108 protein-coding genes, 5 tRNA genes and 1 other RNA gene (1 of these 114 running past the window's edge) are annotated in these 115,343 nt (G+C 46.4%); 71 read left to right on the top strand and 43 right to left on the bottom strand.

The window, feature by feature from the left end:
• The 3 genes in view from holB to ABY044_RS02830 are tightly spaced (at most 5 nt apart) and all read left to right on the top strand, a layout consistent with a single transcriptional unit that may run on beyond the window.
• Window positions 1-281, top strand: the 3' portion of a protein-coding gene (gene holB, locus ABY044_RS02840; RefSeq protein WP_373017950.1) for a DNA polymerase III subunit delta'. The gene continues 703 nt to the left of window position 1, outside the view; only the last 281 of its 984 coding nucleotides appear in the window; its start codon lies beyond the left edge, outside the window; the stop codon is at window positions 279-281.
• Window positions 278-1,057, top strand: a complete 780-nt coding sequence (locus tag ABY044_RS02835) for a TatD family hydrolase (protein WP_373017948.1) — start codon at window positions 278-280, stop codon at window positions 1,055-1,057. The genes holB and ABY044_RS02835 overlap by 4 nt, the downstream gene beginning before the upstream one ends.
• A 5-nt stretch (window positions 1,058-1,062) precedes the next feature.
• Window positions 1,063-2,892, top strand: a complete 1,830-nt coding sequence (locus ABY044_RS02830) for an ABC transporter ATP-binding protein (RefSeq protein ID WP_373017946.1) — start codon at window positions 1,063-1,065, stop codon at window positions 2,890-2,892.
• Window positions 2,893-2,985: 93 nt separating this feature from the next.
• On the opposite strand, the gene folD is transcribed toward ABY044_RS02830, so the two are convergent.
• Complete coding sequence (gene folD, locus ABY044_RS02825) at window positions 2,986-3,846, bottom strand: bifunctional methylenetetrahydrofolate dehydrogenase/methenyltetrahydrofolate cyclohydrolase FolD (RefSeq protein ID WP_373017944.1); 861 nt, start codon at window positions 3,844-3,846, stop codon at window positions 2,986-2,988.
• Window positions 3,847-4,096: 250 nt separating this feature from the next.
• On the opposite strand from folD, the gene ABY044_RS02820 reads away from it, so the two are divergent.
• The 5 genes from ABY044_RS02820 to ABY044_RS02800 all read left to right on the top strand — a co-directional run bounded on the left by ABY044_RS02820 (window position 4,097) and on the right by ABY044_RS02800 (window position 6,547).
• Window positions 4,097-4,173, top strand: a tRNA-Pro gene (locus tag ABY044_RS02820).
• 53 nt (window positions 4,174-4,226) lie between these two features.
• A tRNA-Arg gene (locus ABY044_RS02815) sits at window positions 4,227-4,303 on the top strand.
• Window positions 4,304-4,330: 27 nt separating this feature from the next.
• Window positions 4,331-4,406: transfer RNA gene (locus tag ABY044_RS02810), tRNA-His, on the top strand.
• A gap of 427 nt (window positions 4,407-4,833) precedes the next feature.
• Window positions 4,834-5,124: a hypothetical protein gene (locus ABY044_RS02805; protein WP_373017942.1), complete on the top strand. Its 291-nt coding sequence runs from the start codon at window positions 4,834-4,836 to the stop codon at window positions 5,122-5,124.
• Between the two features lie 100 nt (window positions 5,125-5,224).
• A complete protein-coding gene (locus tag ABY044_RS02800) occupies window positions 5,225-6,547 on the top strand; it encodes a hypothetical protein (protein WP_373017939.1) in 1,323 nt (440 codons plus the stop codon).
• 357 nt (window positions 6,548-6,904) lie between these two features.
• Here ABY044_RS02800 and ABY044_RS02795 read toward each other — a convergent pair whose 3' ends face one another.
• Complete coding sequence (locus ABY044_RS02795) at window positions 6,905-8,272, bottom strand: diguanylate cyclase (protein WP_373017937.1); 1,368 nt, start codon at window positions 8,270-8,272, stop codon at window positions 6,905-6,907.
• Between the two features lie 15 nt (window positions 8,273-8,287).
• Window positions 8,288-9,094 (bottom strand): substrate-binding periplasmic protein, encoded by an 807-nt coding sequence (locus ABY044_RS02790; RefSeq protein ID WP_373017935.1) that lies wholly within the window; start codon window positions 9,092-9,094, stop codon window positions 8,288-8,290.
• Between the two features lie 539 nt (window positions 9,095-9,633).
• Between ABY044_RS02790 and ABY044_RS02785 the strand changes: the two genes are divergently transcribed.
• The 3 genes from ABY044_RS02785 to ABY044_RS02775 all read left to right on the top strand — a co-directional run bounded on the left by ABY044_RS02785 (window position 9,634) and on the right by ABY044_RS02775 (window position 14,147).
• Window positions 9,634-9,963: a hypothetical protein gene (locus ABY044_RS02785; RefSeq protein ID WP_373017933.1), complete on the top strand. Its 330-nt coding sequence runs from the start codon at window positions 9,634-9,636 to the stop codon at window positions 9,961-9,963.
• A gap of 246 nt (window positions 9,964-10,209) precedes the next feature.
• On the top strand, window positions 10,210-11,487 hold the full coding sequence (locus ABY044_RS02780) for a Glu/Leu/Phe/Val dehydrogenase (protein ID WP_373017931.1): 1,278 nt from the start codon (window positions 10,210-10,212) through the stop codon (window positions 11,485-11,487).
• Window positions 11,488-11,879: 392 nt separating this feature from the next.
• On the top strand, window positions 11,880-14,147 hold the full coding sequence (locus ABY044_RS02775; protein ID WP_373017929.1) for a methyl-accepting chemotaxis protein: 2,268 nt from the start codon (window positions 11,880-11,882) through the stop codon (window positions 14,145-14,147).
• A 408-nt stretch (window positions 14,148-14,555) separates the two neighbouring features.
• Here ABY044_RS02775 and ABY044_RS02770 read toward each other — a convergent pair whose 3' ends face one another.
• The 6 genes from ABY044_RS02770 to ABY044_RS02745 all read right to left on the bottom strand — a co-directional run bounded on the left by ABY044_RS02770 (window position 14,556) and on the right by ABY044_RS02745 (window position 20,610).
• The gene (locus ABY044_RS02770; RefSeq protein WP_373017927.1) at window positions 14,556-16,550 is read right to left on the bottom strand and encodes a putative bifunctional diguanylate cyclase/phosphodiesterase; all 1,995 of its coding nucleotides are present in this window, start codon (window positions 16,548-16,550) and stop codon (window positions 14,556-14,558) included.
• A 1-nt stretch (window position 16,551) separates the two neighbouring features.
• The gene (locus ABY044_RS02765; protein WP_373017925.1) at window positions 16,552-17,433 is read right to left on the bottom strand and encodes an ABC transporter substrate-binding protein; all 882 of its coding nucleotides are present in this window, start codon (window positions 17,431-17,433) and stop codon (window positions 16,552-16,554) included.
• Between the two features lie 339 nt (window positions 17,434-17,772).
• Window positions 17,773-18,414 carry a hypothetical protein gene (locus ABY044_RS02760; RefSeq protein WP_373017923.1) on the bottom strand — a complete coding sequence of 214 codons (642 nt, stop codon included), beginning with the start codon at window positions 18,412-18,414 and terminating at the stop codon, window positions 17,773-17,775.
• A 372-nt stretch (window positions 18,415-18,786) separates the two neighbouring features.
• Window positions 18,787-19,143: a transfer-messenger RNA gene (gene ssrA / locus ABY044_RS02755) on the bottom strand.
• A 178-nt stretch (window positions 19,144-19,321) separates the two neighbouring features.
• A complete protein-coding gene (gene smpB, locus ABY044_RS02750) occupies window positions 19,322-19,807 on the bottom strand; it encodes an SsrA-binding protein SmpB (protein ID WP_373017921.1) in 486 nt (161 codons plus the stop codon).
• An 83-nt stretch (window positions 19,808-19,890) separates the two neighbouring features.
• Entirely contained in the window at window positions 19,891-20,610 is a 720-nt protein-coding gene (locus ABY044_RS02745; RefSeq protein WP_373017919.1) for a hypothetical protein, read from the bottom strand.
• Window positions 20,611-20,829: 219 nt separating this feature from the next.
• Here ABY044_RS02745 and ABY044_RS02740 point away from each other — a divergent pair, with 219 nt between their 5' ends.
• Both ABY044_RS02740 and ABY044_RS02735 read left to right on the top strand, forming a co-directional pair.
• On the top strand, window positions 20,830-21,261 hold the full coding sequence (locus tag ABY044_RS02740) for a type II toxin-antitoxin system RatA family toxin (RefSeq protein ID WP_373017917.1): 432 nt from the start codon (window positions 20,830-20,832) through the stop codon (window positions 21,259-21,261).
• Between the two features lie 16 nt (window positions 21,262-21,277).
• Window positions 21,278-21,559 (top strand): RnfH family protein, encoded by a 282-nt coding sequence (locus ABY044_RS02735; protein ID WP_373017915.1) that lies wholly within the window; start codon window positions 21,278-21,280, stop codon window positions 21,557-21,559.
• Window positions 21,560-21,694: 135 nt separating this feature from the next.
• On the opposite strand, the gene ABY044_RS02730 is transcribed toward ABY044_RS02735, so the two are convergent.
• On the bottom strand, window positions 21,695-22,096 hold the full coding sequence (locus tag ABY044_RS02730; protein ID WP_373017913.1) for an outer membrane protein assembly factor BamE: 402 nt from the start codon (window positions 22,094-22,096) through the stop codon (window positions 21,695-21,697).
• Window positions 22,097-22,197: 101 nt separating this feature from the next.
• On the opposite strand from ABY044_RS02730, the gene fur reads away from it, so the two are divergent.
• The gene (gene fur / locus ABY044_RS02725) at window positions 22,198-22,602 is read left to right on the top strand and encodes a ferric iron uptake transcriptional regulator (RefSeq protein WP_373017911.1); all 405 of its coding nucleotides are present in this window, start codon (window positions 22,198-22,200) and stop codon (window positions 22,600-22,602) included.
• A 124-nt stretch (window positions 22,603-22,726) separates the two neighbouring features.
• Here the strand turns inward: fur and ABY044_RS02720 are convergent, their stop codons facing one another.
• On the bottom strand, window positions 22,727-23,071 hold the full coding sequence (locus tag ABY044_RS02720) for a hypothetical protein (RefSeq protein ID WP_373017909.1): 345 nt from the start codon (window positions 23,069-23,071) through the stop codon (window positions 22,727-22,729).
• 189 nt (window positions 23,072-23,260) lie between these two features.
• On the bottom strand, window positions 23,261-24,376 hold the full coding sequence (locus ABY044_RS02715; RefSeq protein ID WP_373017907.1) for an alanine--glyoxylate aminotransferase family protein: 1,116 nt from the start codon (window positions 24,374-24,376) through the stop codon (window positions 23,261-23,263).
• A gap of 95 nt (window positions 24,377-24,471) precedes the next feature.
• On the opposite strand from ABY044_RS02715, the gene ABY044_RS02710 reads away from it, so the two are divergent.
• The 4 genes from ABY044_RS02710 to ABY044_RS02695 all read left to right on the top strand — a co-directional run bounded on the left by ABY044_RS02710 (window position 24,472) and on the right by ABY044_RS02695 (window position 29,860).
• Window positions 24,472-25,908, top strand: coding sequence for an FAD-linked oxidase C-terminal domain-containing protein (locus ABY044_RS02710; protein WP_373017905.1), 1,437 nt, complete (start codon window positions 24,472-24,474; stop codon window positions 25,906-25,908).
• Window positions 25,908-26,864 carry an FAD-binding protein gene (locus ABY044_RS02705; protein ID WP_373017903.1) on the top strand — a complete coding sequence of 319 codons (957 nt, stop codon included), beginning with the start codon at window positions 25,908-25,910 and terminating at the stop codon, window positions 26,862-26,864. Before ABY044_RS02710 ends, ABY044_RS02705 begins: the two co-directional genes overlap by 1 nt.
• A gap of 6 nt (window positions 26,865-26,870) precedes the next feature.
• The gene (gene glcF, locus ABY044_RS02700; RefSeq protein ID WP_373017901.1) at window positions 26,871-28,055 is read left to right on the top strand and encodes a glycolate oxidase subunit GlcF; all 1,185 of its coding nucleotides are present in this window, start codon (window positions 26,871-26,873) and stop codon (window positions 28,053-28,055) included.
• Between the two features lie 128 nt (window positions 28,056-28,183).
• A complete protein-coding gene (locus ABY044_RS02695; RefSeq protein ID WP_373017899.1) occupies window positions 28,184-29,860 on the top strand; it encodes a formate--tetrahydrofolate ligase in 1,677 nt (558 codons plus the stop codon).
• Window positions 29,861-29,969: 109 nt separating this feature from the next.
• Here the strand turns inward: ABY044_RS02695 and recN are convergent, their stop codons facing one another.
• Window positions 29,970-31,640, bottom strand: coding sequence for a DNA repair protein RecN (gene recN, locus ABY044_RS02690; protein WP_373017897.1), 1,671 nt, complete (start codon window positions 31,638-31,640; stop codon window positions 29,970-29,972).
• 14 nt (window positions 31,641-31,654) lie between these two features.
• The gene (locus tag ABY044_RS02685) at window positions 31,655-32,533 is read right to left on the bottom strand and encodes an NAD(+) kinase (protein ID WP_373017895.1); all 879 of its coding nucleotides are present in this window, start codon (window positions 32,531-32,533) and stop codon (window positions 31,655-31,657) included.
• A 93-nt stretch (window positions 32,534-32,626) separates the two neighbouring features.
• Here ABY044_RS02685 and hrcA point away from each other — a divergent pair, with 93 nt between their 5' ends.
• The 13 genes from hrcA (at window position 32,627) to ABY044_RS02620 (ending at window position 47,501) form a co-directional block, all read left to right on the top strand.
• Window positions 32,627-33,652, top strand: coding sequence for a heat-inducible transcriptional repressor HrcA (gene hrcA, locus ABY044_RS02680; protein WP_373017893.1), 1,026 nt, complete (start codon window positions 32,627-32,629; stop codon window positions 33,650-33,652).
• Window positions 33,653-33,740: 88 nt separating this feature from the next.
• A complete protein-coding gene (grpE, locus tag ABY044_RS02675) occupies window positions 33,741-34,313 on the top strand; it encodes a nucleotide exchange factor GrpE (protein WP_373017891.1) in 573 nt (190 codons plus the stop codon).
• 149 nt (window positions 34,314-34,462) lie between these two features.
• Window positions 34,463-36,382, top strand: a complete 1,920-nt coding sequence (dnaK, locus tag ABY044_RS02670) for a molecular chaperone DnaK (protein WP_373017889.1) — start codon at window positions 34,463-34,465, stop codon at window positions 36,380-36,382.
• 178 nt (window positions 36,383-36,560) lie between these two features.
• Window positions 36,561-37,736 (top strand): molecular chaperone DnaJ, encoded by a 1,176-nt coding sequence (gene dnaJ / locus ABY044_RS02665; RefSeq protein WP_373017887.1) that lies wholly within the window; start codon window positions 36,561-36,563, stop codon window positions 37,734-37,736.
• Window positions 37,737-37,771: 35 nt separating this feature from the next.
• Entirely contained in the window at window positions 37,772-38,581 is an 810-nt protein-coding gene (dapB, locus tag ABY044_RS02660) for a 4-hydroxy-tetrahydrodipicolinate reductase (protein ID WP_373017885.1), read from the top strand.
• A 451-nt stretch (window positions 38,582-39,032) separates the two neighbouring features.
• On the top strand, window positions 39,033-40,166 hold the full coding sequence (carA, locus tag ABY044_RS02655; RefSeq protein WP_373017883.1) for a glutamine-hydrolyzing carbamoyl-phosphate synthase small subunit: 1,134 nt from the start codon (window positions 39,033-39,035) through the stop codon (window positions 40,164-40,166).
• 26 nt (window positions 40,167-40,192) lie between these two features.
• Complete coding sequence (gene carB / locus ABY044_RS02650; RefSeq protein ID WP_373017881.1) at window positions 40,193-43,405, top strand: carbamoyl-phosphate synthase large subunit; 3,213 nt, start codon at window positions 40,193-40,195, stop codon at window positions 43,403-43,405.
• A gap of 107 nt (window positions 43,406-43,512) precedes the next feature.
• Window positions 43,513-43,989, top strand: coding sequence for a transcription elongation factor GreA (gene greA, locus ABY044_RS02645; protein ID WP_373017877.1), 477 nt, complete (start codon window positions 43,513-43,515; stop codon window positions 43,987-43,989).
• Window positions 43,990-44,064: 75 nt separating this feature from the next.
• Complete coding sequence (locus tag ABY044_RS02640) at window positions 44,065-44,565, top strand: DUF4149 domain-containing protein (protein ID WP_373017875.1); 501 nt, start codon at window positions 44,065-44,067, stop codon at window positions 44,563-44,565.
• 98 nt (window positions 44,566-44,663) lie between these two features.
• Window positions 44,664-45,020, top strand: a complete 357-nt coding sequence (locus ABY044_RS02635) for a hypothetical protein (RefSeq protein WP_373017873.1) — start codon at window positions 44,664-44,666, stop codon at window positions 45,018-45,020.
• Window positions 45,021-45,109: 89 nt separating this feature from the next.
• A complete protein-coding gene (locus ABY044_RS02630; RefSeq protein ID WP_373017869.1) occupies window positions 45,110-45,907 on the top strand; it encodes a ferritin-like domain-containing protein in 798 nt (265 codons plus the stop codon).
• A gap of 12 nt (window positions 45,908-45,919) precedes the next feature.
• On the top strand, window positions 45,920-46,594 hold the full coding sequence (locus ABY044_RS02625) for a class I SAM-dependent methyltransferase (RefSeq protein WP_373017867.1): 675 nt from the start codon (window positions 45,920-45,922) through the stop codon (window positions 46,592-46,594).
• A 10-nt stretch (window positions 46,595-46,604) separates the two neighbouring features.
• Window positions 46,605-47,501, top strand: a complete 897-nt coding sequence (locus tag ABY044_RS02620; RefSeq protein ID WP_373017865.1) for an ROK family protein — start codon at window positions 46,605-46,607, stop codon at window positions 47,499-47,501.
• An 11-nt stretch (window positions 47,502-47,512) separates the two neighbouring features.
• Here ABY044_RS02620 and ABY044_RS02615 read toward each other — a convergent pair whose 3' ends face one another.
• Together ABY044_RS02615 and ABY044_RS02610 are read right to left on the bottom strand one after the other, a co-directional pair.
• A complete protein-coding gene (locus tag ABY044_RS02615) occupies window positions 47,513-47,884 on the bottom strand; it encodes a DUF2237 family protein (RefSeq protein ID WP_373018054.1) in 372 nt (123 codons plus the stop codon).
• 62 nt (window positions 47,885-47,946) lie between these two features.
• Window positions 47,947-48,561: a cytochrome b/b6 domain-containing protein gene (locus ABY044_RS02610; protein ID WP_373017863.1), complete on the bottom strand. Its 615-nt coding sequence runs from the start codon at window positions 48,559-48,561 to the stop codon at window positions 47,947-47,949.
• A gap of 251 nt (window positions 48,562-48,812) precedes the next feature.
• Between ABY044_RS02610 and ABY044_RS02605 the strand changes: the two genes are divergently transcribed.
• The gene (locus ABY044_RS02605) at window positions 48,813-50,381 is read left to right on the top strand and encodes a pyruvate kinase (protein WP_373017861.1); all 1,569 of its coding nucleotides are present in this window, start codon (window positions 48,813-48,815) and stop codon (window positions 50,379-50,381) included.
• A 3-nt stretch (window positions 50,382-50,384) separates the two neighbouring features.
• Here ABY044_RS02605 and ABY044_RS02600 read toward each other — a convergent pair whose 3' ends face one another.
• The 5 genes from ABY044_RS02600 to ABY044_RS02580 all read right to left on the bottom strand — a co-directional run bounded on the left by ABY044_RS02600 (window position 50,385) and on the right by ABY044_RS02580 (window position 54,760).
• The gene (locus ABY044_RS02600) at window positions 50,385-51,140 is read right to left on the bottom strand and encodes a VIT1/CCC1 transporter family protein (RefSeq protein WP_373017859.1); all 756 of its coding nucleotides are present in this window, start codon (window positions 51,138-51,140) and stop codon (window positions 50,385-50,387) included.
• 36 nt (window positions 51,141-51,176) lie between these two features.
• Window positions 51,177-51,635 carry a YaiI/YqxD family protein gene (locus ABY044_RS02595; protein WP_373017857.1) on the bottom strand — a complete coding sequence of 153 codons (459 nt, stop codon included), beginning with the start codon at window positions 51,633-51,635 and terminating at the stop codon, window positions 51,177-51,179.
• A gap of 226 nt (window positions 51,636-51,861) precedes the next feature.
• Window positions 51,862-52,833, bottom strand: coding sequence for an MBL fold metallo-hydrolase (locus tag ABY044_RS02590; protein WP_373017855.1), 972 nt, complete (start codon window positions 52,831-52,833; stop codon window positions 51,862-51,864).
• Between the two features lie 86 nt (window positions 52,834-52,919).
• A complete protein-coding gene (locus tag ABY044_RS02585; RefSeq protein WP_373017853.1) occupies window positions 52,920-53,303 on the bottom strand; it encodes a DUF302 domain-containing protein in 384 nt (127 codons plus the stop codon).
• 113 nt (window positions 53,304-53,416) lie between these two features.
• Window positions 53,417-54,760 (bottom strand): APC family permease, encoded by a 1,344-nt coding sequence (locus ABY044_RS02580; protein ID WP_373017851.1) that lies wholly within the window; start codon window positions 54,758-54,760, stop codon window positions 53,417-53,419.
• Between the two features lie 272 nt (window positions 54,761-55,032).
• Between ABY044_RS02580 and ABY044_RS02575 the strand changes: the two genes are divergently transcribed.
• Both ABY044_RS02575 and ABY044_RS02570 read left to right on the top strand, forming a co-directional pair.
• Complete coding sequence (locus tag ABY044_RS02575; RefSeq protein WP_373017849.1) at window positions 55,033-56,373, top strand: DEAD/DEAH box helicase; 1,341 nt, start codon at window positions 55,033-55,035, stop codon at window positions 56,371-56,373.
• Between the two features lie 408 nt (window positions 56,374-56,781).
• Complete coding sequence (locus ABY044_RS02570; RefSeq protein ID WP_373017847.1) at window positions 56,782-59,289, top strand: methyl-accepting chemotaxis protein; 2,508 nt, start codon at window positions 56,782-56,784, stop codon at window positions 59,287-59,289.
• A 64-nt stretch (window positions 59,290-59,353) separates the two neighbouring features.
• Here the strand turns inward: ABY044_RS02570 and ABY044_RS02565 are convergent, their stop codons facing one another.
• The 7 genes from ABY044_RS02565 to zntB all read right to left on the bottom strand — a co-directional run bounded on the left by ABY044_RS02565 (window position 59,354) and on the right by zntB (window position 69,728).
• Window positions 59,354-60,505, bottom strand: a complete 1,152-nt coding sequence (locus ABY044_RS02565; protein ID WP_373017845.1) for a diguanylate cyclase — start codon at window positions 60,503-60,505, stop codon at window positions 59,354-59,356.
• 31 nt (window positions 60,506-60,536) lie between these two features.
• Entirely contained in the window at window positions 60,537-60,989 is a 453-nt protein-coding gene (locus ABY044_RS02560) for a DUF302 domain-containing protein (RefSeq protein ID WP_373017843.1), read from the bottom strand.
• 136 nt (window positions 60,990-61,125) lie between these two features.
• Window positions 61,126-63,180, bottom strand: coding sequence for a copper-translocating P-type ATPase (locus tag ABY044_RS02555; RefSeq protein WP_373017841.1), 2,055 nt, complete (start codon window positions 63,178-63,180; stop codon window positions 61,126-61,128).
• A gap of 118 nt (window positions 63,181-63,298) precedes the next feature.
• Window positions 63,299-66,469: an HD domain-containing phosphohydrolase gene (locus ABY044_RS02550; protein ID WP_373017839.1), complete on the bottom strand. Its 3,171-nt coding sequence runs from the start codon at window positions 66,467-66,469 to the stop codon at window positions 63,299-63,301.
• A 280-nt stretch (window positions 66,470-66,749) separates the two neighbouring features.
• Entirely contained in the window at window positions 66,750-67,469 is a 720-nt protein-coding gene (locus tag ABY044_RS02545; protein ID WP_373017837.1) for a VIT family protein, read from the bottom strand.
• A 132-nt stretch (window positions 67,470-67,601) separates the two neighbouring features.
• Entirely contained in the window at window positions 67,602-68,657 is a 1,056-nt protein-coding gene (locus tag ABY044_RS02540; RefSeq protein WP_373017835.1) for a peptidase M42, read from the bottom strand.
• An 87-nt stretch (window positions 68,658-68,744) separates the two neighbouring features.
• On the bottom strand, window positions 68,745-69,728 hold the full coding sequence (zntB, locus tag ABY044_RS02535) for a zinc transporter ZntB (protein ID WP_373017833.1): 984 nt from the start codon (window positions 69,726-69,728) through the stop codon (window positions 68,745-68,747).
• A gap of 250 nt (window positions 69,729-69,978) precedes the next feature.
• Between zntB and ABY044_RS02530 the strand changes: the two genes are divergently transcribed.
• Together ABY044_RS02530 and ABY044_RS02525 are read left to right on the top strand one after the other, a co-directional pair.
• The gene (locus tag ABY044_RS02530; protein WP_373017831.1) at window positions 69,979-70,566 is read left to right on the top strand and encodes a DUF4136 domain-containing protein; all 588 of its coding nucleotides are present in this window, start codon (window positions 69,979-69,981) and stop codon (window positions 70,564-70,566) included.
• 123 nt (window positions 70,567-70,689) lie between these two features.
• Window positions 70,690-71,022 (top strand): thioredoxin family protein, encoded by a 333-nt coding sequence (locus ABY044_RS02525; protein ID WP_373017829.1) that lies wholly within the window; start codon window positions 70,690-70,692, stop codon window positions 71,020-71,022.
• A 27-nt stretch (window positions 71,023-71,049) separates the two neighbouring features.
• Here the strand turns inward: ABY044_RS02525 and ABY044_RS02520 are convergent, their stop codons facing one another.
• Entirely contained in the window at window positions 71,050-71,910 is an 861-nt protein-coding gene (locus ABY044_RS02520) for an SDR family oxidoreductase (protein WP_373017827.1), read from the bottom strand.
• Between the two features lie 148 nt (window positions 71,911-72,058).
• Between ABY044_RS02520 and ABY044_RS02515 the strand changes: the two genes are divergently transcribed.
• From ABY044_RS02515 to ABY044_RS02440, 16 genes are all read left to right on the top strand, one after another.
• Window positions 72,059-73,114 (top strand): hypothetical protein, encoded by a 1,056-nt coding sequence (locus ABY044_RS02515; RefSeq protein WP_373017825.1) that lies wholly within the window; start codon window positions 72,059-72,061, stop codon window positions 73,112-73,114.
• 203 nt (window positions 73,115-73,317) lie between these two features.
• Window positions 73,318-74,010, top strand: coding sequence for a DUF502 domain-containing protein (locus ABY044_RS02510; protein WP_373017823.1), 693 nt, complete (start codon window positions 73,318-73,320; stop codon window positions 74,008-74,010).
• Between the two features lie 71 nt (window positions 74,011-74,081).
• On the top strand, window positions 74,082-75,863 hold the full coding sequence (gene aspS / locus ABY044_RS02505; protein WP_373017821.1) for an aspartate--tRNA ligase: 1,782 nt from the start codon (window positions 74,082-74,084) through the stop codon (window positions 75,861-75,863).
• A gap of 50 nt (window positions 75,864-75,913) precedes the next feature.
• A complete protein-coding gene (gene nadA / locus ABY044_RS02500; RefSeq protein ID WP_373017819.1) occupies window positions 75,914-76,999 on the top strand; it encodes a quinolinate synthase NadA in 1,086 nt (361 codons plus the stop codon).
• A 210-nt stretch (window positions 77,000-77,209) separates the two neighbouring features.
• The gene (ruvC, locus tag ABY044_RS02495) at window positions 77,210-77,719 is read left to right on the top strand and encodes a crossover junction endodeoxyribonuclease RuvC (protein WP_373018052.1); all 510 of its coding nucleotides are present in this window, start codon (window positions 77,210-77,212) and stop codon (window positions 77,717-77,719) included.
• Window positions 77,720-77,729: 10 nt separating this feature from the next.
• The gene (gene ruvA, locus ABY044_RS02490; protein ID WP_373017817.1) at window positions 77,730-78,356 is read left to right on the top strand and encodes a Holliday junction branch migration protein RuvA; all 627 of its coding nucleotides are present in this window, start codon (window positions 77,730-77,732) and stop codon (window positions 78,354-78,356) included.
• Window positions 78,357-79,370: a Holliday junction branch migration DNA helicase RuvB gene (gene ruvB, locus ABY044_RS02485; protein WP_373017815.1), complete on the top strand. Its 1,014-nt coding sequence runs from the start codon at window positions 78,357-78,359 to the stop codon at window positions 79,368-79,370.
• A 3-nt stretch (window positions 79,371-79,373) separates the two neighbouring features.
• The gene (tolQ, locus tag ABY044_RS02480; protein ID WP_373017813.1) at window positions 79,374-80,084 is read left to right on the top strand and encodes a protein TolQ; all 711 of its coding nucleotides are present in this window, start codon (window positions 79,374-79,376) and stop codon (window positions 80,082-80,084) included.
• A gap of 16 nt (window positions 80,085-80,100) precedes the next feature.
• Complete coding sequence (locus tag ABY044_RS02475; RefSeq protein WP_373017812.1) at window positions 80,101-80,568, top strand: ExbD/TolR family protein; 468 nt, start codon at window positions 80,101-80,103, stop codon at window positions 80,566-80,568.
• On the top strand, window positions 80,565-81,608 hold the full coding sequence (gene tolA, locus ABY044_RS02470; protein WP_373017810.1) for a cell envelope integrity protein TolA: 1,044 nt from the start codon (window positions 80,565-80,567) through the stop codon (window positions 81,606-81,608). The genes ABY044_RS02475 and tolA overlap by 4 nt, the downstream gene beginning before the upstream one ends.
• A gap of 31 nt (window positions 81,609-81,639) precedes the next feature.
• Window positions 81,640-82,974 (top strand): Tol-Pal system beta propeller repeat protein TolB, encoded by a 1,335-nt coding sequence (gene tolB, locus ABY044_RS02465; RefSeq protein ID WP_373017808.1) that lies wholly within the window; start codon window positions 81,640-81,642, stop codon window positions 82,972-82,974.
• Window positions 82,975-83,028: 54 nt separating this feature from the next.
• The gene (gene pal, locus ABY044_RS02460; protein WP_373017806.1) at window positions 83,029-83,613 is read left to right on the top strand and encodes a peptidoglycan-associated lipoprotein Pal; all 585 of its coding nucleotides are present in this window, start codon (window positions 83,029-83,031) and stop codon (window positions 83,611-83,613) included.
• 34 nt (window positions 83,614-83,647) lie between these two features.
• Entirely contained in the window at window positions 83,648-84,442 is a 795-nt protein-coding gene (ybgF, locus tag ABY044_RS02455) for a tol-pal system protein YbgF (RefSeq protein ID WP_373017804.1), read from the top strand.
• A gap of 37 nt (window positions 84,443-84,479) precedes the next feature.
• On the top strand, window positions 84,480-85,160 hold the full coding sequence (gene queC / locus ABY044_RS02450) for a 7-cyano-7-deazaguanine synthase QueC (protein ID WP_373017802.1): 681 nt from the start codon (window positions 84,480-84,482) through the stop codon (window positions 85,158-85,160).
• 99 nt (window positions 85,161-85,259) lie between these two features.
• Window positions 85,260-85,335, top strand: a tRNA-Lys gene (locus ABY044_RS02445).
• 115 nt (window positions 85,336-85,450) lie between these two features.
• A tRNA-Lys gene (locus ABY044_RS02440) sits at window positions 85,451-85,526 on the top strand.
• Between the two features lie 83 nt (window positions 85,527-85,609).
• Here ABY044_RS02440 and ABY044_RS02435 read toward each other — a convergent pair.
• Window positions 85,610-85,954, bottom strand: coding sequence for a hypothetical protein (locus ABY044_RS02435; RefSeq protein WP_373017801.1), 345 nt, complete (start codon window positions 85,952-85,954; stop codon window positions 85,610-85,612).
• A gap of 96 nt (window positions 85,955-86,050) precedes the next feature.
• Window positions 86,051-86,821 (bottom strand): hypothetical protein, encoded by a 771-nt coding sequence (locus ABY044_RS02430; protein ID WP_373017799.1) that lies wholly within the window; start codon window positions 86,819-86,821, stop codon window positions 86,051-86,053.
• A 98-nt stretch (window positions 86,822-86,919) separates the two neighbouring features.
• Here ABY044_RS02430 and ABY044_RS02425 point away from each other — a divergent pair, with 98 nt between their 5' ends.
• The 5 genes from ABY044_RS02425 to ABY044_RS02405 are packed head-to-tail and all read left to right on the top strand — an operon-like array spanning window position 86,920 to window position 91,157.
• Window positions 86,920-87,174 carry a hypothetical protein gene (locus ABY044_RS02425; RefSeq protein ID WP_373017797.1) on the top strand — a complete coding sequence of 85 codons (255 nt, stop codon included), beginning with the start codon at window positions 86,920-86,922 and terminating at the stop codon, window positions 87,172-87,174.
• A 5-nt stretch (window positions 87,175-87,179) separates the two neighbouring features.
• Window positions 87,180-87,848 carry a metal-dependent transcriptional regulator gene (locus ABY044_RS02420; RefSeq protein ID WP_373017795.1) on the top strand — a complete coding sequence of 223 codons (669 nt, stop codon included), beginning with the start codon at window positions 87,180-87,182 and terminating at the stop codon, window positions 87,846-87,848.
• Complete coding sequence (glnL, locus tag ABY044_RS02415) at window positions 87,845-88,903, top strand: nitrogen regulation protein NR(II) (RefSeq protein ID WP_373017793.1); 1,059 nt, start codon at window positions 87,845-87,847, stop codon at window positions 88,901-88,903. Before ABY044_RS02420 ends, glnL begins: the two co-directional genes overlap by 4 nt.
• A 4-nt stretch (window positions 88,904-88,907) precedes the next feature.
• Window positions 88,908-90,341: a nitrogen regulation protein NR(I) gene (gene ntrC / locus ABY044_RS02410; RefSeq protein ID WP_373017791.1), complete on the top strand. Its 1,434-nt coding sequence runs from the start codon at window positions 88,908-88,910 to the stop codon at window positions 90,339-90,341.
• A 27-nt stretch (window positions 90,342-90,368) separates the two neighbouring features.
• A complete protein-coding gene (locus tag ABY044_RS02405; RefSeq protein ID WP_373017789.1) occupies window positions 90,369-91,157 on the top strand; it encodes a hypothetical protein in 789 nt (262 codons plus the stop codon).
• Window position 91,158: 1 nt separating this feature from the next.
• Here the strand turns inward: ABY044_RS02405 and ABY044_RS02400 are convergent, their stop codons facing one another.
• From ABY044_RS02400 to ABY044_RS02390, 3 genes are all read right to left on the bottom strand, one after another.
• The gene (locus ABY044_RS02400; RefSeq protein WP_373017786.1) at window positions 91,159-91,746 is read right to left on the bottom strand and encodes an NAD(P)H-dependent oxidoreductase; all 588 of its coding nucleotides are present in this window, start codon (window positions 91,744-91,746) and stop codon (window positions 91,159-91,161) included.
• Between the two features lie 64 nt (window positions 91,747-91,810).
• Window positions 91,811-92,056, bottom strand: a complete 246-nt coding sequence (locus ABY044_RS02395; RefSeq protein ID WP_373017784.1) for a hypothetical protein — start codon at window positions 92,054-92,056, stop codon at window positions 91,811-91,813.
• Window positions 92,057-92,070: 14 nt separating this feature from the next.
• Window positions 92,071-92,427, bottom strand: coding sequence for a hypothetical protein (locus ABY044_RS02390; RefSeq protein ID WP_373017782.1), 357 nt, complete (start codon window positions 92,425-92,427; stop codon window positions 92,071-92,073).
• A gap of 231 nt (window positions 92,428-92,658) precedes the next feature.
• On the opposite strand from ABY044_RS02390, the gene ABY044_RS02385 reads away from it, so the two are divergent.
• The 4 genes from ABY044_RS02385 to ABY044_RS02370 all read left to right on the top strand — a co-directional run bounded on the left by ABY044_RS02385 (window position 92,659) and on the right by ABY044_RS02370 (window position 96,774).
• The gene (locus ABY044_RS02385) at window positions 92,659-93,087 is read left to right on the top strand and encodes a hypothetical protein (RefSeq protein ID WP_373017780.1); all 429 of its coding nucleotides are present in this window, start codon (window positions 92,659-92,661) and stop codon (window positions 93,085-93,087) included.
• 17 nt (window positions 93,088-93,104) lie between these two features.
• Window positions 93,105-93,371 (top strand): DUF211 domain-containing protein, encoded by a 267-nt coding sequence (locus ABY044_RS02380; RefSeq protein ID WP_373017777.1) that lies wholly within the window; start codon window positions 93,105-93,107, stop codon window positions 93,369-93,371.
• 47 nt (window positions 93,372-93,418) lie between these two features.
• Entirely contained in the window at window positions 93,419-94,006 is a 588-nt protein-coding gene (locus ABY044_RS02375) for a hypothetical protein (RefSeq protein ID WP_373017775.1), read from the top strand.
• A 272-nt stretch (window positions 94,007-94,278) separates the two neighbouring features.
• Window positions 94,279-96,774 (top strand): Lon protease family protein, encoded by a 2,496-nt coding sequence (locus ABY044_RS02370; RefSeq protein WP_373017773.1) that lies wholly within the window; start codon window positions 94,279-94,281, stop codon window positions 96,772-96,774.
• Window positions 96,775-96,873: 99 nt separating this feature from the next.
• On the opposite strand, the gene ABY044_RS02365 is transcribed toward ABY044_RS02370, so the two are convergent.
• The gene (locus tag ABY044_RS02365) at window positions 96,874-97,212 is read right to left on the bottom strand and encodes a P-II family nitrogen regulator (RefSeq protein ID WP_373017771.1); all 339 of its coding nucleotides are present in this window, start codon (window positions 97,210-97,212) and stop codon (window positions 96,874-96,876) included.
• 2 nt (window positions 97,213-97,214) lie between these two features.
• Window positions 97,215-98,117: an archaetidylserine decarboxylase gene (gene asd / locus ABY044_RS02360; RefSeq protein ID WP_373017769.1), complete on the bottom strand. Its 903-nt coding sequence runs from the start codon at window positions 98,115-98,117 to the stop codon at window positions 97,215-97,217.
• Between the two features lie 84 nt (window positions 98,118-98,201).
• Between asd and ABY044_RS02355 the strand changes: the two genes are divergently transcribed.
• The 5 genes from ABY044_RS02355 to ABY044_RS02335 all read left to right on the top strand — a co-directional run bounded on the left by ABY044_RS02355 (window position 98,202) and on the right by ABY044_RS02335 (window position 102,026).
• Window positions 98,202-99,410, top strand: a complete 1,209-nt coding sequence (locus tag ABY044_RS02355) for an argininosuccinate synthase (RefSeq protein WP_373017767.1) — start codon at window positions 98,202-98,204, stop codon at window positions 99,408-99,410.
• Between the two features lie 15 nt (window positions 99,411-99,425).
• Window positions 99,426-99,923, top strand: coding sequence for a phosphatidylglycerophosphatase A (locus ABY044_RS02350; RefSeq protein ID WP_373017765.1), 498 nt, complete (start codon window positions 99,426-99,428; stop codon window positions 99,921-99,923).
• A gap of 60 nt (window positions 99,924-99,983) precedes the next feature.
• Window positions 99,984-100,280: a rhodanese-like domain-containing protein gene (locus ABY044_RS02345; protein WP_373017763.1), complete on the top strand. Its 297-nt coding sequence runs from the start codon at window positions 99,984-99,986 to the stop codon at window positions 100,278-100,280.
• An 82-nt stretch (window positions 100,281-100,362) separates the two neighbouring features.
• Window positions 100,363-101,625, top strand: a complete 1,263-nt coding sequence (locus ABY044_RS02340) for a dicarboxylate/amino acid:cation symporter (protein WP_373017761.1) — start codon at window positions 100,363-100,365, stop codon at window positions 101,623-101,625.
• Between the two features lie 56 nt (window positions 101,626-101,681).
• Window positions 101,682-102,026 (top strand): hypothetical protein, encoded by a 345-nt coding sequence (locus ABY044_RS02335; protein WP_373017759.1) that lies wholly within the window; start codon window positions 101,682-101,684, stop codon window positions 102,024-102,026.
• Window positions 102,027-102,103: 77 nt separating this feature from the next.
• Here the strand turns inward: ABY044_RS02335 and ABY044_RS02330 are convergent, their stop codons facing one another.
• From ABY044_RS02330 to ABY044_RS02320, 3 genes are all read right to left on the bottom strand, one after another.
• Window positions 102,104-102,850, bottom strand: coding sequence for a UDP-2,3-diacylglucosamine diphosphatase (locus ABY044_RS02330; RefSeq protein ID WP_373017757.1), 747 nt, complete (start codon window positions 102,848-102,850; stop codon window positions 102,104-102,106).
• Window positions 102,851-103,028: 178 nt separating this feature from the next.
• Window positions 103,029-103,532: a peptidylprolyl isomerase gene (locus ABY044_RS02325; RefSeq protein WP_373017755.1), complete on the bottom strand. Its 504-nt coding sequence runs from the start codon at window positions 103,530-103,532 to the stop codon at window positions 103,029-103,031.
• A gap of 41 nt (window positions 103,533-103,573) precedes the next feature.
• Complete coding sequence (locus ABY044_RS02320; protein ID WP_373017753.1) at window positions 103,574-104,173, bottom strand: peptidylprolyl isomerase; 600 nt, start codon at window positions 104,171-104,173, stop codon at window positions 103,574-103,576.
• Between the two features lie 282 nt (window positions 104,174-104,455).
• Here ABY044_RS02320 and cysS point away from each other — a divergent pair, with 282 nt between their 5' ends.
• Entirely contained in the window at window positions 104,456-105,823 is a 1,368-nt protein-coding gene (gene cysS / locus ABY044_RS02315) for a cysteine--tRNA ligase (RefSeq protein ID WP_373017751.1), read from the top strand.
• 359 nt (window positions 105,824-106,182) lie between these two features.
• Here cysS and ABY044_RS02310 read toward each other — a convergent pair whose 3' ends face one another.
• The 3 genes from ABY044_RS02310 to gloB are packed head-to-tail and all read right to left on the bottom strand — an operon-like array spanning window position 106,183 to window position 110,868.
• The gene (locus ABY044_RS02310) at window positions 106,183-108,204 is read right to left on the bottom strand and encodes a transglycosylase SLT domain-containing protein (protein ID WP_373017749.1); all 2,022 of its coding nucleotides are present in this window, start codon (window positions 108,202-108,204) and stop codon (window positions 106,183-106,185) included.
• Window positions 108,188-109,999 (bottom strand): LysM peptidoglycan-binding domain-containing protein, encoded by a 1,812-nt coding sequence (locus ABY044_RS02305; RefSeq protein ID WP_373017747.1) that lies wholly within the window; start codon window positions 109,997-109,999, stop codon window positions 108,188-108,190. The genes ABY044_RS02310 and ABY044_RS02305 overlap by 17 nt, the downstream gene beginning before the upstream one ends.
• A 53-nt stretch (window positions 110,000-110,052) precedes the next feature.
• Entirely contained in the window at window positions 110,053-110,868 is an 816-nt protein-coding gene (gene gloB / locus ABY044_RS02300) for a hydroxyacylglutathione hydrolase (RefSeq protein ID WP_373017745.1), read from the bottom strand.
• 98 nt (window positions 110,869-110,966) lie between these two features.
• Here gloB and ABY044_RS02295 point away from each other — a divergent pair, with 98 nt between their 5' ends.
• Entirely contained in the window at window positions 110,967-111,824 is an 858-nt protein-coding gene (locus tag ABY044_RS02295; protein ID WP_373017743.1) for a class I SAM-dependent methyltransferase, read from the top strand.
• Complete coding sequence (gene rnhA, locus ABY044_RS02290) at window positions 111,812-112,255, top strand: ribonuclease HI (RefSeq protein WP_373017741.1); 444 nt, start codon at window positions 111,812-111,814, stop codon at window positions 112,253-112,255. The genes ABY044_RS02295 and rnhA overlap by 13 nt, the downstream gene beginning before the upstream one ends.
• Window positions 112,256-112,375: 120 nt before the next feature.
• Here rnhA and dnaQ read toward each other — a convergent pair whose 3' ends face one another.
• Window positions 112,376-113,077, bottom strand: coding sequence for a DNA polymerase III subunit epsilon (dnaQ, locus tag ABY044_RS02285; RefSeq protein WP_373017738.1), 702 nt, complete (start codon window positions 113,075-113,077; stop codon window positions 112,376-112,378).
• Window positions 113,078-113,145: 68 nt separating this feature from the next.
• Between dnaQ and ABY044_RS02280 the strand changes: the two genes are divergently transcribed.
• Window positions 113,146-113,571, top strand: coding sequence for a peptidylprolyl isomerase (locus tag ABY044_RS02280; RefSeq protein ID WP_373017736.1), 426 nt, complete (start codon window positions 113,146-113,148; stop codon window positions 113,569-113,571).
• Window positions 113,572-113,802: 231 nt separating this feature from the next.
• Window positions 113,803-115,343 (top strand): lipase family alpha/beta hydrolase (locus tag ABY044_RS02275; RefSeq protein WP_373017734.1); only part of this gene is annotated, 1,541 nt, incomplete at its 3' end.

Below are 115,343 nucleotides of genomic sequence, written 5' to 3'. Positions count from 1 at the left end.
GGGCGAAACCGGAACAGGTATTCGACTATTTCTATTTCTGGTCGGTTTCCGCCGTTCGTGCGGCTTTTTATAAGGAAGGATCGGATTATTCCGATAACCAGATCCAAAACTGGCTGCGTTTCCAGCAGGCCTGCCTGCAAGCTAAGAGCAGTTGGCAGGGGAACGCCAATAAACAGCTGGTATTGGAATCTTTGTGCTTTGAATGGCTGCAGATTCAACACTCACAAGAACCTCTAGAGAGTGTGTTTCAATCAAATTTAGTAAAAGGGAAGTTAGCGTGATTGTCGATTCGCATTGTCATTTGAATATCCTGCCCGAGGAGAAGGTAGGAACGGTTTCGGAAGTGATCGAAAAAGCGAAAGAATTGGAAGTGGGGCGTATTCTGTGTGTGGCGATTAATCCGCAGCAGTGGTCTGAAGTGCTGGCCCTGGCGGAACAGTATGATGAAGTCTACGCCGCCATCGGCGTACATCCTTGCGAAGACAAAGACGTCGTGATTTCCGACGAGGCTTTGATTGAAGCCGCTTCTCATCCTAAAGTGATTGCGATTGGCGAAGTCGGATTGGATTATTTCCACTTCGATGCCGAGGCGGAATCGATGGAATGGCAGCACGAGCGTTTCAGACAACATATCCGTATCGCCAAACAACTTGGTAAACCGTTGATTATCCATACCCGTAATTCCACGCCGGACTGTTTGAGCATTCTGGAACAGGAGGGCGCGGATGAAATCGGCGGTATCATGCACTGCTTCGTTGAAGATATGGAGACTGCCGAACGCGCAATGCAGATCGGGTTTTATATCTCCTTTTCCGGCATCGTTACGTTTAAGAACGCGTTGGAACTCAAAGAGGTGGCTAAACAGGTACCTTTGGATCGCATTCTGGTTGAAACCGATTCGCCTTATCTGGCACCGATGCCTTATCGCGGCAAAACCAATCAACCGGGTTATACCCGTTATGTGGTTGAGGAAATCGCCAAGTTGAGGGCGTTGTCTTTTGAAGAGGTGGCCGAAGCGACCACCGCCAACTTTAACCGTTTGTTCAAACTGGACTAAGTTTTATGGACGCTTCCGCCGCTCCCGCATCCGTGCCCGTTACCGATCAATCCTCGGGGTATTCGGAACGCTGTTATACCTGGCAGCGAATTTTCGATTTGGTGGTGAAGCATAAGCCGCGTCTGGTTAAAGCGCACATTATCGCCTTGTTGGCGATGTTGGCGACCGTACCGCTGCCATTATTGTTGCCGATTCTGGTGGATGAGGTATTACTGAATAAGCCCGGGCCGATTGTCGGATTTTTGCAGACGTTGGTGTCATCAGACTGGTACGGCCCTATCTACTATATCGTCGCCATTACTGTAATCACCATCGTCTTAAGAATGTTGGGGCTGGTTTTCGGCGTCTGGCAAGTGCAGCAATTTACCGTCATCGCCAAAGACGTCACCTACCAGATTCGCCGTGACCTACTGGCGAGAGTGCAGGGCGTTTCCATGGCGCAATACGAAACGATGGGAAGCGGCAGTGTTTCGGCAACGATGGTGAATGACGTCAACAGTATCGATACTTTTCTGGGTACGACGGTCGGTAAGCTAATCATCGCCGTGTTCACTTTGATTGGCGTGAGTTTGGTCTTGTTGTGGCTGCATTGGCAACTGGCTCTGTTTATTTTGCTGTTGAACCCGGTGGTGGTCTATTTCACCATGCGCATGGGGCGTAAGGTCAAAACCTTGAAAAAGGACGAAAATAGCGCGGTAGACGCTTTTCAACAGGCGTTGACTGAGACTTTGGATGCTTTGCAGCAGGTACGCGCGGCCAATCAAGATACTAATTTCTTCGACCGTGTTCGCGGTCATGCCTTAACGATCAAGCAGAATTCCGAAGCCTTTACCTGGAAAAGCGATGCGGCAAGCCGTTTCTCATTCATGATCTTTTTGATCGGTTTTGATGTGTTCCGCGGTGTCAGTATGTTGATGGTGGTGTTTTCGGGGCTGACGATCGGTGAGATGATGGCGGTATTCGGTTACCTGTGGTTTATGATGGGTCCGGTTCAGGAGATGTTGGCGATTCAATACAGCTACAGCGCGGCAAGCGGCGCTTTGCAACGTATTAATGAAGTGTTGGATTTGAAGCAGGAACCGGTTTTCCAAAGTAAGGTCAATCCGTTCGACCAATCAGAGCCCGTGTCGGTGGCGGTCAAAGACTTGTGTTTCCGCTATCCCGGTAAGTCGGAACGGGTACTTAATCGTTTGAACTTCACTATTCAACCCGGCGAGAAACTGGCGTTGGTCGGTGCGAGCGGCGGCGGTAAAACCACCTTGGTTCAACTGCTGTTGGGGTTTTATCAAGCCGAATCAGGGCAAGTGCTGTATGGCGATCAACCTATAGATCAGATCGGGCAAGCGGTGGTACGTCAGCATGTGGCGACGGTTTTACAGCAGCCGGTATTGTTTCATCAAAGCATTCGTTTTAATTTGACGTTAGGGCAGGAGATGGCCGACGAAAAGCTTTGGTATGCCTTACAACAGGCGCAGTTGGATGAGGTCGTCAAATCGCTCGAACAGGGGTTGGATACGATTGTCGGGCGCAACGGCATTAAGTTGTCCGGTGGTCAGCGTCAGCGATTGGCGATTGCGCGGATGATTTTGCAAGACCCTAAAGTGGTGATTATGGACGAGGCGACCTCGGCGTTGGATATGGAAACCGAACGTCAGCTTTATGAAGACTTGGCGCCGTTCCTTGAGAACCGTACGACTTTGATTGTGGCACACCGCTTAAGTTCAATCCGGCAGGCGGATCGTATTATGGTATTCGAGGACGGACATATCATCGAAAGCGGCAGTCATGACGAATTGATCGCTCAAGAGGGGACTTATCACAAGCTGTACCGTTAAGTTTGAGTGTGAAGTAATCCAGATATAAAGATATAAAAAAGGCCGGTATTCGAAAATACCGGCCTTTTTGCTTTGTGGGATTGCGTGAAACGATTACGCTTTGCAGTCTAGGTGATAGGCAACCTGTAACGTGTTCTGCAATAGGGTCGCGATGGTCATTGGACCGACACCGCCCGGAACCGGAGTGATCCAGCTCGCTTTTTCTTTAGCCACGTCGTATTCGACGTCACCGCACAGTGTACCGTCGTCTAAACGGTTGATACCTACATCGATCACAATCGCACCGTCTTTGATCCATTCGCCTTTCACCATGTTCGGGATACCGACACCGACAACGACTAAATCCGCTTCGGAAACCTTTTTAGGCAGGTCTTTGGTTGCACTGTGGCAAATAGTGACCGTAGCGCGCTCATTTAGAAGTTCTAATGCCATAGGAACACCCACAATGTTAGACGCACCGACAACGACCGCATTCAACCCACGTAGCGGAATGCCTGTTTTAGCCAACATGGTCATAACGCCGTGTGGCGTACAAGGGGCTAACTGAGGCATGCGTGTTGCCAAACGACCGACGTTATAAGGGTGGAAACCGTCCACGTCTTTACATGGGTGGATACGTTCGATAATGGTTTCAGGGTCAATATGCGCAGGTACCGGTAGCTGGACGATAATACCGTGAACGGTGTCGTCGGCATTTAGCTTGTCGATTAATGCCAATACTTCTTCTTGTGAGGTTTCCGCCGGTAAAACTTCGGAAACATCGTTAAAGCCGGCTTTTTGGCAAGCGATCTTTTTATTACGTACATACACTTGAGAGGCTGGATCTTCGCCCACCATGATTACGGCTAGGCCAGGCGGATTTTTCCCTTGAGCAACTTGTTGCTCAACTTCTTGTTTAATGGATTCGCGTAACTCTTCTGCAATGGCTTTACCGTCAAGAATCTTAGCAGACATAACATCTCCCAAATGATGTAGAAATTAAAAAAACATTATGATACCCGATTTTATTTCTTTTCTCTCGCTATTGGACTGGATTTGTTGAGCAATGGGTTGTGGGTAAGGAAAAAGCGATTCAAAATAGGAATCAAATACTTAGCTGAAATTGGCCGGAGTCTCTTTTGGGCGACCATAAAAAAAACAATAAATTTTCATAATTTCTGGTTGACAGTACTGGGGGGCGTCTATACAATACGCCCCATCTTCACGGAGTGTAGCGCAGCTTGGTAGCGCACCTGTTTTGGGTACAGGTGGTCGGGGGTTCAAATCCCTCCACTCCGACCATATTCTTTTTGATGCGAATCCTTTTCGGGTCAATAGTCACAAGGTTCGATAGAGCGCCCATAGCTCAACTGGATAGAGCATCGCCCTTCTAAGGCGAGGGTTTCAGGTTCGAATCCTGATGGGCGCGCCATTTACGGTGTGTCGATCAACCACTATGGTGGGTGTAGCTCAGTTGGTAGAGCCCAGGATTGTGATTCCTGTTGTCGCGGGTTCGATCCCCGTCACTCACCCCATTTTTATTTCTATATTAAATCCTACTAAACCAATATCGTACTTAATTCATCACAAGATCGAATTAACTTCTACTAAATCCATTTAGATTATTTTCTGTATTCGTTTTCTGCCATGTTTGTATTTATTGCTAACCGGTCAGAAGAGCCCAGTTTTGTGATTCCTGTTGTCGCGGGTTCGATCCCCGTCATTCGCACTAACTTTATTCTCTTTGTTTTTAAATGTTTATAGTCCATCTGATTGAACACTATATATACTAAAAGACTTGCTAAGAGAAGAAGTGTTTGACTACTCAATTAAAGAGGTCGCCAATAATCAGTTTGTTCTAATTTAAATGGAATACAGCCAAGGAGGCATCGAGTTATTCTTGCGGAAATATTTAGAGAATTTTTAGTTAAACTTGAATTAAAAATTTCTTCTAGAGTAGCTTTGGCGTATCAAAATACAGCATTTGTATTTTTGACAGGGATAAATAGTGATAGAAAATTTAGGGTCAAAGAGCTTGGTTTGAGATGTCTTGTTATCCGTGTTACAGCGCCAGATGTAGGCATTGTAGTTGGCATTGCCACGGATAGGCCTGATCAGTCTACAGGATATTCCTCTGACCTAGTTTACATAGATATTCCTGATTGGACAGATGAACTTGATGCTCAAGTTCAGGGTATTCAGAAAGAGTTAGGGTATTATGAAAATGCAGTCAGGAAGAGAGATTCTGATTAAATCTATATAAAACAATTGTGCGGAAACAAAATTACTTTTTATTTTGACAGCCCTACACATGATAATTACGAATTTGCATGTTAAACAAAAGAGAGATGGTGTGAAGGAACTTAAAAAAGTTGAGGATTTGGTTTTTTCTTTTTTCTGTGAATCCAATGATTTTAATGGGATACCACTTCGCAATATCTCAGAACAGCTCGATTTGGATTATGAGTACTCTATTGATTTGGTGAAGCAACTTGTAGAAGATGAAGTGGTTGCGATTCAATCAAGCTCAAACCCTCATATTATTGGGATTGGACATTATCCTGTTAAGACTCAGTTGGAAATTTTAGAAGATGCAAAGGGCATAGAGGTTTCTAAGCATTCTTATGGTGATTTTGAGTTCGTTACAGAGCAAACTGAATATCCTGTATGTGTCTATCCAAGTCAGCAATATTTGAAAAAGCAACGAGATGTTAGTGGTTTCGGGTATGCAAAATACACGGTTGAGTTGGCACAAGCAGAACCGCAGTTGAGCTTTAGGTATTTTGAAACAGATATTTTGGAGCGCTATTCTGGTGATCCTAGGTACGATTTCGAATTCGAAGATTTTAGTGGCAGGATCTCCTGTAACTATGACGAGTCTGGTAATGCTATTCTGAGAGAAGAAGATCAAATTTTTTTAAAATCATTTGGACTTGGGTTTGACTCTACATCAAGTAGAGTCATAGCCGTCTTGCTATGCGATTTAGGCCGACTTTCGGCTGAACACCAAATTTTTTGGAGTACCAAGGAAGTCCCATTTTCAGAATGCAAAGTTTTGGGAGATTATTACGATAATATTATTCAGGGTAACTGGATAACTTCCAGATCAGTTTTTTCTGCTTTGATTGATGAAATAAATGCAATTCACAAGCTGACTTCATCAATTTTCGGTGTTCCTCTTTTTCGTAAGGAATTGGATGGGGATAATAGGCCGAGAAACTTCACATTTTTCTTTTCTCCGACTTCTAAGAATTATTATGAATTCATTAACTTGCTCGATAAGTTCCTTTCAGAAAATATAAATAGATCCTTTTTTAAAGGAAAGATAGATTTGGAAGAGTTGATACCTTTAGATGACAGCACATTTGAACGTAAACAAAAAGGGACTCTGTCCTTGCTAGAAGAGTGGATAAGTAAGTTTTTTAGATATCCCGACGAAAATATACCAAAAGAAATAATGAAATCTTTAAGAAAGGTTAGAAGAGAAAGGCAGCTTCCCGCACACAAAATTATTGACAATAATTACGATCCTTCATTAGTTGAGTTGCAAAAAAATATAGTGGAGGAATGTTATCTATCTTTAGGTAGTATCAGAAGGAATCTTCAAACTCACCCAAAAGCAAAGAGTGTAGAGTTAAGTAATAATTTGGATCGGGATAACGTTAAATATTTTTAATTTATAACGTTCTAGTTCATCACCCAATTACTTTGAAAGAGTTGATTAAATCAATGGGGGATGATCCGTCTAAATCGCTTAAAACCGTTCCCAAATTTAACTAATTTGTGAGGCTGGTCTAAATATAAGTCATTGATTTTTAAATATAATTATTGGTGTTTTGATTCCTGTTGTCGAGGGTTCGATCCCCGTCATTCGTTCCATTTTCCTAAGCATCTTTCTTTTAAAAGACTATTTTCTTTTGCTCTTCTGCTAAAAGCTTTAAGACATTTCTGATTAGTTTAAGTATTCAAACGACGCCCAAGAATTTTTGGTTTCTGTAAGGTTGGATTCTTTAGAAGGATTAGCCAATTTTTTTTATTGCGGTGTGCCAGCGGCTATTTCTGAATACGAAGTGACTTGATTGCGTCCTTGATTTTTTGAAACATAAAGCGCTTTGTCGGCTTGTGCAAGCAATGAGTCAATATTCGAGTCTTCTCGTTTACTTTCAACAACCCCCAGACTGGCGGTAAACTGAATTGACAACTGCTCTTGTTTTAGCTCGATTTGACTGATTTTTTGGCGAAGGGTTTGAGCAATATTAACCGCAGCAGCTTCTCCAGTATTAGGCAAAAGCACAGCAAATTCTTCTCCTCCTAACCGGCCGATGATATCTGTTGAGCGAAGGTTGTTTATAAGCGTGTCTGCAAAAGCTTTTAGGGCCTGGTCTCCCAAAGCATGGCCATAAGTGTCATTGAGTTTTTTAAAATTATCTATATCGAGCATAATCAAACTCAGCGGATTTTGTTGCCGGAAAGCCAGCTTCAGTAGCCGTTGGCCATAATCAAAAAAAGCACGGCGGTTATTGAGTTGAGTGAGTGGATCGATATAAGCTAATTTCTCAGCGCTTTCTTTGGCAAGCTCTAGGTCATGTGTCCGAGCTTTAACCTTTTCATCCAGCTCTTGGTTAAGTTCTAACAATTCGTGCTGGTGTTCGTTTAATCGCTGAATCATTTGGTTGTAACTGTCTTTTAAAATGAGCAGTTCATTTTTATCTGTCCAGTGAATAGCCAAGTCGATCGGTTGCGGGGATTGTGTGTTTTGTCGGCGAATTTTGTGGGTAAATTCTTCTAGAGGTCGCCCTAAGTATTTTTTGATAAAGAAATAAATGATAAACCAAAGTGCGAAAGTTTTGATTAAGGAGTTTATCAATATGAGAAAGAAGCCGTATTTGACTCGCTCAAAGACCAATCTGTCATTTGAATAAAGCGTTACCTTTCCCAAGGGAATATCATCTTTAAACGCCGGTCCTTGATAATGAATAGGGAACTCGTGATCGAAAAGTGATTTAGCGCCCAAGCCGAAGAGTTTTTGTTCTGTGGGTTGGCCTTTCGAGTCATAATAATTGACCTGCTTTTGCTCATTAAGCACCGCACCGATTTGCATATCCATTTTGTGGTCGAGAGATTCGATTTTTACACCTACCACGATGGGAAGGTTGTACATGCCTTGTAAAATCGATTGCAGTAACTCTTGATTATAGGTCCAGACCGAATCGGAAATTCCCTTGCCGAAGGTGGCGGGCAAGGTTTGAATTTCTTCATAAAACTCTTTTTTTGTGTTTTCGTACTCTTTGTATAGCTGAACTACCGTGACCAGAACCGCCACCAAAAAATAAAAGCCAAAGATCACGAGCAATAGATGCAGCGCAATAGATTGGCGATAACGGTTCAATAAAGCTCGCATTTAACAAACCATAGTTTATTGGGTTTGCCAATCTTGAATGCCATAACGTTCCAGCAATTTGTTTAAACGGCCATCTTGACGCATTTTTAGAGTTTCTTCAGACAAGATTTTGGCATACTCTGCGGATTTAGGGTTTTTAGGCGAAAAACTGCTGTAAACATCAATGATCACGCTGGTGGTGCCGGAGACTTTTATTTGGTCAGACTTGCCTATTTGTTTGGCCTTGTATTCCAATACGCTTTTGTCTTCGATAACTGCGGTTAGGCGACCACTGATAAGCATTTCAAGCAACCTTTCTAAAGGTTTTTCTCCGGTAATGGCCAGGACGTTTTTGGGGTTTTGATTAATATAATCCATCACGATCGGATCAACATAGTCATACCCTTTAATAACGCCGATCATTTTAGCCTGTTCAAGTGAGTCTTTCCCTGTATAGTGCCAGTCTGAGTCTTTACGGCTGAAAAAGGTACTGTTGCTTTTGCCTAAAGCAAAGTCAGGAAACACGAAATCAGGGGCTTCTTCACGAAAGCAGGCCATGGTACCGTCAAGTTTGCCTTCTCTTACCAGTTGCAATCCACGAGAGTAAGAAACTTCGACGAACTCGACCTTGTGTCCTCTTTCTTTCATGGTTTCCACCAGTAAATCACCCAAATATCCAACCTTGCCTTGGTTTTGACTTGCGATGCAATCGTAAGGACACCATTCATCCGTCGCGATTCGAAGCGTATCTGAAAAAACATAAGTGGGAACAAGGGCGATAAGACTTGCAAATAGTAGGCTGAAAGTCAGAGAGGTTTTTGTTTGCTTGGTTTGAGGGTGCATTGCCGCGTTCCAATAAAATAAGTTCCGGCCATTATAAAGTCTGTACTGGAATAGTTCCATAAGAGTTCCATAAGAGTTATATGGATATGGATTTGACGGTTAGAACCCAAGATTGTGAACCTCGTTGTTGCGGGTTCAATCCTGTAATGAATTAAGAATGATATTGATTTGGTGCAGGGTGAGTGACGGGGATCGAATTAACTTCCACTGAATCCGATTGGATTATTTCTGTATTCGTTTTCTGCTATGTTTGTATTTACGGCTAACCGGCAAGACCCGTTCATTTTGTTTTACCTGCTTTCCTTACTTAACTATCTGATTATTTTTTGATTTTACTTAAAGTCTATTTGTGCTTAAATTAACGGGTGTCTATATTACTTACATTTTGTAGGGTTGGTTTACGCGAAACACGTAAGCGTGTTTAAGCAAGTGCTTCAAATGTTCGGTTGGGTGTTAAGGTCAGCTGATTCAGGTTTTTTGCAACGAATGTAAACGGCTTTTTGTTCTTAAAAGTGTAGCTTTAAAGGTGAGGAGTGGTTATGTCTTTGATCAATTGTCCCGAGTGTGACGGTAAAGTCGCCACCTCTGCAAAAGCTTGTCCTGCGTGTGGGGCTGTCATCGTAACTGTGAATGGAAACGAATGGTCGCAACTGAATGCGAATTATAAATTGATGGTTTACATCGGTTATTTGTTTGTTTGTTTTGCGCTTTCTTTGGCCGTCGTTGAGTTTTTCGGTTGGGCGTTCAGTGACGTTAGGATTAATTTTATTCTTCCTGTCGGCTTTTACTGGTGGGTGCTTGGGTTGCTGACCCTTGGATTGTATGTATCTTTAATAAAAGCGCTCAAAAAAGGCGAGATGAACACTTAAAACCGTGGCCGTATAAATTATCTTAATTTTTTATCGGACGTAATGGCCTGATTGGTGGGATTAAGTCTGCCTGATTTCTTTTTTATTTGTCCTTTTTGTTTGCTTCAGTCTATTTAGTTATGTCTTTGTTTGTCCGCTCTATTCCATTGATTTTATAAGGTTTATGGTTTTTCGGATCGAATAACGCTGTTTGATTAATCGTGTTAGAATCGAAGGACTATCCGTCCTATTAATCAAAGGTGATTTATGTTCGAAATCGCAAAGCAGCGTCTTGAGCCCGTCTTTAAATTCATCGACGTCGATGAAGAAGTCTTTACCCGTCTTTCCGTTCCCAAGCGTTCCATTGTTGCCAATATTCCTGTCCGTATGGATGACGGGAGTCTGCGTGTGTTTACCGGCTATCGTGTTCAGTATGACGATACCCGTGGGCCGACTAAAGGGGGGATTCGTTATCATCCTAGAGTGAATTTGGATGAAGTCACTTCGTTAAGCTTTTGGATGACGGTTAAATGTGCGGTCGCGGGTCTGCCGTTTGGCGGGGCTAAAGGCGGCGTTACGGTTAATCCTAAAGAACTGTCTTTGTTGGAGGTTGAACGGCTTTCCCGTGGATATATTCGTGCGTTTGCGGATGTTCTAGGTGGTAACCGTGATATCCCGGCACCGGACGTCTATACCAATTCGACCATTATGGGATGGATGGCCGATGAATATTCGGTTATTGCCCGTCGCCAGGAACCCACGATTATTACGGGTAAACCGCTGCACTTGAATGGTTCGCAGGGACGTGAATCGGCAACCGGTCAGGGAGCCTTGTTCGTTTTAAATGAATATGCCCAACATCAAGGTTGGAATGTTTCTCAGAAGACGGTTGCGATTCAGGGGTTTGGTAACGCCGGTTATCACTTTGCCCGATTGGCTAATGTGATGGGGTATCGCGTGGTTGCCGTGTCTGATTCCAAAGGCGGAATTTACGATCCTAAAGGTTTGAACGTAACCGATGTGTATGAATATAAAGTGTCGAACAGTGAATTAGCATCGGTGTATTGCGAAGCGTCGGTATGTAATAAGCTCGAATATGAACAGATCACGAACGAAGAGTTGCTGAAATTAAATGTCGACGTTTTGGTATTGGCGGCGATGGAGAATCAAATCACGCAGTTGAATGCCTGTAACATTGAGGCCAAAGTTGTGTTGGAAATTGCGAATGGTCCGGTAACGCCACAGGCGGATGAAATGTTGGAAGAGAAAGGGATTGCGGTGATACCGGACGTGTTGGCGAATTCGGGCGGGGTTACGGTAAGTTATTTTGAGTGGGTGCAGAATAAGGCCGGATTTTATTGGGAAGAGCCCGAGGTCTTAGAGAAATTACAAAAAATTATGAGTCGTGAATCCAACTTGGTGTTTGATTTGTCGAATAAGTATCAATGTTCGTTGAGAACTGCGGCTTATATTCATGGTGTGGAGCGTTTAGCGGGGGCAATCGATCAACGAGGCAACCGTAAAATGTTCAGCCGGTCTTGTTAAATTGGATGATTGCCGTCTAGAGATAGCGGCAATTATGCCTAGGTCATAAACGAATTATATCCTTTATTTTTTTAATGTTAATTGGGTTTTCTAGTAGAATGTCCCAGTTTACATGTGCTTGAAATTGCGAGATATTTTCTTACATTAGAGGAAAATATTATGAGATAAGTATTTATTGGACTCTGTTAAGTGCTTATTTCGTACAAAACGTTACAATTTAAACAAAGCGTTACAATTGAAATGGCGATGTTCCGATTTGTTTGGGTTTTATTTTGAGTTTTTCGTGTTTAGTTAACATTTTTTGTTTTTTTATTTTTGGCCTTTATATAAAAAAACACGAATAATTTTCTTAGTTTTAAGCTGTTCTTATGTCTAGTATCCGGGGAGTGATTATGACAATACGTACCAAGTTAATTTTATCTTTCGCCTTAATGTTGTTGTTAACAGCCATTTTGGGCGGGGCCGCATTATGGGAAACGAAACGACTGTCGGCATCGCAAGATTTAGTGGTGAATGATCGTCTACCGAAGTTGATCGCGGTTGAGCGAATTATTATTTTCGAAACTCGTATACAGCAAAATATTCGTGAGTATTTAATTCAAACGGACGCAGCTGAAAGACAAAAATTATTGGATCGAATTGCCGAGTACCGCAAAGAGAATGCGGATTTACGGAACTATTTGGAAGAATCGATTGCATCCGAGCAAGGTAAGAAGTTATTGGGAGATTTGATAAAAGCCAACGTAGATTTGGTTGAAACCAATAATATGATTGTCGAATGGGTTCAAAACGGTTATTTGGAGTCTGCGGCTAAATCGGTGGTTGCTCCGGAAACCCGTGAAAAACGTTTGGCTCAGCGTAAGGCTTTGCAGGCATTGGTCGATTATCAGAAAGAGCTAGCTAGAGAAAGCGGGAAAGAAGGTTTAAATATCGCCAACCAAACGCAATGGCTGGTCGCGGTTATTTTGATATTGTCATTGGCTCTGGGTGTCGGGTTGGTGCTTTATATTTTGAAAGCGGTGGTTCGTCCGATCAACGATATGAAGCAAGTGATGCAAGACATTGTTGAAGACGGAAACTTTAAGCGTCAGTTGGATGTCAGTTCTCAAGATGAAATTGGTTTAGCCTTGATTTCCTTTAACCAATTGTTGAAAACGTTGGAAGAGTCTTTGGAAGAAACCGGGCAAGTGGTATTGGCACTGTCGGAAGGGGATTTCTCTAAGCGAATCAATGGCGAGTACGTTGGTACTTTGAACGACGTTAAGCAGGGTGTGAATACCTCGGTGGAATTGGTTTCGGAAACCATGCAGGGATTGAGTAAGCTGATGCAGTCGATGTCTCAAGGGGATTTCAAGGCTCAATTCAATGCGAATGTGAAAGGTGATTTCCGTCGAATGGCAGACAATGCGATGGACACCATTACCGCACTGGATCAGATTATTTCCGAAGTAAACGCGATTATGGCTCAGGTTGTTAAAGGTCAGTTCGAAGGTCGTGTCGGAGTGGATGCTCAGGGTGACTTGGCGATTTTAAAATCCTCAATCAACAATACGTTGACGAACTTGGAAGATGTGATTGGTAACATCAAAGATGTTTTAAGTGCACAAGCGGAAGGCGACTTTAATAAGACCGTCACGGTTGCTTGTGAAGGTCAGCTGAAAGAGTTGAGCGAGAGTATTGAATTTACAGCCGGTAAAGTCATTCAGGTTGTGAGTCAGATCAGTCAGAGTACCGAAGTGGTATCTTCTGCTGCAAGTGAGTTGGCACAGGGCTCAAGTGATTTGTCTTCACGCGTTCAACAGCAGGCGGCGGCTTTGGAAGAGACTTCGGCCACCATGGATGAAATGGCGTCTACCGTAAACCAGAACACCGAAAATGCGTTGCAGGCGGCTGATATTTCGCAACAGGCCAGCAAAGAGGCCGCGCAGGGTATGTCTGTTATGACTCAGACGATAGAAGCTATGAACGGGATTAAAGAGTCCAGTCATAAGATTGCAGACATCGTTAACTTGATTGACGGTATCGCTTTCCAGACGAACTTGTTGGCTCTGAACGCTGCGGTTGAAGCCGCTAGAGCGGGCGATCACGGTCGCGGTTTTGCCGTCGTGGCCGGTGAGGTACGCGCTTTGGCACAGAAATCTGCCGAAGCGGCCAAAGACATCAAAACCTTGATTGAAGAAAGTGTGACTCGTGTCGAAAACGGCAGTCGTTTGGCTGAAGACTCAGGGCAGTCGCTTGAAACCATTACCGGTGTAATTCACCAGGTTAATGAGATGCTTGGTCATATTGCTCAAGCTTCCGAAGAGCAGTCGACCGGTGTTGAGCAGGTGAATAAAGCGGTAACCGATATCGATCAGATGACTCAGCAGAATGCGGCTTTGGTAGAAGAGTCCGCTTCGGCCGCAGAAGAGTTGACCGAGCAAGCTGACGAAATGCGTTCAGCGGTAAGTTTCTTCAAAATTAAAGGTATGAGCCATCAGCATGTTGCCGCTAGTTTGGCTAAAGCGCATGCTCAGGTTCAAAAGCCGGCTGAAGCTCCGGTTGCAGCATTGCCGGAAAAGGCCAAGCCTGCTCAATCGCAAGCGCCTAAAGCAACGTCTTCCGGAGCGCCGTCCAAAGCGGATAAGACGGAAGACGACGGTGAGTGGGCGACATTCTAGAGTAAACACTATCTGAATGGGTATCTGAGTAAATTTGATACCTAACTTGGAAAGATCTAAAAGGGATGCATTGCATCCCTTTTTTATTTCTGTTGAAAAAAGTGGGGGCTGTCTAGTTTCATGGCAATTCGATTGTCATAACACCTTCCGGAAAGCCTGGTTGTGTTTACATGCGAATTGGGAGTTGATAGCCGCTTAAAAACGCTTGAATAATCGTTTAAATAGACTGTCAGGGCTTCGAAGTATTTTATTAAATGCTGAGTTTTGATGTTTCAATAGATTGGATTTTGCAAGTTGAGTAAAGTTAAGGATGTTGAGCTAAGGCTTACCTAATCTTCAGTTTTTGTACTTCAGTCTTTGTACTTTAGTCTTTGTTTAGAAAAGTCTATAACTCTAATGTTATGCGTGTCATGCGGAATGATGGGCTTTGTAGAATCTTTCAAAATCATCCACCGGAAGCGGTTTCGAGAAATAGTAACCCTGACAAAGTTGGCAACCGACGTTTTTGAGATACAGCGCCTGTTCTTTCGTTTCAACCCCTTCGGCGATGACCGTCATGTCGAGTGTTTGTCCCATTTTGACAATGGTTTCGAGGAAAACACCACCTTCGGAGGTTTCGTAATCGTCGACGAACGTTTTGTCGATTTTAAGATTGTCGATCGGGAACTTCTTGAGATAAGAAAGAGACGAATAACCGGTACCGAAATCGTCCAGAGAGATCGTGATGCCGTGGTCGTGAATCATCTTCAAGGTATTGAGGTTGTTACTGGTCTGGTCTAAAAACAGGTATTCGGTGATTTCAAAATCTATTTTGGATGCATCGGCCCCGGTTTCTTGAAGTATGGATTTGAATTTGGATTCAAAATGGTCGTCAGTCAATTGTTGAGCGGCAACGTTAATGGAAATGGAGATGTCGATTCCCTTGGCTTTCCAGCGTTGCTGTTGCAACATCGCTTCACGCATAATCCATAGGCCGAGTTCGACGATAAAGCCGTTTTCTTCAGCAAGGGGGATGAAGTCGTTTGGCGGAATTATGCCATCCGTTCGCGTGATCCAGCGTATCAACGCTTCGGCACCGACAACCTCACCGGTTTCTACGTCTACTTTTGGTTGATAGTACAGTTCATACTCATCATGCTGCAATGCTCTGCGCATGGCTTTATCCAGAGCGATGCTTTTCTTGACCTCGGTATTCAGTTGTTCGGTAAAGAAGTGGTATTGCGCACGGCCTTTCTTTTTAGCCTCGTACATGGCGATATCGGAGTGCTGCATTAAAGAGATAATATCGGTACCGTCTTTGGGGTAGAAAGCGACCCCGACACTGCTGGTGATATTAATAGGATGAGTTTGTACCACCCAGGTGATGCTTAGGCGGTTCTGGATACGTTCTATGATGTGGGTCAGCTCGGTAATCGAGTTGTAATCTTCTAAAACAATCACAAATTCGTCACCGCCGACGCGTGCTACAAAATCGTTTTCGCTGAGTACTCCCGATATGGTAGTGGCGATGCTTTGTAACAGTTCGTCACCGATGTGATGTCCCAGCGCATCGTTGACGGTTTTAAAGTTATCCAAATCTAAAAATAGATAGGCGAACTCTTTTTGCGAGCGGGAGGCGCCGGCAATCATTCTTTTAAGGTGTTCATTCAGAGCATTACGGTTGGCCAATCCACTCAAAGAGTCGGTACGAGCCATTTTATAAAGCTCTTTTTGTTCCACGTCCAACCTGGAAAAGGTTTGTACCATGGATGATCGAATTGCTTCCAGTTCTTTGATTTTGAGTGCTTTGGGAATGACGCTTTGATAGTAGGCGTATTGGCGTAACTTTTCTAACGGGTTGGCAACGAACGATTTGAGTAGTAACCAGATTAAAAAGATGCTTAAGGCAGGTAAAAGTCCGAAATAGATGAAGAATTTGGTTTTGTTGTAGCTTAGATTTGAGTAGATTTCTTCTTGATCCAGCAAGAAAAGAAGCGTGAGTTTTTTTAGATGTTTGCCTTCGTAAAAACGGATGATACCTTCGATTCCGGTTTTTTGGGTTAATTGATCGTAGGGCGATTCTTCTTCCCAGCTATATATAGAGTCTTTGGTCGGAGCTTTTCGGTAATGGGGATCGGTGGTCATCAACACATCTCGATCGTCGAGAACCATGATTGCTTTAATAAAATCGTTATTCGAAGCGGAACGGTCAAGTAGAGATCTTGAACCCTCGACTTCTTTTTTCTCGCTAATGTTTTTTGAAAGGATGTAGCTGATTTCGGACATGTCGTCTTGCAAGGTTTTTAAGATGACCGATGCGGTTTGATTTCTCTGTTCTAGATAATAGTCGGCGAAGATACTGTATAAGACTCCAATAAGAAGTAGGATGATCAACAGCATAAACTGTTTAATGCTCAGTAACATCTTAAATAAGCCCTCTAGTAGGGAAGTTATCTTTACTCAAGCGGTCCTTCAATTCCGGCGAAATTTCTTTATTAATCCAGATGATGTCTTCAAGGGAGTGCATGAAGTCTTTATAGCTTAATTCAAGCATATACGGCTTAACCGTTTTGTAGAACTCTCTAGGGTTGCGCTGAAGTTCGTCGATAGCTTTATCGACCAGTTTTTTCAGTTCGACAAACTGCTCCTTATGTTTATAGAGTGTTGCTTCGGTTGTAAATAGTGCATCAACAACGAGCAGATCAAGTCCGGTTCTTGTGGAAGCAATTTCTTTAAAGCCTCGTTTCTCTAAATCGACGTTATAAGGGTTATAGGTGATGATCAATGTCGGGTTTTTGGCTTTTTCTGCAGAAAGAGCAGAGGACTTGGCTTGATCTTGGTTGATGTAGTTAATGTTTTTTTCGTGTAAATGGTGCTGCTTAATGAAATCCCTTAACAGAGTGCTGTTAATAGAGTCCATTTCCAGATAAGCATCGATGGTTTTGTTTGTGTTCTGCAGGGTCTCTATCGATACGTTGCTCATAATGATATCCCCACCGTAAGAGCGGTCGAACATCATGACGGGCAAAATCTTATGGTCTTGAGGCGAGATTATGCTGTATTCGTATTGGGTGCCTACGTATGCATCTGAGTTTCCGGACTGGTAGAGGTACATATTCTCGCTTAGAGAAACGACATGCAGGAGTTTGATGTTTAAAGGTTTTAGCCAGCCTTTTTCTTTAGCATAAAAGAGAGGGGTGTAGCCGATCCAGGTGGTGGCTGAAATTTTAAGTTTTTCGGGTTGGCTTGATGTGCATGACGTTAGTAATAGGAGAATACTAATAAACAGGGTTATTTTTTTCATCATGTTTAAGCGGTCTTTGTTAGTCGTAGTTATGCAGATTGTATTCGACATAACCTTTTAAAGTATATGGTTAGTTTAAGGCATCATATCATAGGATTTATCGTTATAGGAGTGATAAATGTCCGTTGAGTGTTGCTTATTACGGACCCCATAAATATACAGAGTTTAATTAGGGGATATAGCCGTTTATAACGATAAGGAATTAGTTGGCGGCATGAAACAAATTAAATAAACGAGTAGTTGAACCGACGCAGAAGAAGGGCGAGTTGAGTTCGTCTGTATGTGAATTGGACGAAAAAAGCGGCATGGAATAAATTGTTTCTTTTTTTATCTTACTGAGGTTTATTCCATTATTTCGCTTAACAGGTTTTTGATTGCCCGTAGGTCATAGTGTTGAGTCGATTGCAGGTATTCCGATGTCTGTTTTGAAATCGTTTCCGTTAAATGAGGCTTGTTCTCTTTTTTTAAAAGAGGGGAAATTCTGGATTCAATATTATTCGGAGCCATGTTTTCTTGTATGAGCTGTTCACTTATTGTCTGATTAAATCGATCTCTTTCAATCTCTTTACATAAAGTCCAAATCGCGAACAGAATCGCTTGTGCGTACTTTTGGTCGTTTTGCAAAAATATCCGCATTTGATTAGCGATCTCTACCTGGGAGGAAACGTCTATATACTTGAGTGTCAGGCGGTTGAGTTCATTCCATCCTTCTTCATTACGTTTAGCGAGTTGCAGGTACATGGGAAGTCGAAGGCGATCTTTGATTGTCAGGTTTTCCGCGCCCAGTGCTTGATAGGATTCCTGAAGTTTTTCACATGCTTGATCGTACTTTTTTTCTTTTTTAAGCGAAGTGGCTTGTTTTAGAAGTTCTTTAGCGGGAGTAGTCGATTCACCGGTATCAGGCTGCTGGTCAAGGAGGGGAGGTGTTTTCGTCTTTACATCGGAATTGGCTGACGAAAATAGGCTTTTTATGAATTTAAACACGTTATTAATCCTTCAATAGAGCCAGGAACTAGAATCCATTCCATTCCTTTTTATCTGACTTTCCCTGAAAAGACCGGAACATAGTTTTCATTGTTCTTCTTTTTGTCTAAAAAAACTATAACGCAAAGAGGCTGTAAGTACCTATTTATTTTGAAAATTTTAAGCAGATTGATAAATAAAAGAGGGTAAATCAAAGTGAAGGGAATGTAAAAATGAAGAGAATCGTTTTTGTGAATTGTCTGGGTAAAAGAAATCGTCTTGTCAGTACAGAAATATTTGTAAGCAAGGATTTCGCTCGGAGAGCAAGTTCTTAAACGGGAGGACGAGGCTCCGGTCTTAGTTAGCGCTGAAGGTGTTCAACTAAATTGTAATTGGTGGAGATGGGCGGAATCGAACCGCCGTCCGGAAAGCATCCACTTAAAACTCTACATGTTTATTTGGTCTATTCATTTAACCTAGATGCTGCCCGACCAGCAGGGATCACACTAAGCGAGTTTGTTAAGTTTAGCGATGGGCACCCAAACACGTACCCGACGCGATCCTATGTAAGTCGATACAGCGACAGGGGCCATAGGCAACTGGCCTGCGCTGCACCAGCGGGAATTAAGCCGCTAGAGCGTAGTTATCGTCGTTTGCAACTATAACTGTTTGAACTAAGATTTACGTGCATTGTTCAGGCACGACATGCATCTTAAGCTTCAGTCTCCCCGTCGAAACCAGTACATCCCCAAATAGAAATGCGTCAATTTGACGTTGTTTAAAAGTCGGCAGGCCAGTTTAAAACTTTAGGCCGTTTGCTTTTAAACGAGAGAAACCTAATATTAAGGTTTCCAAATTTTAAAAGAACTAAACTTGATTAATTCGCGATTTAACCGCCGTTTATCAAGCTTGGGTATTATATAGGGTTTTAACGTGCGGTTTTCAAGATTCTTTGTTTATCTCGGTTCCACTCGCGTTCTTTTTCGGTGGCACGTTTGTCATGAAGTTTCTTACCTTTAGCCAGTCCGATGTCGCATTTGACCTTGCCGTTTTTACTCCAGTGCATATCCAGCGGAACGATGGTGTAACCGCCGCGATCGACCTGGCCGATCAAGCGATCCAGTTCACGACGGTGCAACAACAACTTGCGCAAGCGCATCGGGTCGTGGATCGTGTGGGTCGATGCGGTGATTAGCGGCGTGATTTGAGCGCCGAAAAGATAGGCTTCATTGTCTTTTAGAAGAATGTAGCTTTCACGAATGTTGACCTTGCCTGCACGGATGCTTTTGATCTCCCAACCTTCTAGAGAAAGTCCGGCTTCGTGTACTTCTTCGATGAAGTAATCGTGACGCGCCTTTTTGTTTTGCGCAATCTGATGGGAGTTATCTTTTTTATTCGATTTTTTCTTCGCCATAAGGGGTAAAACAACCGTGCTTTAATTCTGTTTTAAGTGGATGCGTATTATATCAGGCTACAATCCGGGCGTTAAATTTATACTTAGTTGATTAATTTGCGTCCGCTTAGGCAGAAGTCGATTACGGATTCAGGAACAGCCTGCTGCATTCGTTTGATATCCAGCTCAAAATCGCGATCGGGTGCGTTTCGTCCGTCCAGTTGCAAATGTAGCGGTTGCTGTTTTTCTAGGGAGCGGTTTAGCAGCTTGAAGACGTCTTTGGTATCGTCGGTGTTGGAGGCGCCGCGGAAATCGGGCATTTCCTGATAATTGAATGTGAAGTAGAAACTCATTCCCAATAGGCCGGGTGATTGCTTAACATCGGTTTTGAAGAGTTTGGTTAAGTGATTGTTTTGTCCGCCAAGCAGCACTTTTATGCGTTCGCTGTCGCTGCCGGTGGAAACTTTTAAGTCGTGCTTGGCATTGTAGACAAAACCGTGCTCGGCGAAAGACGCGGCGACGTTGGTCAGGCTGCCATCCGAGTTTTTCAGCTTATCTTCCTGTTCCAGAAATTGCACGCTGAAGTTAGTGTAGTAGGGGCGGCGACGGAAGAAAAACGCGGGTTGAGTGGAAAAATCTTTAGGAATATAGAGAATCTTGGCTTCGTCGATTTTATCGGTGAAGTCGTCGGCGCTGTAGTTGACCACAAAGCTGTCTTTGATGAATCCACCTGCGGAGGCTGGCGGGTTTTCAATTTCCTGGTACTCGCCTGCGGCGGCATTGAACGTGGCGCATATCAAGCCGATGGTAATCAAATGTTTCATATCGAGCCCTCTGTGTTTTGGATTCGGTGACGGATTCTTTTATGGATTATAGCGCAATCTTTGTGGAATTCACGGAACACTCTTTAAGCCGGGTGGCGGAGCTTTGGTATAATTCCCTTTTTTAGGCATTCGCCGCTTTCATGATTACGTGTTTGATGAAATGTGAAACGGATCGGGGGATGTGAATATTTTTAGTCAGTGTGGAATATAGCTGTAGATATGAAAAAGATCACAAGAACGGCCTTGCTTCCTTATTCGGCACAGCAGGTTTTCGACCTTGTTAATGATGTCGCTTCTTATCCGGAATTTTTGCCTTGGTGTGGTGATGCAGAGGTGGTTTCTCAAACCGAGTTTGAAATGCAGGCGAAGGTCACCATTGCCAAAGCGGGTATCAAGCAGACTTTTAGTACACGCAATCACCTTGTGCCGGGCCAGCGGATTGAGATGAATTTGGTGGACGGTCCTTTTAAGGCGTTAAAAGGCGAGTGGGAGTTCAAGGTATTGGATGTCGATGCCTGTAAAATCAGCTTTGAAGTGGAATTTGAGGTCAGTAGCGGTTTATTGAATGCGGCGATTGGTCCGATATTCGAGCAGATTGCGAATACCTTGGTGGATGCATTCTGTGAACGTGCCAAACAAGTCTACGCTTAACTCAAAAGGATAATCCATGCGTATTGAAGTAGCTTACGCTCTGCCGAAAGAGCAGTATTTATTCGAGCAACAAGTAGAGGAAGGCTGTACGGTCGAGCAGGCTTTAAAGTCCTCCAAGTTAATGGAAGAGTTTCCTCTGCTTGACATCGATAAGGTTGGAATTTTCGGTAAGCAGGTAACGTTGGATACGGTGTTGCGTGAAGGGGACCGTATCGAGGTATATCGTCCGCTGAAGGTCGATCCGCGTGATAGAAGACGTCAGCAGGTCGAGAGCGAACGTCGTCAGCAGAAAGATTGAGATATAAATTAAAGTCATTCGATTTGAAGAATCTATGAAGACGCGGAGGTAAAGGTAAGGGATTCATTTAACCTCCCGCCTATGGTTTTGGAAGAGGTCAGAGGCGGGGGATTGGCTTAGATGAGTGCTTGCCGATTAGTGGTCTTGAAGCTGAATGGGTTCTTCGGAGATTTTCCAGGATTCAATCATCTGGTCGGCATCGAATACGACCGACAGGCGTTTAACCGCATCCGGATGGAAATTGTCGTCGGTGGTATAGAATGCGTAACTCCAAATATTTGGATTGAATGGATCTTCACCCATCGGCGGACCGAATAACTGTCTTGTCTGGTCCTTGGTTAAGCCTTCTTGCAATAGTCCAATCGCTTCCTGAGAGATGATGGTGCCTTGTGTTAAGGTGGCTTTGTAGGGTTCAAAAATTGAACATCCCGCCATCATGCTTCCCGATAAGCCTAACGCTAAAAGTAGTTTGGAATGTTTCTGGGCGCTAAGCAGAGCCGCTTTAAGAACAGAGTTCAGGATTGGGGTCATTTTCATTAATATTCTAGTTGGCTCAAAAATGGTTTATTATACACGCTATCGAAGAGATGTGGATGCGTCACAATCACAATAATAACGTATAAGGAATTGAGGTTCAAATGAGCGGAGCGGAGCTGAAGAAAAAGGGCTTGAAGGTTACCTTGCCGAGATTGAAAATTCTTGAGATTTTGGAGAGTGCAGGTGAAGATCACCATTTAACCGCGGAAGACGTTTATAAGATATTATTGGATCAAGGTGAAGAGGTTGGCTTGGCAACCGTTTACCGTGTACTGACTCAATTCGAGCAGGCCGGTATTGTGCGTCGCCTGAATTTTGAGAACAATATTTCGATTTTTGAATTGGATACCGGCGACAACCATGACCATTTGGTTTGTTTGAAGAGCGGCAAGGTGAAAGAGTTTGTCGATGCGGTTATCGAGGAACGTATCCAAGAAATTGCCAAAGAGAACGGTTACGACCTTTCGGGCCATAATTTGGTAATTTACGGAACCTTACCGGAATAACGGTTTGGGTCTGACGGGATTCAGCAGTTCGTTAAGAAAAAGCAGCCAATGGCTGCTTTTTTTATTTTCGGAGTAGGGCGTTACCAAAGGTTGGCCGATTAAGCGTTTTCTTATAAAGAGGATTTTAATTCCCCAGCAGCGAGACTTCTGTCATACCGTTACATTTGTCTATCTTGAATAGAACTTCGCAATATTCGTTTTGTTCGTCCAGTGGCGTCGGATCGTCGGCGCAACTGCAACCGGAAATAATGCCGGTGTAAAAGAGACCTGTTTTTACGAAGATGAAGTCTCTATCTTCCTCCGTATTCAATACCATCACCTTGAAGTCATCGAACAACGCATAGCTTGATAAAGATAGACCCGCTTGTAAAGGTAGTTTTCTGCCATCCAAACGTTGTACTTCCGCAATAAAACGGGGTTTGAAGTCGGCCGTCGTCCAGGTGCTGAGAGAGTCGGTTAATTGAATCATATTGACGGATATTCCGGATTTAAGTTTCTGTACGGAAGGATTTTGAATTCGTTCAGAGAAGATTGTAAAGATTGATTAAGCAGGTTTCGGGCATAAAAAAACCGCCCGGTCACAATGAAATTCAATGCGGCGGAGCGGTTCAGTTTCAACCCGGATTTACTTGGGTTTAATCCGGGATTAAATCACGGTTTATTTGCCCAATACCTTTTTCAAAGCGGATAGGCAGAAAAGAACGTTCTCTTCTTTGGCCGAGAAGCCCATTAGGCCGATACGCCATACTTTACCGGCGAAGTCGCCAAGACCAGCACCGATTTCCAAGTTGTATGTGTTTAACAATTCGGAGCGAACCGCCGCATCGTCAAAGCCTTCCGGAATCCAAACAGAGTTTAGTTGCGGCAAACGAACCGCTTCGTCAACTACGAACTTGATGCCCATTTCTTCAAGACCGGCTTTCAGTTTTTCATGCATGGCTGCATGACGTGCCCAAGCGTTTTCCAATCCTTCTTCTTTAAGCATGACCAATGATTCGTGCAAACCGTAAAGCGCATTGATTGGCGCGGTATGGTGGTAGGCACGTTTGGCACCTTGACCCCAGTAGCCCATAACCAAGTTCAAATCCAGGAACCAGCTCTGTACTTTGGTTTTACGGTTGCGGACTTTATCCAAGGCGCGCTCGTTGAAGCTGACCGGTGACAAACCTGGCGTACAGGAAAGACATTTCTGGGTACCGGAATAGATCGCGTCAACACCCCATTCGTCCACTTTAATCGGAACGCCACCCAATGAAGTTACGGCGTCAACAATGGTCAAACAGTCGTATTTTTGTGCGATATCACAAATCGCTTTCACATCCGAGCAAGCACCGGTTGAGGTTTCAGCGTGTACGAATGCAACGATTTTTGCGTCGCTGTGTTCTTTTAATGTCGCTTCCACTTTTTCGGGAGAAACCGCCGTTCCCCAATCGTCGTGAACCTCAATGCAGATTCCGCCGGTACGTTCGACGTTTTCTTTCATACGCATCCCGAAAACACCGTTGATGCAGACAATGACTTTATCGCCCGGTTCGACCAGGTTCGCGAAGCAGGTTTCCATGCCGGCCGAACCAGGTGCCGATACCGGCATGGTCATTTCGTTTTCTGTCTGAAACGCATACTTTAAAAGGGTTTTGACTTCGTCCATCATGCGGACGAATTCAGGGTCAAGGTGACCGATAGTCGGACGAGCCATGGCAGATAGAATGCGTGGGTGAACGTCGGAAGGGCCTGGACCCATTAAAGTACGAATAGGTGGATTGAATGATTGCATAGCGTTCAACTTTCCTTACTTGAGATTGCTACCGTTTCAGTAGGGTGATAAAAAAATTGGATGAAACTTGATTTAAATCAATTATAATCCCAATTATGAGTGTTATACAAGAATTGATACAAACGTTACCTAGCGGTAGCGTGATTGCAGACACGGAGCAGTGTGCGCCTTACGAGTGTGACGGATTGTCGGCCTATCGGCAGAAACCTCTGGCGGTTGTGCTTCCTAATAATGTCGAAGAAGTGCAAACGGCATTACAAATCTGTAAAAAACATAAAACACCTGTGATTACACGCGGTTCGGGTACCGGATTAGCCGGCGGCGCACTGCCGCTTTCCGAAGGAATCGTACTTGGTCTTTCCAAGATGAACCGTATTTTGCATATCGATCCTTTGGCACGCACTGCCGTGCTTCAACCGGGCGTCAGAAACATTTCCGTGACTCAAGCGGTCGAACCTTACGGCCTTTATTACGCACCCGATCCTTCCTCCCAAGTTGCCTGTTCGATTGGCGGTAACGTTGCCGAAAATTCCGGCGGTGTACATTGCCTTAAATACGGCTTGACCGTCCATAACGTTCTTTCCATCACCGTGGTGAATATGGAAGGCGATATTTTGGTCTTGGATGAAAAAGACGACGGCATTGACCTGTTGGCTTTGTTGAACGGTTCGGAAGGCCTGCTGGGTGTGATTGTCGAAGTCAAAGTGAAGCTGTTGCCTAAACCGGATACCGCTCAGTTGGTTATGGCGGGGTTCGATTCCGTAAGTGCCTGTGCCGATGCGGTGACCAGTGTGTTGGAACGCGGTATTATTCCGGCCGGTTTGGAAATGATGGATAAGTTTTCGATCAAGGCGGCGGAAGAGTATGCGCAGGTCGGATATCCGCTCGATGCCGAGGCATTGTTATTGTGTGAAGTTGACGGTAGTTTCGATCAGGTAAAAGTGGACACCCAGCGAATCGCTAAAATTCTCGAACGTAGCGGAGCCACCACCATCAAGGTTTCTCAAAATGAAGCGGAGCGTATCGCTTTGTGGCAAGGACGTAAAAACGCCTTTCCGGCCGTCGGTCGATTTTCGCCGGATTACTATTGCATGGACGGAACGATTCCGCGTAAGCGGCTTGCGTTTGTGTTAGAGCAGATTGAAAAACTTTCTCAGAAATATCAATTGGAAGTGGCGAATGTCTTTCACGCCGGTGACGGTAATTTGCATCCGCTGATTCTGTACGATGCGAATAAGCCGGGTGAACTGGAGCAGACCGAAAAATTCGGTGCCGAGATTCTTAAATTGTGTTTGGATGTCGGCGGAACCATCACCGGTGAACACGGTGTCGGTGTCGAGAAACTGGATTCGATGTGCCACCAGTTTGCGACGCCGGAATTGGAAATTTTTCATGCGATTAAAGCGGTGTTCGACGACACCGAATTGATGAACCCAGGAAAGGCCGTGCCGACGTTGCACCGTTGTGCGGAAGTCGGGCAGATGCACGTACATAATAATCAATTGCCTTTCCCGGAGTTGGAGCGTTTTTAATGAGCGATTCGTTTAGCAATCAATTATCAGATCAGATTAAACAGGCAGCAACTGAAAAGCGTACCCTTCAGATTACGGGCAATAAAACCAAAGTGCCGCAGGTATCGGGTATTGAGGAAATTTCACTGAGCGAGAATAGTGGAATCGTCGCTTATGAACCGTCGGAGCTTGTGATTACGGTTAAGTCGGGCACCAAGCTCACCGATTTAAAAGCCGCTTTGGCCGAGCATAATCAAATGTTGGGATTCGAGCCGCCGGATTATGGCGGTTCGACCATCGGCGGGACTTATGCCTGTGCTTTAACGGGACCATCCCGACCTTTCCGTGGCGTGTTGCGGGATTTTGTTCTCGGCACCAAGATGATTGACGGACGAGGTCAGCAACTGACATTCGGCGGGCAGATGATTAAGAACGTCGCCGGTTACGACGTTTCCAGAATGATGGCGGGTTCCAAGGGATCAATGGCGGTGATTACCGAGTTGAGCTTGAAAGTCATTCCATTGGTCGAAGAAGTCACTTATTGTAAAGAGATGCCGGAAGACGAAGCGATTGTTCTTATGAACAAGATGGCCGGAACCACTTTGCCGCTGTCCGGCTGCGCTTACTATAACGGGCTTTTCTATTATCGCGTCTTCGGCGAACATGCCGAACAGGATGCAATGCAATGCGATAACGATATTTGGCTGACGCTGAATCCGTTCCAGCCCAAGCTTGAAGCCGGACAGAAGTTGTGGCGTGTGGATACCGAGGGTCCGGCACCTTCGATTCCAAATACCATTGCCGTCGGTATGTGCGGACAGCGCCGCTGGGTGATCAGTGATGAAGCGCCGGCACCGTATTCGACTTTATGGCAGAGTTATTTCGCCCCGCGTCATAATGATCCGGATGCCATTTCTAAAATCAAAGCAGGATTGAAACAGGTGTTTGATCCTTACAATGTGTTCAAGCCTTTATAAAATTCTATGCAAACTCATATTCCAGTTGATTTATTGAAAACCACTACGGGTAAGACCGCCGATCAGATTTTGCGTTCGTGTGTGCACTGCGGTTTCTGTCTGTCGGCCTGTCCGACCTACGGTATTTTAGGCGATGAACTCGACTCTCCACGCGGCCGTATTTACCTGATTAAAAACGCTTTGGAAGGCAAACAGGTCAGTGCAAATTCATTGGTGCATTTGGATCGCTGTTTGACTTGCCGGTCTTGCGAAACCACTTGTCCGTCGGGGGTGGAATACGGTCATTTATTGGATATCGGCCGTGAGTTTATCGAAGAGAAAAGTCCGCGTCCATTGCCGCAACGATTGTTTCGTTGGACGTTGCGCAAGACATTGACAACGCCCAAATTGTTTAACTTTTTGATTGCTCTGTGGCCTTTCGCCAAGCACTCCAAAGCCGACCCGAAATTGGAACAATTGCTGGCGGCTGCCCAGGAAGAATCTCACCCTAAACAGGTTTTGTTGGTTTCCGGCTGCGTTCAGCCTTCTTTGGCGCCGAACATCAATTTGGCGACGCGCAACGTCTTGCACCGTTTGGGCATCGGAGTGATAGAGACTCCGCAGGAGCAATGTTGCGGTGCGGTGGATCACCATCTTTCGGGTACCCGGGATGCATTGTCAAAGGTTAAGCGTAATATCGACGCCTGGTTGTCCGAGTTGGATCATGGTGCGGAAGCGATTATTTCCAACGCCAGCGGCTGTGGAGTGATGATCAAAGATTACGCCCACCTTTTGAAGGACGATAAAGCCTACGCCAAAAAGGCCAAAAGAGTGGTCGAACATACAATGGATATTTCCGAATATCTGTTAAAACAGGATTTGAGTGCGTTTAAGCGTACTCATAACGAGAAAATCGTGTTCCAGTCGCCGTGTACGTTACAACATGGTCAGAAACTGGGGGGCGTGGTCGAAAAAACGTTAGTCGATTTGGGCTTTACACTGAACCCGGTTCAAGATTCGCATCTATGCTGCGGGTCGGCGGGAACTTACTCGATTACCCAGAAAAAACTTTCTCACGAGTTGCGTGATAACAAGCTGAATAATCTGTTAAAGGATGAACCCAGCGTGATTGTCACCGCAAACATCGGTTGTCTGATGCATTTGCAGAAGGGCACCAACACGCCGGTAAAACACTGGATTGAACTTTTATAAAAATTTTCGCAAGCTTGCAGATTCAACCGTTCGAAACTTGGTAAACTTCGAATGAATTTGGACGCGTCGAAAATAGGATTACACTCGGTCATCGGGGGCTGAGCAAGCAAGGCTACAAAGGAAGATTTATGTCGGACATTGAAATTGCACAAAACGCTAACATGAAACCCATTATTGAACTGGCGCACCAGTCGTTCGGGATTCCCGCAGAGCATTTAGACCCCTATGGTCACTATAAGGCAAAGTTGTCTTTGGAGTATGTCGATAACCTTTCGCATCGCAAGGAAGAAGGTAAGTTGATTCTGGTCACGGCGATCAGCCCGACACCGGCAGGAGAGGGTAAAACCACGACGACTGTCGGTCTGGGCGATGCGCTTAACCGTATCGGCAAAAAGACGATTATGTGTTTGCGCGAACCGTCTCTTGGGCCGTGTTTCGGAATGAAGGGCGGTGCGGCCGGTGGCGGTTATTCGCAAGTGGTTCCGATGGAAGACATCAATCTTCACTTTACCGGCGATTTTCACGCCATCGGCGTCGCCCATAATCTGTTAGCGGCGATGATCGATAACCATATTCATCAAGGCAACGCTTTGGAAATCGATGCACGCCGGGTTAAGTGGAAGCGTGTGGTGGATATGAACGATCGTGCTTTGCGTGACATTACGATCGGTCAAGGCGGGCCTGCCAACGGTTATCTGCGTGAAGACGGCTTCGATATCGTCGTGGCTTCCGAAGTCATGGCAATTTTGTGTTTGGCGACCAATCGCGCCGACTTGAAAGAGCGTTTAGGGCGCATCGTTATCGGTTACAAGACCGACGGAGTGTCGCCGGTTTACGCGAGTGATCTAAAAGCACACGGTGCTATGGCGGCTCTGTTGAAAGATGCCATCAAACCGAACTTGGTGCAAACGTTGGAGAACAATATCGCGATCGTTCACGGCGGGCCTTTCGCCAATATCGCACACGGCTGTAATTCGGTGACCGCCACTAAAACCGCTTTGAAATTGGCGGATTATGCCGTGACAGAAGCCGGATTCGGTGCCGATCTAGGGGCGGAGAAGTTCTTGAATATCAAGTGCCGTTCTTCAAAATTGAAGCCGTCGGCGGTGGTGTTGGTGGCAACGGTTCGCGCTTTGAAATATCACGGCGGGGTGGAGAAAGACCATCTGAACCAAGAGAACTTGGAGGCACTGGAAATTGGTTTTGCCAATTTGGAGCGTCATTTGCATAACGTCACCGTCAATTACGGCTTGCCGGCGGTGGTGTGTATCAATCACTTCACTTACGATTCGGACGAAGAGACGGATCTTTTGATCAAAAAGTGCGAAGCGTTAGGTGTGAAGTGTGTGGTTTCCAAACATTGGGCCGAAGGCGGAGCGGGTGCCGAAGAGTTGGCGCGTGAAGTGATTGATATCGTCGATAATCGCGAACCGGGTTTCAATTATTTGTATAACGATGAGTTGCCGATTTGGGAAAAAATCGAAACCATTGCGATCAAATTGTACGGTGCTAAAGAGATTACCGCTGGGGTTAAGGTGCGTAATGACATCGCACGCCTGCAGGAAAAGTATGGTGATTTACCGATCTGTATGGCGAAGACGCAGATGTCGTTTTCTACCGATCCGACTTCCAAAGGTGCGCCAAGCGGGCATACGGTCGAAATCAGTGATGTTAAGTTGGAAAACGGTGCCGGATTCATCGTCGCCATTGCCGGTAACATGATGACTATGCCGGGATTGCCGAAAGTGCCGACGGCTGAAAAGATCGATATTTCCGATGAAGGCGTGATCACCGGATTGTTCTAAGGGACAAGTGTAATTTATCGGAATTTAAAAGAAAACAGGCCCGGATAAAACCGGGCCTGTTTTGCTTTTGGTTAAGACGTTTGAGCTGAATCTTAAATGAAACAACCTGTCAGGCGCTTTTCTGTTGCGCCACTTTGAGCATTTCTTGAGCATGGTTCAGGGTTTGTTCGGTAATCTTCAAACCGCCCATCATGCGGGCCAACTCTTCGACACGGCCTTGTTCGTCGAGTTCGACGACTTGGGTGAAAGTCTGTTCGCCTTTAGTCTGTTTTGAAATGTGCAAGTGATTGTGGCCGTGCGAAGCAACCTGCGCCAAGTGCGTGATGGAGAAAATCTGTTTATGTTCTCCCAGTTGACGCATTTTCTGCCCGACCACTTCAGCGATGCCGCCGCCGATGCCGACATCAACCTCGTCGAAGATCAATGTCGGCAGGCTGGCGACTTCGGCAGTCGCCACCTGAATCGCCAGGCTGATACGCGATAACTCACCGCCGGACGCGACTTTGCTTAAGGCCTGTAAAGGCTGGCCTTTGTTGGCTGTAACCAAGAATTCGACCTTATCGGTACCGTTGGCACTTGCGTTGTTACTGTCGCTTAACTGAACCTCAAACCGGCCGTTTGGCATCCCCAGTTGCTGCATTCCTTCGGTGACGATTTTGGAAAGCTTGTTAGCGGCTTTTTGTCTCGAAGCGTTTAAGGCCTTGGCGGCTTTCTGGTAATCCGCCCAAGCCTGTTCGATTTGAGTTTTGAGTTCGTCGATCGAGTGGTCGGATTGTTCCAGGTCTTCAAGAGATTGCTGAATTTGATTTTGTTTATCGATCAATTCTTCCGGATCGATATTATATTTTTTGGCCAAGGCAAACAGTTGCGAAAGACGTTCTTCGATGGTTTGCAAATACAGCGGGTCGATCTCGACCGATTCTGCATGGCTTTGAATTTCACTGGCGGCTTCCTGAGCTTCAATTAAGGCACTGTTCAGCTGGCTTAGACTGCTTTCCAGTGCAGGGCTGAAATCGATGATGCCCTCTAGGGTGTGAATTGCCTGATTAATCAAATCAGCCGCGCCTTGTTCGCCTTCAATCGCTTCATAGGCATGCTGGCAGGCTTGTTTGATTTCACTGGCGTGCGACAGCTGACTTTGCTCTTCCGAAAGTTCATTAAATTCCCCTTCCAGAGGAGCCGTTTCTTCAAACTCGTTAAATTGGAATTGCAGTAATTCCAGTTTGCTCTGATAGTCGGCCTGGTCTTCTTGAAGACGGTCGAGTTGCTGTTTGAGGCTTTGCCAGTTTTTGAAATGGGTTTTAGTCTGTTCGATCAACGACGGGTGCGCAGCATAAGCGTCCAGCAATCCCAATTGCTTGTGGGTGCTCAGTAAGGATTGGTGTTCGTGTTGACCGTGAATATCGATCAGCAGGTTGCCGATGCTTTTCAATTGGCTGGCCGGAATCGGACGGCCGTTGATATAGGCTTTGGAACGACCCTCCGAGGTGACGGTACGACGCAGGTAACATTGGTTATCGTCGTCGAGGTCTTGTTCGACTAGCCAGGCCTGTACGTGAGGTAAATGCTCGACATCAAACAGCGCGCTGACGTCGGCGCGTTCCGTGTTGTGACGCACCAATCCGCTGTCGGCGCGTTCTCCTAATGCTAATCCTAAAGCGTCCAATAAAATCGATTTACCCGCACCGGTTTCACCGGTCAGCGAGCTGAATCCGTTTTTGAAGTTTAGAGTGAGTTTTTCAATCAATGCTAAATTCTGAATCGAAAGTTCTTGCAGCATGGATGGGTGGCTTCCTATAGTTTATCGCCCCAGCGAAGTTTGGCTCTGAGTAATTCAAAATGGTCGTGCCCTTTTGGATGTAGCATTTTAATGAACTTTGGGTTCCTTGTCACAATGGTACGATTCAGTGCCGAAATTTCGTGGGTGACCTGTCCGTCGCAAATGATCTGAGCAACACCGTTGCAGTCTTCGTGCGGGCGCAGTTCGACGACGCTGTCACCTGAAATTACGAAAGGACGGGTGCTCATGGTGTGCGGGTTGATCGATACCAGAGAGATCGCGTCCAGATCGGGATCCAAAATCGGCCCCCCGGCGGATAGAGCATAAGCGGTCGAACCGGTCGGGGTGGAGATAATCATACCGTCGGAGCGTTGGCTGTTAAGGAAACGGCCGTCGACGAAGGTTTCGAATTCGATCATGCGCGGCGAATCGGTTTTGTGAATCACCACATCGTTGAAGGCGCGCTGTTCGAAAACGATGTTTTGGTTTTCGTCGTAGATACTGACTTTTAAAAGGTTGCGCTGCTCTTCTTCGTAAATGCCGGACAGGATTTCTTCCAGTGCGGTAATCATGTTGTCCGGCGAAATGTCGGTCAGAAAGCCCAGACGTCCCAAGTTAATTCCTAAGATCGGCACTTCGTCTTCGACGATGCAGCGAACTACATCCAAAAAAGTACCGTCTCCGCCGACGACGATCGCCAGATCGATCTTTTTGGAGAGATGTTCGCGCGCAACGATTTCGATGTTGTATTTTTCGCCCGGAAAATTATGGCACGAGGTGTCGTCCAAGTAGATGGTCTTGGATTTCGACTGCAGAAATTGAATTAAGGTCTCAATGTTGTCCCAACATTGAGCGCCCGAATATTTGCCAAAAATACCGATTTTTTGAAACATCTTTTACGTTACCCATACAGAAAAGTCGCCTCAGGTCTTGAATAACCTGTTTTCGATCTTATAATTTAGCACTCTAACCATGAGAGTGCTGAAATGTTAAACGACCGCTCACAACTTTTGTTTAAAAACTTAATGGGATTATACCTGAATGAAGGTAAACCGGTAGGTTCTACAACACTAGCAAAGCTCCCTGAAATCGGATTGAGTTCGGCAACGGTGCGTAACGTCTTGTCAGACTTGGAAAATATGGGTTTGATTCAGTCTCCGCATACGTCTGCCGGAAGAATTCCGACGGAAATGGGCTACCGTTTTTTTGTCGATTCCATGGTCACTTATCAGCCGCTTTCAAAGAAAAATATCGCGACCATTCAGCGGCAGCTTTCGCCTGCATTCAGTCAGGACGAACTATTGGCGCATGCTTCGAAAGTGTTGTCCGGGATGACTGGAATGACCAGTATGGTGTTGATGCCGAATAAAGAGCGGGAAATTTTAAAGCACATCGACTTTGTCAGCCTTGGCGGCAATCGCGTGTTGGTCGTGTTGTTATTTAACGACCAGGATGTACAGAACCGCATAATCGAACTGGAGGAAGCCGCTTCCCCGTCCGAATTGCAACAGACCGCTAATTTCCTGAACGAACAGTTTGTCGGTAAAAATCTGGCGGAAGCTAAAGCGTTGTTGGTTGAGCGCATGCAGACGATTCGTCAGTCGATGAACAGATTGATGTTGTCGGTGGTGGAAGCGACCGATTCGGTTTTGACTCAGCAGCTGGATCAGAAATTGCCGTACCTGGTTTCGGGTAAGACCAATTTGTTGAATTATCAGGAGCTGGCCGATTCGGAAAAGCTAAGAGCCTTGTTCGATTCGTTCGAGAAACATTCGGATATGTTGAATCTTTTGGATAAAAGTCTGAAAGCCAAAGGGGTACAGGTCTTTATCGGAAATGAGTGCGGAAACGAAATTTATCGAGGTTGCAGTATCGTCACTACGCCTTATGAAGTGGATGGTGAGGTATTGGGTGTACTCGGAGTTGTGGGGCCGAGTCGAATGCATTACGAAAAAGTGGTCCCGGAAGTGGACGTAACCGCAAAAATTTTAAGTTCGCTCTTGAAAAAATAGCAGGGCGTTCTTAGTTAACTAGAATTCGAATTACATTAATTAGTTTTACTTAATTTTTTTAAAGATTTTATCTAATAGGAAAAGTGTCGTGGCAGAGAATAAAGCAACGGAAAATCAGCAGGAAGAAAACATCCCGACCGCAGAAGAAGCTCTAGAGCAAGCGGAAGAGGCTTTGGAACAGGCGGAAGAAGCCGTAAAAGGTGATATCGAAGCTTTGTTGGAAGAAGCGCGCCAGGAAGCGGCCGCACATAAAGACTTGGCTTTGCGTTTACAGGCGGATATGGAGAACTTGCGTCGTCGTACTCGTTTGGATGTGGAAAACGCCCATAAATATGCATTGGAGAAGTTTGTCGATGCTTTGATTCCGGCAATGGATTCGATGGAAATGGGTATGGAAGCGGCGCTTAAAGAAGAAGCGTCGGTTGAAAGCATTCGTGAAGGTGTGGAGATTACTTTCAAACAAATGTTGGATATCTTGCAATCGTTCAATGTGGAGCGCGTCGATCCTTTAAATGAAAAGTTCGATCCGCAGTTGCATGAAGCGATGACGATGGTACCTTCGCCGGATCATGAGTCGAATACCGTTATGAACGTGATTCAGAAAGGTTACACCTTGAACGAACGTTTGGTTAGACCTGCTCGCGTTATTGTGGCGCAGTAAGCTTTTTTCAGAGGGTTAAACGGGGTTTTATCGGGAAAAATTCAAATAAGCCTAAATTAAATCGAAATTAGGCTTGAAAACCGGAACCCCAACCCTATAAACGAGACAACAGTTAAAAAGTTTTAAGTATTATTCTGGAGAATATGGAAATGGCAAAAATTATTGGTATTGACTTAGGAACCACCAACTCATGTGTGGCGGTAATGGAAGGTAAAGACGTTAAGGTTATTCCTAACGCCGAAGGTGCTCGCACTACGCCATCGATTGTTGCTTACACGGCTGACGGTGAAGTTTTGGTTGGGGATTCTGCAAAGCGTCAAGCGGTGACTAACCCGACTAACACTTTATTTGCGATCAAGCGTTTGATCGGTCGTCGTGCCGACGATGCGGTTGTGACGAAAGATAAAGACATGGTTCCTTACGAAATCGTTGCGGCTGATAACGGTGACGCGTGGGTTCAGGTAGGTGACAAGAAGCTGTCTCCTCAGGAAGTCTCTGCACGTACTTTGATGAAAATGAAGAAGACGGCTGAAGATTATCTAGGTCATGAAGTGACTGAAGCGGTTATCACCGTTCCTGCTTACTTCAACGACGCTCAGCGTCAGGCGACTAAGGATGCCGGTAAGATCGCAGGTCTTGAAGTTAAGCGTATCATCAACGAGCCGACAGCGGCGGCGTTGGCTTACGGAATGGACAAAGTCACCAGCGACAGCAAGATTGCGGTTTACGACTTGGGTGGTGGTACTTTCGATATCTCGATCATTGAAGTGGCTGATCTGGACGGTGAGAAGCAGGTTGAAGTACTTTCAACTAACGGTGACACTTTCTTGGGTGGTGAAGACTTCGATAACGTGATCGTCGATTACATCGCGGGAGAGTTCAAAAAAGACCAGAATGTTGATCTTAAATTAGATAAGTTGGCTCTACAGCGTGTGCGTGAAGCGGCTGAGAAAGCGAAAATTGAACTTTCGTCTCGCGAACAGACCGATATTAACTTGCCATATGTAACGGCGGATGCAACCGGTCCTAAGCACTTGAACATGAAAATTACCCGCGCCAAGTTTGAATCATTGATCGAAGCGTTGGTTAAGCGTTCAATCGAACCATGTAAAACAGCGCTAAAAGATGCAGGTCTTTCCGCTTCTGAAATCGACGATGTTATCTTGGTGGGTGGTTCGACTCGTGTGCCTATGGTTCAGGCTGCGGTTAAAGAGTTCTTCGGTAAAGAGCCTCGTAAAGACGTTAACCCGGATGAAGCGGTTGCGATGGGTGCGGCGATCCAGGGTGGTGTATTGTCCGGTGATGTAAACGACGTACTTCTTCTTGACGTTACTCCTCTGTCTCTAGGTATCGAGACTATGGGTGGCGTAATGACTAAGTTGATCGAGAAGAACACTACGATTCCTACTCGTAAGTCTCAGGTGTTCTCGACAGCGGAAGATAACCAGTCTGCGGTAACCATCCACGTCCTTCAAGGTGAGCGTGAAATGGCGTCAGGCAACAAGTCTTTGGGTCAGTTCAACTTGGATGAGATTCCTGCGGCGCCTCGCGGTATGCCTCAGATCGAAGTGACATTCGACATCGATGCCAACGGTATCTTGAACGTATCTGCGAAAGATAAGAATTCAGGTAAAGAGCAGCACATCACGATCCAGGCTTCATCCGGTCTTTCGGAAGAAGAAGTGGAAGCGATGATCAAGGATGCGGAAGCGCATGCGGCTGAAGACGCCAAAATGAAAGAGTTGGTCGAAGCTCGTAACCAAGCGGATGCAATGGTTCACGCAACTCGTAAGATGGTGACTGACGCAGGTGATGCGGCGGATGCAGCTGAAAAAGAAGCGGTTGAAGCGGCAATCAAAGACCTTGAAGAAGCGATCAAGGGCGATGACAAAGCGGCAATCGAAGAGAAAACTCAGAAGCTAGCGGAAGCGAGCCAGTCTATCGCGCAGAAAGCACAAGCCAAGCAGCAGGCGGGCGGTGCCGAAGCGGAACAGCAAGGTTCGACTGAAGCAGCGGATGACGACATCGTTGATGCCGAGTTCGAAGAAGTTGATGATTCTAAAAAGTAATCATTGAGCGACGTATCTCGTTATAATGCGTCGTTAAAATACGCGGGCGACTCGAAGGAGTTGCCCGTTTTTCTATGTTTCTTAAGTTAATATTCAAAAACTCAACGGGCCCGTTCGGTTTGCAGGGCTTTTGAATGTTAATTTTTAAATTAAATATGATAATAAGCACTGAATTACTATGAGCAAAAGAGATTATTACGAAGTCTTGGGTGTGGCTAAGACCGCTTCAGAAGGTGAAATTAAAAAGGCTTACCGCAAGATGGCGATGAAATACCATCCTGACCGTAACCCTGATAACAAAGAAGCGGAAGACAATTTTAAAGAAGCGTCTGAAGCGTATGAAATTTTGTCTGATTCTCAGAAGCGTGCAACTTACGATCAGTTTGGCCATGCCGGTTTGGAAGGTGGCCATGGCGGCGGACACGGTGGTTTCGGCGGCGGTTTCGGCGATGCGTTCGGGGATATTTTCAGTGAAATGTTCGGCGGCGGTTTCGGCGGCCAGCGTGGTCCTCAACCGGGTAACGACCTACAGTACGAATTGGAAATCTCTTTGGAAGAGGCGGTTGCCGGCACCACGGTCGATATCCGCATACCGACCAAGGATCTGTGTGACGCTTGTGACGGTACCGGTGCGGAGCCTGGATCGGACGTGCAGACGTGTCCGACCTGTCACGGTGCCGGTCAGGTACGCATGCAACAAGGTTTCTTTGCTGTAAACCGCACGTGTCCGACCTGTCACGGTCAAGGTAATATCATCAAGACGCCTTGTAAGAAGTGTCATGGAGAAGGTTATACCCACGGCAATAAGACCCTTTCGGTCAAGATTCCGGCCGGTGTCGATAATGGCGACCGTATTCGTCTTCAAGGCGAGGGTGAAGCGGGTGAACTCGGAGCGCCGCGTGGGGACTTATATGTACGAATTCGTGTTAAGCAACACTCAATTTTCGAACGCGACGGTAATACTTTGTATTGTGAGTTGCCGTTGAGTTTTACAACGGCTGCATTGGGCGGTTCGGTTGAAGTGCCGACGTTAGGCGGTAAAGCCAGTCTGAAAGTGCCGGCGGGAACCCAATCTGGACAGCGCTTCAAGTTGTCAGGAAAAGGGGTGAAATCGGTGCGTTCTTCTTACACCGGAGACTTGATCGTTCAGGTTAATATTGAAACGCCGGTTAAATTGACGACTCGTCAAAAAGAGTTGTTGCAAGAGTTTGAAGAGAGTTTGCAAGGCAAACACTACAAGCAGCACAGTCCTAAATCCCACTCGTTCTTCGATTCGGTGAAGTCGTTCTTTACCGGCGATGACGAGAGTGATAAATCATCTAAAAAAGATGATAATGGCCCTTGGAACGGTTAATCGCCTGACGATAAGAGAAAGAGGATAAACGAATTATGAGCGAATATAGAGTCGCGATTATCGGCGCTTCAGGGCGTATGGGAAAAAATTTGATTGTGGCGGTCGATCAGACTGAAGGTCTGCGTGTTTCTGCAGCAATCGAGCGTCCGGAAAGCAGTTTAATTGGTGCGGATGCCGGTGAATTGGCCGGTATCGGTAAGGTGGGTGTCTCGATTGTGGGTTCAATTGAGTCGGTTGTAGACGATTTTGATGTGCTGATCGATTTCACGACGCCGGCGACGACGGTGCATAACTTGGACGTTTGCGTCGAGCATGGGAAAAAGATCGTCATCGGAACGACCGGATTTGACGAGGCCGGTTTGGCGGCCATTGATCGCGCGGCTGAAAAGATTGCGGTGATTTTCGCGGCTAATTTCAGTGTGGGTGTGAATCTGTGTTTGAAATTGTTGAAGCAGGCGGCCGAAGTGTTAAACGAAGGTTACGACATTGAAGTGATCGAAGGCCATCACCGTCATAAAGTGGATGCTCCGTCCGGTACCGCTTTGAGAATGGGGGAAGTGGTTGCAGACGCGTTGGGGCGCGACCTGAAAACCTGTGCAGTCTACGGGCGTGAAGGCATTACCGGTGAACGTGATCCGAACACCATCGGTTTCGCGACAGTACGAGCCGGCGATATCGTTGGCGACCACACGGTTTTGTTTGCAACCGAAGGCGAGCGGGTCGAAATTACCCATAAGGCTTCCAGCCGAATGACGTTTGCCAAAGGTGCGGCGCGTTCTTGTCACTGGATTCAGGATAAGGCAACCGGATTGTACGATATGCAGGATGTGCTGAATTTACGATAAGTCGGTTTTTTGTTCTATTTTTTTCGGTTTTGTTTGAAAAATCGCTAAAGTATTTAAATGAAGCTATCTGCAGTTAAATGTGTATAGTTTGAAGCGTAAAAAAACCGATTTGGATTGATCTTATCAAATGAAGTTGGCCAGCTAATTCAAAACCAGGCGTAATCCTTGAGGGTTGCGGAAATTTAGGGCCATTTCGTCCTAGACATTAAAGATGGAATCAAGTAAAATCCGCGTAATTAAAATTTACGACTAAAATTAGATATTTAGTGGTTGTTTACGAGGTATTTTGCAAGGATGACTGACTGTCATTTAGCCAACTAGAAAACGGAGTGAGTCCCTGTGAGGGGGCTGGCTCCGTTTTTTTATGTGCGAAATATTTTATCGAAGCAAATCCGTATCGAATTTCAGGTTTTAGTCTTAAACAGACATTCTACTTGGGCGGACACAATACATGACACAGGCTTTACTGGCTTTAGAAGATGGTACCCTTTTCTGGGGAACTTCACTGGGTGCAGAAGGGGAAACCGTGGGCGAGGTGGTTTTCAATACCTCTTTGACCGGTTACCAGGAGATTCTCACCGATCCTTCTTACTTCAAACAAATTGTTACTTTGACTTACCCGCATATCGGTAACGTCGGGGTGAATGCGGAAGATGAAGAGTCGCCGCGCATTATGGCGCAAGGGCTTGTGGTTAAAGATTGTCCTGTTTTGATGAGTAACTTTAGAGCGGAAAAGACGCTTCCCGAGTATCTGAAAGAGCAGAATGTGGTTGCGATCGCCGATATCGATACGCGTAAGCTGACTCGTATTTTGCGTGATAAAGGCGCCCAGTCCGGCGTAATCGTTGCCGGAGAAAATATCGATGCTGAAAACGCGGTTGCTCAAGCCAAGGCGTTCAGCGGTCTGAAAGGGTTGGATCTTGCCAAGGAAGTTACCACGTCTGAGACCTATGTGTGGACAGAAGGTACTTGGGTTTTGGGCGAAGGGCATAAAGACTGTTCAGCCAACCAGGATTACCATGTCGTCGCTTATGATTACGGTGTAAAACGCAATATTTTACGCATGCTGGCCGATCGCGGCTGTAAGCTGACGGTGGTTCCGGCTAAAACATCTGCTCAAGAAGTGTTGGCAATGAATCCGGATGGTGTTTTCCTTTCCAACGGTCCCGGTGATCCGGAACCTTGCGATTACGCGATTGAAGCGATTCAAGAAATTCTTAAAACCGAGATTCCTGTGTTCGGAATTTGCCTAGGTCATCAATTGTTGGCATTGGCCAGCGGTGCGAAAACCGTGAAGATGAAGTTCGGTCACCACGGTGCCAACCACCCGGTCCAGGATATGGACAGCAAGCGCGTTATGATTACTTCCCAGAACCACGGTTTTGCCGTGGATGGCGATAGCCTGCCTGCCAATGTAACTGCGACTCATAAGTCTTTGTTCGATGGTTCTTTGCAAGGGATTCAGCGCACCGATAAAGCCGCATTCAGCTTCCAAGGGCATCCTGAAGCGAGCCCGGGTCCACACGATGTGGCACCGTTATTTGATCAGTTTATTGCCAATATTCAAGCTTATAAAAAAGCTTAACGATAATACATAGGAAGAAGTAAGAAATGCCAAAAAGAAGTGATATTAAAAGTATTCTGATCATTGGTGCCGGCCCTATTATTATCGGTCAGGCTTGTGAGTTCGATTACTCAGGTGTTCAGGCGTGTAAAGCGCTTAAAGAAGAAGGTTACCGCGTTATTCTGGTCAACTCCAACCCGGCGACGATTATGACCGACCCGGAGTTGGCGGATTCCACTTATATCGAACCGATCGAGTGGAAAACCGTTGAGACGATTATCGCTAAAGAGCGTCCGGATGCGATTTTGCCGACCATGGGTGGTCAGACCGCATTGAACTGTGCTTTGGATCTTCATGACCGCGGGGTTCTGGAAAAGTATAACGTCGAATTGATCGGTGCTAATGCCGATGCGATCGATAAGGCTGAAAACCGTGACCGTTTCCGTCAGGCAATGACCAAGATCGGTTTGGATATGCCGGTGTCCGCCGTTGCACACAATATGGAAGAAGCTTGGGAAATCCAGAAACAAGTCGGCTTCCCGACCGTTATCCGTCCTTCTTTCACTTTGGGTGGTTCCGGTGGCGGGATCGCATACAACAAAGATGAATTCGAGCAGATCTGTAAGTTCGGTCTGGACCTGTCTCCAACCAAAGAGTTATTGATTGAAGAATCGATCGAAGGTTGGAAAGAGTACGAAATGGAAGTGGTCCGCGACAGAAACGATAACTCGATTATCGTTTGTTCGATTGAAAACTTGGATCCAATGGGGGTGCATACAGGTGACTCGATTACCGTTGCACCGGCTCAGACTTTAACGGATAAAGAATATCAGATCATGCGTAATGCCTCTTTGGCAGTATTGCGCGAGATCGGTGTTGAGACGGGTGGGTCTAACGTCCAGTTCTCGATTCATCCGGAAACCGGTCGTATGATCATCATTGAGATGAACCCGCGTGTATCTCGTTCATCGGCTTTGGCTTCTAAAGCAACCGGTTTTCCGATTGCTAAAATCGCAGCGAAATTGGCTGTCGGTTATACCTTGGACGAGTTATCGAATGACATTACCAATGGTGCGACTCCGGCTTCTTTCGAGCCGACTATTGATTATGTTGTAACCAAAGTACCGCGTTTCACGTTTGAGAAATTCCCGCAAGCACAAAACCGTTTATCGACACAGATGAAGTCGGTCGGTGAAGTCATGGCAATGGGGCGTAACTTCCAGGAATCGATCCAGAAAGCATTGCGCGGTTTAGAAACCGATAAGAACGGTTTTGACGAAATCATGCCGTTGGCAACCATGGATGAAAAAGACATCAAGGATAAATTACGTCAAGAGTTACGTAATCCGGGTGCTCAGCGTCTATGGTATGTCGCAGATGCATTCCGTGCCGGTTGGGACTTGGAAGCGGTGTTTGAAAGCTCGAAAATCGATCCGTGGTTCCTGGCTCAAATCAAAGAACTGATTGATATGGAAGACGATATCAAACAGCGTGGTTTGGATGCGTTGGATGAAGTGTATCTGCGTAACCTTAAGCGTAAAGGTTTCTCGGATAACCGTCTGGCTACGTTGTTGGATACCGATGCGGCATTTGTTCGTAAATTCCGTCATACGTTAAATATTCGTCCGGTTTATAAGCGCGTGGATACTTGTGCAGCCGAGTTTGAAACTTCAACGGCTTATATGTATTCAACCTATGATGAAGAGTGTGAAGCGAATCCTTCAGACAAAGAAAAAATCATGATTTTAGGTGGCGGTCCAAACCGTATCGGTCAAGGTATCGAGTTTGATTATTGCTGTGTTCATGCGGCGATGGCGATGCGTGAGGACGGTTATGAAACCATTATGGTTAACTGTAACCCTGAAACCGTTTCTACCGATTACGATACCTCGGATCGTCTGTATTTTGAGCCGTTAACGCTTGAAGACGTACTTGAAATCGTTGAAGTCGAAAAGCCTAAGGGTGTGATCGTGCAGTATGGCGGTCAAACCCCACTTAAGCTGGCGGAAGATTTAGAAGCGGCAGGTGTACCGATTGTGGGAACTTCACCGGAGTCGATCGACTTGGCGGAAGACCGTGAGCGTTTCCAAAAAATTCTGAATGACAACGATCTGTTGCAACCGCCTAACCGTACTGCAACCAATGCAGACGAGGCGGCTATCTTAGCGAAAGAGATTGGTTATCCGTTAGTTGTTCGTCCATCTTACGTATTAGGTGGCCGCGGAATGGAAATCGTTTACGACGAAGCAAACTTGATGCGTTACATGCAGGCTGCGATTGATGTTTCCAATGATTCTCCGGTGTTATTGGATCGCTTCTTGGACGATGCGGTTGAGCTGGATGTCGATGCAATTTGCGACGGCGATCAAGTGGTTATCGGCGGTATCATGGAGCACATTGAGCAGGCGGGTATTCACTCAGGTGACTCGGCATGTTCGTTGCCTCCATACAGCATTCCTGAAGAGATTCAGGACCGTATTCGTGTACAAGTCGAGAAAATGGCACACGCGTTAGGCGTAGTTGGTTTGATGAACACACAGTTTGCCGTAAAAGGTGACGATATTTATGTGTTAGAGGTTAACCCTCGTGCCTCTCGTACGGTTCCGTTCGTTTCAAAAGCCATTGGTTATCCTTTGGCTAAAATTGCGGCACGTTGTATGGTGGGTCAAAAGTTGGCCGATCAAGGTTTCACCTCCGAAATTAAACCGAAACATTACTCTGTTAAAGAAGCGGTTTTCCCATTTATTAAATTCTTGGGCGTGGATCCGATTCTCGGGCCTGAAATGAAATCGACCGGTGAGGTAATGGGTATCGGAAGTAGCTTTGCACAAGCTTACTCAAAAGCTTCTCTAGCGGCAGGTACGGTTTTACCTTTATCCGGTAAAGCATTTTTATCTGTTCGTAAAGCGGATCGTGAACGGGTAGTTGATTTAGCAAAACAGTTAATTTCACGTGGTTTTGAAATCGTGGCTACACGAGGCACTGCGGCTTCATTGATGGAAGCGGGTGTAGAGTGTGAAACCGTTAACAAGGTGACTGAAGGTCGTCCGAATATTGTGGACTCTATCGTAAACGAAGAGATTGCATTGATCGTGAATACCTCTGACGGTTCTGTGAGTATTCAGGACTCTTCAAGTATTCGCCGCGAAGCATTGATGCACAAAACTTGTTATACGACGACAATTGCAGGTGCATTTGCAATGGTTGCGGCGATGGACTTCCTTGAAGACCAGCCGGTGACACGTCTGCAAGACCTATAATTCATTTTTTGTTGTTTTTAGAGCGCCAAAGTCTATAGAGCATGGACTTTGGCGTTTGTGTTTTGATAGAGTGTTAAGTTAAAAACGCTTAGAAAGGAAGAAGATGTATGAATAAGCATCCTATGACAAAAGAAGGTTCGGAAGCGCTTCAGGCGGAATTGAATAAGCTAAAAAAAGAAGATCGTCCGCGTATTACTGAGGCCATTGCAGAGGCGAGAGAACACGGTGATTTGAAAGAGAATGCCGAATACCATGCTGCACGTGAACAGCAGGGTTTAGTGGAAGCGCGCATCAAACAGATCGAAGCGGTTCTATCGAACGCTCAGATCATTGATGTAACCAAGTTGAATCCGAACGGTAAGGTTGTGTTCGGCGCGACCGTGACGGTATTGAACTTAGATACGGATGATGAAGTCAGTTACAAGATTGTGGGGCATGAGGAAGCCGACGTTTCCGCCAATAAGATTTCCATCAACTCTCCGATTGCTCGCGCCTTGATCGGGAAGCAGGAAGGCGAAGAAGTTGTGGTTGCCGCTCCGAGCGGTAATATCGATTACGAGATCATCGAGATTCAATACGTTTAACGATTGAGAAACGGCGATTGATTTTTAGGCCTGCATGTTTTCGGATTTGCAGGCTTTTTTATTAAGGGGAAGAGGGTGACGTTAAAATCGAATCGATTGAATGCCATGGTTAAGATCCTGATATCGAGTTTTGGATTGATTTTTGCCACTTGGCTCGCGGTTTTCGGCTATCTGGTTGCACCAACCTTGTTTTCATCATTGGATTCCGTTCAGGCGGGAAATCAAGTGGGTAAATTGCTCTCGGCCACGAATTTCATTTTATTGGCGGCGCTGCTGATTTTGGTAATCGCCAAATCTTTCTTCTTAAAGACGTTAGCTTCAATATGGATGTTGCTGTTAAGTGCTCTGATTGTTATTGTCAGTGAGTTCTGGTTAACGCCGAAAATGCAGTTGATTAAAGAACAATACCCCCAGGGAATTTTAAAATCTTCCGAACACTGGCACAGCTTTATGGCAATGCATGGCGTGTATCAACTCTTGTTTTTAACCCTTATACTACTTCTCGTAGTTTGGTCGCTTGCAAACCTCAATAGGTTGTTTCTAGAGAATCAATTGGATGATAAAAAAAGTTTATAAGCATTTAATTATTTTCTAACCCCTTTTGGGTTGCAATTTAAGATGAAAAACGTCAAAATTGACCTGTTATAGAGACAAACCAAACCTGGAGTTTATTAATGAAACACTTAACACTTAAAGCTTTATTCATTTCTGCTTTTGCTGCAGTATCTTTGAACGTTCAAGCAGCTGATGACACTTACTCTCAGTGTCTAGCCGATGCAGAACATGTTATTGCTACCGCTAAGAAAGACGGCGGTCCTGCTGCTCGCGAAATCGAACAAAAAACAACTGTTGAAGCTTGCATGGCAGAACTAGACGCAATCGAAGCTAAATACGGTGACAAAACTAAAGGATTAAATCCTTCTTCAGTAATGACTCCAGAAGATCGCGCTAAATGGGCGAAGCTTTTCGACGCTATCGATGCTAAGAAATTCACTGGTACTCGTTACAACATGGCTGCTTACTACCGTTAATTGGTAATTTGCCTTTGTTGAAAAAGCCGGTTTTTACCGGCTTTTTTATTTTCTGATGATTCAAATTTTGAAATACGGCGTTAGGGTTAATGAAAAAGAATCTTTTTGAAACGGTTTTTGAGTGTCTGATGGAGAAAGACCTCAATCAAAAAGTTGGGCAGTTGGCTCAATTGCAAGAAGATTGGTCGCAAGACCGGTTTGATTTTGCACCGACCCAAACGATCGTGCGTATTCCTGATCCCGGTAGACCCGAAATGCCGGTTTTGGTTTCTCCGAAAGAGTTACCGCGAAGAGGCTTGGGAACGCAAGAGGGGCACGCCTCTTTAATGCATTCAATCGCCCATATTGAATTCAATGCGGTTAATTTGGCTTTGGATGCGATTTACCGTTTCCAGAACATGCCTTACGAATATTACCGAGATTGGTTGGGCGTTGCCGGTGAGGAAGCCTATCACTTTCAGATGATTCGCGAACACCTTAACCATTTGGGCTACGAATATGGCGACATGCCCGCTCATAACGGCCTGTGGTTGACGACCTACGAAACCGATCATGATCCGATGGTGCGCATGGCTTTGGTTCCGAGAACGCTTGAGGCCAGAGGATTGGACGTCACGCCTCCGATGATCCAGAAATTGCGTGCGATTGGTGATAAACGCGGTGTGGAAATATTAAAAATTCTATTAAGAGACGAAATCGGTCACGTGGAAGTGGGTACACGCTGGTTCCGTTATCTTTGTGCCGAAAAGGGCGTCAATCCGTTTACCGAGTTTCAGTCGATTATAGAAAATTATTTTCACGGCGATTTGCGAGGACCTTTCAATTATGAGGCGCGCACTCAGGCCGGATTCTCCGAGGAGGAGATCCAATGGTTAAAGACCTTGTAGCGGGAGGGTTGAATGTCGTCACTCTTGTCCGATAAACAACGTTTGAGAATAAAAACCCGTCATCGTAATTCCGTCGAGCAGTTCGGGTATCAACCGCAAGCGTTGTATTGGAGTAGCCGCGAGATTCAGGAGATTCGGTTTAAGAAGCTCAGTGAATTATTGCCGTTGAATGCCAAGCAAGAGAACGGCCGCCCGTCGGCTTGGTCTATTTTGGATGTCGGATGCGGCTTTGCCGATTTGAAAGAATATCTGTATCAACATGGTTTTGAGGTGGATTATTATGGTATTGATCTCAGTGAAGCGATAGCCGAAAGCGCGCAAAATCTTCACCCGGGAATTCAAATACAGGTCGGCGATATTTTCGATGTGGCGCCGAAGGCCGACTCTTATGATTTTGTGTTGTTATCCGGTGCTTTAAACGAAGTAGTGGAAACTGAAATAGAGGGAACGGCGCAACATCAAGGCCGTTATGCCAAAGCGGTGATACGCAAGATGTATGACACTTGCCGTTATGGCGTTGCTTTCAACCTGCTGGACGCGCGTAATCCGTGGATTCAAAGTCGCCCGGATTTGCAGAGTTTTTTACCGCAAGAGATCGTTGAATATTGTAAAAGTTTTGCAGCCCGAGTGCGCTGGTCTGACGGTTATTTGGAAAACGATTTTACGGTCTATTTAGAAAAACAGTGAGAAGACGGTCATGCGCTTGGGTGTGGATTTAGGCGGAACTAAAATCGAAATCATCGCTCTGGATGAAAATGGTGAAATGCATTATCGCCAGCGAGTCGATACGCCAAAAGGCGATTATGCTGCAACGGTAGGCCGTATTGTCGGTCTAGTAAGAGAGGCGGAATCCCAATTGGGTCTCAACGTGAATTTAAGTGGTTCGCTTGGCGTCGGTATTCCGGGCGCAGTGTCTCATAAGACCCGACGAATTAAAAATGCCAATTCAACCTGGTTGATCGGCCAAGATCTGCAGGGAGATTTGCAGCGTCAGTTACAATGCGAAGTCCGATTGGCCAATGATGCTAACTGTTTCGCCTTATCGGAAGCCGTGGATGGTGCCGGAAAAGGAGCGGAAGTGGTGTTCGGCGTGATTATCGGCACTGGATGCGGCGGCGGTGTGGTCGTCAACGGTCGGATTCTCAATGGCGTCAATGCCATTGGTGGGGAATGGGGACACAATCCTTTGCCTTGGGCCACGGCGGATGATCTCCAAATGGCATGCTATTGTGGGCTTAAGGGCTGTAACGAGACTTTTTTATCCGGTAGCGGTCTTCAGGCACATTATCAAAACCGAACGGGTTCATCAAAAACCGCCAAACAGATCGTCGCATTAAGCGAGCAGGGCAATATTGTTGCCGAGCAACTGATGCAGGATTATATCTTGTGGTTGGCGAAAGGGTTGGCGAGTGTCATTAATCTGATAGACCCCGATGTCATTGTATTAGGCGGTGGTATGTCCAATATTCAACGTTTATATGACGATGTGCCTAAATTGTGGGGGAATTGGGTGTTCAGCGATCAAGTTAATACTCAATTGCTCCCGCCTAAGTACGGCGATTCCAGTGGCGTACGCGGAGCGGCGTGGCTTTAGTAGACAACCAACTAATTCAAGTCGGCTGCGTACTCTTTCAATAATTTTAATGGAATGACTTCAAGCGCTTTTCGATGGGTTCTGCCGAGAAAAACTTTCGGCGCCATTTTGTGCTGATAAGCTTCCAGCCAGCGTGCGGCACATAAACACCAGCTGTCTCCCGGCTGCAGGCCTTTAAATCCGTATTCAGGTACCGGAGTGGAGAGGTCGTTACCTCTAAATCGTGAATACTCCAGAAATTCGGCCGTTGTCTGTATGCAAACCGTATGCGAACCCAGGTCTTCTTCAGAGGTGTTGCAAGCACCGTCGCGATAAAATCCGGTTAAAGGTTCTGCCCCACAATGTTGCAGTGGCTCGCCGAATACGTTGACCGATTCGTCCATTTCCATTTTCATCCTTTGCGGGTTGTTATTTCTTTGCCAATCAGTATAGAGAAATTGTCGTTCTAAGGTTCGTCTTTATCTTTTAACCCCGTGATCATCGAACGCGCTAGATTCTCCCGATGCATAAGGCTGGAAACGAGTACACCGCCGATGTGTACCAATACCAGAAACAGGGTGAAGTTGGCAAAGAATTCATGAACTTCTTCCAGAAAATCGTCGCCGCCGTCCGAGCCGTGTTCATGTTCGTCGTCATCCGCCATGGCGGAAGAGATGACGATATCGAAATTACCGGCAAGCGGACCGTGGCCTTTTGAACCGTAGACGGCCAAACCGCTCCAAGTCGTCGCAATAAGAGAGAGGAGCAATGCGATGATCATCCAACCGCCAAGCGGGTTGTGCCCGATATAACGTTTCGGTTTGAACGCCAGCATTGATTTTGCATACTCTACCGTGACGTCTTTGCCATAGACAAAGTTGCTGAAGCGGGCGTATTTGGTGCCGATCAATCCCCAAATAATTCTAAAAGCGAGTAATCCGATAATGGCGTAACCCGAGTAAACGTGAAGGTCACTTTCGTCGTCTCCGGTTAGATAAGAAATTAAGAACAGCAATGCCAACGACCAGTGAAAAACTCGCACGGCGATGTCCCAGACTTTAACTTGATTTGACGCCTTCATTGGCGGGCTCCTAATTTATCTTAAATTGACCGATGGATATGATAGCAAGCAGGTGATTCGGTTTGAATCGGGCTTTTGTCTAAAGGGAGAAAATAATCCGTTTCCAACCGTTTTCTTAGTGTCGTACAGGGTATTTGTCCCGCACTTAATGCTTTAATTATAAATGCATTGCAGGCACCGGGCCGGTCTTTTAATAAAAGCTTCATAGTGGTTATTTATAATCTATTAAAACCCCTTAAGAGTATGATGCCGTGATTTCTCATTCTGTCAATGACTCACTATCCGATGACACCTTGTCCGAGTTGTTTGATGAACTCTTGATTTTAAAACAGCGGATTCTCTCGGCCACCGAAAACGAGATGAAGCATTTCTCTTTGGAACAGACTTCGGAATCCTCTTGGCTCAGCATATTCAACGTACTCAATTATGTGGTTATGAGGCGTGAAGCCTTACATCCTTTACAGTCGCGTTTAGCGCAAGCCGGTCTTTCTTCTTTGGGGAGAATCGAACCCCATGTGATCGCGAATATCAATTCTGTTCTGGACGTTTTGTCCAAAGCTGCTTTCGGGAAACCTTATCTGGATGATAACCGTAGGTTATTTGTCGATTATCACGGCGGTTACCGCCAATTGAAACAACGGGCGGAACGTTTATTCGGCCCGCCTCCCGAAAAGCGCGTCGAATACATCATGGTCACGATGCCGACCGAAGCGGCCGATGATTATGACTTGGTGGAAAGCCTGATTTTGGCCGGTATGGATGACGCTCGTATCAATTGTGCGCATGACGATCCGCAAGTATGGGAGCAGATGATTGCCAATATCAAACGTGCAATGCAGCTACATCAAAAGGATTGCCGGATTTTGATGGATTTGGCAGGACATAAAATTCGCACAGGAAAGGTCTTTGCCGGCAAGCATAAGAGTGAAAAACCACATAAAGAACATCATAAAGAAAAAGAACAAAAGAAGTTTCCACGACTGAATTATGCCGATTGGCTGATCCTGTATAAAGATGGCGAGAATCTGTCTGACGTGCTCACTCAGTTTGAAGAGCAGGTTGACGTAGCGGTGACTTGTACCTATCCCGACGTTATTGATTTGGTGGAAGTCGGGCAATCCGTGTGGATTGACGACGGTAAGATCGGAACGGTGATTAAGGAAAAGAACGATCGGGCACTTTTGTTACAGGTGAACCGGGTTGGGCCGAAAGGGGCGCGCCTTAAAGAAGAAAAGGGACTGAACTTTCCGCAGACGGTTTTGAATTTACCGACCTTAAGTGATAAGGATCGACAGGATTTGGAATTTGTCAGCCGACACGCCGATATGGTCGGATTGTCGTTTACCGAAAACGCTCAGGATGTATTGAATTTACGTGAAGAGCTGGCTCGTTTGGGCAGGGAGGATCTGCCTATTTTGGCTAAAATCGAAACTGCGGATGCCGTGCGTCGACTGCCTGAGATTTTAGTGCAATCTTTAGCGCATGACATCGATTTCGGTATTATGATCGCGCGCGGCGATCTAGCCGTGGAACTGGGCAGTGTCAGAATGGCGGAGATTCAGGACGAAATTCTACGCTTGTGCGAAGCCGCCCATGTGCCGGTGATTTGGGCAACTCAGGTTTTGGAGTCGTTGGCCAAAGAGGGAACGATTTCACGTCCCGAGATCAGCGATGCGGCAATGGCGCAAAGAGCGGAATGCGTCATGCTGAATAAGGGCGCTTATGTCGCAACGGCGGTGACGATTTTGAGCGATGTTTTGCAGCGTATGGAAGCCCATCAGTGCAAAAGCCATACTCATATGCGGGCGTTGCACTGGTAAGGTCTATGCGATTCCGAATAGTTCACGCAGGACGTAACCGGTTATAAATGCAAGACTGGCGGCTGCTCCGCCGGTTAGCAAGGTGCTTAACCCGGAACGGAATAACGGTTTCAATAGAAACAGGCTTTTCAAACTACCGATCAAAAAGAACATGATTCCGGCCAAAATGGCACTGAACATAAACTGGGTGTCCATTTCCCAGGATGGCACTAAAAACGGCATTAGCGGAATCGAGCCGACAAACAGAAACGCTAAGAACGTCGTCATGGCGGCACGGATTGCATTAGGAGCAAACGTTTGCACGCCGTGTTCTTCCGTCAGCATGGTATCTATCCAGAGTTTTTTGTCTTGGCAGATGGTGTCTACAATTTCTTCAAGAACCTGCCCGTTAAAGCCTTTCTGCTGGAAAATTTGGCGAATCTCTTCGCGTTCTCCCTCAGGAATCTGATCGATATGTTGTTCTTCAATGTGACGGATATTGTCGGTAAATTCTTTTTGGGCTTTATTCGCTTCATAATTGCTGACGGCCATGCTGAAACCGTCGGCAAACAGGTTGGCAAATCCCAGTACCAAGGCTACCATCGGCGAAAAACCGGCACCGTAAGCTCCGGACACCACCGCAAAAGTGGTTACGCAACCGTCGATCGCCCCTAACACGGCATCTGATATATTTTGGGTTTTGGGAGGTTGATTTAAGCGCTCGGTGATGACTTCCGGGCGATGATCCTGTTCCAACTCTTCCTGGCTAAATTTCTTCATCAAATGTTTCCGTTTGAGTGCATGGTTTGGCGAGTATTAGCGTGCTTTTTGAGCGTGTTTGGTTAATAACCGATCCAGTTGATTGGCAAAGGCTTGTCGGTCACTTTGACTCATTGAACTTGGACCGCCGGTATCAACGCCGCTGGAACGCAGGCTTTCCATGAAATCGCGCATATTCAGGCGCGCTCGAATGTTGCTCGGTGTATAGAGTTCGCCACGTGGGTTTAACGCGATACCGCCTTTTTCAATGACTTCGGCCGCCAAGGGGATGTCGCCGGTGATGACCAGATCGCCGGCGTCTAAGCGTTGGACGATGACGTTATCGGCGACGTCGAAACCGTGAGTCACCTGAAGGAAATGAATGAAACGCGAAGGCGGAATACGTAAGCTGTGGTTTGCCACCAGTGTGGTTGTAATTTGCGAACGTTCTGCCGCTCGAAACAAAATCTCTTTAATCACTACCGGACAAGCGTCCGCGTCTACCCATATCTTCATTTGCACACGTCTTTAGGTTTAAAAAAACGCTAACAGCATAGCACTTTTGATCTTTATCGGTGTGCCTTTCATTTGCGAAATATGCGGTTCTCTGATTTCAATAAATGGTTTTGTTATCGGAATCAGGGATTGAAGATTGAACGTGAGATTTCGTATAGGCTTTGAGTCGAAAGCCTATACGAATGATGAAAGAATCGGCATTGGTGTTGAATTGAACTCGTTTCGTTTAACAGCCGTCGACGCATTTCCCGGTAGCATCGAAAGATAAAGTTTTACCGCTGAGCGGAACGTAAACCGGGACGTTGCTTTCTTTGATGAAGGTTTCGGTGCGGGTATGCGGCAAGACTTTGCCTTGTCGGGTTGCTTCTTCGTTTGCATGAGACGGGATCACCGATGTCGGCTTGACCAGATCGTTAATGACATAAGCGGCTTCCTTAGGGCCGGTGGTATAGGTGTCGCCGATATTGATGACCGCCAGTTTGGCACCGTAATGTTGATGCACGACGATATCCTGTTCGGCAGTAATGCCGGTATCGCCCGAGAGATACGCAACCAAACCGTTGCTGAATTTAAGACTATAACCGGTTGCGGGGCCGACGTGAGCGGTGAGTCCGGCCGCTTTCATAAACTCGCCGAGGGAACCTTCAATCATGTCGGGGGAGAGGCCGTTACTGTGTATCGCCGGTACGGTGGTGATGCCGACGCCGTCAACGGTTTTCATCGCCCCGAAGCGTACCAATAAAGAGTTTTTAGGGTCCCCTCCGGCGGCTTTCAGTTTAGCAGCGAACAGACTCGGCATTTCACTGCCGGTCACGATTTTGGCGTGTTTGGCAATCGCAATCTTGACGCTATTGGAAGTCGGCGTGTCGCTGACCGAGATATCGGGTTTGGCACAACTTCCGGCATTAAGGGACTTGATGTGCTTATCGCCGATGTGGTCGCCGTGCACGTGGCTGACCAGAATGATGTCGATTTTACCGAGGCGGGGATCATCCGCACCGGCAACGGTTCGGCCTGCGTCGTACAGGATTCGCGTTCCGTTCGGGTCTTCTATGATCATCGCGCGATCCAGCGTACAAAATTCGCCTTGTTGGCTGCCTAATGGCGTGATTTTAACGACATCGGATGCAGAGGCTGATGTTGACCACAGCGGTAAGCAGGACAGTAGTGCCGCGATTGCAAGAAGCTTCGATTTCATGAGTATTCTCCTGAAATTTGGGAATGGTTTTACGGTTGTCAGTCCACTACTGTTGGTGTTTATTCTGTGATTATTTGGTTCTGTGATTATTTGGCTTCGTCGACCATTTGCATGGTTTTCTCTTCAACCTCTTGAGCGACTTGAGCCAAAGTGGGATCTTGAGACAGCGTGGCCAGCATTTCTGCCGGTTTGATCAGACCTATCTTGGTTTGTCCTTTTTCGGTAAATACCGAGATTCGGCATGGCAGAGCCATATTCAGTCGCATGTCGGTAGCTAGGACTTTTGACGCTTGTCCGGGGTTGCAGACCTCAAACACCTGGCACTGCTCCGCAAAGTCGAATCCCTTGCTTCGCAGGGTGGCTCCAAGATCGTGTACATGGAGTACGCCGAAGCCATGATTTTTAACCGCTGTGTCTAGATCGGTCGCAGCCTGTTCGAATGATTTGTTGGATTCCACTACGTAGTACATGACTCACCTCCGGTGATAGATTGATTCAGACGTTTCAAGCATGCTAATCCATACATGACGCATGGTCAAACAAAACAAACCCCTTGTTTTAATTGGGTTTTTTTTAGGGGGCTTCAGCTCAACATCCCCAAGCGGTTTTTCCGGCGCTGATTTCTGGCGTATAGCCAAGCGCCGGCCGTGAGCAATACGTAAATGGAAAGAATGAAAAACAACTGTTCCGGATGCTTGCTGATTTCATAATAGAAAATCAGGAAGGTTGCGCTCGCCAAGCCGAACAAAGATATTAAGGTAATAATGGCCGAAGAGTTGGTCTTATGGCGAATTTTAAAATTGGCATAAGCCATTAATAGCGAGACGATTAAAAAGGTGACGCTACCGAATTCGAGAATGACTTGTAACGAGCCGGATAACACCAATACGAACGCCAAGGAAGACATGGTTAAAATGGCATAGGTTGGAATGCGTCGCGAACGTGTGCTTAGAAAGGCCGGTAGGTAATGATCGTCGGCGATGGCCGCCATTTGGCGTGAAGCACCAAAAACAGTTCCGCTAATCGCGCTGCTGGTTGCCAGCAGCGCACCTATAATGACTAGTTCGGTTCCCCAATGCCCTAATATCTTGTCCGCTCCGGATGCCAAGGCATACTCTTTGTTTTCAATGATGTCGTTAAATGGGATCGCCAGGATTGCCCCTAGAGAAATGACTAAATAGATCAAGATTGCAAGGAATATGGCGGCATAGATGGCACGTGGAATGTTTTTCTCCGGCTGTTCCATTTCGTTGACTGCATTGATAACCAGTTGAAAGCCTTCATAAGCGACGAACGTTAGTGAGGCCACGATGAGAATATTTAAAATCGTGGTATCCCCATTATTCTCCAGCAGTGTCGGCAGGGTGGTTTGGCTATGATTGATTAAAACAAATGAAATCACCACTAGAATGACCAGCTTGGTATAGACCATGAGGTCTTCGATTCTTCCCATCCCTTTAACACTTAATATGTTAATAATCGTGAACACCCCGATGATGCCGCCGGCCACAAGCTTGCGAATCCAAACGTCATCGGCAAAGGCGAATCCACTGATGGCATAAGAAGCGAAGGTATAGGCATATAAAGCCAACGTGCTGATGTATCCGAAAATCACCCACCAACCAATCAGTGAAGCGGCGAAGGGGGTTTGGGGGAAGGTCTTTTTATAGAAAGCATAGGTAGCGCCTTCATCTTTATAGTAAACGCCGAGTTTGATGTATGAATATGCGGCCATGGCGGCCACAATTCCGCCGAGGCCGATTGCAAGAGGGGTGTAGACACCAATCATCGAGACGGAAATACCCAATACCGTGAAAATTCCCCCTCCGACCATACCTCCTAGGGCGATGGCAATTAACTCGGGAACCCCCAGGTTCTTATTTCGCGTCCGGTGGACGGATGGGGTGTGACGAAATGGAAATTTCATAAATATATTCGAACCTTTGTCGCCAAACTTAAATGAATCGTGATGATGTTCGATTCTACAAAACATTTACTTATAAGCAATCCTAACAATAAAAAAAGCGAAGAGAAGTCGCCAATTGTGACTGTATGCTGACTATTTTCGAATTAGGAACGGGAATGATAGTAATTAACAAGCACTTACTGTAAGCTACAACCCATTTTCTTCGAATACCGCTTCGGTGTTCCGAGTCCTGAAGTAAAACACGATCATATACATTAAGAGACACCATATTTATGAGCTTTGCCTCCCTGGGGTTATCCGCCCCTATCCTTGAAGCTGTAGCCGAGCAGGGTTACGAAACACCATCTCCAATTCAAACCCAAGCGATTCCTGCTGTAATTCAAGGTAAAGACGTGATGGCCGCAGCACAAACCGGAACGGGAAAAACCGCCGGTTTTACATTACCGATTTTAGAGCGCCTTTCAAAAGGAGAGCGTCCTAAAGCGAATCAGGCACGCGCCCTGATTTTGACGCCAACCCGTGAACTGGCGGCTCAGGTTGCAGAAAGCGTGCAGCTGTACAGCAAAAACCTACCATTGAAATCTACCGTTGTTTTCGGCGGCGTTAAAATCAACCCTCAAATGATGCGCCTGCGTCAAGGTGTGGATGTGTTGGTTGCGACCCCCGGACGTTTATTGGATTTATACAATCAGAATGCGGTGAAGTTTAACCAGTTGGAAGTGTTAGTTTTGGACGAAGCGGATCGCATGTTGGATATGGGGTTCATTCATGACCTTAAAAAGATCATGGCGCTTTTACCTAAGAACCGCCAGAACTTACTGTTTTCAGCGACTTTTTCCGAAGACATCAGACGCCTGGCTAAAGGATTGGTTAACGATCCGGTCGAAATTTCGGTGGCGCCTCGCAATACGACCGCTAAAACGGTAGAACAGTGGATTTGTCCGGTAGATAAAGCGAAGAAACCGGCCTTGTTGATAAAGTTGATTGCCGACAACCAATGGGAACAGGTCCTGGTATTTACCAAAACCAAACATGGTGCAAACCGTTTGACTCAGCAGTTGGAAAAATCCGGCATTAAGGCTGCGGCGATTCATGGTAATAAAAGCCAGGGTGCCCGTACCCGCGCACTGGCCGAATTTAAAAACGGCGATATCCGCGTTTTGGTCGCGACGGATATCGCAGCACGTGGTTTGGATATTGATCAGCTACCGCATGTAATCAATTTTGAATTACCGAACGTAGCCGAAGACTATGTTCACCGTATCGGTCGTACCGGTCGAGCAGGAGCCAGTGGTGAGGCGTTGTCGTTGGTGACGTCGGAAGAAGCGAAGTTGCTGTTTGATATCGAACGTTTGATCGGAGAGTTACTGCCGCGCAAAGTGGTGGAAGGTTTCGAGCCGGTACATAATGTACCGGAATCGCGTTTGGATACCCGTCCGATTAAGCCCAAAAAGCCGAAGAAACCTAAAAATCCGCATGCAGAACATAAAGACGGACAGCGTTCCGGTGAGATGGCGCGAGGCCATAAACCGCGGAGTACTCAATCTGCCGGTAATAAGAAACCAGGTGGTAATGGAGCTTGGCGTTCTAAAAATAGATCGTCGAATAATTAAGTCGGCAGATAAGTAGACCATTTAAAATGATCTTATCATTTTTTGTTTCAATGATTTTCTGAACGCAATTTCAGATTTTCAAAAAAAACCGATCAACATGGTCGGTTTTTTTTAATTTCCTTTCATCGGTTTTTTCTGTTTTTTCCTGCAATTGAATACGATTAAAGTTCAATTCAATCAATCAATTAATCAGTTAATTAAAAATGACATTTAATATCTTTTGGTTCAATAGTTGCAAAATAAATTGCCTATTACCCTTTTTTTAGTGCGGTATATGCGTAGTGGGTATGAAAAATTCTGCTTTTTCTTGTGTGGAATATCGATAGAATACAAATTAAGGTCTTTGGATTAATAAAAAAATAAATACAAAGATTGTAGAAAAATCAGTATCAAAGAGGATAAGGGTAGATGCCAGCAAAAGCAATTTCAGGTAGGACGACCGTCCATAATGTTTTAATTTATTTCTTTTTATTAATATTTATAAGTGGGGTCGGCTTTGCATCTTATCTTTATTTGGAAAAAGAACATGAAAACGAATTTGATGTTTTAAAGCAGGAATTAAATCAAAAAGAGGCCATTTTAAACGACATACAGCTGCAAATGGGGTATGGCGATTTCATCCATAATTTCAAAAACTTTTTGATTCGTGGTGAAAAGGATTACAGAACCACAAGTTATTCCAAAGCGATTAACGATAACGCGAATAGAATTTTTTCGGATATTGAGCGTTATCGTCAGTCGAAGAATCTGGATTCGATTGAAATTAAAGGTCTTGATGCGGTGGAAGCGGTTGTCAAAGAATATCTGGCAATGGTTGAGAAAATCGGACAATTGCGTCAATCGGGTGCTTCGATAGCCGAAATTGACCAGCAGGTGTTAGTCGATGACCGTGAGGCTTTAGAGGCGATTCAGCATTGGTACGACTATCTTAAACAGGATTCACTCACAAAGATCAAACAACTGAATGCAGAGTTGTTTGAAGCGGAGATCATAAACGTCGTCGTCGTATTTTTGATCTCTTTGATTATCAGTTTGATCGCCTTTGAATTTTTTATCCGTCGCGCCATTGTTAAACCGATTGTGCATCTGCAAGAGTCCTTGAGCCATTTGTGCGAAGATCCGTCCGACGTGAACTGGTCAACTAAAATCAAACTTGAAGGTTCGCGCGAACTGAAGCAGTTAGAGTATCTTCTTGAACGCATGTTATGTCGTATTCATGATCAAGTTGAACAATTGAATTCCGTAAAAACCGTGGTAGATCAAAGCAGTGCCAACTTTATGCTGGCGGATAACGATCTCAATATTACCTATATGAACGAGGCAATTGTCGGGACGTTAAAGAAGGTCGAAAAAGACATTCAGAAGATGTTGCCGCACTTTTCGACGGACAAGTTAGTGGGGCAGAATATTGATATTTTCCATGTTCGTCCCGAACACCAACGCAACCTTTTGGCGAATCTTAAAGACACCTATACGGCCGAGTTGAATTTAGGCGAGTTGCATTTGCAAATCATCGTTAATCCGGTTTGGGGACAAAACGGTGAGCGTACCGGTTTTGTGACTGAATGGAAAGATGTGTCTGAGTCGGTTAAGCTGGAAAAAATGCAGGTTGCGGTAGAGCAAAACCTTAAGGTCATTGTCGAGAAAGCGGCCAAAGGGGATATGAGCCAGCAGATCGATGTTTCCATATTAGACGGTTTTGTGCATGATCTCGGTGAACAGATCAATGTGATGATGTCGGCAATCAGTGAAGCGAATAGCAATATTTCGGGCGTTATTCAGTTGTTGGCCCAAGGTGACTTGACCAGCCGGGTTGAGGGCGATTACGAAGACGGTTTGGCAGATATGAAAGATGCCATCAACGGTTCTTTGGATACCCTATCAAGCATTTTGGCGCAAGTGAATTACGCAATTCGACAGATATCCAATGATATTAATCAAACCACAGAGCGTAATACCGATCTTTCAAGTCGAATTCAGCAGCAGGCGGCGTCGATTGAAGAAACGGCCGCAACGACTGAAGAGTTGACGGCTGCAGTACGCAGTAATGCAGAAAGTGCACAACAGGCAAACGACTTGACCGTGCAGGCAAGCCAGAAAACCAATGAAGGCGCGAATGTCATGAAGCAGACTATTCAAGCCATGCAGAATATTAAAGAATCCAGTGAACAGATTGAACAGATTATCGGTCTGATCGATTCCATCGCCTTCCAAACAAATTTATTGGCTTTGAACGCAGCGGTAGAAGCGGCTAGAGCGGGAGAGCATGGTCGAGGTTTTGCGGTCGTGGCCAGCGAAGTTCGTAGTCTTGCCGGTAAATCGGCGGATGCGGCGAGAGATATTAAAGGTTTGATTGAACGTTCGACGACTCAGGTTCAGGAAGGAACCAAGTTGGCGGAACAGTCCGGTACGGCGCTGTCCGAAATCAGCCAGGCCATTACTCAGGTTACGGAAATTGTCGGAGAAATCGCTCACTCTTCGGTCGATCAGTCCCAAGGGATTGAGCAGTTGAATCAGGCGATTGTACTGTTGGATAGAAACACTCAGGAGAATGCTCATTTGGTTGAGTTATCCGCCAGCAGTGCGCAGGCCATTGCTAACCAGTCTGAACAGTTAGTTGCAAGAATGGCGCAATTCCGTATTCCGGCTAAGTTTGAAACTGAAGCTAAAAATTCAGGATCTGCAATGTCCGGAGGTTTAAGTCAATCCGGACAGTTGCCTGCGCCTCAGGCCAAGTTGGCGAAAAGTTCCGGGCAGGGCGGACATTCTGAAAACAAAACTCAAGCTCATGGCGATGGGTCGAAATCACCGTTGAAGTCGGAACCCAAAGCGCAAGTCAAAGTGGAAAACAAGCCGCTAGCTGAAGTTAAGACGGCGAATGCCAAGGAAGACAGTGAAGAGTGGGCTGATTTTTAAAGCCGGATTACCTTTCCGTTTTAATTAAAAAGCCGTCAATTGACGGCTTTTTTGTTTATCTCTTTTAACATTCGATGCAGTTGCGGCCTTTTGATTTCGCCTCGTATAGCTTTGCATCGGCTCTTTGTAAGGTGAGTTCTATAGCTTCATCACTTTCGTGTATGGCAATTCCTGCGCTGATGGTGACCGAGAACTCGGTATTTTCGGTTTCGAAAATGGTTCTTTGAGTCGCTTTGCGGATTCTTTCGGCCAATTGTTGCGCTGCATTTTTATGTTCGTTTAACAGTACGATAATGAATTCTTCACCGCCATAGCGGACGCAAAGATCCTCCGGACGTGACGATTCGACGATAATGCGGCTAACGGCCGTGAGGACACGGTCTCCCGTGGAGTGGCCATAACGGTCGTTCACATTCTTAAAAAAATCGATGTCCAGAAAAATCACTTCCAAGAACTGCTCGGGTTTGCGTTGATGACGCATTAACAGGTTTGTCATTTGATCATTAAGAAAGCGGCGGGTGTATAGCGAAGTCAATGGATCTCGGATGGCCATGCTTTCTAACTCGAACATGATTTTTTGTGTTAAGAGCATGGTGAAAATAACCGCGAGCAGAATGAACACAATACCGACGCTTAATGCGGAAATGGCATAATTTCGAATTTCCTGTTCCATGTCGTCAAGGTAGATTCCTGTACCTAACACCCAATCCCAGGGCTTGAAATAAGTCACGTAGGAAAGCTTTGGGTAGCTTTGCGACGTATTCGGTTTCGGCCAAGAGTATGAGACCAATCCGCCGCCATTGAGGGCGGTTTGGGTAATGCTTGAGAATACATTATTTCCTTCTATATCTTGCATTTGTTTTAAGTTTTTTCCGACGAGTTCGGGAGTGAAAGGGTGCATTAACAAAATGTTATGACTGTCGTTGATCCAGAAATAACCGTTAGAACCGAACCGTGTCGCTTGTAAGGTTTGAAACGCCAAGGTCCTGGCCTCTACTTCGCTCATTTCGTCGTTCAGAGCTGCCTGATAGAAATGATTGATAATGCTTAAACCGGCGTTGGCAAGTTGTTGGGATTCCATTTCCTTGTTTTGTTCCAGCGTGGTTTTCAGGCCTTGATAGAATAGGAAAATAGTCAGGAGCATTCCGATCACACTGACCAGTGCGATGGTGATCAATTTACGGCGAATATGGAGTTTATTGTCTGTAGAGTTCATTTGTTATCGCTTTGGGTTGGCGACATTGAATTTAGTTTGCCGCAGCGGATTGGGTTATGGTTTCCAGCGCCTTCGCCATTTTTGCCAGTGTGGTTTCGCAGCCACCGATCTGGTGTCTTTTTTCAAGGTAGATCGGTTGGTTGTAAGTGATCCATACATTCGACTGTTTGTCTTGCCAGATAAGCGCTTTGAGAGGCAAGTCAATGGCGACGCTTTGTTGGCACTGCATCAACACACTGCCGACTTTGGGGTTGCCGAAGATCAACAGTTGGGTATCCCTTAGATTAATGCCGACATTTTTTGCGCCTTCGGAGTGGTTGATGCGGTTAAAGATGGTCATCCCTTTTTGCTTAAGAATGTTTTCCATGCGATCGGTGGTTTGTTCGACATTGAATTGACTTGCCACATTAACGACGCCGTCCGCCGCTTGAGCGGAGATGAACCAAGAAAATAATAGGTAAAAGAAAACGACTCTTTTTTTCATTTGCTGCCCTTTGGTTGTTGTTTCGTCGAATGGGGTTAGTTTAGGATTATTAGCACGGTATCTTAAATTAATAAGCTACTTAAATTGAGGTATTTAATTTATAAAAATTTACTTTAAATTTTATGTAAAAAGAGACTTATGCTTGCAGTTTTGCTTTTAATAACTGGGCGTTGATAGCGACAATGACCGTACTCAGACTCATAAATACCGCCCCTAGAGCGGGACTGATGATGAATCCGGAACCGTATAAAATGCCTGCGGCTAAAGGAATGGCGACGATATTGTAGCCGGTTGCCCAAATGAAGTTTTGAATCATTTTTCGGTAAGTCTCACGGCCGGCGGCAACTAGGTAGGCGATGTCTTTCGGGTTGCTGTTGACGAGAATGATGTCTGCGGTTTCCGCAGCGACATCGGTTCCGGAGCCGATTGCAATTCCAACATCCGCTGTCGCAAGCGCCGGAGCATCATTGATACCGTCTCCCGTCATGGCGACAAATTCCCCTTGGCTTTGAAACGTTTTAATTTTATCCAGCTTTTGATCGGGTAGAAGACCGGCGTAATAACCATCCAATCCGAGTTTATCGCTGACGCTACGGGCGACATTTTCGTTGTCGCCGGTCAACATATAAACTTTTAACCCTTTCTTTTGCAGACTTTGCACCGCGTTAAGGGAATCGTCTCGAATTTCGTCCGCGAGCGCAATGTAACCTGCAAGAACCCCATCAACCAGTACATAAACGACGGTTTCTTGTGCGTCTTCAGTGTCTGGTTCCTCCAATCGAATATGGTTTTCCGCAAGATAACCCGGACCAACCACCTTGATGCGTCGGTTTTCAACCGTCGCTTCAATACCTTCACCGGTTAATGCCATAAAGTTTTCTGCCGGTTTAATAAAGATTCCCCGTTGTTTTACCTTCTGCATGATGCCCAGTGCCAAAGGGTGTTCCGAATGGTTTTCCAAAGCGCCGGCAAGGCTTAAAATTTGCTCATCATCGAATTGATCGTTGACCGAAGCAAACCGAGTAACGCCGAAGTTTCCCTTCGTTAGCGTGCCGGTTTTGTCGAACACCATCATGGTGATTTTCCGGGCATTTTCAAATGCGGTGCGGTTGCGGATCAACAGGCCGCGTTGCGCCGAGACCGAAGTCGAAATGGCGACCACGAGTGGTACCGCAAGACCGAGAGCGTGAGGACAGGTGATGACCATGACGCTGGCCATCCGTTCCAACGCAAATACAAAGGGGTGACCTAATACCAACCAGACTGTCAAAGTGATAAAGCCGATACTCAAAGCAATGATGGTTAACCAAAATGCGATGCGATCCGCCAAATACTGCGTCTTCGATTTTTCGCTTTGCGCTTGGCGCACCATGTCGATGACTTTATGCAGATAGGCCTGTTCGCCAACTTGCTGTACTTGAACGGTAATGGAACCGTTGCCGTTGATGGTTGCGCCAATGACTTGATCTCCGGTGGATTTTTTGACCGGCTTGGATTCCCCCGTAACCATCGATTCGTTAACACTGCTTTGTCCTTCGGTAATCACGCCGTCCACCGGAATTTTTTCACCCGGACGTACTAAAACCAAATCGTCGATATTGAGGTCTTCGACACGGACTTTTAGGATTCCGCTGGAGGTTAAACGATTGGCATCGGTCGGCATCATTTCAACTAATTTCTGTAATGAACTTGACGCGCCGACCACGGATTTCATCTCGATCCAGTGCCCTAGTAGCATGATGTCGATTAAGGTCGCCAGTTCCCAGAAAAAGGTTTTGCCTTGAAGGCCGAAAGTGGTTGCAGAGCTGTATCCGAAAGCAACGCTGATTGCGACGGCAATTAAGGTCATCATACCGGGCTGTTTGCTTTTTAATTCATTGACCAGACCCGTCAGGAATGGCCAGCCGCCGTAAAAATAGATTAAACCGGAAAGTCCGAACAGCACATAGTTTGCAGCGGGAAAATCGATTTTATAGTCGAGTACGCTTTGAACTAACGGTGATAAAACCAAAATCGGTAGAGTGAGGATCAAGGCAACCCAGAAACGCTTACGGAAATCTTGGATCATCATTTTATGGTGGGCAGTATGGTCGTGTGAGTTGCGGCCATGATGATTGTGATGGCCGTGACCTTGATGGTGCCCGTCAGAAGAGGCCGGATGCTGATTGGAATGATGAGGTATCGCGTGCATGAATCCTTCCTTTGCCTTTCGACTTTGAAAAAAGAAGCACTACAGTTTTTAGTAAATCATTGAATGTACTAGAAATGCAAATAGAGTCGCGGTTATTCCCAATTTATTTTAAGGGCAGTTAAGCTTTAATTGGTTCAAGGTAACGCTGTATGTCAATTTCATCTATCTGTTCCTGTGATAGATGTCGTTCGGCGTATTGCAGGTAGACGCCGCTAGACAGGAACAGCTTGAAGACTTCATAGTCGATATGATGCTCCAGTGCCATTTTATATAGGATGTCGATGGCTTCACTAATCGGTTTGGCTTTTTTGTAGGGACGGTCTGAAGCGGTCAAGGCTTCAAAAATATCCGCAATCGCCAAAATGCGTTCCGGAATTGAAATTTCAGGCGCTTTGAGTTTTCTTGGATAACCCGTTCCGTCTAGTGTTTCATGATGGCTGGAAGCGTATTGAGGCACTCGTTTAAGTTCATTAGGAAAGGGCAGGTTTTCCAGCATTTTTATGGTGCTGATGATGTGTTCATTGATTTTAAATCGATCTTCTTTGGTTAGGGTGCCGCGAGAGATCGAAAGATTATAAAGTTCCCCTAAGTTGTATTGATGTTCCGGAATTTCCATATTGATTCGAAGTTTCGGATCGTAATGGTTTTTGTTGGTGCGCAGAATGATATGTTCCGGTTTGTCGCTCAATAACGCCTCTTCAGCAGGCAGTTCTGCCGGTTTTTCCTGTAATCGTAGTTCTTCAATAGGGGAGAGTCCGACGCGGTCATCGAAATGTCTTTGCCAAGTAATCTTAGCCAGGGATTTAAGTCGCTGGATGTCCGCTTCGTCGATGAACTCTTTGCCGACGTTGGTTTCGGCGATGAACTCAAAATCTTTGATTAACCGAGACTGTTTTTGTGACAGTTCGGCTTGAAGTTTGGTCTGTTCCTGAGGGGATTCTGACAGCTTCTTCAAATATTCGATTTCTGCATCCCGCCACAGAACCTCAAAACGCATTCGAATTTCATGGATTCTATTGTAGATGGTTTCCAGTTTAGTGCCTTTGTCGACGATGTGTTCCGGCGTGGTGATTTTTCCGCAATCGTGGAGCCAGGCGGCAATGGTAAACTCCCTCAGCTCGTCTTTAGAGCGGAAGTTGAATTCTTTGAACTCTCCGTCTTCGGTCTCCGAAGCGGCTAGGGCAAGCATAATCGCCAATTCGGGAACTCTGGCGCAGTGACCGGCCGTGTAAGGCGATTTATCATCGATGGCTTGAGCGATCAAACGCACGAAAGAGTCCATAAGCTCTTTGAGTTCGGTTTCATGCTGTTTAATTGACTGTGACATATCGACCATAGAGGAAGAGAGGTCGTTGATTTCTATGATGTGGCTTCGGATCGGATTAATTTCATCGTACTGGCGGTTCTTAATTTTTTCATTCTCCAGCGCCAACGCTCGAATAGGAACAACAATCGGGGTGGCGAAAAGCCATGAAAGCGGAAGTAACATAATCAGGCAGACGGATGTAATCAAAATCGACAGTTTTACTTTGTTAAGACTATCGGAAAGTACGTTTTTTCTGGGTACTACAACTGCAAAATATTCCGTTCCGTGAGCGGAATTTTCCGGTGATAAGTTAGTGAGGAAGACAAAAGAGTTTTGTCCTTTTATCTTCATTGGCTTTAATTGATTTTGCGATTGCGGCAGCATAATCATTTCCATAAGCTGCGGGTAGGGAACGCTGGATTTGGCTTTTGAAGATACTTTGCTTTGCATTCCGTTGAACCATTTGTTTTTTAGGAATTTCTTCTGCTCTTTGCTGATGTTCGCAAGCGCCGTTTCTATGATTTGCGCCAATTCAGGGTGGTTTTTACTCACCATGAGATGCAATTCATCCGGCAGTTTGATATCCGAGATATCTAGGTTGTCATGGAATTTGATATTGTTGATAAAGTATTGTTCTGCCGTGTGGTGCAGAATGATCCCGCTATCCAGTGTTGCATAAACTTTTCCTTGCACAACCGCTTCAATCGCCTTTCTGGATGATTCCACTTCGATAATATTGATGAGCGGGAATTGCTGCCGGATGATGGGAATGATCGACCAACCTTTGGGAATGGCAATGGATTTTCCGATAAGTTGTTTCAGGTGACTGATTCTCGGTTGGCCTGATTGGGTGACGATGGAGTATGGTAACTTAAGTATTGCTTGGCTGAGCTGTCCCAATTGTTCATTTTCCGGGCTTCGGAACACGGGCTGAAGGATTTCAAGCTCATCGCGTTTGAACATCTCCAGTAGTTCGGACCATGTATACCCATTGACGAATTCGAATTGAATGCCTGTCATGGAGGAAATCAATTTCACCAGGTCGATGGCATAACCTTTGGGTTCTCCGATTACCGAAAAATCGATAGGAGGCCAATCCATTTCGTTGGAGATTCGAACCTTTCCGAGTTGCTGTATGTACTGTCTTTGCTGATCGCTTAATTCCAGTGCTGAAGCCTTCGGTAATTCGTTATTGCCATCGTTATTTTGGTTAGAAGCGATGAGTTCGCCGTTATTTTGGTAAAGATAAATTTCACCGCCTTTACTTAACGGTTGTTTGTAAAGGTAGTCGGAAATCGAAGATAGGGCTATATCCACCGCGAGTACGGATTGAGTGGATGGAATGACGGTCGAATAAGTTTGTCCGGGCGCTTGAAGATGCTGAAATAAATATGGGGCCGTTTTATAAACCTTGTCGATTGTTGCATTGCTATACCATGGCCGTTTTCTTGGATCGTATTCACTCGCCTCTTTACGCGACACTCTATGGTTGAAGTATGCATCGTAGTATTCGAATTGCCGAAAACGTTCTTGACCGCTTCCCGTCACCCTAATGATGACCCAACGATCCGACAGGGTTGCCATTAATTGTTTGCGAACCGCCGCGTTGGTTTTTAAATTGACCAGTTCGTAGAAGTCACCGTTACCAAACCCGATATAGATCGCATAAAACAGCGGGTTATTGTTCATCATTTCCGCAAAGAGTAATCGGGCATCGGGATCAAGTTGGCCGTTTTTGATCAGATTGGGATACTTTGAGAGCAGGCGGGTGGCTTCGATGGCTTTGTTGTCTATTTCGGTGAGGTGATTACGGGTGTTTGACGCAGTGAGTTGGTATTGATCTAAGGCATGTTCAATCGCCATGGATTGACTGAAATAGTATTGCAATCCGATAGCGACCGATGCGGTGAATGCCGTGGCAAGCAGGAAGACGCTGAGCACCGTTATACGGATGGAAATCCGAAACTTATTAAGTATGTTCACTCAATACCTCTGGCTGTTTGCGATTTTAGGTAGTACGAATTCTTTTAAAACGGCTTCAGGTAATGGCTATGAGTCTATGAAACGCCTACCGGATAAGTAAATATCCTATACATATAGTGTGGTTATGTCAATTCAGTTTTGTTTCGAACTTTTTAGAGGGGAGGTGTGTCTGTATTGAAGAAAAACGGGCGTTTCCGCCCATTTATAAAAAGATTGGTGATCCGGTCGAGTTTTTAAGATAGAAGGTGTGAACTGGATTTGTTCAAAGAGGCAAATCCTCTCAGCCCGCGGCTCCAAACATTAAACCGACATAGGTTGTCAGCGCCATCGCCAGACATCCCCAGACCGACATACGGAGCGCGCCTTTAAGCATGTCGGCGCCTCCCGTTTTGGCCGCTAAAGCACCAAGAACGGCTAGAAGTAGTAATGAACTGCCGGCAACGATATAGCCGAGATTTTCCATTGGCAGTACGGCAACCAGCACGACCGGAACCGCGGCACCGGAAATGAATGAAGCGGCGGAAGCGAATGCCGCCTGTAAAGGTCGAGCCGAATGCACTTCGGTCAAGCCGAGTTCGTCGTGAGCGTGTGCCGCCAAAGCGTCATGCTCCATCAACTCCAATGCCACCTTATGTGCCGTTTCCTCACTGACGCCGCGTTCAATGTATATTCTTGCCAATTCCGCAAGTTCCGTATCCCAATCTTCTTCAATCGCCTTTTTTTCCAGTGCCAGATCGGCGGCTTCGGTATCCGCCTGGGAGCTGACCGAGACATATTCGCCTGCCGCCATAGATAAAGCGCCCGCGACTAACGCGGCGACGGCGACCAGTAAAATGTCTTCCTTGGTTGCGCCTGAAGCGATGACCCCGACCAGCAGACTGACGACTGAAATGATGCCGTCGTTAGCGCCCAATACTGCCGCTCTAAGCCAGCCCATGCGATGGCTGTAGTGATCGTCGCTGAGGTGTTCTTCAAGCATTTCTTGCGTAAAGTGTGACATAAACGGCTACCTGTTTTAGTTAAATCCTCTTAAAGATTATGGTTTTAAGAGGTTGATTAGTACGTTTTATTTGTTTTTACGGGCATTTGGGATCGATTTAAAGTCGTTATAAAGATACCGATAACGATTAAATCAGTCAAACCCGTCGGCGATGATGTTCAGCAGTTTCATAAAGGATTCTACCGATTCAATCGAAGCCGATTCCGCCATGGTGTGATAACCGGTGGTCGGAATTTGAATCGTGGTACCGTCGACCAGACCGTTGGAGGCGGCGATGATGCGCCCCATTTCGGTACTGCCGAGCGAGTGGGGAATTTTGCCTTGATCGATCAGTTTTACGTTTTCTTGTTCGACATAACGGTCTTTGTATAGAAAACTTAGGTTGTTCTGTTTACACAGGTCTTCAATCAATTTGGTGGATTGCGGGTTGAAAGAGGCGTTGGCGTCTTTTTCCCTTAGAACCACAAGTTGATTGTTGGCCGCTTCGATACTCGGAAACGGGCTGGTATCGACAACAAACAGTCGGTTGGTCGAGCCGCCGAAACGGCGAAACCATTCCAGCAGGTAACGCCAGCTTTTTCCGGCTTCTTCCTGAGCGGTGAAAAATGCCGTTCCTTGAAATCCTTGGCTGAACAGGTGCACTATCACGGCCGCGGTCAATACGTTGTCCAATTGGCCTTCCAGGCGGTTTCCTTTGATTTTTAGCTTGTCTTCAAACGCCACCGGCGTGCCCGCTACGACGCTGTCAAGGCCGTCGATTTCGAAAATCAGGTTGTTACGGAATTCGCAGATATAAGAATTTTTGATAAAGCCTTTTCCGCGATAGCTTCCCGACCACGGTTCGTAAGCGAACACCGGCACCGATTGGAAACGTTCCGTGATTTTAGACATTAATTCTTCCGACACGGCGCTGTCGAGCAGATCGGTACGGTTGGCAGAGATGAACGCCGCGTATTGGAATTCGTTAGGCCCGGTACAGACCAGGCCATGGCGGTCGATGTGCGCCGAAAACATAGTGCTGAACGGTTTGTTGCCCTGAGCGACTAATAACCCCTCGTACCAGGTGACCTTGGCGCCGCGCTCTTCCAACTCGCGTTGCAAAACCCGGAAAAAAGAATGTTCGGCACCGACCACGCTGGGTTGGCGAATAAGTGCCTTGAGTAAATCGATAAAATCGTCGCCTAGCATAGTACTTATCTTCTTATATAAGCAGAGAAAGAGAAGGTCGGGATGAGCGAACCGTCGCGCTTTTGAATCGGGGATTCAATTTCGCGATTATAGCCATTTTTTCCATTTGAATAGCGCTAATTGCATTGCCACCAATGCAATTAATATCAAAACGAAAATTAAGAAAGCCTGGGGGTTCTCCGCACCGGGAATGCCGCCGACATTAATGCCGAGCAAGCCGGTGAAAAAACCGAGCGGTAAAAAGATGGCCGCGACAATGGAAAGGACATACATGCGCTGGTTAAGTTGTTCGGACATGCGGCTCAACAACTCTTCATGCGTGACGGCGGCACGCTCGCGTACCGCATCAATGTCTTCGATATGACGGATCAGACGATCGCTGACTTCGCGCATACGAATCTGTGAAGATTCGTTCAGCCAACTGACTTTTTCGACCATCAATCGCGAGAAGGCTTCGCGCTGCGGGGAGAGGTAGCGTCGTAAAGTGATCGTCTGTCTGCGTAAATTGGACAGATCATAACGCAACGATGAACGATCGTCTGAAAGAGCGCTGTCTTCAAGTTCTCCAATGCGATCTTCGAACATATCCACGGTATCGCTCATGCGCCATACCAAACGGTCAGCCAGGCTGACGATGAAATCGGCGGAATCGATAGGGCCGTTGCCCTTTTGTAATTGTTCTAAAAGATCGTTGACGGAAATCAGGGTGCGTTTACGAGTAGTGACGATGCGTTCGTTGTCGGCCCAGATTCGTAAGGAAACCATGTCTTCCGGATCGGAACCGGGGTTTTTATTGACGCCGCGAAATGCCATTAATAAACCGTCGCCAATACTGACGGTACGCGGGCGGGTTTCTTCGGTCAGTAATGCTTCGGTCACTAACGTTTCCAAACCGCTGTGGTTTTGAATCCAGTCAATGGCAAAGGGATCGGTGTAGTCGAAATGCAACCATATCCTGCCGTTTTCCGGCGTCCATTGTTGTACTTTGTCCCAATGCAGAAACCGACCGCCGCCTTTGCCGTCAAGTAAAAAAGCATGCATCAGTCCTGTTGGATTGGTTGGAATATTCATAAAAACTCGCTTTTTTAAGTCGGCTGACCGATTCGGTTTCGTTGCGTGCCGCTAAGCCGAAATTCGTTTGCTTAAAATGCTATCACATTTTGCTTGAGTTGGATTAAATGCGTTTTCTCCGATGACATTGGACATAAGCCTGTTGTGTGCCAATGGAGTGTTGATAAATAATGACGAAGCCATGCGCTTAATTGCACTGGCCTGTAAAAAAGGCATAAAATGAATCCATTAAATTTTAGAGGGTAAAGCAATGAAACATCGTAGTCGTGTTTTATTAGGTATCTCGTCGTTACTGTTAAGTTTGTTTTTAGTCGGTTGTAGCGGTTTTCCGGTCAATCAGGATTATGACGTCAACGCCGATTTCAGTAAAATCAAAATCCTTCAATGGTTGCCTGAATCGCAGCAGAGTATTCCTAAGGCGAGCGATTACGCTAAGCAAAACCCCTTGATTGCGAAACGGATCGAGAACGCCATTGCCGCGAACTTGTCAGCCAAGGGTATGATTTTGGCACCGGATCAGGCCGACGCCTTTATTACCTATCATGTAGTGGTTAAGAAAATGTTGCGTTCGGAACCGGCCAGCCCTACGTTCGGTTTCGGTTATTGGAGTCATCATGCCGGAATCATGTTCCATACCCCACCTGAAATTTATGAATACGAAGACGGTACTTTGATCATCGATATTATTGATTTAAAAGGAAATCTATTGTGGCGCGGTTCCAGTAATACCTATCTGGTCGAACAGGAAACGCCAACGAAAACCACTGAGTTAGTCAATGCGGTGGTTGCAAAAGTGATGGCTCAGTATCCGCCTAAAATCGTCCAATCGGCAAATTGACGTTAATTGAAAAGAATGGATGAATGTTCTGTTTTGAGACGGCTTTGGCTTGTGAAAAAGGTCGAAGCCCAGTATGCTTTGCTGCCAATTGAAACCTGAACAAACGAATGACGGAAACGTGTAATGCAAAATATCGAAACGCTTGAAGAATTGGAACAGTTGAAGCAGTCGGAAGACGCCTTGTTGATATTGTTTGGCGGAAAAGAGTGTAATGTGTGCCACTCCATCAAACCTAAATTAATCGAGTTGATGCAGGAGCACTATCCGAAGGTAAAACTGGTCTATGTGGACTGTCATGTGGTAACCGATATCTGTTCGCAGAACAGCATTTTCACTTTGCCGACTTTGCAGGTGTTTTTTACCGGACAGCGTTTTATTGAAGAGGTTCGCAGTTTCAGTCTGCAAAAGGTCATGCAGGATCTGGCACGACCCTATTCGATGGTGTTTTCCGATTAACGGAAAACCTTTCTTCTGACGTTTTCCTTAACGCTTGCCGTCGCCGCCGGCTTTAATCAATAAACGATCCAACCAGCGATTCGGCAGGATCCGTTTTAAAATCGCAAACGCTTTAGTCGGCACGGTGACCCGGTAACGGATTTTAGCCAGTGGTTTTTGTAGAGCATGAATCACACAATCGCTGACCGCTTCCGGCCCCAATGTAAACGGGGCGCTTGGTCCGACGGTTTCCAATCGGTCGATCATCGATTGATACTGCGCTTGATGCGCACTCCCTTCCATTTTGATCCAACGTTTGAACTGTTCGTAGGCGTTCTTTCTGAAATCCGAGAGAATCGGTCCCGGTTCGATCAGGCTCACTTGAATATTGTCTCGTTTGACCTCTAAGCGTAAGGTGTCGGCAAAGCCTTCAATCGCGAATTTACTGGCGTTGTAAGCACCTCGGTATTGCATGGCGGCAAATCCTAGAATCGAACTGTTGTAGAGGATTTTCCCGTGACCTTGCCGACGCATGATTTTCACCACGGCATTGGTTAATTCCTGGGTGCCGAACACATTGGTTTGGAACTGATGCAGCATCGCTTCACGACTTAAATCTTCGACCGCACCCGGCAGGCCGAATGCGCCGTTATTAAAGAGAGCGTCGATTTTTCCGTTGGTTGCCTCCAGTGCTTTTTCCAGACCCGAACGGATCGAATCACTGTCGGCCAGGTCGAGTTGAAAACAGGTCAGGCCTGATTGTGTCAGGCGTTCGACGTCTTCTAAATCACGGCAGGTGGCGATGACTTGGTAACCCATTTTATGTAAGGTCTGTGCGCAATGATAGCCGATGCCGGTTGAACAGCCGGTAATCAAGACGCTGCTAGGCGGCAAAAGTGAACGTTTCATAGAATTTAATCAGCTTGTTTGATAGAGCCGATAGTCTAAAGTAAAACCAATCCAAGGCCAACCATTGCCGTCATCGCTTGATTTGCAAACGAGTGACGTTGTGAGGCATGCTAGTTGCTTTGCTTTTATCTTAAATGATTTATATAGAATGAAGACGATTGAGGAATTTATGAAAAATCGCGTGTTTATAGGGCTGACGGCGTTATCTTTGGCAAGTGCGGTCTTGTTATCGGGTTGTAACATGGCAAACAGTGCCGATGGCGGCAGTACTCCACAGACGGATCTTACCGAACCGAGCGCAGCGGTCAGCATCCTGAGTGCCGTACCGGTTGCGGACGACGATGGTTATTATGTGGAAAGAAGTACTTTGTCGGTCAGTGCGAGCGCGGTTGGTTCTCTGGGTTCCAGTGTGACTTGTTCGACCAGTTTGGATCACAAGTCGGCAATCGCGACGGAGTTTACGACTCTGGAAACGCTCGGTGGTTGCGGTACTAAGAGCTTCAATCTGTATAACGGTGCCGGTGTGTATCGAATCAAACTGACGGCAACGGATGCAAATTCGATGGTGGCGGAAGATCAAAAGTTTGTGATTGCCGTCCCCACGGCGATTGCCGATACCCCTTATCTTAGTGCGGATTTTGCATTTACAACGAGTTCCGATGTTGCGAACCTGTTTGATGTTTATTTGGATGCCACTTCGTCCACGAAGGGCGAAACCGGCGATATCGCGACTTATACGTGGCAAGTCCGTCTTAAGCAGGATGACGGTGACGAAACCTTGGTGAGCACGGTCGGGCCGATGGGTAGTCCGGTGACGACGGTGACCGTCAATCAAGACGGAATCTACGTGGTTAGGTTGACGGTTGTGGATACGTCGGATCAGGTGGCTAGCACGGAAAAGATGTTTTCGGTGGATACCGCCAATACCTTAATAGCCGATTTTAGTGCAACGATTCCTGCTGCCGCTCCGGTCAACATTAGTGTGGATGCTTCTTCCAGTACCGTTTCGGCCGGTGTCGATCATTATGTATGGGAAGTCTCCACGATCGGTGCAGCAACCGATTCCGTCATCTATCGTCTGACGGTCGAATCAGCGACCACTGTATTGCCGATTGTGAGCGCCGGCAACTATCTGATCACGCTGAAAGTGATCGATACGTTGGGGAATGAACACCAGATCAGTCGCGTGATCACGGTTTCTTAAACCTTACGGATTTGCGAATTCATTTAACGTCGGCCGGAATGAACGGGTTTGTTTGTTCCAGCTGGCGATCTTCAAGCTTTACCCTGTGTTTCCAGTCTTTGTTTTTTCCATTACTTTCGTTATCAAATCTCCTTTAAATTCATTTATAATACTGCGTTTGGTCTCATGAATAATGGCATGGCAAATGTGGGTGGAAATGGGTAATGACAATCCTTAAGCGTTATCTGATTGCGGGGCTTTTGGTATGGCTGCCGTTAGGTGTTACCATTGCGGCACTGATTTTCCTGGTGAATTTCTTTGATCGAAGTTTGCTGCTGCTGCCGCAGGCATATCGGCCGGAAGCGCTACTCGGATTTAATATTCCGGGGCTGGGAATTTTGCTTTCCTTGGGGTTGATCATCCTGACCGGAATGTTGGTCGCCAACTTTTTAGGCAGTAAATTGATCCGTTTCTGGGAATCGATTTTGGCGAGGATTCCTTTAGTCAGATCGATTTATACTGCGGTCAAGCAAATCTCTGAGGCTGTGTTCGGTTCGGGTGAACAGACTTTTCAGAAGGTGTATCTGATTCAGTATCCGCGTGTCGGGTTATGGACGTTGGCTTTTCAGACCAGTACCCAGATGGGCGAAGCGCAGGCGCGTACCGGGCTGAATGAAGTGGTTAACATGTTTGTGCCGACTACGCCGAATCCGACGTCGGGATTTTTTATCATGGCGTCCAGAAACGAAATTATCGAGCTTGATCTGAATGTGGATGAGGCTCTTAAAATGGTGATCTCGGGCGGGGTGGTTGTACCGCCTTGGGATGAACTGAAAAAACAGGAATATGTTCGCTCTAGACTTCCGTCGGAATCGCCGGAGCAGAATAAGATATCGATAAACGATACGCACGAATAAGTTGCGTCGCGTTTGTTTGCAGTAAATTAACGACATTTTGAGTCATATTGAGTAAAAAGGTAAAAAATATTATGCGTACACATTATTGTGGGCAAGTAACGGAAGCTTTAATTGATCAGCAAGTCACGGTAGCCGGATGGGTTCATCGTCGTCGTGACCACGGTGGGGTGATTTTCATCGATTTACGTGACCGTGAAGGTTTGGTTCAGATCGTGGTCAATCCGGATACGGCTGAAATTTTTGCTAAAGCGGAACGTTTGCGTGCGGAATGTGTATTGAAAATTACCGGTAAGGTCATTCCTAGAACGGAAGGCACCATTAATCCGAACATGGCAACCGGTAAGATTGAAGTTGTTGCCACAGAGTTGGATGTGTTGAGCATGGCGGAACCGATTCCGTTCCAGTTGGACGAGAAAAACGTCGGTGAAGAAACGCGTTTGAAATACCGTTATATCGATTTGCGTCGCGAAGAGATGCAAAAGACCTTGAGATTGCGTTATGAAGTGACTCGCACGATGCGTCGTTATTTGGATGACCATAACTTTATGGACATCGAAACGCCGATTTTGACTAAATCAACGCCGGAAGGGGCGCGTGATTATTTGGTACCAAGCCGTACTCACGCTAATAAATTCTTTGCATTGCCTCAGTCTCCACAGCTGTTCAAGCAGTTGTTGATGATGTCCGGTTTTGACCGTTACTATCAAATCACGCGTTGTTTCCGTGACGAAGATTTGCGTGCAGACCGTCAACCGGAATTTACCCAGTTGGATATCGAGACTTCTTTTATGGAAGAAGACGCGGTCATGAACTTGATGGAAGGTTTGACTAAAACCATTTTTAAAGAGAGTATCGGGGTTGAGTTCGATTACGACTTCCCGCGCATGCCTTATGCTGAAGCGATCCAGAAATACGGTATCGATCGCCCAGACTTGCGTATCGATATGGAATTGGTGGATGTGGCCGATCTTCTGCAAGACATCGACTTTAAAGTGTTCGCCGGTCCGGCTAAAGATCCTAAAGGTCGTGTTGCGGCCTTGAAAGTTCCGGGTGCCGCCACTATGTCTCGTAAAGAGATCGATGAATATACCAAGTTTGTCGGAATCTACGGTGCAAAAGGTTTGGCTTACATCAAAGTTAACGATCTGTCTGCCGGTATTGATGGTTTGCAGTCGCCGATCGTGAAGTTCTTCCCTGATCAGGTGATGGAAGTCATGGAACGCGTTGGCGCACAAGACGGCGATATCGTATTCTTCGGTGCGGACAGCGCTAAAGTGGTTAACGAAGCTTTAGGTGCGTTGCGTGTCAAGATCGGTGAAGACTTGGGGATGTTGAACGGTGAATGGAAACCGTTGTGGGTTGTTGACTTCCCGATGTTTGAGGAAGATGAAAAAACCGCACGTATGACGGCGATTCACCATCCGTTCACGCAGCCGAAAGCGACGACGGAAGAAATTCTGAATCATGACGAACCGCATCAAATGCTGTCGAAAGCGTACGATTTGGTTATCAACGGTCTTGAAGTCGGCGGTGGATCGGTGCGTATTCACGATACCAATATGCAGGCGGCGGTCTTCAAGTTATTGGGCATTTCGGACGAAGAAGCGCAGGATAAGTTCGGCTTCTTGTTGGATGCATTGAAGTACGGTTGTCCTCCGCATGCGGGTATGGCTTTCGGTCTGGATCGTTTAATCATGATTCTAGGCAAAATCGATTCGATTCGTGATGTTATCGCGTTCCCGAAAACCCAGTCTGCGGCGTGTCCGTTAACCGAAGCGCCCGGTATGGTCGATGATGCCCAGCTAGCCGAATTGGCATTACGTTTCAGAAAGTTCGGTCAAGAAAAAGCCTGATCTAAAAAAGGGACGCAATGCGTCCCTTAATCAAATTTGTGAGGTCAATTATGTCTGAACAATCCTATGACATTCCCGTCGGCCTAGAGAGTCGAATCAATCGACTTGCCGAGAATGCCAATATTCTTCCGCCTATGAGCGATTCCGAAAAGCAGTCGTTGCGCGAAAAAATCAAACGCCTGTTAAAACAACGCAATGCACAATTGATTGCCCATTATTACGTCGACGCCGACTTACAGGCTTTGGCCGAAGAGACCGGCGGAATCGTCGCCGATTCATTGGAAATGGCAAACTTCGGCGCACATTCCGACGCGAAAGAGTTGGTGATTTGCGGGGTGCGTTTCATGGGCGAGACCGCCAAAATCATGAGTCCCGAAAAGACGGTTCTGATGCCTGATTTAGACGCGACCTGTTCTTTGGATGTAGGTTGTCCGGCTAAAGAGTTTGGCGAGTTCTGTGCGCAACATCCCGACTACACTGTGGTGGTTTATGCCAATACGAGTGCAGAAGTCAAAGCGATTGCCGACTGGGTCGTTACCTCGGGTAATGCGTTGCAGATTGTCAGCCATCTGAAAGAAAAGGGCGAAAAGATCATTTGGGCGCCGGATCGCCATTTAGGTGATTGGATTGAAAAGCAGACCGGTATCGAGATGCTGCGTTGGCAAGGGCATTGTATTGTCCACGACGAGTTTAAATCTTACGAACTTGAGCAGTTGATCAAACAACACCCGGACGCCAAAGTATTGGTGCACCCGGAATCACCGGCGGAAGTGGTGGCATTGGCCGACGTGGTCGGTTCGACTAAGGTATTGTTGAATGCGGTTACCACCATGCCGGACGACACTTTCATCGTTGCCACCGACTATGGTTTGTTTTATAAGATGAAACAGGCCGCGCCTAAGAAAAATCTGATTGTCGCGCCGACCGCCGACCGTGAACATCAATGTGTGAGTTGTGCCCACTGTCCGTGGATGGCGATGAATAACTTGAAGAATCTGGCGGAATGTCTGGAAAATCAAACCGGTGAAATCCTGCTTGACGAGGAAGTGCGTATCAAGGCTTTGGAGTCGGTTGAGCGTATGTTGACGTTTTCCAGAGAGCAGGGATTGGTCGCTTCGGGCCAGACTTCAAAATAATCGAAATATGCTATTGCGCTCAACGTCGAGTGCAATAGATGCGAATAGTAAATTTGAACCGCATTCAGTCGGAATTACTTCGATATTAGGTGGGTTCAAACTTATTTTATCTGTAGAATGATGAGTTGGTTTGGTAGAGTATTTCTGCCGTTACATCAACGCAAACCAGGCCTGTCGGTTTAGTAAAGTTTGAGGTTCGTTTTGAGCGCCATAAAACGTGTATTAGGGATTGATCCGGGTTCTCGTAAAACCGGTTTCGGTTTGATCGAATCGGGTCGTTACCATCCTAATTATTTGGTAAGTGGCGTGATTCGGGTTGAGAAGTTTTCCGGTGCGGAACGATTGAAAATCATTTTTGAATCGGTCTGCCAGATCATCGATCAATATCAACCCAGCGTTATGGCGATCGAGAAGGTGTTTGTATACAAAAACCCAAACTCGGCCATCAAACTTGGGCAGGCACGCGGTGTCATATTATGCGCGGCGGCCATTAAAAACGTTCCGATTATGGAATATACTCCCACACAAATAAAAAGTACCATCGTCGGTAAAGGTCATGCGGGCAAGACTCAGGTTCAGTATATGGTTCAAAACCTATTGAAATTGACCGATTCTCCGCAAGAGGACGCTGCCGATGCGTTGGCGTGTGCATTATGCCATGACCGCTATATGACGTTGGGAATTGACGCAGAAACCCTTTCCAAGGGCACGAAATTTTAAGGAATAATGGATGATTGGATTTTTAAGAGGCACTTTGGTTCAGAAGCAACCGCCGATGTTGGTGCTGGATGTTCAGGGTGTCGGGTATGAAGTGGAAGCACCGATGTCGACTTTTTATCAGCTTGAAAATACCAATGATACCGTGACGATTCTGACGCATATGCATGTACGCGAAGACGCCATGTTGTTGTTCGGATTTGCTTCCGAGTCGGAACGCACCCTGTTTAAAACTCTGATAAAAGTGAACGGTGTGGGCGCCAAAATGGCCTTGGGTATCTTGTCTGCCATGTCGGTGAACGAGTTCTGTTCTTATGTCGATGCCGCTGACGTCACCGCTTTGACCCGTATTCCCGGCGTAGGCAAGAAAACCGCCGAGCGTTTGCAGATCGAAATGCGCGACCGTCTTAAACCGATTATGGAATCCGGTTTGTTCGGTTACGAACCGGCAACGGGTACCAATGCCGCGAATGCACCCGCTCAAACCATGTTCAGTAGTGTTCAACAGTCTGCGTGTGATGCGTTGATGGCTCTGGGTTATAAACCGCCGCAAGCGGAAAAGATGGTGCAATCGGTGTTTGACGAAAGTTTGTCGTTGGAAGAAGTGATTAAGCGCGCTTTGCAAGGGATCAAGATCTAAATGATTGAAACCGATCGTATAGTAGGGAATCAAGAGACGGTAGACGATATCTATACGCAACCGTCGGTTCGTCCTACCCAGATTCATGAATATATCGGGCAACAGGCTGTGCGTGAGCAATTGCAGTTGTCCATGGATGCGGCCAAAATGCGCAGCGAGCAATTGGACCACGTTCTGTTGTACGGTCCGCCGGGATTGGGTAAAACCACCTTGTCCAATATCATTGCTCAGGAAATGGGGGTGACCTTAAGACAGACTTCCGGCCCAGTGCTTGAGAAGCCGGGTGATTTGGCCGCGATTCTGACACGTTTGGAACCGCACGACGTTTTGTTTGTCGATGAAATCCACCGCTTAAGCCCGATCGTCGAAGAGGTGCTTTATCCGGCGATGGAAGATTTTCAGATCGACATCGTCATCGGCGACGGACCGGCGGCGCAAAGTGTTAAAATCGATATTCCGCCTTTCACTTTGGTCGGTGCAACGACGCGTGCCGGTTTGTTGACCTCGCCGCTACGCGATCGTTTCGGTCTGGTACAGCGTTTGGAATTTTACTCGGACGAGGAGTTGACGCAGATCGTCACTCGTTCGTCCAATATTTTAGGAATGCATTCGGAATTGAGCGGTGCTTATGAAATCGCCAAGCGTTCTCGCGGTACGCCGCGAATTGCTAACCGCCTGTTACGACGTGTGCGCGATTACGCACAGGTAAGAGGTGACGGTATCATTACCGCCGAGATTGCCGATTTGGCATTGAACTTATTGGAAGTCGATCCGTTAGGATTGGACAAGATGGATGGCCGTTATCTGGAAACCCTGATCGACAAGTTCGACGGGGGGCCGGTCGGCATAGACAGCCTGGCAACGGCGCTAGGTGAAGAACGCGGCACGATTGAAGACGTGATTGAACCGTTTTTGGTTCAACAGGGTTTTTTGGTCAGAAGTCCGAGGGGACGTTTGGCGACGCGCCGTGCGTATGAACATTTAGGAAGAATCTATCCGCAAAAGGGTAATTAGAAAATGAATAGTGATTTGATTGATTTAGTGTTGATGGCGAGTCCTGTCGTACAGGCAGTAATGGTGATTTTGGCGATTATGTCGATTTCAGCTTGGGCGGTGGCGATTGCCAAATCCCATCAAGTTCGTCAGGCAAGCAAGGTAGCGCAAGAGTTCGAACAGACCTTTTGGCAAACCCAGGAATTGACTACGTTGTTCAATCAGATTGTTCAAAGTAATGACAAGCCGAAAGGCATGGCGTCGATTTTCGAAGCCGGTTTTAGAGAGTTCGTACGCCTAAGAAAGCAGGGCGTCGCACACACGTCCGATTTAATGGCCGGTACTCAGCGCGCGATGAAAGTCGCTTTCTCTAAAGAGTCGGAAGTGTTGGAAAATCGTCTGGCTATGTTGGCAACGGTCGGTTCCTCCGCGCCTTATATCGGTTTGTTCGGGACGGTTTGGGGGGTTATGCACGCTTTCCAATCTTTAGGTCATGTCCAGAACGCGACTTTGTCAGCCGTTGCACCGGGGATTTCCGAAGCGTTGATTGCAACGGCAATCGGCCTCTTTGCCGCCATTCCTGCGGTTATCGCCTATAACCGCCTGACGACTCGTGTAGATCGCCTATTGGGCGAATATGAAAACTTTGCGGAAGGTTTTCTAACGATTATGCAAAGACAGGCGCATAGTTTAGAGTCCAAGCCGGCGGCAAACTCAACAACCAGTGCCCAATAATGAATGGGTGGCTAATATGAGTATCGGTTTTAGAAATCAGCGACAGAAAAAACGTTTAATGGCCGAGATCAATGTGGTTCCCTATATTGACGTCACCTTGGTTTTGTTGATTATTTTTATGGTGACTGCGCCGATCGTACAGCAGGCGGTGAGTGTCGACCTGCCGAAAACTCCCGAAATCGTTCAGAAGAAAACCAGCCAATCCCAAGCAAACGAGCCGACGCCGTTTGTGATTACCGTTACTCGAGATGGTTTGTATAAGACCTCCGAACAGCCTAATGTCGTCTTGAGTAATAAAGAGTTGGCCGATTTGGTAGCTGAAGTGGTAGCACGTGCGCAACTGGATGCAAACAAACCGTTTTATATTCAGGGCGACCAGGCTGCACCTTACGGTAAAGTAGTGCATCTGTTTACGGTATTGAAAGCCAATGGCGTCGAGAATGTCTCCTTGATGACCGAGCCAGAGGCGGGAGATAACCGATGATTCAGTTTATTTCAAAACATCCGATTTCAGTGGCGCTTGCTGTATTGATTCATATCGGCGTCGTGGTTGCGGTGGCCGTACAGTGGCAATCGACACCGCAAACCATCAAGATTAGCGGGCAAGGTGAGACACCTAAAACGACACAAGCGGTTACGCAAATGCAACCGATGAAAACGTTTGCGGTCGATTCTGCGGCGGTGGAAGAAAAAATTGCCATGATCAAAGCCGAAGAAGAGGCTAAAAAAACCGAACAGAAGCGTTTGGCCGCCCAGTCCGAAAAAGAGAAACGTAAGCTGGCCGAGTTGAAAAAACAGCAGGAGCTCGAAAAAGAAAAGGCCGAAAAGGCGAAGCTTATAGCGGAACAACAGAAGCGGAAAGCCGATGCCGAAAAACGCAAGGCGGACGAAGCACGACGTTTAGCGGATATTCAAAAGCAGAGGGTCGAAGCCGAGAAGAAGCGTGCCGATGCTGAAAAAGCCAAAGCCGAGCAATCTCGTAAAGAAGCTTTGTTGGCCGAGAAGAAAAAGCAGGAAGCCAAAGTACAAATAGCCAAAGCCGAAGCTCAACGTAAAGCCGAGGAAGCTAAACGTAAGGCTTTGGAGGCGGAGATAGCGAAGAAAGCGGCGGAGAAGGAAAAACTTCAGGCTGCAACTTTACAGGCTCAGTTGGAGCAGGAACAGGCACAGCAGAAAGCGGCCCTGCAACAGCAGATGGCTGCCGAAGAGGCGATGCAACGCGAACTGCAGAAACGTCAGCAGTTGCTTTCTTTGAAAGAAACCTACATCTCTTCGATTGCCGCCAAGGTAAAAGATAACTGGCGTACTCCGGCGAAAATTTCCGAGCAAGCGCAGTGCGAACTGGACATTACTCAGTCGCCGGGTGGCCGTGTAACCAGTGTTAAGGTAGTTAACTGTAACCAGTTCGCCAACGATCAATTCAAACAGGCGGCCGAGAAGGCGGTATATCGTTCAGAACCTTTACCGAAACCACCGGTTCCGGAATTGTTCGAACGTAATATCAAGTTTGTATTTAAACCCTAAATTCAAACCCAGAAAGGTTTAGAGAAAGATTATGTTAAGAGTTCTAAAAGATTCGCGTTTATTGAGTTCTTCGTTTTGGGCAAGCTTATTGGTCTTCGGTTTGGTTATTATGCCAATGTCGGCCAAAGCGCAATTGACCATCGAAATCAATGAAAGTTACGAAAATGCGTTACCGATCGCAATCGTTCCGCTTGTCTGGAAAGGCCAGGCGCAACAGGTGCCGGTGGATATTTCGGAAGTGATTCGTCAGGACCTGAGACGCAGCGGTAAGTTTAAGCCGGTTTCTCCTTCCTTAATGCCGGCGCAGCCAAGTTTTCCGGAAGAGGTGGATTATGACCAGTGGCGTAACCTGGATGTCGACAATCTTCTTATCGGTAAAGTCACTGATCAGGGAAATGATCGTTATCAGATCGAGATGCGTTTTTTAGACGTATTGCGTAAAACCCAAGTCATCGGCAAGCGTTGGAGTAACATTCCCGGTAAGCAACTTCGTCAGATCGCTCACATTATGAGTGACTTGATCTATAAGGAGTTGACCGGGATTCGCGGAGCGTTCAATACACAGATCGCTTACGTTACCTTAAAGAACGAGAACGGAAAACGTCGTTATACTCTGGAAGTGGCCGATGCCGACGGTTATAACCCGCAGCCGATTTTGAGATCGCCGCAGCCGATCATGTCGCCTGCCTGGTCGCCGGACGGTAAGAAGCTGGCTTATGTTTCGTTTGAAAAAGGGCGTTCGTACATCATTGTCCAAAGTCTGGACGGCAAGTATCGTGAAACGGTTGCCAGTTTCAAAGGCATCAACGGAGCGCCTGCCTGGTCTCCGGACGGCAGCAAAATGGCGATGACTTTATCGAAGGACGGCAGTGCGGATATTTACGTGATGGATTTGAATACCCGTAAGTTGCAGCGCATGACCCGTAACTGGTCGATCGAGACCGAAGCGGTTTGGGCGGCCGATGGACGTTCGTTGTATTTTAACTCCGACCGTCGCGGTAAGCCGCAAGTGTTTCAAGTGTTTATGGATAGCGGAGAAGTGCAGCGTGTGACCTACGAAGGCTCTTATAACGCTAACCCCGAAATCTCTCCGGATGGCCGTTATTTAGCGGTGGTTCACGGGCAGGGCGGATTCCACATCGGTTTGCTTGATTTGGTAACAAATCAGTTTAATATCTTAACCAATACATTTTTGGATGAATCGCCGACCTTTTCGCCGAATGGTGAAATGATTCTGTATGCGATGAACCAGGGCGATAAAGGTAAACTGGCGGTGGTTTCGTTAGACGGCAATACGTCGCAAACTTTGAGTGTGCGCGACGGTCAGGTTAGAGAGCCGGCTTGGGGGCCATTCTTAAGTCGATAATTCTAGGAACGGATAAAACGGACTGTTCTCAAATAGCAACAAAGGATACATTGGATGACGCATTTAAAAACACTTTTCACTATGGCTTTGTTAGTAGGGTTGACCGCATGTAGCAGTACGCCTTCGGATGATATCGACCGTTCCAATAATACCGATCTTGATCCATTGGCATTGGAAGGCGCTGGCGGCAAAGGCGCCGGTCAGAATGGTGAAGACTTGGATTTGGGTGTTGAAATTCAAGGGGTTGAGTTGGAGAAAGGTATTGAGGGCAGTAACCTCGGTGATGGCGCTTCGATCGATGGCGCGGCTGCTTATCAGCCGATTGTCTATTTCGGTTATGACCAGGCAAATTTGAGCGACGAAAATACCGAATTAGTGAAACATTATGCTCAGGTTTTAGTGGATAACCCAACCAAAAACGTCAGTCTTGTCGGTCATACCGATGAAAGAGGAACGCCGGAATACAACTTGGCGTTGGGTGAACGTCGTGCGAAGTCGGTTGCTCAGGTGATGATGTTGTTCGGTGTGCAATCCAGCCGAATCGAAGTGATTAGCTTCGGTGAGGAACAGCCGGAAGCACTGGAGCATGATGAGCAGGCATGGGTTAAAAACCGCCGCGTAGAAATTAAAATCCATTAATCGATTCACGTATCAATCAAAGGCGAGTTGAATAATGAAAAAGAGATTTCAAATTGCGATAGCCAGTTCCTTGTTGTTGTCCGCTTCTTTTGTCAGTGCGGCTCCGGTTGGTTCGATAGAAGAGCGTATCCAACGCCTTGAACGCATGGCCGATAATCCGGTGTTGTTGCAGCTAAGTCAGCGTTTGGCGCAGCAAGAGCGAGAAATTCAGGGATTGCACGATACCATTGATCGCTTGAAGCGCGATCAGAGAATGTTTCTGGATCAGGCTAAGCAGCGATATGCCGAAACCGATCAACGTATCAGTCAGCTGGAAGCGCAATTGAAGCAGAGTGCAGTTGTGCCTAGTATGACGGCTCCGGTTGCCGCGGTGGGTGGTGCTGGAACTGCGACAGTACCGGTAGCGTCGACGGAATCCAAAGCCTCGGGTGTTCAAGCGATTATCGTTCATCCGGCTACGGCGGAAGAAAATGCCGAATACCAGAAGGCGTTTGCCCTGATGCGAGCGGCCAACTACCAAGAATCCATCAAGGCATTTGAAGCGTTTATCAAAAAATCTCCGGACAGCAGTTTGGCAAGCAACGCAAGTTACTGGGCGGGAGAAGGCTATTTGATTCTTAAGAATTACGATCAGGCACTGGTTTCTTTCGAGCGAATTATTGAGCAGTATCCCGATTCCGGTAAAAAACCGGATGCAATGTTGCGCGCCGGTGACAGTTTGACGAATTTGAAAAAAACGGCCGAGGCAAACAAGCTGTATCAGCAGTTGATCAAAGACTATCCGGATACCCGCGCTGCAAAGAACGCCGAAAAGCGTATCAATCCGTAATCAATTTTTATAAAAACAGTAAAACAAGTATCGAATAATGCAAAAAAAAGCCGTCATCTTACTTTCGGGTGGATTGGATTCCGCAACCGTCCTCGCAATTGCCTCTTCACAGGGCTATGAATGCCACACCATCAGTTTCGATTACGGTCAACGTCATCGTGCCGAGCTAGACTTCGCAAAGGCTTTGTCTGCACAACAGAACGCTAAGTCGCATCGTGTTGTACAAGTGGATATGACCCAGATTGGCGGTTCGGCATTGACCGACAGTTCGATCGAAGTTCCGGTTTCGGGTGTGGAAGCCGACCAGATTCCGGTAACTTATGTTCCGGCTCGCAATACGGTATTTTTATCTTACGCGTTGGCATTGGCGGAAGTATTGCGTTCCAACGATATTTTCATCGGTGTTAATGCCGTGGATTATTCAGGGTATCCGGATTGCCGTCCGGAATTTATCGAAGCCTTCGAAAAAATGGCTAATTTAGCGACTAAAATCGGTGTTGAGGGCGAGAAGCTTCATGTGCAGACACCGTTGATCGATTTGACTAAGGCACAGATTATTCAGGCCGGAACGGAACTGGGGGTTGATTACAGCTTGACGGTTTCCTGTTATCAAGCCGACGATCAAGGTCGTGCCTGCGGCGTTTGCGATTCTTGCCGTCTTAGAAAGCAAGGCTTTGAGGATGCGGGGATCGAAGATCCGACACGTTATCAGGTCTAAGTTCTTGAAATTCGGCGGGTCTGTAAAAAAACTGTAAAAAGTCCTCAAAAAGGCTTGCACAGATCGGTCAGCCTTGTATAATACGCTCCATTCCGAAACGGGTCGTTAGCTCAGCCGGTAGAGCAGTTGGCTTTTAACCAATTGGTCGAGCGTTCGAATCGCTCACGACCCACCATATTCTGGATTGCCTGATTTGATTGAATTGACAATCGTCAGGCGATTTTCTCGCAGCTTGATTTACCGGCAGTTGTGAGATTGAGTTGTAACTATACAACTTTGAAAACTTGTTCGGGTCGTTAGCTCAGCCGGTAGAGCAGTTGGCTTTTAACCAATTGGTCGAGCGTTCGAATCGCTCACGACCCACCATTATTAAAAAACCCCATGCAGCACTGCTACATGGGGTTTTTTGCTTTCTGTCTCTCAAAAAATATCGAAATTTCTATACGGAGTTAGTCGCCTTCCACCCAGTGAAACTTGTGGAAGAAACGGTGTACGATAGGAGCGAAAATCACGCCGCTGACTGCAAAATACACATAATCCGCATACATCGCATAGAAGCTTGCAAAAATTTGGCCTCCCCAACTTTCGGGAAACAGAGCGATTCCCAAGCTGCTGAGGATCGTTGTGGATGCCATGGTGGCTTGTGCGATCTGCATGTCGTCGAAGTAAATATGGCCGATGATTCCGATTGCCAGGGAAACGAGAATGATCAGAAAAGCGACGGTAAGGTGAAGATACAATCTCAGACGGAATCGTTTGCTTGAGATTGGAGGGGTTTTAATATTTTCGTACATCTCGTCTATTCTCCTTAAGTATAGGGAGTGGACGGAGCTGCCCGGTTTCGGAGTCGTTACCGGACAGGCATTTTTGATATGCAGCTGGATATCAGTTTATTTCAGGTGCTTTGAAGCGATCTCTCTTAAGCCGAATACTTCCAGGCCTGCTTCGTCGGCGAATCCTAGTGCGCGCGTCAGGCGAGCCGGAGCGGAGCGTCCCATACAGCCGTGTTCAAGGTCACCGTTAATGGCTTCGATCAAACCTTGCATCAAACGTTCACGGTCGTTTTGTTGTCCGGTTAGCCAGTCCTGAATATCCAATACGTCGTTGGCGACAACCTGCATGACACTTGTATGCTGGTTCATCAACGCTTCAACATTTCCTCCGACTTCCAAACCGGCGATATTGGTGGTCAGGATATAGAGGTTCTTGCGCACTAACTCATAAGCCAATTCTTCTTCGCTATCAACCAGGTAGCTTGGAATGTCCAGGCTGGCCAGGGCGTCAAAGACCAAACGGGCGTTCGGGCCGTAAATCGGAGAAGGCAATACGACTTTGCTGTCCATGCCTTTTTTCTTTTCGAACCACACGGAAATGACGGTTGGGTTCGATATGTCGGCAGCTTGCCAGTCGCGTGGTAGCAATTCATTTTGCAGCAGAATCAGTTTGTCTTTCCAGGTTTCGGGACAGTTGTTGAGTACGGTATGAATGTCGGCTTCGCCAACGGCGATCAAGACCGCTTTTGGGGTCGGGTAAGCGTTGGCGGTAGAAAGGATGTCCATGTCGCGGGTCACTGGATAGACGGGGTGTCCGGTTTTAAGAAACCCTCTTGCAAATACGCTGCCTAGCTCGCCTAAACCAATCACTATGATAGGATCTTTCATCTGTTTGACCTCTTTTTTGTTTTTTTGCACCAAAATGGAAATTTCATGGTGATTTATTGATAAAATAGCATTCAAATCGATAGCACAGGATATTATCAGTGAATCAGCAAAAAGCAAAATTTACATGGCACTATTACGGCATGGCCTTTGGTGCCTTGATGGCGATGCTTGCGGGAACGGTCGGTTCCATCGGCGGCGTGGTGTCGGCATTGGCTTTTGCGGTATTGTGCCATCCCGTTCTTAAGTTTCAGGGAATCGGGCGTTTTGTCTTTTTGGCGCTGTTTGTCATACTTTATATTTTTGCTTTCCCGGAAGCGGACGTGATTCGCGAAATGATGACGGGGTCCAACTAAGACTCATGGCCTCTAAAGCATTAGAAGACTATCTTAAAATCATTTATAAGCTGGAAGGTAAGACCCCGGAAGAAAAGGGTGTTCAGACTTCGGCGATTGCCGATCGCTTAGGGATTTCACAGGCTTCGGTGTCCAATATGTTGAAAAAACTGGCTGAGCGGGAGTTTATCGAATATGCGCCTTATTATGGTGTTAGCCTAACCGAAGCGGGACGAAAAATCGCTTTGAATATGGTGCGCAAACACCGGATTCTGGAATTGTATCTGGTGGAGCGCTTGGGATATTCCTGGGACGAGGTGGATGCCGAAGCGGAAGTGGTTGAACACTCGATTTCGGATAAGCTGGTGAATCGTATGTGGGAAGATCTAGGTTATCCGACGCATGATCCGCATGGTTCGCCGATTCCTTCTCCGGAAGGGGAAGTGGAGCAGCACGATTGGGTGCCTTTGACCGAGATTCCATTGCATCAATGGGTAGAGGTTAGAAGAATTAAAAACCGCAGCCCGGAAGAACTTCGTTATTTGGCCTCGATCGGATTAACCACAGGGGTTTCGGTGTCGATAGACAATATCGCGCCTTTAAACGGCCCTTTATTGATCGAACTTAAAGGAAATAAATTTCATGCCATCGATTATCGATTGGCTATGGCATTAATGGTGAGCTCATCAACATGACAGACATGAGTAAAAGACAGACGTTTCAAGACTTGCTGGAAGGTTTGACCACGGCAGTAGTATGGATTCGTAGCGACGAGACCATCGGCTATATGAACATTGCCGCCGGGGAGCTGTTTCAGACCAGTACCAGCCGAATCGTCGGTGTGCATTGGTCGGCGATCTTGCCGGATTTGGTGGAGGACGTGCATAAGGCGGACGAACAGAAGTTGACCATCCACGAGTATGCATTGATTTTGCCGGACTTCACCAAAGTGCGTGTCAGTTGTACGCTCGCCCCTTATGAAGTTAACGACGAAAAAGGTTGGTTGATGGAGATTTTCAATACCGAACGTCATCACCGAATCGTCGAAGAAGACGAGCGCTGGCATCAGTACGAAGCCGGAAACTTGTTGGTCAGAACCTTAGCACATGAAGTGAAGAACCCTTTGGCGGGGATACTGGGTGCGGCGCAGTTGTTGCAAAGGCGTTATTCGCCAAAGGATAAGGAACAGGCTTTCTTGGATATTATTTCCAAGGAGGTTTCCCGCTTGAAGAATTTAGTGGATCGTATGCTTGGGCCGAAGCAGACCGCGGAAAAAGAGCCGCATAACATTCATGAATTGATTCGCTACGTCTTGCAGATTATCGAAGGCGAGAAGCCGGGCAACGTGTACATCAAGTTGGATTACGACCCGAGTATCCCGGAAGTGAATATCGACTTTGAAGCGATGGTTCAAGCCATATTGAATTTGGTTAAAAACGCCATTCAGGCCATGGAAAAACATGGCGGCATTTTAACGATTAAAACCCGAGTCGAGCGTAAGTTCACTTTGGGAACCAAAACCTTTCCGTTGGTTGCGGTCATCAGCATTATGGATGAAGGGGAAGGGATTCCCGAAGAAGTGTTCGATTCGATTTTTTACCCGATGGTGAGCAGTAAAAAAGAAGGTACAGGCCTTGGACTTCCTGTTGCACAAAGCGTTTTGCGTCAGCATGGCGGTTTGATTGTGGCGGAAAGTGAGCCGGGCAAGACCGTGTTTAACGTGTATTTGCCTTTAAATACAGAGGATTAAGTGAATGCAGAATGAAGAAGAAATGTCGCCCGTCGTTTGGATTGTAGATGATGATGCCTCGATTCGCTGGGTATTGGAAACTGCGTTGGAAGACAAACCTTATGTCGTGAAAGCGTTCGACTCTCCGCTGATGGCCTTGCAGGCCTTCGATGATATGCCACCGACCGTAATCGTCAGTGATGTACGTATGCCCGATATGGACGGTTTGACTTTTATGGAAGCCATTCATGAACGTGACAAGAGTATACCGGTCATCATCATGACGGCGCATGCCGACTTGGATACCGCGGTTAAATCTTATCAAAGCAAGGCATTTGAATATTTACCGAAACCGTTTGATATCGATGAAGCGATGGCGCTGGTTGAGCGCGCAATCAAACGTAAAATGTCGGGTGGCGTTCAAAAGAGCCGCCGTAAACGTTCGCATGACAAGCAACCTTTGAACATCATCGGGGTTGCTCCGGCAATGCAGGAAGTGTTCCGCGTACTCGGTCGCGTTTCGCAATTGGATGTTACCGTGCTGATCAACGGTGAGACCGGTACCGGTAAAGAGTTGGTCGCGCAAGCGTTGCATGAACTCAGTCCGCGTGCCGAACATCCGTTTGTCGCTCTTAACACGGCGGCGATTCCGCGCGAACTATTGGAATCCGAATTGTTCGGTCATGAGAAAGGCGCTTTCACCGGCGCACATTCTCAGCGTATCGGGCGTTTTGAGCAGGCCAATGGCGGAACCTTGTTTTTGGACGAAATCGGGGATATGCCGGTCGATCTTCAAACCCGTCTGTTGCGTGTATTGAACGACGGCAGTTTCTATCGTGTCGGTGGTAAGAATCCGATCAAAACCGATGTGCGTATCGTAGCGGCGACGCATCAGAACATGGAACAGCTGGTACGTGAAGGCAGCTTCCGTGAAGATTTGCTGTACCGCCTGAATATCATTCGTATCAAGGTGCCGGCCTTGCGTGAGCGTCGCGAAGATATTCCGCTGTTGCTGCGTTTCTATCTTGATAAAGAATCGAAAGCACTCGGCTTGGAAGAAAAACATTTAAGCAAAGACGTGGAGCGTTTCTTGAGCAGTCTTCCGTGGCCGGGTAACGTCCGTCAGTTGCGCAGTCTATGTACCTGGTTGACGATCATGGCGCCGGATAAAACCGTTCACATGGAAGACTTACCGCTCGACTTGAGAAATCCAAGCGAATTCAAATCGTCGGACGATAGCGGCGACGATTGGGAAACACCGTTACGCCGCTGGGCGGAAGCGTTTTTGGTATCCGGTAAAGAGGGTGTTCATACTGAAGCCGAACCGATTTTTGAAAAAGTGTTGATTGAAGAGGCGTTGAAAGCCAGCCACAATCATCGTCAGAAAGCGGCGGTTTTGCTGGGGTGGGGTAGAAATACCCTAACACGCAAAACCCAAGCCCTTGGTCTGGACGATTAGTCCGTTCCGGGCTGCTCGAAACCGGTTGTGATCTGGGAAATCTGGCAATATCTTCGAACCCCGACGGTTTTGCCATACGTCAAACCGATGCGGTTCTTGAAAGAATCGATTGCCATGGCTTCGAGAGCGCAGCGCTGCCACGACTCGTGGCAGCCGCATTACCAAGCCTGCCGGGATGCCATTCTGGAAACCGCCGAGGTGTGCGAACATAAACGCAAGGCACTGATTTTCGGTGCCGGTACTTTACAAGACATTCCGTTACAAGCGCTTAGCCGGCAATTTCAGCAGGTATTGTTGGTAGACTTGCTTTTCCTTCCGAATGCCCGCCGTCAGGCGGCTTCTTATCCAAATGTACAGTTGATCGAACACGATGTAACCGAATCATTGGATGCCATATATCACGGCAAGCCCGATGTTTCCATTCCTAAAGCCTGGTTGGATGATCCGGAAATCGATTTGGTGGTTTCTCTCAATTTGCTTACCCAGTTGCCGTTGATGCCCGTCAAGTGGTTGCAGACACGCTACGATCTCGATGACGCCGAAGCAGATAGCTTGGGGCAAATGCTGATGGCTTCGCATCTGCATTATCTTCAGCTGTTTAGCGAGAGACAACAAGATAATGCCGCAGTCTGTTTGATTGCCGACCGCTGGGTTCGACGTCTCGATCGCAGCGGCCAGTTAATCAAAGAGTTTGATCCCTGGTGGGAAGTGCATAAACCGGACACCCAGAAAGTTTGGGATTGGCAGGTCATGCCGTTAGGCGAGGCTTCTCGGAATTACAGTCAGACGCATCAAGTGGGTGTTTCCATTCTTTGAATTAGCCCCCGTTTTTCCCCAAATCCTCAAGTTTATTCAGCCATTTTTTACGTTGGGTTTTGCTCATCCCTTCCACCATTCCGACAAGCGTGTGTCTCACCGGCGAAATTCCGGAAGCCGCCAATATGTTACGTTTTAAGTTCTTCAAACTGTGTGCGCAATAAAACCAGCGGTAAATGAATCCCGGCATGCCCATGGTGATGACGACGCGAGCACTTTTGCCTTTGAGTAGTTTTCTTGGCCAGCCGTTGATGCCTTCGTAAGAGAATGCAAAGCCGGGGCGCAATGTCTGTTCTATAAAAGCTTTTAGCAGAGCGGGCATAGTCCCCATCCAGAGCGGATAGAACAGAACCAGATGATCCGCCGCGCTGATTTTATCCTGTACTTTCCGGATTGATTCGGGCGCTTCGCCATCGTTGAAATCTTTGTCCGTTCGTAAAAACGGAAACTCCAAATCCGCCACTGACACTAACTCGACTTCATGGCCGCCGGCCTGAGCCCCTTTAATGTAGGCATCGGCCAAAGCATTGCCGTAATGGTTTTTTTGAGGGTCAGGATGACCTTGAATGATAAGAATGCGCTTGCTCATATTTATTCTCCTTTGGATGAAGAAATCGATTCACTCGCTTTGGAGTGACGTTGAAGCTCAATACTTAAGTTGCGTTGTGCTCGGTTTTTTCGGATTCCGATTTCAATTCTTCATAGTCCTTGCGGATTTGTAGAAGCTTGTTTTGGTAATCCTCGTAATCACCGAATTCCACAAACTTATGGTAATGATTATGCATACTTTTGATCTTTGTGGCGTGTTTGATCGGACACCAATACTGTTCCGTACGTCCAGAGACTTCCTGTGCGTACGCCACCAGACCGTTGAAATAACCGCAATAGACACAGTTCATACGCTCGATGAAATTCAGGTAACGTAATTGTGGCGGTCGATCACGATGTAGTCGCTGCGTTTAACCCGTGGGATGCCGTAGACCCGAAAGCAGATCGATTGATAAATGCTCACCACCAAGTCCATGAACAAGGCCGGAAAAATACCGAACCATATGACCGGGAAAGTGATGAAATTCAGGATAGGCACTTCGGCCAGATAGGCGAAGAGATTGCTCGCCTGTTGTTTGTGCTTTTTTAAAGCGGCTTCGTCGAAGACCACTTTGTGGTTTTCGGTTTTATAGAGGAATTTATCTTCCTGCTTCTGGAGCTCTTGAAGTAACTCGGCTTCGAGTTGCTTGATTTCCGCAATCAATTCACGTGCTTTATGCATGTCAGCTCACTTGTCGGTGGTGGGTTGGTTTTACCGCAGGTTTATCATAACCATTCATAGGAGGTACTGCTAGAAAAATGGAATATGCAGTTTGAAATTTAGATTGAATGGTTTTTATTAGAGTTTAATACGTGTAATATCTTAAAAAGTAAGGTTATATTTCAGTTTTTTATTCTTCAAAAGAATCTTATCTTTTGTAGGCTTGGACTAATAGTTGGAGAAGGGGGATCAATGGCAAAACGAATGAATAAAGCTGAAGTTCAAGCCATATTTTGGCTAGTTGTTATTGCGTTGCCTGTGCTTATAATGATGAAGTTAGGTGAGTCTATTGGGTGGGGTGTGTTGGCTTTATTGGTAGCTCTGGGGATAGGTTTCTACATATGGTTTAAGTCTATTCAAATCAAAAAGCGTAAAGAATATTTAAAAAATAAATATCAGGATGATGAATTAGTTGAAAACTTAATGGCTCAAAAATTTTGGCAAGGACAAACGAGTCAACAATTGTTGGATTCGATCGGTCAGCCAAGTGATATTGACCAAAAGATTTTAAAAACTAAGAAAAAAGAAGTATGGAAATACAATCATCAAGGTGGGAATAGGTATGGACTTCGAATCACATTAGATGACGATTATGTTGTTGGATGGGATCAAAAGTCATAAATTATTGAGGATTAAACATGGCCACAATCCGCAGATTGGTACTGGATGTACTCAAACCCCATCAGCCTAACGCGATTGCGTTTGCTTCGACGTTGGCGGATTTGTCATCTGACTATTGGGTGAATTTGGATGTGACCGAGGTGGACGAGAAAACGGAAACCACGGTTATTACGATTGAAGGAAGTAATATCCGCTTTGAGGATTTGGCGGCAGCCATTGAAAAGATGGGCGGCTCTATCCACAGTATTGATGAAGTGGAAGTAATCGGTTCCGAACAGGTCTGATCGATTTGTTTTTCAATCCATTATGAATTCGACGGAATTCCTATCTTATGAATGCCACCAATAAACCCCATTTGATGTTGCATCTGTTACGGGCGAGAAGCATCGCCCGGCGTTATATGGTCACCAACGGTTTCGACGGCGCTTTGACTATTCTGGGGATGGTGACGGGGTTTTACATTAGCGGTATGACCGATCTGTCCGTGGCCTTAAGTGCGTGCTTAGGGGCGACGATCGCTTTGTTTATCAGCGGTATTAGCAGTGCTTATTTGAGTGAAAAGGCCGAACGCGAAAAGGAACTTCGCGATCTGGAAAAAGCGCTAGTGACGGATCTCAAGCAGAGTGATTACGGCGAAGCCAGCCGTTATCTTCCCGTTCTGGTGGCGTTGGTGAACGGTTTTTCTCCGTTTATTCTATCGCTTCTGATTTTGACGCCTCTTTTTGCGGCCAAATGGTTTCAAGCTTGGCCGTTTTCACCGTTTCTGGGTTCAATTGCCATAGCAATGGTCTGTATTTTTGTTTTGGGCGTGTTTCTAGGCAAAATCAGCCAGACTTTTTGGTTATGGTCGGGGCTAAGAACGTTATTGATTGCGATTGTTACCGTTGCGGCCGTTTTGTTTATCGACAGCGCTTTGTGAGTTCGGTCTGATCAATCGTTTGAAACTCTTTTTATAACGATCTGGAAGAGCCTGTCAGGTTTTCTTGTTACGTTTAATCTTTATTCTATTTTTAGAACCTTTCTTGGTATTTTATGATTTCAGGCAAATAGTTTTTCAATGTCTTTTATACCCTTGTTTACATGGTGGTTAAACGGCGTTAAATTGTATCTATATTATTTGAAATAAACCGTACGGGACTTTATCTGGTTTCGTATCGATCATCTTACGACGTTGAAGGGAATCGAGGTGTTATGAAAGAAATCAAGGCTGGAAATAATCAATCATATAGCGTCGCTCAAGACGATTTGTACCATGCCTGCAGTCTTTCAAACCTGGCGTTTACCACGACGGACGAGCTTGAGGAAATTACGGAACACATCGGTCAATCCCGTGCGATGGAAGCGCTGAAATTCGGTGTCGATATCAAGCACGAAGGGTATAACCTGTTTGTTCTCGGTTCCACCGGTTTGGGGAAGCACACCACGGTTAAAGAATTGCTCGAAGAGGAATCCAAGCAAGCCGAAGCCCCGTTCGACTGGTGTTACGTTAATAATTTCGAACACCCGCATAAACCGCTTGTTCTTAAATTGCCCAAAGGCGTCGGCCGCAAGTTGCAGCAGGATATGCAGCAGTTTGTGATCGATATTCTGGCCGCGATTCCGGCGGCGTTCGAAAGCGACGAATATCACACGGCTTTTCAGGCACTTCACGACGAATACGTTCGGCGTGAAGATCAGGCGTTGGAAGAGATTGCGGCCAAGGCCGAACGCAATAACATTATTATGGTTCGCACCTCGACCGGCTGGAATTTAGGACCTAAGAATAAAGACGGTAAAGCCATGTTGCCGGAAGAATTCGAAAAGCTTCCGGAAGAAGAAAAGCAGATCATCACCCGAGTGGTGGAAGAGATGCAGGATGATTTGAAACAGTTGCTTCTAAAGATTCCGGTGTGGCAGAAAGAGACACGGGATAAGGTTAAGGATCTTAATCGCGAAATCACCCAGTTGACGGTCACGCATTACGCGGACGATCTGCAAACGGATTATGCGGAATTGGACGACGTGAAGACGTTCATGCAGAACGCGAAGCAGGACATTATCGATAATGTCGAGCTGTTCCGAAAATTCGGTGCCGAAAAGAAAGCCAGCGGTCAGACTTCGAATAAATTGCCGCCCGAGTTTACCGGTTATGAGGTGAATGTGCTGGTGGATAACGCTAAAACCGAAGGTGCGCCGGTTATTTTCGAGGATAACCCGACCTATCAGAATCTCATCGGACGGATTGAACACATCGCCCAGTTCGGAACGTTAATTACCGATTTCTCTTTGATTAAGCCCGGTGCTCTGCATTTGGCTAACGGCGGATATCTGGTGCTGGACGCACGCAAAGTGTTGTCTTCCCTTTACGCTTGGGACGGTTTGAAACGGATTTTGCGTTCGCGGGAAATTAAGATTGAATCGTTGGAGCAGGTGTTAAGTTTGGCGAGCACCACGTCTTTGCAGCCGGAACCGATTCCGGTGGACGTCAAAGTGGTGTTGAGCGGAAGCCGTCTGCTGTATTACCTTTTGAAACAGTACGATCCCGAATTTGACCTGTTGTTTAAAGTGGCGGTCGATTTCGCCGAAGATATGGACCGTGACGATACATCGATGGAACTGTATGCGCGTATGATCGCCGCTTTGCAAAAGCAGAACGATTTGTTGCCTTTGGAAAAGGGCGCGGTGGAACGGATCATCGAACACTCGTCACGTTTGGCACAGGATTCCGAAAAGGTTTCGCTGCACATGGGGCATCTGTCCGATTTGTTGAAAGAATCCGATTATTGGGCGAAAGAGTCCGACCGTGAATACATTACCCGGGATGACGTCCAGAAAGTGATCGACACCCGGCTTTATCGCATGGACCAGATTCGCGAACGGATTCAGGAAGAGATTTTGCGTGGAACCTATCTGGTGAATACCAGTGGCGAGGCGGTTGCACAGGTGAACGGTCTGAGTGTGATTCAGTTGGACGATTATTCGTTTGGCCGACCTTCCAGAATTACGGCGACCGCTCGCCTGGGAAGTGGAAAGGTGATCGATATCGAACGGGAAGTGGAATTGGGCGGTGCGATTCATTCTAAGGGGGTGATGATACTGTCGTCTTATCTGGCTTACCGTTATGCTAAGGAACGTCCTTTAGCCCTGTCCGCCAGTCTCGTGTTCGAACAGTCTTACGGCATGATCGAGGGCGACAGCGCTTCTGCAGCCGAACTCTGTGCCTTGCTTTCCGCTTTGGCGGATGTGCCGTTGAAACAGAGTCTGGCGGTCACCGGATCGGTCAATCAGCATGGTGAGATTCAAGCAATCGGCGGCGTTAACGAAAAGATCGAGGGGTTTTTCGATATCTGCGAAGCTCGCGGTCTGACGGGTGAGCAGGGTGTAATCATACCGGCGTCGAACGTTAAGCATCTTATGTTGAAAGCGTCGGTGGTTGAAGCCGTGGAAAACGGCAAGTTTACGGTTTATAGCGTGACCGCGATTGATGAAGTCATGGCGTTATTGACCGGCTTGGAAATTGGTGTGGCCGATGAAAACGGAGAGTATCCGAAAGAAAGCCTGAATGGGATGATCGAACGGCAAATCCGTAAGTTGACCGAATTACGCGAGCAGTTTTCCGAATCCAAAAAATCGGTAAACGGACAGGAGAAAAAAACGGGAAAGGTTCGTAAATCGAAATCGCCGAAACCCGATAAATCAAAAAGTTAAGGGAGTCAATCCTATTTGCCTGATAGGGGAAATGGCCCGGAAATAAAAACGCCGCAATAAAGCGGCGTTTGAATACAGTTGAAGTATTGTGCTACGAACTTATAGCGCTTCTTCACCTGTTTCACCCGTACGGATACGGATTGTCTGTTCAATGCTTGTCACGAAGATTTTACCGTCACCAATTTTACCCGTTTGAGCCGCGTTGATAATCGCTTCTACTGCGGATTCTACAATCGACGCAGACACTGCAATTTCAAGTTTCAATTTAGGTAGGAAGTCAACCACGTACTCTGCACCACGGTACATTTCAGTGTGTCCTTTCTGACGGCCGTAACCTTTGACTTCAGTAACCGTCATACCGTGGATGCCGATTTCATGTAGAGCATCACGTACATCGTCCAATTTAAACGGTTTGATAATGGCAGTAATCTGTTTCATATTTATTCCTCAGTTGAATAATCGTAGTCAGTGTCTGTTATTGGTTTTTTGGGATAGCTTGCAATTTTTTCTCCTAATTTAATAGGAGTGTTTTGGCGAATTTGTCCAAGTTCCGGCAATTGGCCATTTGGGGTTAATAATACCACGGTTGAGCCCATATTAAAGCGTCCAATTTCATCCGCTTTTTCAAAGTTCAAATTTTGATCGCTGTAATCCCAATGGCGCAGAACCGGTTCGTATTCCGGCGTGATTTTACCTTGCCAGACGGTTTCCATGCTGCCTACAAAAATCGCACCGACCAAAATCATACAGAAAGGTCCGTGTTCGTTCTCGAAACGGATCACCACACGCTCGTTGCGCGCGAACAGACCGTCTATGTTTCGGACCGTGGCCGGGTTAACCGCGAACAGGTCGCCCGGTACGTACGTCATAGACAGCAGTTTGGCATCGGTCGGCATGTGAATGCGGTGGTAATCTTTAGGCGATAGGTAGATGACCGCTGCTTCGCCGTTCTGAAATTGTTTTGCGTATTCAATGTCGCCGCCCACTAACGCTTCCACGGTATAGTCGTGGCATTTAGCTTGAATAATACGATTGCCGTCGATTGGAGTGGACTGGCTGATCAGTCCGTCAACCGGACTGACCCAAACGTCGGAGCTGTAATCGACCGGACGAACGTCCGGCTTCAAGGCGCGGGTAAAAAATGCATTGAAGTGAGGATAGGCGTTGATGTCTTCTTCAAGTGCTTCGCTGACATCGATTTTGTAGATTTTAGTGAGCAGCTTGATGGTGTTGTTTTTTATCCAAGGGGTTTCGACTTGCATAAACCAATGCATTGCCTGCGAGAGAAAATGTTTGGGAATAAGGTACTGTGGAGCGACCTTGAAAAAGTCGAATAACTTCATGTTTGGCGTTCTTTTAATTGATCTAAAGGATGGATTTTAATGTATAATTCGCGCAAATAATAGAATCTATTGAGGAAAACAATTATGTCCGAAATCAAAAAAGTTGTTTTAGCTTATTCCGGTGGTCTGGATACATCCATTATTGCGAAGTGGCTGCAAGAAGAATATCAGTGCGAAGTGGTGACATTTACGGCTGATATCGGTCAGGGTGAAGAAGTTGAACCTGCCCGTGCCAAAGCTGAAGCGATGGGGATCAAAGAGATCTACATCGAAGACTTGCGTGAAGAGTTCGCGCGTGATTTCGTTTTCCCAATGATGCGCGCAAACGCGATTTATGAAGGTGAATACCGTTTGGGTACTTCAATCGCACGTCCGTTAATTTCTAAGCGTTTGGTTGAAATCGCAAGAGAGACCGGTGCGGATGCCATCTCTCACGGTGCAACCGGTAAAGGGAACGACCAGGTACGTTTCGAGTTGAACGCTTATGCGTTGATGCCGGATGTTAAGGTCATCGCACCTTGGCGTGAGTGGGATTTGCTTTCACGTGAAAAGCTGATGGCGTATGCAGATGAACACAACATCTCTATTGAAAAGAAAAAAGGTAAGAAGTCGCCATATTCAATGGATGCGAACCTTCTTCATATCTCTTACGAAGGCGGCATTATCGAAGATCCTGCCAACGAGCCGGAAGAAGATATGTGGTTGTGGACGGTTTCACCTGAAAACGCTCCGGACGAGCCGACTTACTTGGATATCGAGTTCGAGAAAGGCGATATTGTTGCGATTAACGGCGAGAAGATGTCTCCGGCAACCGTCATGGAATATTTGAACAAAGTCGGCGGTGCGAACGGTATCGGACGCGACGATATTGTTGAGAACCGTTTTGTCGGTATGAAAGCGCGCGGATGTTACGAAACGCCTGCGGGAACTATTATGTTGAAAGCGCACCGTGCGATGGAGTCTTTGACTTTGGATCGTAACGCGGCGCATTTGAAAGATGAATTGATGCCTCGTTATGCTGAAATGATCTATAACGGGTTCTGGTTTGCACCAGAAAGGGAAATGTTGCAGGCTTTGATCGACAAGTCTCAAGCCAATGTTTCCGGCAATGTTCGCGTTAAATTGTATAAAGGTAACGTTGTTGTGGTTGGTCGTACATCCGAAAACAGCTTGTTCGACGAAGCGATTGCGACCTTCGAAGAAGACGGCGGCGCATACAATCATAAGGACGCAGAAGGCTTTATCAAGCTGAATGCACTGCGTTTAAGAACCGCTGCAAAAAAACGTTCATAAACTTTTTTTAAAGTTATGGCACAATCCACGCCAACTTTCAAAGAGTTGATTCAAAGCCCAGCATTATTGCTGGGTTTTGGTTTTGGCTCTGGTCTTGCTTCTAAGGGTCCGGGAACATTCGGAACCTTATTAGGTTTGTTGTTGTTCTTGCCTATTTTGGTTTGGAGCGAAACACTGGCTTGGACGATTCTGGCGATCTCGACGGTCGCCGGAATCTGGATCTGCGATCGAGCTTCCAAGATTCTCGGCGTGCATGATCACGGCGGAATCGTTTGGGATGAGTTTGTCGGGATTTGGTTGGTTTTGTTGTGTCTTCCGGAACAGAATGGCTGGTATTGGCTGTTCGCTTTTGTAGCGTTTAGAATTTTTGATATTGCCAAGCCCTGGCCGATTAGTTGGGCGGATCGTTCGGTATCGGGCGGGTTTGGAATTATGCTGGACGATGTGCTAGCCGCAGTGGTTGCCATAGGATTTATTTGGGCATCAACAATCAGTTTCAATTGGTTGTTTTAAACGGTCTACTGTAATATTGTCCGCATGTTAAATGAGTGTATTTGGGAGTTAGAATAAGAGATGTTTATTCCTTGCGATGACGCTAAGCGTCTAATTAAAGAAAAAAAAGCACAATTAGTGGACGTTCGTACTCCAGAAGAATTTGCAATGAGCAAGTTGCCTGGTGCGATTAATATTCCTTTACAGGATATCGATCGTGTTGGTGAGAGCATTTTGGATAAGGATTTGCCGGTAATCGTATTCTGTCGTTCAGGACAGCGTTCGCACATGGCCATGCAGATTTTAGTATCGCAGAACTTTGACGAGGTTTATAACCTTGGCTCGTTCATGGCATGGAATCAGTGTCCGGATATCTAGTCACAATTTAATATTGTTTGAAAGCGCCTATGGCGCTTTTTTTGTATTGGTACATCGGTTTTTGAATGAAGGGTAAGACGACATGAAGCTGGCTTTGCATTGGCAAATTTTAATCGCGTTACTGTTGGCTACGGTGATGGGGAGTTATACAGGTACCGAAGGAACGATTATGGGGGTGCATTGGTTAGCGGTGTATACCTTTATCGGAACTTTGTTTTTGAATGCGTTGAAGATGATTGTCGTGCCGTTGGTGATGTCGGCCATCATTACCGGAATCGGTAACGTCGGTACTCAAGGCGGCTTCGGGCGCTTGGGCGGAAAAACCTTGAGCTACTACGTGGCCACCAGTTTTATTGCGATTATGGTCGGATTGGTTTTGGTCAATGTGATTCAACCGGGTGTTTCGGATAATCCGCCGCCGGTCATTGAAGCAAATGCGCAAGTTTCCCAGGCGGTTGAAGGTAAGTCGGCCGGAGACGTGGTGGAAGTGTTTTTACGAATGATTCCGACCAATATCGTCAATGCTGCGGCTCAGGGACAAATGCTGGGATTGATTTTCTTCAGTCTGTTGTTCGGCTTTTTCATGACAAAAATTCAAGGCGGGCCGCGTGAAACTCTAATGAATTTCTGGCAGGGCGTATTCGACGTCATGATGTTGATGACCGGATGGATCATGAAGTTTGCCCCTTTGGGGGTGTTCGGTCTGGTTGCCGCTTCGGTGGCTAAAACCGGATTTGACCAGTTCGGCAATTTAGCGCTGTTCTTTATGACGGTGGTGTTGGCATTGGGTGTTCATCTGTTGGTGGTGATGCCGCTGATCCTTCGTTTTGTCGGCGGTGTCAAGAATCCTTGGCTGCATTTTCAGGCCATGGCTCCGGCTCTGTTGACCGCATTTTCGACCAGTTCTTCTTCATCGACCTTGCCGGTCTCTATGAGTTCTTTGGAAAATCGCGCCGGTGTTTCCAACCGAATCACCAGTTTTGTGTTGCCGTTGGGAGCAACGGTAAACATGGACGGTACGGCATTGTATGAGTGCGTGGCAGCGGTATTTATTGCACAGCTGTTCGGCGTGCCTTTGGATTTTGGGACGCAATTGTTGATTGTCGTGATTGCCCTGACGACTTCCATCGGGGTGGCAGGTATTCCTTCGGCCAGTCTGGTGGCGATCAGTATTATTTTGGTGGCGGTCGGATTGCCTGCTGAAGCGATTGGGCTGTTGTTAGTCGTCGACCGTTTGCTGGATATGATGCGCACCGCGGTAAATATTTTCAGTGACTCGGTGGGTGCGGTGGTAATCGCCAAATCCGAAGGCGAGAAAGACGTTTTGGTTTCAAAAAACTTTTAGTTTTTGAGGGCCGTCTACTTTAAGCCGGCCTGTTTGGTTTTTAGGGAAGAACAAGCATGAAAGTCGTATTTTCGGAATTGGCGAATTCAAATGTGGAGCATGGCGAAGCGTTAGCTGAATTGTTAAAGGAGAGCATCCAGCAACGTCTGCCCGAACTGCAAAACGAGTTTGTTCAGGATTTGTCGCATATCAGTCAAGCCGCAAGCTTTTCTGGGAATATGACGATTGATGGGGTTGAGTATTTGAAAGATCACCTCTATCGTTGCGATTATTCTTATGACTGGCAGATCGCTTGGACTTGCGCCGGAACGCAGGAAGCGGGGCGCGTTAACGAAAAAGTGCGCTTTACCGTGGATGACAACGGCGAGTTGCACTTTAAGTTTCTTAAGTTGGATGCATGACAGGGTCTTAGCCGGAACTTAACTTTTTAAATCCGGTCTTTCCACTTGAACGGCGTTTTGCCGTTCGGTCTTAAAGTTTATTTTTCATTGAAAGGGTAGTCGAGCAATTCGACGCCGCTTTCTTCCGATACTTTGATGATTTTCGTTTCCGGGCGCCAATCGCCTAATACCCAGCGATTTTTTTTCTTACCGTCTACTTCAATTAGATGATGCGCCGGACGATGAGTGTGTCCGTGGATCAAATGATCGACTTCAGGATATTCCGAGAAAAGTTTCTTAACCGCCTGAGGGTTCACATCCATGATGTTTTCCGTCTTGTTCTGACTGAATTTCTTGGACTTCTCTCGCATGTTATGACCGATCTGCAACCGCTTCTTCTGCGGCAGTCTTAAGAATAACCAAGTGACGATCGGGTGGCGCAAAATCTTGCGCATTTTCTGATATTCGCGGTCGTCGGTACAAAGCATGTCACCGTGCATTAATAACAGCTGTTGACCGTGAATCGTTAGCTTTTCTAATTGTTTCAGCGGTTGAATACCGGTGTTCCGCCAAAACCCTTTTCGCATTAAAAAGTCGCGGTTGCCGAACAATAGGTAAATTGGAATACCGCTTTTGGTCAGTTTTCTAAAATGCTCAATGACGGTTTGATACAGTGGAATACTGATGTCATCGCCCACCCACATCTCGAACAGGTCGCCGAGAATATAAAGGGCTTCTGCCTTAGGTGCTTCGTGCGTCAGAAATTCCGTAAACGCCAAATTGATCGGATGATCGGTTTCCGTTTGCAAATGGACGTCGGCAATGAATAAGGTATGTGTGCTCATGCGGTGATTTTACCAGAGCCGGAGCGTGGAATGGTTTGCCGTAATACATTTTGTGAAACAAAAAAGACAAAAACGGGAGAGGGAAATAAAAAAAACCGACGGTTCCGTTAAGAATCCGTCGGTTTTTTATCGAACCGGTACTTTGAAAGCGTCGGTTGAAAGTCGATTTTGAAGCGTATTAGTCTTCGATCAACGTGGTTTTGGTGATTAGAATGTCTTCAACCGGAACGTCCTGATGGCCGCGGCGACTGGTGGTTTCCACTTTCGCCATCGCATCCACAACGTCCATACCGTCAACCACTTTACCGAATACGGCATAACCCCAACCTTGCGTGTCTTTACCGCTGTGGTTAAGGAAAGAGTTGTCTTTTAGGTTGATGAAGAACTGAGTCGTTGCCGAATGAGGATCCATCGTACGTGCGTAGGCGATGGTGCCGCGCTCGTTTTTCAAACCGTTATCCGCTTCGTTTTCAATCGGCTCACCGGATGGTTTGTCTTCCATGCCAGGAAGCAATCCGCCACCTTGAACCATGAAGTTTGGAATAATACGGTGGAATAGGGTGCCGTTAAAAAAACCGTCCATGACATAGTGAATAAAGTTTTCGGTACCGATCGGCGCTTTTTCGGCGTCTAATTCAACGGTAATGTCACCCATGGTGGTTTGAATAATCACTTTAGGCATTGTTGTTCCTTTGTTTTATCAGTTATAGAGTTAGAGTTCGTTTATTTGATCTGACGCGCTTTTTCGATCACGACAGGCGTAACCGGTACGTCGCCATGCCCGTTATTGAAGCCGGTCTTGACCTGACGGATCTGGTTGACCACTTTCATCCCCTTGATAACGCGACCGAAAACCGCATAGCCGTATGCGCGAGCGGTTTTTTCACGGAAATCCAAGAAGCTGTTTTGTGCGACGTTGATAAAGAATTGCGCCGTGGCGGAGTGCGGGTCGTTGGTACGCGCCATAGCTACCGTTCCGATCTGGTTGCGCAGCCCGTTATCCGCTTCGTTTTGGATCGGTGCGCGAGTGATTTTCTTATTCATGTTTTCGGTGAATCCACCGCCTTGAATCATGAAATTTGGAATCACGCGGTGAAAGATCGTGCCGTCATAGAAACCTTCATGAACATACGCCAAAAAGTTCTCGACGGTTTTAGGTGCTTTGTCAGGGTATAGTTCAATCAAGATGTTACCCATATTGGTTTCAAGCATGACTTGAGGGTTGTCGGTTTTTTCAGCGGTAGAGGATTCCGCTTGAGTAGCCGGGCTTAAAAAAAGCCCTAAAAGGGCGATTTGTAGCGCTAAAAATAGTCGTCTGGTCATGTCTGATTCACTCCGAATAAAATGTCATTTAAGGTACAATAGGCGACATTCTAACATTAGAGCCCTTTGTGCAACTACTCCACGGTTAATTTTTGGCGAAATTAGCATTTCGTTGGGTGGTCTGGTGGTGCAAACGGCGCAATGAGTGAGCATGATTAAATCCGTTAAAAGGCCGTATTGCAGCCGTCGGAAGATACCGGATAGCGTTTTTAAAACTGAACGGATCCGGTCAAGTTCACTACACCCCCTTAGCAAATTTGAAGAACAGGCATAGAGAGCATTATGGCATTGCAGATTTATAACACCGAAACCCGTCAAAAAGAGACGTTCACTCCGATTCACCCAGGCAAGGTAGGTATCTATGTGTGTGGTGTGACGGTGTATGACTTGTGCCACATCGGTCACGCGCGTGTGATGGTGGTGTTCGATACGGTGGTGCGCCACTTGAGAAGTTTGGGGTACGACGTTAATTACGTGCGTAACATCACCGACATCGACGACAAGATCATCAAACGCGCTTTGGAAAATGGTGAGTCGATTCAAGATTTGACGACGCGCATGATTGCGGAAATGCATACCGACGAAACGGCGATGAATGTGTTGCGTCCCGATATGGAGCCGAAAGCGACCGAATATATGGATGAAATCAAACATATGATTCAGACGTTGATCGACAAAGGTTATGCGTATCCGGCCGAAAACGGCGATGTCTATTTCAAAGTAAAATCTTTTAAAGAATACGGCCGTCTGTCCGGAAAGAATCTGGAAGAGCTTGAAGCCGGTTCGCGTGTCGAAGTGAATGAAATCAAACAGGATCCGATGGATTTCGTTTTATGGAAAGCGTCAAAAGAGAACGAACCTGCTTGGGATTCAAACTGGGGCGGCGGACGTCCGGGCTGGCACATCGAATGTTCGGCGATGTCGACCAAGTGTCTGGGCAACCATTTCGATATCCATGGCGGCGGTATGGATTTGTCTTTCCCTCACCATGAGAACGAGATCGCGCAATCGGAATGTGCTACCGGCGAGCATTATGTGAACACCTGGATGCACTGCGGTTTCGTGCGCATCGACGACGAGAAAATGTCGAAGTCATTGAACAATTTCTTCACCATTCGTGAAGTGTTGAAAATGTACCATCCGGAAGTGATTCGTTACTTCCTGCTGGCAAGCCATTACCGCAGCCCGGTCAACTATTCGCAAGAAAACCTTGAAGCGGCAAAAGCCAGTGTCGGACGTTTGTATTCCGCGATTGAAACGGTTGCTCCGGGCGAGCCGGTCTCCGATTCACAATTTGAAGCGGACTTTATGGCCGTGATGAACGACGACTTCAATACGCCTAAAGCGATGGCGATTCTGTTTGATTTGGCTAAAGAGGTTAATAAGCAGAAGGATGCAGGCTTGTCCGGTCTATTGGTTAAGTTGGCGAACCAAATCGGTTTGTTGATGCAGGATGCGGAAACCTACTTTAAATCCCAACCGACGGATTCCGAATTCAGTGACGAGCAGATCGAAGCATTGATTGAAGAACGTAAACAGGCGCGTGCCGAAAAGAACTTTGCGCGTTCGGATGAAATTCGTGATCAGTTGTTGGAGCAGGGGATTGAATTGTTGGATTCTGCCGAAGGAACGACGTGGCGTAGAGGTTGATTCGAGAGGTTGATCTTTATGCGTAGGAGGGTGGTATTTTAGAATATGCTTATATCCTTATATTTAGTAAGTGTATGAAAAAACGTTAAATATTATTAAAAAATAAATATTTATACTTGACTAGATTAGGAAACGCTAATATACTTTGCACATTCATGTTTCTTCATGAGTATCCTCCTCTGATTATTTCTATATGAGATAATGTTTAAACCCCAGTTGTCCACTGGGGTTTTTTTTGCCCCAAATTTCTGTCGCTTTTTTCCATGCCTTTTTATACAAATGGTTTCATTTCATCCATGTGTATTGCGGTCGTTTTTTCTTATTAATTTTAGAAAGGCTGGAGTGTTTTGTATGAAAGCTTATTTGTTGTCTTTTGACGTTTCTGCCTGAACGGGTTGGATATAAGGCATCACATCCTGAAGACGGTCATACTTCTTATTCAAAAGGGATTTGAAGATAGTGGTGTATTCCAGCACGGCTTTGACATAAGCGCGGGTTTCCGAAAAGGGAATCGAATCGATCCATTGATCCGCCGGAAGGCTTTGATCGGTCGGCAGCCAGGAATCCACGCGTTGAGGCCCGGCATTATAAGCGGCGGTCGCCAACACTTTGTTGCCGTCGTATTTCTTATATAGGTAGCTTAAATAGGCGCTGCCCAGTTCGATATTGGATTGCGGTTTGATCAGTTCTGAATAATTGGTTTTTTTAATGCCGATTTTGCGGCCGATGTATTTGGCGGTTTTAGGCATGAGCTGCATCAGCCCGATAGCGCCCGCCGATGAACGGATCGTTTGCGAGAAAGCGCTCTCACGGCGGATTACACCGTAAACCCAGGCCGGATCGACACCGTGTTTTTCAGCACTGCGCATGACCGGAGTCTTGTGCGGAGTCGGGAAGCGGATGCTTAAATCATTCCATTTTTGTGCCTTGGCTGCAGTACTGATCGCCATTGAATGTTGATTCCATTGGTCGGTCAGGATGGCGACCGCATGCAGTTCGGTCGGTTCTAGACGATCCAGAAGGCTGTACCATTCCCGTTTGGCACTGATGATCCAGTCGATCGCCAAGAGTTCTTGCATGCGTTGTAATTGCGGATATTTTTTAATCAACGCTTGGCTGTCGATCGGCTTGACCGGATCGGGATTGAACTGATAGTCGGTTTTAAGGATGTCGGCGGCCAGGAACGCATAAAAATTACGTTGTTTCGCCAGTGTGCGGTATATCACATTGGCCGTATTGATTTGGCCGGTTGCAGCTAAAGCACGGGCTTTCCAGTATAACCATTGCTTTTCGGACTGTTGTTCGTGATCCATTAATTCAATGGTCTCAAGCAGTAAGCGCCAGTTGGAGTTTTTAAGGGCGATTTGCGCCTGCCATCTTAAACTGTCTTCGGAAGCCGCGCCGTTGCCGTTTACCGCCTGGAGGTATTCACTTGCTTTAGGGTTGTAGCGATAGGCACTGCGTAAGGCGATGCTTTGTTGCAGGCTACGGTACTGTTGTGGAGAAAGGCCGTATTGTTTGTAAAATCGTTTTAAGCTGCTCAGTGCCTGTTCCGGTTCTTCATTCGCCAAGCGTTTCACGGCTTGAGTGAAAATCTGTTTTTTGACGACCGGACTGATCTCTTTAGGCAGCGGTTTTAGAATCTCTTCCGGTTTCTTGTACACGGCCAGCCAATGATTGAACATTTTGCGCTCTTTGGCGGAAAGGTCCTTAGAGAGTTTTTGGGCCAATGTCGTGCGGTGTTTTTGCATTGCCAGGTCAATGCGGTGCCAGATCATCGAACCGGTCAGTTGATTGTGCTTTCTGAGCAGTTTATCCAACGGTGCACAGGCTTTGCTGAGTTCCCGGCCGGTTTGCCAGAGTTTTTGCGCCGACTTCAGAGCGGAGTTCAGTTGTTTGTTATTGGCTTGCGCTTGAGCGAAATAACATTGCAGATCGCGGTCTTTTTGCGGTTTATAGTGCTTTAGATATTGCGACCATTGGCGGTTTTCGGCCAGGTAATCGAGCCACTTAGTGTACAGTCTATCGCCTAGATAATTGTTTCGGTTATCGTCGATGAATTTAAGAACCAAAGAGCTGGGCGTGCTTTTGAAGTGCAATCGAAAATCGTGATAAAGCACATAAGGGTAGAGCGGGTAATCTTTGAGCTTGGCCTTGTAATTGGCAATGGCTTTACGATCATTGATCTTGATGGCTTGGTAGGCGTCAAGAAACGTTTGTTGCTTTTCCGTCAGAGCGCTGGCCGCTAGAGCCGGACTCGATGAGCCAAATAGCAAAGCCGTCAGTTGAAGCAGGGTAAAAACAGCCATCCAGACAGCAGACAACCGACCCTTTAGAAGGGTGTGTTGTGTCTGCTGTGTGGTATTAAGTCTCTTGATCATAAGGTATTTTCAGGACTTGGCCGGGCTTTAGAAATGCTTTTTCTTTAAGTTGATTGTAGCGCGCAATCGTTTTGGTTGAAAGGTTGTTTGCCTTGGCGATATTCCATAAGCTGTCACCTGCCTTGACGACATAATTACGGAATTTGGCCGTCGGTTTCTTGCTGTCGGATGGCTGCCATACGGTCAGTTTCATGCCGGGCTGAAGAACCTTGCTGGCTCTGATGCCGTTCCAACGGCTAAGTTGTTGAGTCGTTACGTCGAACTTCTTGGCAACCGTCCATAAGCTATCGCCTTTTTCCAACGTATATTCCGTTTGGTAGCCGTACTGATCGGAACGTATCGTCAATTTCTGCCCAGTACGTAAAGGCGTTTTAACGTCGATGCCGTTCCATTTGCACAAGGTTTTAGTATCGATGTTATAGAAGTGTGCAATCGTCCATAAGGATTCGCCCGAGCGTACCGTATGGATGGATTTAGGGCCTTTGTATTCCGGTTTTTGGGTCTCTTTTTGCACGAAAACTTTGGCGTAATGTTGCGGAATCGGAATCATCAAAGTTTTTCCGATGCGAAGCGAACTGTTTTTCATGTGGTTGAGCTTTTTGATCGCGCTGGCCGAGGTTTTATACTTCAGGGCAATCTCGCTTAAGGTGTCGCCGGACTTTATTTTGTGTTGGGTCCACTGGATGTCGAAGATTGAATCGTCTTTACTGATCTGGTCTTCGAATTGCATGTGATTTTCCAGCGGCAATACGATGTGGTAAGGACCGTTCGGCGGTGTGGCCGGTCTTAGGTAACCCGGATTCAGCAGGGCGAGCAGTTCGTTTGGCGTGTCGGAAATTGACGCCACCATATCCAGAGCAACCTGTTTGTCGAGTTTGACGACATTGAAGTAGGGTTTGTTCTCGATCTCTTCAAGCGTGATGTTGTATTCTTCGTGATTTTTAATGACGTAAGAGACGGCCAGTAGTTGCGGTACATAGTGCTGAGTCTCTTTCGGCAGGTAATGACGGATTTCCCAGAAACTTGGGGCGGTATTTTCAGGGTGTTTTTTCTGATATTTTTTAACCGCTTTCCAGACATTTCCGATGCCGCCGTTGTATGAGGCTAACGCCAACAGCCAATCGTCGTTATTCAATTTGTAGAGTTTTTGTAGATAGTCCAAAGCGGCTTGCGTGCTTTTTACGATATCTTGTCTACCGTCGTACCACCAGTTCTTTTCAAGGCCGTAAAGGTGTGCTGTTTGAGGAATGAACTGCCACAAACCGACCGCTCTTTGGTGCGAACGCGCTTCGGGCTGAAAACCGCTTTCGATAATCGGCAACAATGCGATTTCGTATGGCATGTTACGTTTTTTGACTTCGGAAACAATGTAGTGCAAATAAGGTTTGGCTCGCTCCGACACACGCGTTAAATGACGGTTGTTTCTCAGGTAGAAGTTCAAATATTCGTTAAAGTCATCCAGATGGTGATCGCCCAGCTTCAATTGCGAGGCGATTTCGTCCCAAAGGTTGTCGTAAGAGACAATGGCCGGTTTCGGTTGATCCAGTAAATTCAGGTCTTGGGTTACGACAACGTCGACGTGATTATGATTGCGTGAGTTTTTGGCCGTTTTACCGTGACCGTTCTGCGCGGCGTAGGCATCCGTCTGGATGGTCTGGTCGGTTTGGTTTTGAGGCAGTTGAGCGCAGCCGCCGAGCAGCCCCAAACTGCATAAACTGGCCAGTAGCGGTTTGAGCAAAAAGTTCGCCTTAACGGAAGTGATCGTATTTTGTGTCTGGTTTCTTAACGGTTTCATTGTTTTCGATTTTGCTCTATTTTGTCGCTATTTGCTTATTCGGTGCGTTGACCTTAAGGCGTGACCATTGAAATTAAATCCCGGTCGTCTAATTCGCCGGATTGATCCAATTCGTCTTTCCATGAACGCAGGGTTTTGAAAAGGCTTTCGGAATTGTCTTGGGCGCCTCTCGCCAATAATTTGGCTTTGATCGTCGGGGTGTCGAAACGCATAAACGGATTGGTGGCTTTTTCTTCGCCCAGCGTCGATTGCGCACCCTCATGATTCTGCGGGTAGCGGATGTCGAGTTTGAGAATACGTTGGCGCAAAGCTTCGTTTTCCGGTTCGACCAAATAGGCGAACTTGAGGTTGCTGACGGTGTATTCATGGGCGCAATAAAAGCCGATGTTATCGTCCAACGCTCTTAATTTCAGAATCGATTCTGCAAACTGCGAGAAAGTGCCGGTGAAACGTCGCCCGCAACCGGCGGTAAACAAGGTATCGCCGCAAAACAACATGTCCGAATTGTAATAGGCGATGTGATCGTCGGTGTGTCCGGGAGTATCCAGTACGTTGAGTTTCAATTCGGGAGATAGACGAACTTCGTCATCTTGTTTGACGCGGTGTTGAATGAAATCGTTGGCGGTTTTCTCAGGACCGTAGACTTCACAATCGGGAAAAGCGGCTTTAAGATCGGCAATGCCGTTGACGTGATCGTGATGGAAATGGGTGATGAGAATACCCTGTAAAGACAAGTTGTTTTGTTTGAGGAAATCGATCACTTGGATCGATTCACCGGGATCGACAACCCAGGCGTTTTGTTGTTGGGAAAGAACCCAAATGTAATTGTCGTAACTGCCGACCAGAGCAGGTATTCCAATGATCTTCATATAACCTTGTCTTTCTTTGTGTATGGAGTTGATATAATTGAACCCATTCTAACAAAATTATCCAATACTTATCAGTAAATAAACCCGGAGAAGTTGCGGTGAATCAAGGTTTTCAGCGGTTTTTGAAACAATGGTATCGAACCCCGAGCGGACGGCTGCTTTACGAGCAGGAACGTCATTTGGTTAAAGAGTCCGTTGCAAACCTCTTCGGATATTTTTTCGTGCAGTTGGGCTGCACTTCCGACAGTGAGTGGATTCAGAGCAGTCGCGTATCGAATAAGCTGATCTTAGACGATCAGTTGGACTATGACCTTATCAAAAAAAGCCGTGCCGTTGAGACCGCGCAAAATAATGACCGGCAAACACATGAAATAAATTGGGCGAAAGCGGATTTGGATTATCTGCCGATTGCCAAGGAATCCGCCGATGTGGTGTTGTTGCCGCATACTTTGGAAACCGTTCAGGATCCGCACTATCTGTTGCGTCAGGTCGACGGAATGTTGGTTCCGGAAGGGCATTTGGTGTTAACCGGATTCAATCCGTATGCCTGTGCGATTATCAAAAGCCGGTTGTCCAGGGAAAACAAAATGTTGCGCGAAGCCAATCTGGTGCGAAGTGGTAAGGTAATCGAATGGCTGGAAGTGTTGGGTTACGATATCGAAACCGTCAGTTACAGTACCATTTCCTGTTATGCGGGTACGACGACCTCCGATTCCGTGTTGGGCTGGCGAATTCTGGAACGTCTGGAAGCCTATTTGAATCGGATTGGTTTGCAGTTTGGCAATGTCTATTGTATTGTTGCGCGCAAACGAGTCGATGCTCCGAGAATGGTCGGATTAAGCTGGCAGAAAGCGCGTTGGTTGGGCTTTGCCAAACCGAATCAGATTGTGTCCGGACGAATCGATGCAAAACAGAATAAGTTGAAAGCGAAAGAGAGTGTAAATTGCAAACAATAGAAATCTTTACCGATGGCGGTTGCCGAGGCAATCCGGGGCCTGGAGGATGGGGTGCATTATTGCGTTTCAATCACCATGTTAAAGAGTTGAAAGGTTCTCAGGCGAATACGACCAATAACCAGATGGAATTGATGGCGGCGATTCAGGCGTTTGAAGCCTTGACTCGACCTTGTCACGTGAAAATGACCACCGATTCGCAGTATGTCAAAAACGGCATTACCCAGTGGATGGATAACTGGAAAAAGAAAGGCTGGAAAACCGCCGCGAACAAGCCGGTAAAGAATCAGGAATTGTGGCAGCGTTTGGATAAAGCGTTAGATGGTCATAAAGTCGAATGGTTCTGGGTGAAAGGGCATTCAGGCCATCCGGAAAACGAACGGGTGGACGAGTTGGCGAACGAGGCGATCGACGAGTTGCTTTCCAACAAGTAAACTTCAAATCCGTTCGGTCTCTTTAAGACTGTTTAAAGCCGATTAATACAAAACAGGCCCGGTAAGAATGATTCTTACCGGGCCTGTTTGTTTTCGGAATTTAGAAACCGGTATTGGTTGTTACCAGCTTAATTCAACGCCGCTTTTTTTGGTGATTTCTTCCAATTTGGCTTGATGGCGTCCCAGTTCTTCGTCCGAAGCGTAAAGAACCTTAAGCGGTAAACGATCACGGCTGATTTTATGAGCCGAAACATCACGTTCGCTGCCTTCGTTCTCGTCGGCGTTAAGCGACAGATTAGTCTGTCCGCCGGTCATGTTCAGGTAAACGTCGGCTAGAATCTCGGAGTCGAGTAGGGCGCCGTGAAGCGTACGACCGGAGTTGTCCACCATCAGGCGTTTACATAACGCATCCAATGAGTTGCGTTGTCCGGGATACATTTTACGCGCCATCTTCAACGTATCGGTAATGGTGCAGTGGTCTTCCAGACGCCCCCATTTATTATTGGGTAGCAACGACAATTCGTTATTGATGAAACCGACATCGAACGGCGCATTATGGATAATCAATTCCGCACCGGAAACGTACTCCATAAAATCGTCCACAATTTCAGCGAACACTGGTTTGCCGACAAGGAATTCGTTGGTGATTCCGTGAACCTCAATAACTTCTTGCGGCACTTCGCGTTCCGGCTGGATGTATTGGTGGTAATTGTTGTGAGTCAAACGGCGTTTGATCATTTCCACCGCACCGATTTCAATGATGCGGTCGCCGTTTTGCGGTTCAACCCCGGTGGTTTCCGTATCCAATATAATCTGACGCATTCCACTTCTCTTTGCTGTAAAATGTTTGCAAGTTATTCTAATGCAAAATTTGATAGAAAAGGACAGTTATGAAAATTAAAAAAGGCAGCCGTGTCAGCTTTCATTACGAACTGCGTGATGAGTCGGGTGAAGTAATTGACAGTACTTTTGGTGGTGAGCCGGTTATCTACATTCAAGGCGAAGGCGAAATCATTCCAGGTTTGGAAGAGTTGATGCAGGGCGAAGAAGCCGGGTTCGAAGCGAAAGTGACTTTGGAACCAGAAAAAGCTTACGGTCCGGTTAACGATGATTTGTTGGTATTCGCCGGTCCTGAAAATTTCGACGACGACGTTGAAATCGAAGTTGGTTCATCTGTCGAGACGGAAGACCCTGACGGAAATACGTTGACCTTCAAAATCACCGAAGTAAGCGAAGACAAGGTCTATCTGGACGGCAACCATCCTTTAGCCGGTAAGACGTTGGACTACAAAGTGGAAGTGCTTACGGTAGATTGATAGTCTATTTAACACTCGAACAATAAAAAAGCCTCCTAGTGAGGCTTTTTTATTGTTTGGAATACTCTACATTTCATAAAAACCTATCTCGTAAAAAATAATATTCATTTGCATGCTCTTGATTCCCTTTTATATCAGATGATGCTCTAGAAAAAGGAGGGATATTTAAGTAGTATTCACAGGGTAATTCTTTGTTTTTTTGAGTAGTTATTGTGGAGAAGGGCGTTCAGTGTGAAAAATATCTTGGTCTCCCTGTTTGTGATTTCTACACTCATTACCCTCAGTTCATGCTCTTACATGAAGAATGCTTCGATCCAGGCTGAGTACGCCCAGATTCAACAGGCGGATCCTGGGCAGGTCAATCTGAAACACATGATTGATAGAGAGACTTATTTTGTAATCGGTCAAACGATCGACAAAAAATCTAGATATACCAGTATTCCCCTTGCTGTAGCCGCTTATTCGAGCAAATACAAAGCAAACGAACGTGTCGATACGATGTATTTTGCCGGAGCGGGAACCCATTTCGGTTTGAATTTGCCTGAAGGCGATTATCAACTGCTGGTTTTTGCCGACCTGGACAATAATCAGGTTTTTGATTCAACGGAAGTGGTCGGTCAGAAAACGATCTCTTTGAATCAGACGACCTCGCCGGATAAGGTTCTGGATAGAATTAACGTCGAGTTATCATCCTCTCAGCGTATTGACTGGGTGGAGACGTTTTCAAAACCGAATCTCGCCGAGCCTAAAAAATCTTTATATTTTCCAACCGGAAGCATACGCAGTCTTGAAGACCCTCTGTTTTCCGAAAACATGGCCACGTTAGGCATGTACGATCCTGCGTCTTTTCTGGAAAAAGCACCAACGATGTTTTACGCTCTGGAAGAAGACCTTGCCTATAAAATACCAGTGGTATTTGTGCATGGTATCGGCGGTTCCGTTAGAGATTTTGAAACGATCGTCAGCCGACTTGATCGTAAACGCTATAAACCCTGGTTTTTCTACTATCCTTCGGGTGGCGACTTGAACCAATTGGCAGAATTCTTTCATAGGATATTCCTGTTCGGAAAAGTGATCAAACTGAATGAGATGCCGATGATTATCGTCGCGCACAGTATGGGCGGGTTGATCGTGAGGGAAGCCCTGAATAAATATGACAGTGATCAGAAAGAGAATAAAATCGGTCTGGTGGTTACGATTGCCTCTCCCTTTGGCGGACACCCGTCTGCGGCATTAGGTGAAAAGCATGGGCTGATCGTATTGCCTTCCTGGCGCGACTTAAACCCGGAAAGTCGGTTTATCAAAGAACTCTTCAGGAAGCCTTTGCCGAAAACGGTCGAGCATCAACTGTTCTATGCCTATGACAACCCGGCCACTTTGAAAATCAGCAAAAACAGCGATGGCGTTGTGCCGCTTTCGAGTCAATTACGCTTAGAGGCACAGCAGCAAGCGACGGGACAGCTCGGTTTTGAAAGCAGTCATACGGGGATTCTGAAAAATGAAGAGATGATCGATTTTCTCTTCACACGTATGAACCGGGTAAAGAACTTCTTCCCTGAATCTCATTTGGCGGTATTCCGTCAAGGTGGCTATGATGTGAAGTTAACGAACGACTATAGCCCGCAAAGCCAGTATGTCATTCATACCATGGGGAAATACTGGATGGCTGTTTCTAAGGGAACCCTCAAACCCTTCTATCCGGAACAGGAAAGGTTTCTCCGCGTCGTAAAAGGGGAGGAACCTCCAAAATATAAAGTGGTCAAGGATTGGCT

Source organism: Thiomicrorhabdus sp. (genome assembly GCF_041583835.1).
Classification (GTDB): domain Bacteria; phylum Pseudomonadota; class Gammaproteobacteria; order Thiomicrospirales; family Thiomicrospiraceae; genus Thiomicrorhabdus.
This window is presented reverse-complemented; position numbering and strand designations above follow the sequence as displayed.

What these genes read in the sequence shown, in the direction of transcription:
- ABY044_RS02830 (WP_373017946.1), top strand. Translation starts at nt 1,063, where the DNA reads ATGGACGCTTCCGCCGCTCCCGCATCCGTGCCCGTTACCGATCAATCC.
- folD (WP_373017944.1), bottom strand. Translation starts at nt 3,846, where the DNA reads ATGTCTGCTAAGATTCTTGACGGTAAAGCCATTGCAGAAGAGTTACGC.
- ABY044_RS02795 (WP_373017937.1), bottom strand. Translation starts at nt 8,272, where the DNA reads ATGCGAGCTTTATTGAACCGTTATCGCCAATCTATTGCGCTGCATCTA.
- ABY044_RS02790 (WP_373017935.1), bottom strand. Translation starts at nt 9,094, where the DNA reads ATGCACCCTCAAACCAAGCAAACAAAAACCTCTCTGACTTTCAGCCTA.
- ABY044_RS02785 (WP_373017933.1), top strand. Translation starts at nt 9,634, where the DNA reads ATGTCTTTGATCAATTGTCCCGAGTGTGACGGTAAAGTCGCCACCTCT.
- ABY044_RS02780 (WP_373017931.1), top strand. Translation starts at nt 10,210, where the DNA reads ATGTTCGAAATCGCAAAGCAGCGTCTTGAGCCCGTCTTTAAATTCATC.
- ABY044_RS02775 (WP_373017929.1), top strand. Translation starts at nt 11,880, where the DNA reads ATGACAATACGTACCAAGTTAATTTTATCTTTCGCCTTAATGTTGTTG.
- ABY044_RS02770 (WP_373017927.1), bottom strand. Translation starts at nt 16,550, where the DNA reads ATGTTACTGAGCATTAAACAGTTTATGCTGTTGATCATCCTACTTCTT.
- ABY044_RS02765 (WP_373017925.1), bottom strand. Translation starts at nt 17,433, where the DNA reads ATGATGAAAAAAATAACCCTGTTTATTAGTATTCTCCTATTACTAACG.
- smpB (WP_373017921.1), bottom strand. Translation starts at nt 19,807, where the DNA reads ATGGCGAAGAAAAAATCGAATAAAAAAGATAACTCCCATCAGATTGCG.
- ABY044_RS02745 (WP_373017919.1), bottom strand. Translation starts at nt 20,610, where the DNA reads ATGAAACATTTGATTACCATCGGCTTGATATGCGCCACGTTCAATGCC.
- ABY044_RS02740 (WP_373017917.1), top strand. Translation starts at nt 20,830, where the DNA reads ATGAAAAAGATCACAAGAACGGCCTTGCTTCCTTATTCGGCACAGCAG.
- ABY044_RS02735 (WP_373017915.1), top strand. Translation starts at nt 21,278, where the DNA reads ATGCGTATTGAAGTAGCTTACGCTCTGCCGAAAGAGCAGTATTTATTC.
- ABY044_RS02730 (WP_373017913.1), bottom strand. Translation starts at nt 22,096, where the DNA reads ATGAAAATGACCCCAATCCTGAACTCTGTTCTTAAAGCGGCTCTGCTT.
- fur (WP_373017911.1), top strand. Translation starts at nt 22,198, where the DNA reads ATGAGCGGAGCGGAGCTGAAGAAAAAGGGCTTGAAGGTTACCTTGCCG.
- ABY044_RS02720 (WP_373017909.1), bottom strand. Translation starts at nt 23,071, where the DNA reads ATGATTCAATTAACCGACTCTCTCAGCACCTGGACGACGGCCGACTTC.
- ABY044_RS02715 (WP_373017907.1), bottom strand. Translation starts at nt 24,376, where the DNA reads ATGCAATCATTCAATCCACCTATTCGTACTTTAATGGGTCCAGGCCCT.
- ABY044_RS02710 (WP_373017905.1), top strand. Translation starts at nt 24,472, where the DNA reads ATGAGTGTTATACAAGAATTGATACAAACGTTACCTAGCGGTAGCGTG.
- ABY044_RS02705 (WP_373017903.1), top strand. Translation starts at nt 25,908, where the DNA reads ATGAGCGATTCGTTTAGCAATCAATTATCAGATCAGATTAAACAGGCA.
- glcF (WP_373017901.1), top strand. Translation starts at nt 26,871, where the DNA reads ATGCAAACTCATATTCCAGTTGATTTATTGAAAACCACTACGGGTAAG.
- ABY044_RS02695 (WP_373017899.1), top strand. Translation starts at nt 28,184, where the DNA reads ATGTCGGACATTGAAATTGCACAAAACGCTAACATGAAACCCATTATT.
- recN (WP_373017897.1), bottom strand. Translation starts at nt 31,640, where the DNA reads ATGCTGCAAGAACTTTCGATTCAGAATTTAGCATTGATTGAAAAACTC.
- ABY044_RS02685 (WP_373017895.1), bottom strand. Translation starts at nt 32,533, where the DNA reads ATGTTTCAAAAAATCGGTATTTTTGGCAAATATTCGGGCGCTCAATGT.
- hrcA (WP_373017893.1), top strand. Translation starts at nt 32,627, where the DNA reads ATGTTAAACGACCGCTCACAACTTTTGTTTAAAAACTTAATGGGATTA.
- dnaK (WP_373017889.1), top strand. Translation starts at nt 34,463, where the DNA reads ATGGCAAAAATTATTGGTATTGACTTAGGAACCACCAACTCATGTGTG.
- dnaJ (WP_373017887.1), top strand. Translation starts at nt 36,561, where the DNA reads ATGAGCAAAAGAGATTATTACGAAGTCTTGGGTGTGGCTAAGACCGCT.
- dapB (WP_373017885.1), top strand. Translation starts at nt 37,772, where the DNA reads ATGAGCGAATATAGAGTCGCGATTATCGGCGCTTCAGGGCGTATGGGA.
- carA (WP_373017883.1), top strand. Translation starts at nt 39,033, where the DNA reads ATGACACAGGCTTTACTGGCTTTAGAAGATGGTACCCTTTTCTGGGGA.
- carB (WP_373017881.1), top strand. Translation starts at nt 40,193, where the DNA reads ATGCCAAAAAGAAGTGATATTAAAAGTATTCTGATCATTGGTGCCGGC.
- greA (WP_373017877.1), top strand. Translation starts at nt 43,513, where the DNA reads ATGAATAAGCATCCTATGACAAAAGAAGGTTCGGAAGCGCTTCAGGCG.
- ABY044_RS02635 (WP_373017873.1), top strand. Translation starts at nt 44,664, where the DNA reads ATGAAACACTTAACACTTAAAGCTTTATTCATTTCTGCTTTTGCTGCA.
- ABY044_RS02630 (WP_373017869.1), top strand. Translation starts at nt 45,110, where the DNA reads ATGAAAAAGAATCTTTTTGAAACGGTTTTTGAGTGTCTGATGGAGAAA.
- ABY044_RS02625 (WP_373017867.1), top strand. Translation starts at nt 45,920, where the DNA reads ATGTCGTCACTCTTGTCCGATAAACAACGTTTGAGAATAAAAACCCGT.
- ABY044_RS02620 (WP_373017865.1), top strand. Translation starts at nt 46,605, where the DNA reads ATGCGCTTGGGTGTGGATTTAGGCGGAACTAAAATCGAAATCATCGCT.
- ABY044_RS02615 (WP_373018054.1), bottom strand. Translation starts at nt 47,884, where the DNA reads ATGGACGAATCGGTCAACGTATTCGGCGAGCCACTGCAACATTGTGGG.
- ABY044_RS02610 (WP_373017863.1), bottom strand. Translation starts at nt 48,561, where the DNA reads ATGAAGGCGTCAAATCAAGTTAAAGTCTGGGACATCGCCGTGCGAGTT.
- ABY044_RS02600 (WP_373017859.1), bottom strand. Translation starts at nt 51,140, where the DNA reads ATGAAGAAATTTAGCCAGGAAGAGTTGGAACAGGATCATCGCCCGGAA.
- ABY044_RS02595 (WP_373017857.1), bottom strand. Translation starts at nt 51,635, where the DNA reads ATGAAGATATGGGTAGACGCGGACGCTTGTCCGGTAGTGATTAAAGAG.
- ABY044_RS02590 (WP_373017855.1), bottom strand. Translation starts at nt 52,833, where the DNA reads ATGAAATCGAAGCTTCTTGCAATCGCGGCACTACTGTCCTGCTTACCG.
- ABY044_RS02585 (WP_373017853.1), bottom strand. Translation starts at nt 53,303, where the DNA reads ATGTACTACGTAGTGGAATCCAACAAATCATTCGAACAGGCTGCGACC.
- ABY044_RS02580 (WP_373017851.1), bottom strand. Translation starts at nt 54,760, where the DNA reads ATGAAATTTCCATTTCGTCACACCCCATCCGTCCACCGGACGCGAAAT.
- ABY044_RS02575 (WP_373017849.1), top strand. Translation starts at nt 55,033, where the DNA reads ATGAGCTTTGCCTCCCTGGGGTTATCCGCCCCTATCCTTGAAGCTGTA.
- ABY044_RS02570 (WP_373017847.1), top strand. Translation starts at nt 56,782, where the DNA reads ATGCCAGCAAAAGCAATTTCAGGTAGGACGACCGTCCATAATGTTTTA.
- ABY044_RS02565 (WP_373017845.1), bottom strand. Translation starts at nt 60,505, where the DNA reads ATGAACTCTACAGACAATAAACTCCATATTCGCCGTAAATTGATCACC.
- ABY044_RS02560 (WP_373017843.1), bottom strand. Translation starts at nt 60,989, where the DNA reads ATGAAAAAAAGAGTCGTTTTCTTTTACCTATTATTTTCTTGGTTCATC.
- ABY044_RS02555 (WP_373017841.1), bottom strand. Translation starts at nt 63,180, where the DNA reads ATGCACGCGATACCTCATCATTCCAATCAGCATCCGGCCTCTTCTGAC.
- ABY044_RS02545 (WP_373017837.1), bottom strand. Translation starts at nt 67,469, where the DNA reads ATGTCACACTTTACGCAAGAAATGCTTGAAGAACACCTCAGCGACGAT.
- ABY044_RS02540 (WP_373017835.1), bottom strand. Translation starts at nt 68,657, where the DNA reads ATGCTAGGCGACGATTTTATCGATTTACTCAAGGCACTTATTCGCCAA.
- zntB (WP_373017833.1), bottom strand. Translation starts at nt 69,728, where the DNA reads ATGAATATTCCAACCAATCCAACAGGACTGATGCATGCTTTTTTACTT.
- ABY044_RS02530 (WP_373017831.1), top strand. Translation starts at nt 69,979, where the DNA reads ATGAAACATCGTAGTCGTGTTTTATTAGGTATCTCGTCGTTACTGTTA.
- ABY044_RS02525 (WP_373017829.1), top strand. Translation starts at nt 70,690, where the DNA reads ATGCAAAATATCGAAACGCTTGAAGAATTGGAACAGTTGAAGCAGTCG.
- ABY044_RS02520 (WP_373017827.1), bottom strand. Translation starts at nt 71,910, where the DNA reads ATGAAACGTTCACTTTTGCCGCCTAGCAGCGTCTTGATTACCGGCTGT.
- ABY044_RS02515 (WP_373017825.1), top strand. Translation starts at nt 72,059, where the DNA reads ATGAAGACGATTGAGGAATTTATGAAAAATCGCGTGTTTATAGGGCTG.
- ABY044_RS02510 (WP_373017823.1), top strand. Translation starts at nt 73,318, where the DNA reads ATGACAATCCTTAAGCGTTATCTGATTGCGGGGCTTTTGGTATGGCTG.
- aspS (WP_373017821.1), top strand. Translation starts at nt 74,082, where the DNA reads ATGCGTACACATTATTGTGGGCAAGTAACGGAAGCTTTAATTGATCAG.
- nadA (WP_373017819.1), top strand. Translation starts at nt 75,914, where the DNA reads ATGTCTGAACAATCCTATGACATTCCCGTCGGCCTAGAGAGTCGAATC.
- ruvA (WP_373017817.1), top strand. Translation starts at nt 77,730, where the DNA reads ATGATTGGATTTTTAAGAGGCACTTTGGTTCAGAAGCAACCGCCGATG.
- ruvB (WP_373017815.1), top strand. Translation starts at nt 78,357, where the DNA reads ATGATTGAAACCGATCGTATAGTAGGGAATCAAGAGACGGTAGACGAT.
- tolQ (WP_373017813.1), top strand. Translation starts at nt 79,374, where the DNA reads ATGAATAGTGATTTGATTGATTTAGTGTTGATGGCGAGTCCTGTCGTA.
- ABY044_RS02475 (WP_373017812.1), top strand. Translation starts at nt 80,101, where the DNA reads ATGAGTATCGGTTTTAGAAATCAGCGACAGAAAAAACGTTTAATGGCC.
- tolA (WP_373017810.1), top strand. Translation starts at nt 80,565, where the DNA reads ATGATTCAGTTTATTTCAAAACATCCGATTTCAGTGGCGCTTGCTGTA.
- tolB (WP_373017808.1), top strand. Translation starts at nt 81,640, where the DNA reads ATGTTAAGAGTTCTAAAAGATTCGCGTTTATTGAGTTCTTCGTTTTGG.
- pal (WP_373017806.1), top strand. Translation starts at nt 83,029, where the DNA reads ATGACGCATTTAAAAACACTTTTCACTATGGCTTTGTTAGTAGGGTTG.
- ybgF (WP_373017804.1), top strand. Translation starts at nt 83,648, where the DNA reads ATGAAAAAGAGATTTCAAATTGCGATAGCCAGTTCCTTGTTGTTGTCC.
- queC (WP_373017802.1), top strand. Translation starts at nt 84,480, where the DNA reads ATGCAAAAAAAAGCCGTCATCTTACTTTCGGGTGGATTGGATTCCGCA.
- ABY044_RS02435 (WP_373017801.1), bottom strand. Translation starts at nt 85,954, where the DNA reads ATGTACGAAAATATTAAAACCCCTCCAATCTCAAGCAAACGATTCCGT.
- ABY044_RS02430 (WP_373017799.1), bottom strand. Translation starts at nt 86,821, where the DNA reads ATGAAAGATCCTATCATAGTGATTGGTTTAGGCGAGCTAGGCAGCGTA.
- ABY044_RS02420 (WP_373017795.1), top strand. Translation starts at nt 87,180, where the DNA reads ATGGCCTCTAAAGCATTAGAAGACTATCTTAAAATCATTTATAAGCTG.
- glnL (WP_373017793.1), top strand. Translation starts at nt 87,845, where the DNA reads ATGACAGACATGAGTAAAAGACAGACGTTTCAAGACTTGCTGGAAGGT.
- ntrC (WP_373017791.1), top strand. Translation starts at nt 88,908, where the DNA reads ATGCAGAATGAAGAAGAAATGTCGCCCGTCGTTTGGATTGTAGATGAT.
- ABY044_RS02400 (WP_373017786.1), bottom strand. Translation starts at nt 91,746, where the DNA reads ATGAGCAAGCGCATTCTTATCATTCAAGGTCATCCTGACCCTCAAAAA.
- ABY044_RS02395 (WP_373017784.1), bottom strand. Translation starts at nt 92,056, where the DNA reads ATGAACTGTGTCTATTGCGGTTATTTCAACGGTCTGGTGGCGTACGCA.
- ABY044_RS02390 (WP_373017782.1), bottom strand. Translation starts at nt 92,427, where the DNA reads ATGCATAAAGCACGTGAATTGATTGCGGAAATCAAGCAACTCGAAGCC.
- ABY044_RS02385 (WP_373017780.1), top strand. Translation starts at nt 92,659, where the DNA reads ATGGCAAAACGAATGAATAAAGCTGAAGTTCAAGCCATATTTTGGCTA.
- ABY044_RS02380 (WP_373017777.1), top strand. Translation starts at nt 93,105, where the DNA reads ATGGCCACAATCCGCAGATTGGTACTGGATGTACTCAAACCCCATCAG.
- ABY044_RS02375 (WP_373017775.1), top strand. Translation starts at nt 93,419, where the DNA reads ATGAATGCCACCAATAAACCCCATTTGATGTTGCATCTGTTACGGGCG.
- ABY044_RS02370 (WP_373017773.1), top strand. Translation starts at nt 94,279, where the DNA reads ATGAAAGAAATCAAGGCTGGAAATAATCAATCATATAGCGTCGCTCAA.
- ABY044_RS02365 (WP_373017771.1), bottom strand. Translation starts at nt 97,212, where the DNA reads ATGAAACAGATTACTGCCATTATCAAACCGTTTAAATTGGACGATGTA.
- asd (WP_373017769.1), bottom strand. Translation starts at nt 98,117, where the DNA reads ATGAAGTTATTCGACTTTTTCAAGGTCGCTCCACAGTACCTTATTCCC.
- ABY044_RS02355 (WP_373017767.1), top strand. Translation starts at nt 98,202, where the DNA reads ATGTCCGAAATCAAAAAAGTTGTTTTAGCTTATTCCGGTGGTCTGGAT.
- ABY044_RS02350 (WP_373017765.1), top strand. Translation starts at nt 99,426, where the DNA reads ATGGCACAATCCACGCCAACTTTCAAAGAGTTGATTCAAAGCCCAGCA.
- ABY044_RS02345 (WP_373017763.1), top strand. Translation starts at nt 99,984, where the DNA reads ATGTTTATTCCTTGCGATGACGCTAAGCGTCTAATTAAAGAAAAAAAA.
- ABY044_RS02340 (WP_373017761.1), top strand. Translation starts at nt 100,363, where the DNA reads ATGAAGCTGGCTTTGCATTGGCAAATTTTAATCGCGTTACTGTTGGCT.
- ABY044_RS02335 (WP_373017759.1), top strand. Translation starts at nt 101,682, where the DNA reads ATGAAAGTCGTATTTTCGGAATTGGCGAATTCAAATGTGGAGCATGGC.
- ABY044_RS02330 (WP_373017757.1), bottom strand. Translation starts at nt 102,850, where the DNA reads ATGAGCACACATACCTTATTCATTGCCGACGTCCATTTGCAAACGGAA.
- ABY044_RS02325 (WP_373017755.1), bottom strand. Translation starts at nt 103,532, where the DNA reads ATGCCTAAAGTGATTATTCAAACCACCATGGGTGACATTACCGTTGAA.
- ABY044_RS02320 (WP_373017753.1), bottom strand. Translation starts at nt 104,173, where the DNA reads ATGACCAGACGACTATTTTTAGCGCTACAAATCGCCCTTTTAGGGCTT.
- cysS (WP_373017751.1), top strand. Translation starts at nt 104,456, where the DNA reads ATGGCATTGCAGATTTATAACACCGAAACCCGTCAAAAAGAGACGTTC.
- ABY044_RS02310 (WP_373017749.1), bottom strand. Translation starts at nt 108,204, where the DNA reads ATGATCAAGAGACTTAATACCACACAGCAGACACAACACACCCTTCTA.
- ABY044_RS02305 (WP_373017747.1), bottom strand. Translation starts at nt 109,999, where the DNA reads ATGAAACCGTTAAGAAACCAGACACAAAATACGATCACTTCCGTTAAG.
- gloB (WP_373017745.1), bottom strand. Translation starts at nt 110,868, where the DNA reads ATGAAGATCATTGGAATACCTGCTCTGGTCGGCAGTTACGACAATTAC.
- dnaQ (WP_373017738.1), bottom strand. Translation starts at nt 113,077, where the DNA reads ATGCGTCAGATTATATTGGATACGGAAACCACCGGGGTTGAACCGCAA.
- ABY044_RS02280 (WP_373017736.1), top strand. Translation starts at nt 113,146, where the DNA reads ATGAAAATTAAAAAAGGCAGCCGTGTCAGCTTTCATTACGAACTGCGT.